The 112,664-nt window shown below is 72.5% G+C and carries 103 protein-coding genes (2 of these 103 running past the window's edge); 54 read left to right on the forward strand and 49 right to left on the reverse strand.

The window, feature by feature from the left end; translation table 11 throughout:
* Positions 1-375, forward strand: partial view of a hypothetical protein gene (locus tag ACFYUS_RS31810; protein WP_388859898.1) — the 3' portion only. Its footprint begins 114 nt before the window's first position; the window shows 375 of its 489 coding nt (coding positions 115-489); its start codon lies off the left edge, out of view; its stop codon occupies positions 373-375.
* Here the strand turns inward: ACFYUS_RS31810 and ACFYUS_RS31815 are convergent.
* Positions 305-862 (reverse strand): hypothetical protein, encoded by a 558-nt coding sequence (locus ACFYUS_RS31815; protein ID WP_388859901.1) that lies wholly within the window; start codon positions 860-862, stop codon positions 305-307. The genes ACFYUS_RS31810 and ACFYUS_RS31815 overlap by 71 nt on opposite strands.
* Before the next feature lie 205 nt (positions 863-1,067).
* Here ACFYUS_RS31815 and ACFYUS_RS31820 point away from each other — a divergent pair, with 205 nt between their 5' ends.
* From ACFYUS_RS31820 to ACFYUS_RS31830, 3 genes are read left to right on the forward strand one after another with little or no spacing between them, the layout of a single operon-like run.
* Positions 1,068-2,645 (forward strand): AMP-binding protein, encoded by a 1,578-nt coding sequence (locus ACFYUS_RS31820; RefSeq protein ID WP_388859904.1) that lies wholly within the window; start codon positions 1,068-1,070, stop codon positions 2,643-2,645.
* Positions 2,642-3,370 carry an enoyl-CoA hydratase family protein gene (locus tag ACFYUS_RS31825; protein WP_388859907.1) on the forward strand — a complete coding sequence of 243 codons (729 nt, stop codon included), beginning with the start codon at positions 2,642-2,644 and terminating at the stop codon, positions 3,368-3,370. Before ACFYUS_RS31820 ends, ACFYUS_RS31825 begins: the two co-directional genes overlap by 4 nt.
* A complete protein-coding gene (locus ACFYUS_RS31830) occupies positions 3,358-4,005 on the forward strand; it encodes a TetR/AcrR family transcriptional regulator (RefSeq protein WP_388859910.1) in 648 nt (215 codons plus the stop codon). The genes ACFYUS_RS31825 and ACFYUS_RS31830 overlap by 13 nt, the downstream gene beginning before the upstream one ends.
* Positions 4,006-4,013: 8 nt before the next feature.
* Here the strand turns inward: ACFYUS_RS31830 and ACFYUS_RS31835 are convergent, their stop codons facing one another.
* Together ACFYUS_RS31835 and ACFYUS_RS31840 are read right to left on the reverse strand one after the other, a co-directional pair.
* On the reverse strand, positions 4,014-4,973 hold the full coding sequence (locus ACFYUS_RS31835) for a threonine/serine dehydratase (RefSeq protein ID WP_388860264.1): 960 nt from the start codon (positions 4,971-4,973) through the stop codon (positions 4,014-4,016).
* A gap of 44 nt (positions 4,974-5,017) precedes the next feature.
* Complete coding sequence (locus ACFYUS_RS31840; RefSeq protein WP_388859913.1) at positions 5,018-6,058, reverse strand: M4 family metallopeptidase; 1,041 nt, start codon at positions 6,056-6,058, stop codon at positions 5,018-5,020.
* A 379-nt stretch (positions 6,059-6,437) separates the two neighbouring features.
* Between ACFYUS_RS31840 and ACFYUS_RS31845 the strand changes: the two genes are divergently transcribed.
* Positions 6,438-7,472 (forward strand): isopenicillin N synthase family dioxygenase, encoded by a 1,035-nt coding sequence (locus ACFYUS_RS31845; RefSeq protein WP_388859916.1) that lies wholly within the window; start codon positions 6,438-6,440, stop codon positions 7,470-7,472.
* A 55-nt stretch (positions 7,473-7,527) separates the two neighbouring features.
* Here the strand turns inward: ACFYUS_RS31845 and ACFYUS_RS31850 are convergent, their stop codons facing one another.
* Positions 7,528-8,631, reverse strand: coding sequence for a citrate synthase 2 (locus ACFYUS_RS31850; protein ID WP_388859919.1), 1,104 nt, complete (start codon positions 8,629-8,631; stop codon positions 7,528-7,530).
* Between the two features lie 221 nt (positions 8,632-8,852).
* On the opposite strand from ACFYUS_RS31850, the gene pdxH reads away from it, so the two are divergent.
* Both pdxH and ACFYUS_RS31860 read left to right on the forward strand, forming a co-directional pair.
* Positions 8,853-9,482 carry a pyridoxamine 5'-phosphate oxidase gene (gene pdxH, locus ACFYUS_RS31855; protein WP_388860267.1) on the forward strand — a complete coding sequence of 210 codons (630 nt, stop codon included), beginning with the start codon at positions 8,853-8,855 and terminating at the stop codon, positions 9,480-9,482.
* 339 nt (positions 9,483-9,821) lie between these two features.
* Entirely contained in the window at positions 9,822-11,150 is a 1,329-nt protein-coding gene (locus ACFYUS_RS31860; RefSeq protein WP_388859922.1) for a PAS domain-containing protein, read from the forward strand.
* Between the two features lie 97 nt (positions 11,151-11,247).
* On the opposite strand, the gene ACFYUS_RS31865 is transcribed toward ACFYUS_RS31860, so the two are convergent.
* Positions 11,248-11,598, reverse strand: a complete 351-nt coding sequence (locus ACFYUS_RS31865; protein ID WP_388859925.1) for a winged helix-turn-helix transcriptional regulator — start codon at positions 11,596-11,598, stop codon at positions 11,248-11,250.
* An 80-nt stretch (positions 11,599-11,678) separates the two neighbouring features.
* Here ACFYUS_RS31865 and ACFYUS_RS31870 point away from each other — a divergent pair, with 80 nt between their 5' ends.
* Both ACFYUS_RS31870 and ACFYUS_RS31875 read left to right on the forward strand, forming a co-directional pair.
* Positions 11,679-12,581 (forward strand): NAD(P)-dependent oxidoreductase, encoded by a 903-nt coding sequence (locus tag ACFYUS_RS31870; protein WP_388859928.1) that lies wholly within the window; start codon positions 11,679-11,681, stop codon positions 12,579-12,581.
* Positions 12,582-12,752: 171 nt separating this feature from the next.
* Entirely contained in the window at positions 12,753-13,061 is a 309-nt protein-coding gene (locus ACFYUS_RS31875) for a hypothetical protein (RefSeq protein ID WP_388859931.1), read from the forward strand.
* Positions 13,062-13,136: 75 nt separating this feature from the next.
* On the opposite strand, the gene ACFYUS_RS31880 is transcribed toward ACFYUS_RS31875, so the two are convergent.
* On the reverse strand, positions 13,137-13,892 hold the full coding sequence (locus ACFYUS_RS31880) for an SIS domain-containing protein (RefSeq protein ID WP_388859934.1): 756 nt from the start codon (positions 13,890-13,892) through the stop codon (positions 13,137-13,139).
* A gap of 152 nt (positions 13,893-14,044) precedes the next feature.
* Here ACFYUS_RS31880 and ACFYUS_RS31885 point away from each other — a divergent pair, with 152 nt between their 5' ends.
* The 6 genes from ACFYUS_RS31885 to ACFYUS_RS31910 all read left to right on the forward strand — a co-directional run bounded on the left by ACFYUS_RS31885 (position 14,045) and on the right by ACFYUS_RS31910 (position 21,029).
* A complete protein-coding gene (locus tag ACFYUS_RS31885; RefSeq protein WP_388859937.1) occupies positions 14,045-14,734 on the forward strand; it encodes a metal-dependent transcriptional regulator in 690 nt (229 codons plus the stop codon).
* A gap of 530 nt (positions 14,735-15,264) precedes the next feature.
* Positions 15,265-16,272, forward strand: a complete 1,008-nt coding sequence (locus tag ACFYUS_RS31890; protein WP_388859940.1) for an alpha/beta fold hydrolase — start codon at positions 15,265-15,267, stop codon at positions 16,270-16,272.
* Between the two features lie 176 nt (positions 16,273-16,448).
* The gene (locus ACFYUS_RS31895; RefSeq protein ID WP_388859944.1) at positions 16,449-17,378 is read left to right on the forward strand and encodes a hypothetical protein; all 930 of its coding nucleotides are present in this window, start codon (positions 16,449-16,451) and stop codon (positions 17,376-17,378) included.
* A gap of 83 nt (positions 17,379-17,461) precedes the next feature.
* Complete coding sequence (locus ACFYUS_RS31900; protein ID WP_388859947.1) at positions 17,462-18,820, forward strand: MFS transporter; 1,359 nt, start codon at positions 17,462-17,464, stop codon at positions 18,818-18,820.
* A gap of 117 nt (positions 18,821-18,937) precedes the next feature.
* Positions 18,938-20,170, forward strand: coding sequence for an FG-GAP-like repeat-containing protein (locus tag ACFYUS_RS31905; protein WP_388859950.1), 1,233 nt, complete (start codon positions 18,938-18,940; stop codon positions 20,168-20,170).
* Between the two features lie 160 nt (positions 20,171-20,330).
* A complete protein-coding gene (locus ACFYUS_RS31910) occupies positions 20,331-21,029 on the forward strand; it encodes a type 1 glutamine amidotransferase domain-containing protein (protein WP_388859953.1) in 699 nt (232 codons plus the stop codon).
* 11 nt (positions 21,030-21,040) lie between these two features.
* Here ACFYUS_RS31910 and ACFYUS_RS31915 read toward each other — a convergent pair whose 3' ends face one another.
* Complete coding sequence (locus tag ACFYUS_RS31915) at positions 21,041-21,580, reverse strand: hypothetical protein (RefSeq protein ID WP_388859956.1); 540 nt, start codon at positions 21,578-21,580, stop codon at positions 21,041-21,043.
* 57 nt (positions 21,581-21,637) lie between these two features.
* Positions 21,638-22,210, reverse strand: a complete 573-nt coding sequence (locus tag ACFYUS_RS31920; RefSeq protein ID WP_388859959.1) for a GNAT family N-acetyltransferase — start codon at positions 22,208-22,210, stop codon at positions 21,638-21,640.
* A 107-nt stretch (positions 22,211-22,317) separates the two neighbouring features.
* Here ACFYUS_RS31920 and ACFYUS_RS31925 point away from each other — a divergent pair, with 107 nt between their 5' ends.
* Complete coding sequence (locus ACFYUS_RS31925; RefSeq protein WP_388859962.1) at positions 22,318-23,208, forward strand: aminoglycoside phosphotransferase family protein; 891 nt, start codon at positions 22,318-22,320, stop codon at positions 23,206-23,208.
* On the opposite strand, the gene ACFYUS_RS31930 is transcribed toward ACFYUS_RS31925, so the two are convergent.
* From ACFYUS_RS31930 to ACFYUS_RS31940, 3 genes are all read right to left on the reverse strand, one after another.
* On the reverse strand, positions 23,195-24,814 hold the full coding sequence (locus tag ACFYUS_RS31930; RefSeq protein WP_388859965.1) for a transporter: 1,620 nt from the start codon (positions 24,812-24,814) through the stop codon (positions 23,195-23,197). The two genes, ACFYUS_RS31925 and ACFYUS_RS31930, sit on opposite strands and share 14 nt — an antisense overlap.
* Positions 24,811-25,680 (reverse strand): ABC transporter ATP-binding protein, encoded by an 870-nt coding sequence (locus tag ACFYUS_RS31935; RefSeq protein WP_388859968.1) that lies wholly within the window; start codon positions 25,678-25,680, stop codon positions 24,811-24,813. The genes ACFYUS_RS31930 and ACFYUS_RS31935 overlap by 4 nt, the downstream gene beginning before the upstream one ends.
* Positions 25,681-25,755: 75 nt before the next feature.
* Positions 25,756-26,421, reverse strand: a complete 666-nt coding sequence (locus ACFYUS_RS31940) for a bifunctional DNA primase/polymerase (RefSeq protein ID WP_388859971.1) — start codon at positions 26,419-26,421, stop codon at positions 25,756-25,758.
* A 289-nt stretch (positions 26,422-26,710) separates the two neighbouring features.
* Here ACFYUS_RS31940 and ACFYUS_RS31945 point away from each other — a divergent pair, with 289 nt between their 5' ends.
* Entirely contained in the window at positions 26,711-28,093 is a 1,383-nt protein-coding gene (locus ACFYUS_RS31945; protein WP_388859974.1) for a transcriptional regulator, read from the forward strand.
* A gap of 174 nt (positions 28,094-28,267) precedes the next feature.
* Positions 28,268-29,692: a hypothetical protein gene (locus tag ACFYUS_RS31950; protein WP_388859977.1), complete on the forward strand. Its 1,425-nt coding sequence runs from the start codon at positions 28,268-28,270 to the stop codon at positions 29,690-29,692.
* Between the two features lie 6 nt (positions 29,693-29,698).
* On the opposite strand, the gene ACFYUS_RS31955 is transcribed toward ACFYUS_RS31950, so the two are convergent.
* Complete coding sequence (locus ACFYUS_RS31955; protein ID WP_388859980.1) at positions 29,699-30,979, reverse strand: ABC transporter substrate-binding protein; 1,281 nt, start codon at positions 30,977-30,979, stop codon at positions 29,699-29,701.
* A 203-nt stretch (positions 30,980-31,182) separates the two neighbouring features.
* Between ACFYUS_RS31955 and ACFYUS_RS31960 the strand changes: the two genes are divergently transcribed.
* From ACFYUS_RS31960 to ACFYUS_RS31975, 4 genes are all read left to right on the forward strand, one after another.
* On the forward strand, positions 31,183-31,626 hold the full coding sequence (locus tag ACFYUS_RS31960; RefSeq protein ID WP_388860269.1) for a hypothetical protein: 444 nt from the start codon (positions 31,183-31,185) through the stop codon (positions 31,624-31,626).
* Between the two features lie 59 nt (positions 31,627-31,685).
* Positions 31,686-32,537 (forward strand): formyltetrahydrofolate deformylase, encoded by an 852-nt coding sequence (gene purU / locus ACFYUS_RS31965; RefSeq protein WP_388859983.1) that lies wholly within the window; start codon positions 31,686-31,688, stop codon positions 32,535-32,537.
* 76 nt (positions 32,538-32,613) lie between these two features.
* On the forward strand, positions 32,614-33,273 hold the full coding sequence (locus ACFYUS_RS31970; RefSeq protein ID WP_388859986.1) for an RNA polymerase sigma factor: 660 nt from the start codon (positions 32,614-32,616) through the stop codon (positions 33,271-33,273).
* On the forward strand, positions 33,270-34,340 hold the full coding sequence (locus tag ACFYUS_RS31975; RefSeq protein WP_388859989.1) for a CU044_5270 family protein: 1,071 nt from the start codon (positions 33,270-33,272) through the stop codon (positions 34,338-34,340). The genes ACFYUS_RS31970 and ACFYUS_RS31975 overlap by 4 nt, the downstream gene beginning before the upstream one ends.
* A gap of 61 nt (positions 34,341-34,401) precedes the next feature.
* Here ACFYUS_RS31975 and ACFYUS_RS31980 read toward each other — a convergent pair whose 3' ends face one another.
* A complete protein-coding gene (locus tag ACFYUS_RS31980) occupies positions 34,402-35,676 on the reverse strand; it encodes a maleylpyruvate isomerase N-terminal domain-containing protein (protein WP_388859992.1) in 1,275 nt (424 codons plus the stop codon).
* Positions 35,673-36,224 (reverse strand): sigma-70 family RNA polymerase sigma factor, encoded by a 552-nt coding sequence (locus ACFYUS_RS31985; protein WP_388859995.1) that lies wholly within the window; start codon positions 36,222-36,224, stop codon positions 35,673-35,675. The genes ACFYUS_RS31980 and ACFYUS_RS31985 overlap by 4 nt, the downstream gene beginning before the upstream one ends.
* Before the next feature lie 194 nt (positions 36,225-36,418).
* Here ACFYUS_RS31985 and ACFYUS_RS31990 point away from each other — a divergent pair, with 194 nt between their 5' ends.
* On the forward strand, positions 36,419-36,796 hold the full coding sequence (locus ACFYUS_RS31990) for an STAS domain-containing protein (RefSeq protein WP_388859998.1): 378 nt from the start codon (positions 36,419-36,421) through the stop codon (positions 36,794-36,796).
* On the opposite strand, the gene ACFYUS_RS31995 is transcribed toward ACFYUS_RS31990, so the two are convergent.
* Positions 36,765-38,297 carry a class I adenylate-forming enzyme family protein gene (locus tag ACFYUS_RS31995; RefSeq protein WP_388860001.1) on the reverse strand — a complete coding sequence of 511 codons (1,533 nt, stop codon included), beginning with the start codon at positions 38,295-38,297 and terminating at the stop codon, positions 36,765-36,767. The genes ACFYUS_RS31990 and ACFYUS_RS31995 overlap by 32 nt on opposite strands.
* Positions 38,298-38,428: 131 nt before the next feature.
* Here ACFYUS_RS31995 and ACFYUS_RS32000 point away from each other — a divergent pair, with 131 nt between their 5' ends.
* The 4 genes from ACFYUS_RS32000 (at position 38,429) to ACFYUS_RS32015 (ending at position 42,425) form a co-directional block, all read left to right on the forward strand.
* Entirely contained in the window at positions 38,429-39,628 is a 1,200-nt protein-coding gene (locus tag ACFYUS_RS32000) for an amidohydrolase family protein (RefSeq protein ID WP_388860004.1), read from the forward strand.
* Positions 39,628-40,764 (forward strand): acyl-CoA dehydrogenase family protein, encoded by a 1,137-nt coding sequence (locus ACFYUS_RS32005; protein ID WP_388860007.1) that lies wholly within the window; start codon positions 39,628-39,630, stop codon positions 40,762-40,764. The genes ACFYUS_RS32000 and ACFYUS_RS32005 overlap by 1 nt, the downstream gene beginning before the upstream one ends.
* A gap of 7 nt (positions 40,765-40,771) precedes the next feature.
* Positions 40,772-41,635: an acyl-CoA dehydrogenase family protein gene (locus ACFYUS_RS32010; RefSeq protein ID WP_388860010.1), complete on the forward strand. Its 864-nt coding sequence runs from the start codon at positions 40,772-40,774 to the stop codon at positions 41,633-41,635.
* Positions 41,636-41,987: 352 nt separating this feature from the next.
* Positions 41,988-42,425, forward strand: a complete 438-nt coding sequence (locus ACFYUS_RS32015; RefSeq protein ID WP_388860013.1) for an ATP-binding protein — start codon at positions 41,988-41,990, stop codon at positions 42,423-42,425.
* Between the two features lie 156 nt (positions 42,426-42,581).
* Here ACFYUS_RS32015 and ACFYUS_RS32020 read toward each other — a convergent pair whose 3' ends face one another.
* Positions 42,582-43,508 carry a cyclase family protein gene (locus tag ACFYUS_RS32020; RefSeq protein ID WP_388860016.1) on the reverse strand — a complete coding sequence of 309 codons (927 nt, stop codon included), beginning with the start codon at positions 43,506-43,508 and terminating at the stop codon, positions 42,582-42,584.
* 101 nt (positions 43,509-43,609) lie between these two features.
* On the opposite strand from ACFYUS_RS32020, the gene ACFYUS_RS32025 reads away from it, so the two are divergent.
* The 3 genes from ACFYUS_RS32025 to ACFYUS_RS32035 are packed head-to-tail and all read left to right on the forward strand — an operon-like array spanning position 43,610 to position 46,862.
* Entirely contained in the window at positions 43,610-44,542 is a 933-nt protein-coding gene (locus ACFYUS_RS32025) for an SDR family oxidoreductase (protein WP_388860019.1), read from the forward strand.
* Positions 44,539-45,588, forward strand: a complete 1,050-nt coding sequence (locus ACFYUS_RS32030; protein WP_388860022.1) for a Zn-dependent alcohol dehydrogenase — start codon at positions 44,539-44,541, stop codon at positions 45,586-45,588. Before ACFYUS_RS32025 ends, ACFYUS_RS32030 begins: the two co-directional genes overlap by 4 nt.
* Before the next feature lie 56 nt (positions 45,589-45,644).
* Positions 45,645-46,862 carry an MFS transporter gene (locus ACFYUS_RS32035; RefSeq protein WP_388860025.1) on the forward strand — a complete coding sequence of 406 codons (1,218 nt, stop codon included), beginning with the start codon at positions 45,645-45,647 and terminating at the stop codon, positions 46,860-46,862.
* Between the two features lie 23 nt (positions 46,863-46,885).
* Here ACFYUS_RS32035 and ACFYUS_RS32040 read toward each other — a convergent pair whose 3' ends face one another.
* The gene (locus ACFYUS_RS32040) at positions 46,886-47,875 is read right to left on the reverse strand and encodes a GlxA family transcriptional regulator (protein WP_388860028.1); all 990 of its coding nucleotides are present in this window, start codon (positions 47,873-47,875) and stop codon (positions 46,886-46,888) included.
* Positions 47,876-47,933: 58 nt separating this feature from the next.
* Here ACFYUS_RS32040 and ACFYUS_RS32045 point away from each other — a divergent pair, with 58 nt between their 5' ends.
* From ACFYUS_RS32045 to ACFYUS_RS32055, 3 genes are all read left to right on the forward strand, one after another.
* Positions 47,934-49,211, forward strand: a complete 1,278-nt coding sequence (locus ACFYUS_RS32045; protein ID WP_388860031.1) for an MFS transporter — start codon at positions 47,934-47,936, stop codon at positions 49,209-49,211.
* Positions 49,212-49,301: 90 nt separating this feature from the next.
* Complete coding sequence (locus ACFYUS_RS32050) at positions 49,302-50,603, forward strand: MFS transporter (protein ID WP_388860034.1); 1,302 nt, start codon at positions 49,302-49,304, stop codon at positions 50,601-50,603.
* A 22-nt stretch (positions 50,604-50,625) separates the two neighbouring features.
* Positions 50,626-51,477, forward strand: coding sequence for a hypothetical protein (locus ACFYUS_RS32055; protein ID WP_388860037.1), 852 nt, complete (start codon positions 50,626-50,628; stop codon positions 51,475-51,477).
* Here ACFYUS_RS32055 and ACFYUS_RS32060 read toward each other — a convergent pair.
* The 11 genes from ACFYUS_RS32060 to ACFYUS_RS32110 form a co-directional block, all read right to left on the reverse strand.
* Positions 51,467-52,066: a flavin reductase family protein gene (locus tag ACFYUS_RS32060; protein WP_388860272.1), complete on the reverse strand. Its 600-nt coding sequence runs from the start codon at positions 52,064-52,066 to the stop codon at positions 51,467-51,469. The genes ACFYUS_RS32055 and ACFYUS_RS32060 overlap by 11 nt on opposite strands.
* A 63-nt stretch (positions 52,067-52,129) precedes the next feature.
* Entirely contained in the window at positions 52,130-52,462 is a 333-nt protein-coding gene (locus ACFYUS_RS32065; protein ID WP_388860040.1) for a hypothetical protein, read from the reverse strand.
* A 108-nt stretch (positions 52,463-52,570) separates the two neighbouring features.
* Complete coding sequence (locus tag ACFYUS_RS32070; RefSeq protein WP_388860043.1) at positions 52,571-54,436, reverse strand: RICIN domain-containing protein; 1,866 nt, start codon at positions 54,434-54,436, stop codon at positions 52,571-52,573.
* 365 nt (positions 54,437-54,801) lie between these two features.
* On the reverse strand, positions 54,802-55,587 hold the full coding sequence (locus ACFYUS_RS32075; protein ID WP_388860046.1) for an enoyl-CoA hydratase/isomerase family protein: 786 nt from the start codon (positions 55,585-55,587) through the stop codon (positions 54,802-54,804).
* 11 nt (positions 55,588-55,598) lie between these two features.
* Positions 55,599-57,821 carry an acetate--CoA ligase family protein gene (locus ACFYUS_RS32080; protein ID WP_388860049.1) on the reverse strand — a complete coding sequence of 741 codons (2,223 nt, stop codon included), beginning with the start codon at positions 57,819-57,821 and terminating at the stop codon, positions 55,599-55,601.
* A gap of 108 nt (positions 57,822-57,929) precedes the next feature.
* Positions 57,930-58,544 (reverse strand): DUF4291 domain-containing protein, encoded by a 615-nt coding sequence (locus ACFYUS_RS32085; protein WP_388860052.1) that lies wholly within the window; start codon positions 58,542-58,544, stop codon positions 57,930-57,932.
* The gene (locus ACFYUS_RS32090) at positions 58,541-59,110 is read right to left on the reverse strand and encodes a hypothetical protein (protein WP_388860055.1); all 570 of its coding nucleotides are present in this window, start codon (positions 59,108-59,110) and stop codon (positions 58,541-58,543) included. Before ACFYUS_RS32090 ends, ACFYUS_RS32085 begins: the two co-directional genes overlap by 4 nt.
* A gap of 20 nt (positions 59,111-59,130) precedes the next feature.
* A complete protein-coding gene (locus tag ACFYUS_RS32095) occupies positions 59,131-63,759 on the reverse strand; it encodes a putative T7SS-secreted protein (protein WP_388860058.1) in 4,629 nt (1,542 codons plus the stop codon).
* Between the two features lie 6 nt (positions 63,760-63,765).
* The gene (locus tag ACFYUS_RS32100) at positions 63,766-64,326 is read right to left on the reverse strand and encodes a hypothetical protein (RefSeq protein WP_388860061.1); all 561 of its coding nucleotides are present in this window, start codon (positions 64,324-64,326) and stop codon (positions 63,766-63,768) included.
* Positions 64,316-64,717 carry a hypothetical protein gene (locus ACFYUS_RS32105; protein ID WP_388860064.1) on the reverse strand — a complete coding sequence of 134 codons (402 nt, stop codon included), beginning with the start codon at positions 64,715-64,717 and terminating at the stop codon, positions 64,316-64,318. The genes ACFYUS_RS32100 and ACFYUS_RS32105 overlap by 11 nt, the downstream gene beginning before the upstream one ends.
* Before the next feature lie 153 nt (positions 64,718-64,870).
* Entirely contained in the window at positions 64,871-66,046 is a 1,176-nt protein-coding gene (locus ACFYUS_RS32110) for a flavin-containing monooxygenase (protein WP_388860067.1), read from the reverse strand.
* 185 nt (positions 66,047-66,231) lie between these two features.
* Here ACFYUS_RS32110 and ACFYUS_RS32115 point away from each other — a divergent pair, with 185 nt between their 5' ends.
* Together ACFYUS_RS32115 and ACFYUS_RS32120 are read left to right on the forward strand one after the other, a co-directional pair.
* The gene (locus ACFYUS_RS32115) at positions 66,232-66,684 is read left to right on the forward strand and encodes a DoxX family protein (RefSeq protein WP_388860070.1); all 453 of its coding nucleotides are present in this window, start codon (positions 66,232-66,234) and stop codon (positions 66,682-66,684) included.
* Positions 66,681-67,112, forward strand: a complete 432-nt coding sequence (locus ACFYUS_RS32120; RefSeq protein ID WP_388860073.1) for a Zn-ribbon domain-containing OB-fold protein — start codon at positions 66,681-66,683, stop codon at positions 67,110-67,112. Before ACFYUS_RS32115 ends, ACFYUS_RS32120 begins: the two co-directional genes overlap by 4 nt.
* Here ACFYUS_RS32120 and ACFYUS_RS32125 read toward each other — a convergent pair.
* Positions 67,082-69,070 carry a protein kinase gene (locus ACFYUS_RS32125; protein WP_388860076.1) on the reverse strand — a complete coding sequence of 663 codons (1,989 nt, stop codon included), beginning with the start codon at positions 69,068-69,070 and terminating at the stop codon, positions 67,082-67,084. The genes ACFYUS_RS32120 and ACFYUS_RS32125 overlap by 31 nt on opposite strands.
* A gap of 180 nt (positions 69,071-69,250) precedes the next feature.
* Positions 69,251-69,832 (reverse strand): hypothetical protein, encoded by a 582-nt coding sequence (locus tag ACFYUS_RS32130; protein WP_388860079.1) that lies wholly within the window; start codon positions 69,830-69,832, stop codon positions 69,251-69,253.
* A gap of 188 nt (positions 69,833-70,020) precedes the next feature.
* Here ACFYUS_RS32130 and ACFYUS_RS32135 point away from each other — a divergent pair, with 188 nt between their 5' ends.
* Positions 70,021-70,764 carry an alpha/beta hydrolase gene (locus ACFYUS_RS32135; protein ID WP_388860083.1) on the forward strand — a complete coding sequence of 248 codons (744 nt, stop codon included), beginning with the start codon at positions 70,021-70,023 and terminating at the stop codon, positions 70,762-70,764.
* Positions 70,765-70,814: 50 nt separating this feature from the next.
* Here the strand turns inward: ACFYUS_RS32135 and ACFYUS_RS32140 are convergent, their stop codons facing one another.
* Complete coding sequence (locus ACFYUS_RS32140; protein ID WP_388860086.1) at positions 70,815-71,369, reverse strand: nitroreductase family protein; 555 nt, start codon at positions 71,367-71,369, stop codon at positions 70,815-70,817.
* Positions 71,370-71,452: 83 nt separating this feature from the next.
* The gene (locus ACFYUS_RS32145; RefSeq protein WP_388860089.1) at positions 71,453-72,514 is read right to left on the reverse strand and encodes an LUD domain-containing protein; all 1,062 of its coding nucleotides are present in this window, start codon (positions 72,512-72,514) and stop codon (positions 71,453-71,455) included.
* A 155-nt stretch (positions 72,515-72,669) separates the two neighbouring features.
* Here ACFYUS_RS32145 and sigJ point away from each other — a divergent pair, with 155 nt between their 5' ends.
* Positions 72,670-73,545: an RNA polymerase sigma factor SigJ gene (gene sigJ, locus ACFYUS_RS32150; protein ID WP_388860092.1), complete on the forward strand. Its 876-nt coding sequence runs from the start codon at positions 72,670-72,672 to the stop codon at positions 73,543-73,545.
* A 133-nt stretch (positions 73,546-73,678) separates the two neighbouring features.
* On the opposite strand, the gene ACFYUS_RS32155 is transcribed toward sigJ, so the two are convergent.
* The 4 genes from ACFYUS_RS32155 to ACFYUS_RS32170 form a co-directional block, all read right to left on the reverse strand.
* Positions 73,679-74,053, reverse strand: coding sequence for a hypothetical protein (locus ACFYUS_RS32155; RefSeq protein ID WP_388860095.1), 375 nt, complete (start codon positions 74,051-74,053; stop codon positions 73,679-73,681).
* Positions 74,054-74,206: 153 nt separating this feature from the next.
* Complete coding sequence (locus tag ACFYUS_RS32160) at positions 74,207-74,833, reverse strand: HAD family hydrolase (RefSeq protein ID WP_388860098.1); 627 nt, start codon at positions 74,831-74,833, stop codon at positions 74,207-74,209.
* On the reverse strand, positions 74,830-75,075 hold the full coding sequence (locus ACFYUS_RS32165) for a DUF397 domain-containing protein (protein ID WP_388860101.1): 246 nt from the start codon (positions 75,073-75,075) through the stop codon (positions 74,830-74,832). Before ACFYUS_RS32165 ends, ACFYUS_RS32160 begins: the two co-directional genes overlap by 4 nt.
* Positions 75,072-75,935, reverse strand: a complete 864-nt coding sequence (locus ACFYUS_RS32170) for a helix-turn-helix domain-containing protein (protein WP_388860104.1) — start codon at positions 75,933-75,935, stop codon at positions 75,072-75,074. Before ACFYUS_RS32170 ends, ACFYUS_RS32165 begins: the two co-directional genes overlap by 4 nt.
* Positions 75,936-76,026: 91 nt before the next feature.
* Between ACFYUS_RS32170 and ACFYUS_RS32175 the strand changes: the two genes are divergently transcribed.
* Positions 76,027-76,437 (forward strand): ATP-binding protein, encoded by a 411-nt coding sequence (locus ACFYUS_RS32175; protein WP_388860107.1) that lies wholly within the window; start codon positions 76,027-76,029, stop codon positions 76,435-76,437.
* Positions 76,438-76,444: 7 nt separating this feature from the next.
* On the opposite strand, the gene ACFYUS_RS32180 is transcribed toward ACFYUS_RS32175, so the two are convergent.
* The 8 genes from ACFYUS_RS32180 to ACFYUS_RS32215 form a co-directional block, all read right to left on the reverse strand.
* Positions 76,445-78,733, reverse strand: a complete 2,289-nt coding sequence (locus ACFYUS_RS32180; RefSeq protein WP_388860110.1) for an FG-GAP repeat domain-containing protein — start codon at positions 78,731-78,733, stop codon at positions 76,445-76,447.
* A 43-nt stretch (positions 78,734-78,776) separates the two neighbouring features.
* A complete protein-coding gene (locus ACFYUS_RS32185; RefSeq protein ID WP_388860113.1) occupies positions 78,777-80,969 on the reverse strand; it encodes an FG-GAP repeat domain-containing protein in 2,193 nt (730 codons plus the stop codon).
* Between the two features lie 131 nt (positions 80,970-81,100).
* Positions 81,101-83,269: a hypothetical protein gene (locus ACFYUS_RS32190; protein ID WP_388860116.1), complete on the reverse strand. Its 2,169-nt coding sequence runs from the start codon at positions 83,267-83,269 to the stop codon at positions 81,101-81,103.
* Positions 83,270-83,391: 122 nt separating this feature from the next.
* Positions 83,392-85,605 (reverse strand): FG-GAP repeat domain-containing protein, encoded by a 2,214-nt coding sequence (locus tag ACFYUS_RS32195; RefSeq protein WP_388860119.1) that lies wholly within the window; start codon positions 85,603-85,605, stop codon positions 83,392-83,394.
* A gap of 69 nt (positions 85,606-85,674) precedes the next feature.
* Positions 85,675-87,891 carry an FG-GAP repeat domain-containing protein gene (locus ACFYUS_RS32200; protein WP_388860122.1) on the reverse strand — a complete coding sequence of 739 codons (2,217 nt, stop codon included), beginning with the start codon at positions 87,889-87,891 and terminating at the stop codon, positions 85,675-85,677.
* Positions 87,892-87,991: 100 nt separating this feature from the next.
* Positions 87,992-90,295, reverse strand: coding sequence for an FG-GAP-like repeat-containing protein (locus ACFYUS_RS32205; protein WP_388860125.1), 2,304 nt, complete (start codon positions 90,293-90,295; stop codon positions 87,992-87,994).
* Between the two features lie 119 nt (positions 90,296-90,414).
* Entirely contained in the window at positions 90,415-90,930 is a 516-nt protein-coding gene (locus ACFYUS_RS32210) for a DUF664 domain-containing protein (RefSeq protein ID WP_388860128.1), read from the reverse strand.
* Positions 90,931-91,064: 134 nt separating this feature from the next.
* Positions 91,065-91,268 carry a cold-shock protein gene (locus ACFYUS_RS32215; protein ID WP_388688281.1) on the reverse strand — a complete coding sequence of 68 codons (204 nt, stop codon included), beginning with the start codon at positions 91,266-91,268 and terminating at the stop codon, positions 91,065-91,067.
* Between the two features lie 261 nt (positions 91,269-91,529).
* On the opposite strand from ACFYUS_RS32215, the gene ACFYUS_RS32220 reads away from it, so the two are divergent.
* The 3 genes from ACFYUS_RS32220 (at position 91,530) to ACFYUS_RS32230 (ending at position 94,451) form a co-directional block, all read left to right on the forward strand.
* Complete coding sequence (locus ACFYUS_RS32220) at positions 91,530-92,399, forward strand: menaquinone biosynthetic enzyme MqnA/MqnD family protein (protein ID WP_388860132.1); 870 nt, start codon at positions 91,530-91,532, stop codon at positions 92,397-92,399.
* A gap of 243 nt (positions 92,400-92,642) precedes the next feature.
* A complete protein-coding gene (mqnC, locus tag ACFYUS_RS32225) occupies positions 92,643-93,842 on the forward strand; it encodes a cyclic dehypoxanthinyl futalosine synthase (RefSeq protein WP_388860135.1) in 1,200 nt (399 codons plus the stop codon).
* 9 nt (positions 93,843-93,851) lie between these two features.
* Entirely contained in the window at positions 93,852-94,451 is a 600-nt protein-coding gene (locus ACFYUS_RS32230; RefSeq protein WP_388860138.1) for a hypothetical protein, read from the forward strand.
* A 12-nt stretch (positions 94,452-94,463) separates the two neighbouring features.
* Here the strand turns inward: ACFYUS_RS32230 and ACFYUS_RS32235 are convergent, their stop codons facing one another.
* Both ACFYUS_RS32235 and ACFYUS_RS32240 read right to left on the reverse strand, forming a co-directional pair.
* Complete coding sequence (locus ACFYUS_RS32235) at positions 94,464-95,258, reverse strand: hypothetical protein (RefSeq protein WP_388860141.1); 795 nt, start codon at positions 95,256-95,258, stop codon at positions 94,464-94,466.
* Between the two features lie 8 nt (positions 95,259-95,266).
* Complete coding sequence (locus tag ACFYUS_RS32240; protein WP_388860144.1) at positions 95,267-95,809, reverse strand: SigE family RNA polymerase sigma factor; 543 nt, start codon at positions 95,807-95,809, stop codon at positions 95,267-95,269.
* 136 nt (positions 95,810-95,945) lie between these two features.
* On the opposite strand from ACFYUS_RS32240, the gene ACFYUS_RS32245 reads away from it, so the two are divergent.
* Together ACFYUS_RS32245 and ACFYUS_RS32250 are read left to right on the forward strand one after the other, a co-directional pair.
* A complete protein-coding gene (locus tag ACFYUS_RS32245) occupies positions 95,946-96,638 on the forward strand; it encodes a demethylmenaquinone methyltransferase (protein WP_388860147.1) in 693 nt (230 codons plus the stop codon).
* Positions 96,639-96,720: 82 nt separating this feature from the next.
* Positions 96,721-98,007, forward strand: coding sequence for a geranylgeranyl reductase family protein (locus tag ACFYUS_RS32250; protein ID WP_388860149.1), 1,287 nt, complete (start codon positions 96,721-96,723; stop codon positions 98,005-98,007).
* 18 nt (positions 98,008-98,025) lie between these two features.
* Here ACFYUS_RS32250 and ACFYUS_RS32255 read toward each other — a convergent pair whose 3' ends face one another.
* Together ACFYUS_RS32255 and ACFYUS_RS32260 are read right to left on the reverse strand one after the other, a co-directional pair.
* Positions 98,026-98,427 (reverse strand): response regulator transcription factor, encoded by a 402-nt coding sequence (locus tag ACFYUS_RS32255; RefSeq protein ID WP_388860152.1) that lies wholly within the window; start codon positions 98,425-98,427, stop codon positions 98,026-98,028.
* A gap of 186 nt (positions 98,428-98,613) precedes the next feature.
* Positions 98,614-99,555: a hypothetical protein gene (locus ACFYUS_RS32260; protein WP_388860155.1), complete on the reverse strand. Its 942-nt coding sequence runs from the start codon at positions 99,553-99,555 to the stop codon at positions 98,614-98,616.
* A 491-nt stretch (positions 99,556-100,046) separates the two neighbouring features.
* Here ACFYUS_RS32260 and ACFYUS_RS32265 point away from each other — a divergent pair, with 491 nt between their 5' ends.
* Genes ACFYUS_RS32265 through ACFYUS_RS32280 form a run of 4 tightly spaced genes read left to right on the forward strand, consistent with a single transcriptional unit; the run spans position 100,047 to position 104,008 of the window.
* Positions 100,047-100,553, forward strand: coding sequence for a hypothetical protein (locus tag ACFYUS_RS32265; protein WP_388860158.1), 507 nt, complete (start codon positions 100,047-100,049; stop codon positions 100,551-100,553).
* Complete coding sequence (locus ACFYUS_RS32270) at positions 100,546-102,045, forward strand: peptidoglycan-binding protein (protein ID WP_388860161.1); 1,500 nt, start codon at positions 100,546-100,548, stop codon at positions 102,043-102,045. The genes ACFYUS_RS32265 and ACFYUS_RS32270 overlap by 8 nt, the downstream gene beginning before the upstream one ends.
* Complete coding sequence (locus ACFYUS_RS32275) at positions 102,042-102,758, forward strand: ABC transporter ATP-binding protein (protein WP_388860164.1); 717 nt, start codon at positions 102,042-102,044, stop codon at positions 102,756-102,758. Before ACFYUS_RS32270 ends, ACFYUS_RS32275 begins: the two co-directional genes overlap by 4 nt.
* Complete coding sequence (locus tag ACFYUS_RS32280) at positions 102,755-104,008, forward strand: ABC transporter permease (protein WP_388860167.1); 1,254 nt, start codon at positions 102,755-102,757, stop codon at positions 104,006-104,008. Before ACFYUS_RS32275 ends, ACFYUS_RS32280 begins: the two co-directional genes overlap by 4 nt.
* A 61-nt stretch (positions 104,009-104,069) precedes the next feature.
* Here the strand turns inward: ACFYUS_RS32280 and ACFYUS_RS32285 are convergent, their stop codons facing one another.
* A complete protein-coding gene (locus ACFYUS_RS32285) occupies positions 104,070-104,957 on the reverse strand; it encodes a C40 family peptidase (protein ID WP_388860170.1) in 888 nt (295 codons plus the stop codon).
* Between the two features lie 660 nt (positions 104,958-105,617).
* Here ACFYUS_RS32285 and ACFYUS_RS32290 point away from each other — a divergent pair.
* The 7 genes in view from ACFYUS_RS32290 to ACFYUS_RS32320 are tightly spaced (at most 17 nt apart) and all read left to right on the forward strand, a layout consistent with a single transcriptional unit that may run on beyond the window.
* On the forward strand, positions 105,618-105,977 hold the full coding sequence (locus tag ACFYUS_RS32290; RefSeq protein ID WP_019888619.1) for an NADH-quinone oxidoreductase subunit A: 360 nt from the start codon (positions 105,618-105,620) through the stop codon (positions 105,975-105,977).
* 17 nt (positions 105,978-105,994) lie between these two features.
* Entirely contained in the window at positions 105,995-106,549 is a 555-nt protein-coding gene (locus tag ACFYUS_RS32295; RefSeq protein ID WP_024756031.1) for an NADH-quinone oxidoreductase subunit B family protein, read from the forward strand.
* The gene (locus tag ACFYUS_RS32300) at positions 106,546-107,277 is read left to right on the forward strand and encodes an NADH-quinone oxidoreductase subunit C (protein WP_388860174.1); all 732 of its coding nucleotides are present in this window, start codon (positions 106,546-106,548) and stop codon (positions 107,275-107,277) included. Before ACFYUS_RS32295 ends, ACFYUS_RS32300 begins: the two co-directional genes overlap by 4 nt.
* Positions 107,277-108,599 carry an NADH-quinone oxidoreductase subunit D gene (locus ACFYUS_RS32305; RefSeq protein WP_388860177.1) on the forward strand — a complete coding sequence of 441 codons (1,323 nt, stop codon included), beginning with the start codon at positions 107,277-107,279 and terminating at the stop codon, positions 108,597-108,599. The genes ACFYUS_RS32300 and ACFYUS_RS32305 overlap by 1 nt, the downstream gene beginning before the upstream one ends.
* Positions 108,596-109,336 (forward strand): NADH-quinone oxidoreductase subunit NuoE, encoded by a 741-nt coding sequence (gene nuoE / locus ACFYUS_RS32310; protein ID WP_388860179.1) that lies wholly within the window; start codon positions 108,596-108,598, stop codon positions 109,334-109,336. The genes ACFYUS_RS32305 and nuoE overlap by 4 nt, the downstream gene beginning before the upstream one ends.
* Complete coding sequence (gene nuoF / locus ACFYUS_RS32315; RefSeq protein WP_388860182.1) at positions 109,333-110,685, forward strand: NADH-quinone oxidoreductase subunit NuoF; 1,353 nt, start codon at positions 109,333-109,335, stop codon at positions 110,683-110,685. Before nuoE ends, nuoF begins: the two co-directional genes overlap by 4 nt.
* A protein-coding gene (locus ACFYUS_RS32320) for an NADH-quinone oxidoreductase subunit G (protein WP_388860185.1) crosses the window boundary here: on the forward strand, positions 110,682-112,664 show its 5' portion. Its footprint extends 501 nt past the window's final position; the window shows 1,983 of its 2,484 coding nt (coding positions 1-1,983); it begins with the start codon at positions 110,682-110,684; its stop codon lies beyond the right edge, outside the window. Before nuoF ends, ACFYUS_RS32320 begins: the two co-directional genes overlap by 4 nt.

Raw genomic sequence — 112,664 nt, forward strand, 5'->3', positions numbered from 1 at the left:
CTCCAGGCCCGGTGCGCGGGCGGCCGGGGGTGGACGGGCGGCCGGGTGCTCGGCCGGGCCCTCCTCGGCCTGCCGCTGGACACGACGGCCTTCGTCCTGGTCGGCTACGCCCTCTTCAACTCGGTCCGCAACTTCGGCTACCCGCTCTGGTACCTGGACGCCGACTACCACCAGGCCTGGGGCGGCCCGACCATGGCCGGCGTCTGGACCGTCCACGCCACCGGCTGGCTCCTCTGCCTGGCGCTCCTCCTCCACTGGCCGGTCCGCTGGCTGTACCGGGGCCAACAGGCCCTGAACCGGCGCGTCACGGGCGCCCGACGGCCCCCGGCGCAGCCGGTGCGGCCCGCACCGGCACTCGCCGCAGCTCCCCGTTGACGAGGATCAGCGCCGTCAGGACGGCCAGCATGGCCCCGGGGACCGCCAACGACCCCCGCCGGCTGCTCTCCTCCAGCTCCTCGTACTCCTGCCGGCCGATCTCGACCGTGCCCCGGTTCCCCCGGGAGGTCTCGAAGGCGTAGTACCGGCCTTCCCGGACGCCGGAGCTCTGCCGGCTGCTGTCGGTGGCCACGTCGGCGAAGGCGGTCACGGCCGCCACGACGACCAGGGCGCCGACGGCCCACTGCACCCGGCCCGGCAGGCACCGGAAGGCCGGCCACTGCATGCTGCGTTCGTCACCGCTCAGGAAGCCCTCGGCCACGGTCCAGGCCCCGAGCGGGAACAGGACGGCGAAGGCGACGCCCATCAGAACCTCGTCCGAGGGCAGCGGAAGCCTCCCCGGCAGCAGCGTCAGCAGAGCCGCCAGCACCATCAGCGCGCTCATCCCGCCCGCGAGAGCGGCAAGAACCTTGAACCTCGTTCTCATCGCGGCATCCTCGCAGCCCGGTGGATCCGTGCACATGGCCCGTCCCCGGCAGCGTCGCCCCGCTCCTGCCTGCCGGAAACCCGAGAACCATGCAAGCATGCTTGATTGTTTTCCGGGGTACTGACAAGGTCTGGTCGGGGTCTCCCCAAGTCCCGCCCGCAGCAGCGATCCTGGCGATCACCTTCCACCTCTCCAGGGGGCCAGCATGGTGTTCCACAGCGCGTACGAGCCCGTCCCCACCGTCTCCCTCCCCATCCACGACGCCGTCCTCGGGCGGGCCGCCGAGTGGGCCGACACGCCCGCGCTGATCGACGGGGCCGGGGGGCTCAGCCTCACGTACGGGCAGGTGGACGCGTTCCACCGGCGCGTCGCCGCGGGGCTCGCGGGGGCAGGGGTGCGGAAGGGGGACGTGGTCGCCCTGCACAGCCCCAACACGGTGCTGTTCCCGATCGCTTTCTACGCCGCCACGCGCGCGGGTGCGGCGGTCACGACCGTGCACCCGCTCGCCACGCCCGAGGAGTTCGCCAAGCAGCTGCGGGACTCGTCCGCGCGGTGGATCGTGACCGTGTCCCCGCTGCTCGCCTCGGCCCGCGCGGCGGCCGAACTCGCGGGCGGGGTCGAGGAGATCTTCGTCTGCGACCGGGCGGAGGAGGCGGAGGGGGTGCGGTCGCTCCAGGACTTCCTCGGGGGCGACGGGCCCGTGCCCGAGGTCGACGTCGATCCCGTACGGGACGTGGCGGCCCTCCCGTACTCCTCCGGCACCACCGGCGTGCCCAAGGGCGTCATGCTCACGCACGCCTCCATCGCCACCAATCTGGCGCAGCTGGAGCCCGTCATACCCATGGGGCCCGGCGACCGGATCCTCGCCGTGCTCCCGTTCTTCCACATCTACGGGCTGACCGCCCTCATGAACGCGCCCCTCCGCTCCGGCGCCACCGTCGTCGTCCTGCCCCGCTTCGAGCTCGACACCTTCCTCGGGGCCATCCAGGAGCACCGGATCAACGGGCTGTACGTGGCGCCGCCGATCGTCCTCGCGCTCGCCAAGCATCCGGCCGTCGCCGCGTACGACCTGTCCTCGCTGGAGTACATCGTCAGCGCCGCCGCCCCGCTCGACGCGGCCCTCGCCGAGGCCTGTTCGGCGCGGCTCGGGCTGCCGCCGGTCAGCCAGGCGTACGGGATGACGGAGCTGTCCCCGGGCACCCACGTCGTCCCGCTCGACGTGCCGGCGCCGCCGCCCGGGACCGTCGGGAGGCTGCTGCCGTCCACCGAGATGCGGATCCTCTCCCTCGAAGACCCGGAGAAGGACGCGGGGCCGGGGGAGGAGGGGGAGATCGCCATCCGGGGGCCGCAGGTCATGAAGGGGTACCTGGGGCGGCCCGAGGCCACCGCCGGGATGATCGACGCCGACGGGTGGGTGCACACCGGGGACATCGGGCGGGTCGACGGGGACGGCTGGCTGTTCGTCGTCGACCGGGTGAAGGAGCTCATCAAGTACAAGGGGTTCCAGGTGGCGCCCGCCGAGCTCGAAGCGCTGCTCCTCACCCACGAGGGCGTCGCCGACGCCGCCGTCGTCGGCGTCACCGACGAGGACGGCACCGAGATCCCCAAGGCCTACGTCGTCCGCCAGCCCACCGCGCCCGGCCTCACCGCCGAGGAGGTCATCGCGCACGTCGCCGCGCGGGTCTCCCCGTACAAGAAGGTCCGGGCCGTGGAGTTCATCGACACCGTCCCCCGGGCAGCGTCCGGGAAGATCCTCCGCAGAGAGTTGAGGGACCGCACGTGACTCTGATCCGCATCTCCGAGGAGCGGGGCGTCACCACCCTCGCCCTGGACTCCCCGGCCACCCGCAACGCGCTCTCCGCCCCGCTCGTCACCGAGCTCGCCGACGCGCTCACCGCCTGCGGCAAGGACCCTTCCGTACGGGCGGTCGTCCTCACCCACACCGGCTCCACGTTCAGCGCGGGCGCCGACCTGAAGGCCCCGCCCAGCCCGTACGCCTTCGTCGACCTGCTCCGGCAGATCGTCGAGCTGCCGAAACCCGTCGTCGCCCACGTCACCCCCGGCAGCCGCACCCGCGCCGGCGGCCTCGGGCTGCTCGGCGCGGCCGACATCGTGCTCGCGGGGGAGGGGGCCGACTTCGCGCTCACGGAGGTGCGGATCGGGGTGGCGCCCGCCGTCATCTCCCTCACCCTGCTGCCGCGCCTCGAACCGCGCGCGGCCGCCCGGCACTACCTGACGGGCGAGCGGTTCGGGGTCCGGGAAGCCGTCGCGATGGGCCTCGTGACCGCTGGGGCGGAGGAGCTCGACACCGTCCTCGACTCCCTCCGCGCCGCCTCCCCGCAGGGCCTGCGGGAAGCGAAACGACTGGTCACCGCTAGAGTCCTGGAGACCTTCGAACGTGACGCGGAGGACCTCGTGCAGAGGTCGGCCACGCTCTTCGCCTCCGCCGAGGCGCGCGAGGGGATGACGGCCTTCCTCGAACGACGGGACCCCGCATGGCGGCTCTGACCACGCAGAATCAGCCGAAGCCGGACGGGACCTCCAAGCCCGACCGGACGGCCAAGCCGGAACGGAACCCCAAGCAGGACCGGAGCCGCGCCACCCGGCAGCGGCTCCTGGAGGCCGCCGTGTCCTGCCTCGCCGAGCACGGCTGGGCGGGCTCCACGGTCGCCGTCGTCGCCGAACGCGCCGGCGTCTCCCGGGGCGCCGCCCAGCACCACTTCCCGACCCGCGAGGACCTGTTCACGGCCGCCGTCGAGTACGTCGCGGAGGAACGCTCCCAGGCCCTGCGGGCGGTTCCCGCGGACGACCGCGAACAGGCCGTCGCCGCCCTCGTCGGCCTCTACACCGGGCCCCTCTTCCGGGCCGCGCTCCACCTGTGGGTCGCCGCCTCCGGCGAGGAGCAGCTCCGCGAGCGGGTCACCGAGCTGGAGGCCCGCGTCGGCCGCGAGTCCCACCGCGTCGCCGTCGAGGTCCTGGGCGCCGACGAGTCCCGTCCCGGCGTCCGCGAGACCGTCCAGGGCCTCCTGGACATGGCCCGCGGCCTGGGCCTCGCCACCCTCCTCACGGACGACCGCGCCCGCCGGGAACGCGTGGTGTCCCAGTGGGCGCGGCTGGTGAGCGAGGCGCTCTCGGAGCACTGACCGGCCGGTCAGCGCACCCCGAAGCGTTCCGCCCAAGCCGCCACGTCGGCCGTCGTGGCGTTGCCGCCGCAGACGACCAGGCCGAGACGGGCATCGGGACCGACCTGTTCCAGGACGCGACGGGCGGCGGGGAGGAGGCAGCCGGCGGCGGGTTCGGCCCAGACCTTGGCGTGCTCGGCCAGGTCGAGCGTGCCGCGCACGGCCTCCGCGTCGCTCACCGTGAGCACGTCCTCGACCAGGGCCTCGGCGTGCGCGTACGTGAGCGCCGAGACGCTGGGGGCGGCCAGCGTGGACACCACCGAGGAGAGCTCGACCGGCACCGGGCTGCCCGTGGCGAGGGCCGCCGTCATGGCCTGGGCGCCCTCGGTCTCGACGCCCCAGACCCGTATCCCCGGGCGGCGGGCGTGCAAGGCGGTGGCGACGCCGGCGATCAGACCTCCGCCGCCGATGCTGACGAGGACGTCGGTCAGTTCGCCCGCGTCCTCGGCGAACTCCAGGCCGACCGTGCCCTGCGCGGCGACGACCAGCGGATCGTCGAAGGGGTGGACGGGGGTGAGGCCCCCGGCGCGCAGCTCCTCCATGAGGGCGAACGCGCCGGCCGTGGTGTCGGTGAGGAGGACCTTCGCCCCGGCGGCCTCGGCCGTCTCCACGGCGCGGGCCGGGGCGGTCCGGGGCATGACGACGGTCGCCCGGACGCCGAGGACCCCGGCCATGACCGCGAGCGCGATGCCGTGGTTGCCGCCGCTGACCGCGACGACCCCGGCGTCCCGTTCGGCGGGGGAGAGCGAGAGCAGCTTGACGGTGGCGCCCCGCGCCTTGAACGAGCCGGTGCGCTGGAGGAGTTCCAGCTTCACCGTGACGTCCGCGCCGAGCAGCGCGGTCAGCCCGGGGCTGGGCAGGGTCGGGGTCCGTACGACGTGTCCGGAGAGGCGTTCGGCGGCGGCTTCGACGTCCGCGACGGTGATCAGCACGCCTCCCACTGTGCCCTACGGCCCCCGACCGGGGGCACCCGTCAGACGCCCGGGATCGCGCGCGCTCGGAAAGCGTCCCGTACCGCGGTCGCCGCCGCCGTCCCGTACATCTTCTGCGCCGTCGCGACCGTCGTCAGGGCCGCGTCCTTGAAGCTGGTGTCGGGGGCGAAGCCGAACTGGGCGTTCACGATGATCCGGTCGGCCGTGCGGGCGCCGAGCTTGTTGCGGATGTCGAAGAGCGCGCGGGACCAGATCTCGCCGTCCGCGTGGACCTCGCCGACCCGGTCCGCGTACGTCTTGGTGCCGTCGAGGCGGCGCAGGCAGTGCGGGGCGGTCACCGTGTAGCCGGTGGAGTCCCAGTCGCCGACGCAGGCGAGCTCGGTCTTCATCGGCCAGCCGTACTTGGCGTCCGCGGCGGCGCCGACCTCCATGCCCAGGTAGTCGCCGAAGGCCTCGCCGATCGCGCCGGCCTCCGGGGAGCTGCCGAAGCCGGGGACCTGGGCCTCGTGCACGGCGTGGCCGTACTCGTGGACGATCACCTCGGCGTCCTCGGCGTCGTCCACACCGCCCTTGCCGAAGCGGATCTCGTCCTTCTTGTCGGTGAAGAAGGAGTTGTCGGAGCCCCACTGGTTGAGGCGGACCGGCTGCACCCGGTCGTTCGCCCCGCGCAGCTCGGAGCCGAAGCCGAGGCCCTGGAGGTACTCCTGCGCCTCGTTGACCCAGAAGTACGCCATGACCTGCTCGAACTCGTCGTCGTGGCGGTCGTACGAGGCGGCGGCGGCGGCCTTCGCCGGGTTGCCGGTCTCCGAGCGGACCGCGGCCCACCTGCCGGACAGGCCGCCGCTCGCGTCGAGGTTGCGCAGCGCGACGGTGGCGTACGCGGAGGCGGGGATGTCGCTCGCCGCGTCCTTGTGGTCGGCGAGGGACTGGTCGCCCGAGGACTGGACCGGGTTCACCATGAAGACGCGGGCCTGCGGGGCCGTGGCGGCGGAGGCTCCCACGGACGGGAGCAGCGCCGCGGTGGCGGAGGCCACGGTGACGGCGGCCGCGGCGACCAGGCCACGAGAGGTGCGGCGGGTCATGGACATCCTCCTGCGATGGGATGCTGCGACGGAAGAAGACGGGAAGTATGGCGTGTACGCAACACGCGTGGCGGCGATCTTCGCTCACTCCCGGCCGCTTTGAACAGACTTTGCGCCATCGAGCCGCCCGACGTGACGCGGACCACAGTGACCCCGTCCCCGCCGCAGTACGCTGGCTCCATGCCTCTGCTCGTACGCCGTCGCCACGTGGACTACGTCCGCGTCACGAGCATGGGCTGTCGCCGCTCCGCCTGACCTCCTGGGGTACCACTCCACACCCCTGCGGTCCCTCGTTCCGAGCCCCAGCCGACCGGCACCCGTGGCCCCCGCCCCACCCTTGGCGGCCGCCCGGGCACCCGTATACCCCGCGGACGCACACATGACGCACAGCTCGTACCCCTCGCAGCTCCCCATCGTCGACCTCTCGGCAGCGGACCGGGACCACCAGGCCCGCAGGCTGCTCCACGCGCAGCTCCACTCGGCCGCCCACGACGTGGGCTTCTTCCAGCTCATCGGGCACGGCATCACCGAGGCCGAGACCCGGGCCCTGACCTCGGCCATGCACGCCTTCTTCGCCCTGCCCGAGGCCGACCGGCTCGCCCTCGACAACATCAACTCGCCGCACTTCCGCGGCTACACGCGCATCGGCGACGAGCGCACCGCCGGCGCCCGCGACTGGCGCGACCAGCTCGACATCGGCGCCGAGCGCCCCGCCCGCGACCCCGGCCCCTGGGAGGCCCCGTACTGGTGGCTCGAAGGCCCCAACCAGTGGCCCGCCGCCCTCCCCGAGCTCCGCACGGCCGCCCTGCACTGGATCGACCGCCTCAGCGGCGTCGCCGAGCGGCTCCTCCACGAGCTGCTCGCCTCCATCGGCGCGCCCGCGGACTTCTACGACGACATCTTCGGCCCGCGCGCCCACCCGCACCTCAAGCTGGTGCGCTACCCGGGCAGCAGCGGCGAGGGCGACGACCAGGGCGTCGGCGCGCACAAGGACTACGGCTTCCTCACCCTGCTGCTCCAGGACCAGGTCGGCGGGCTCCAGGTGCAGCGCGAGGACGGGAACTTCCACGACGTGCCGCCGCTGCCGGGCGCCTTCGTCGTCAACCTGGGCGAGCTCCTGGAGGTCGCCACCAACGGCTACCTGGTCGCGACGAACCACCGCGTGGTCTCGCCGCCCGGGGCGACGGAACGATTCTCCGTGCCGTTCTTCTACAACCCGCGCCTCGACGCCCGGATCTCCCCGCTGGAGTTCCCGTACGCGGACCGGGCCCCCGGCGTCACGACCGACCCGGCGAACCCGCTGTTCGCCGAGTACGGCCGCAACGAACTCAAGGGCAAGCTCCGGGCCCACCCCCTGACGACGGCCCGCCACCACGCGGACCTGCTGCTGCACCCGCAGGAGCAGCTGGTCTAGGAGACGGCGAGGCCCGGCGGGACTGTGCGGATCCGCCGGGCCTCAGGAGCGGGGATCACCGGCCGGCGATGTCCGCGTACCCCTCGATCTCGCGCGGGTCCCGCTGGCCGGGGCCCACGTACCGCGCGGACGGACGGACGAGGCGCCCGGTGCGCTTCTGCTCCAGGATGTGCGCGGACCAGCCGGCCGTACGCGCGCACGTGAACATCGACGTGAACATGTGCGCCGGGACCTCGGCGAAGTCCAGCACGATCGCCGCCCAGAACTCGACGTTCGTCGCGAGGACCCGGTCGGGGCGGCGGTTGTGCAGCTCCTCCAGGGCGGCCTTCTCCAGGGCCTCGGCGACCTCGAAGCGCGGGGCCGCGAGCTCCTTGGCCGTACGGCGCAGCACGCGCGCGCGGGGGTCCTCGGCGCGGTAGACGCGGTGGCCGAAGCCCATGAGGCGCTCGCCCTTGTCGAGGGCCTGCTTCACGTACGCGGTGGCGTCGCCGGTCCGCTCGATCTCCTCGATCATGCCGAGGACGCGGGAGGGCGCGCCGCCGTGCAGCGGCCCGGACATGGCGCCGACGGCCCCGGAGAGCGAAGCGGCGACGTCCGCGCCCGTCGACGCGATGACACGCGCGGTGAACGTGGACGCGTTCATGCCGTGCTCGGCGGCGGAGGTCCAGTAGGCGTCGACGGCCTTGACGTGCTTCGGGTCGGGCTCGCCGCGCCAGCGGACCATGAAGCGCTCGACGACCGACTCGGCCTTGTCGATCTCGCTCTGCGGGACCATCGGGAGGCCCTGGCCGCGCGCGGACTGCGCCACGTACGAGAGGGCCATGACGGCGGCGCGGGCGAGGTCGTCGCGGGCCTGCTCGGCGGAGATGTCGAGGAGCGGCTTGAGGCCCCACACGGGCGCGAGCATCGCGAGCGCGGACTGCACGTCGACGCGGATGTCGCCGGAGTGCACGGGGATGGGGAAGGGCTCGGCGGCCGGCAGACCGGGGTTGAAGGCACCGTCGACGAGCAGGCCCCAGACGTTCCCGAAGGAGACGTGGCCGACGAGGTCCTCGATGTCGACCCCGCGGTAGCGGAGGGCGCCGCCCTCCTTGTCGGGTTCGGCGATCTCCGTCTCGAACGCGACGACTCCCTCGAGCCCGGGTACGAAGTCGGACATCAGGCAGCTCCTCTATCGATGATCGATCAAACGTGTTGATCAGTGGTGGGAATCAACAGCCATCCAGGGGACGAGTCTGTACGGTTCCGATGATGCGGGGAAAGGTGACATCCGGCACACTGCGCCGATCCGGCGAGAGAGGATTACCGCCCCGCGGTGCCGGGCACACTGGGGCGCTGCGGCAGGATGGCCCTGTGACCGACGCCCTGGATCCCGCAGACATGCGCGAGCAGTACCGCACCCTGGAGCTGTCCGCGGCCGACCTCGCGCCCGAACCGATCGGCCAGTTCGCCCGCTGGTTCAAGGAGACCGCCGCGAACCCGGCGATCCACGAGCCGAACGCGATGATCGTCTCGACCGCGACCCCGGAAGGCCGCCCCTCCTCCCGCACGGTGCTCCTGAAGCACTACGACGAGGCCGGCTTCGTCTTCTTCACCAACTACGCCTCCCGCAAGGGCGAGGAACTCGCGGCCAACCCCCACGCCTCGCTCCTCTTCCCCTGGCACCCCCTGGCCCGCCAGGTCATCGTCACCGGCCGCGCCGTCCGCGTCGGCCGCGACGAGACGGTCGCCTACTTCCGCACCCGCCCCCACGGCTCCCAGCTCGGCGCCTGGGCCAGCCCCCAGTCCCAGGTCATCGACTCCCGAGCCGACCTCCTGGCCCGCTACGACGAACTGGCCGCCCGCTACCCGGACCACGAACAGGTCCCCGTCCCCCCGTCCTGGGGCGGCATCCGCGTCATCCCCGAAACGGTCGAATTCTGGCAAGGCCACGAAAACCGCCTCCACGACCGCCTCCGCTACGTCCACGAGCCCGACGGCACGTGGCGGGTGGAGCGGCTGGCGCCCTGACGGGAGCGGGAACGCAGGCGACCCGTGAGTCTTGGCGCCGTCCGCCTAGGTTCGGACGGATGCCTGCCGGCCGGACTGCCGGCGACTCACGGGTCGGGTGACTGCGTTGGTGTTCGGCAGAAGGCCTGCCGAGGTGCACAGAGTGCGACTGGCAGGCCTTAGCCCGCAGTCACCTCACGAGTCCGAAAAGAAACCATTTTTTCGGATCACCTCCTTTCGCGTGTACTCACACCCTAGGAAGACCTCGCGCGCGCCTCAACCCATTTATTCAAATCGCGGAACGGGGATGTGCTCCACGTCACGTTCCAGTTGAATGGGCGCAGTATGGGGGGTGCCTGGATGAGTGCATTCACGGGGGCCACGAGCGATGACGTGGCCGTCCCGGGAGCCGATCTGCTGGCCGCGTTGCTCGACGGCATGGACGCGGCGCTGTGCGCGTTCGACGCCGAGGGGACGGTCACGCACTGGAACCGGGAGGCCGAGCGGATTCTCGGCTGGTCCGCGGGTGAGGCCGTGGGGCGGCGGGGGTTCGAGGGGTGGGCGGCGCGGAGCGCGGACGCGGAGGAGACGCTCGGGCGGCTGATGGGGGCCATGAGGGGGCCCGGACGGCAGGTCCACGAGTTCGTGCTGCTGCGGAAGGACGGCGGGCGGGTTCTGGTGCGGAGCCAGGCCGCCGGGGTGAGGGGGGCGGACGGCGGTCCGGCCGGGGTGTACTGCGCGTTCAGCGAGGTGCACGTGCAGCTCGATCTGGAGCGGTCGGTCGCCCTGAGCGAGGCGCTGTTCGAGGACGCGTCATGGGGTGTCGTGCTCGTCGACGCGGATCTGCGCCCCGCCGTGATCAACGCCCACGCGGGCCGCGCCTTCGGGGCGGGACGTACGGCCCTGCTCGGGCGGCCCCTCGGCGATGTCGTCGTGCAGGGGGCGGAGGAGCTGGAGGCCGCCCTCCAGCACGTCCTCGCGGAGGGCACGCCGGCTTCGCCCGCCGAGGTGTGGGTGACGCTGCGGACGGCCTCGGGGGAGCGCCGCCGGTGCTGGAACAGCGGCTTCCTGCGGCTGTCGTCGCCGATGGCGGAGGAGCCGGTGCCGCTGGGCGTGGCCTGGCTGTTCCAGGACGTCACGGAGGAGCGGCTCGCGGCGCGCGAGGCGGACCGGATGCGGTTCCGGTGGAGCCAGCTGCACCGGGCGGGCGCGGCGGTCGCGGAGTGCGAGGACCCGACGGAGGCCGCGACGGTCCTGCTCGACTTCGCCCTGGCCGGGTTCGCCGACCACGCCCTGGTGGACCGCCCGGCGGGGGAGCGGCGCCTCACGCGGACCCTGGCCACCCCGGCGGGTGCCGTCCCCGGCCCGTCCTCGCCCGTCGTGGGCGGCGGCATCCCGCTGCGGTACGGGCCGCGCCACCCGGCCCTCCAGGCCTGGGACCGGATCGGCACGGTCCGGGCGAGCGCCGGCCGGACCGCCGAGGTGTGGGCGGAGGCCCATCAGTGGCCGGGGGACGCGGCCCACGCCCTGTGCGTGGTCCTGCGCTCCCGGGGCCGGACCCTCGGCGTCCTGACGTTCCTGCGCGCCGCCTGCCGCAAACCCTTCGAGCGCGAGGACGTCGTGTACGCGGAGGCCGTGGCGTCCCGGGTGGCCGCCGCCCTGGACCTCGCCGACGCCGGTACCCCCTAGTCCCTCCGTACACCCACTTTTTTGTGGGTGCTTGTCCGCCCTCCCGGCCCCGGGAGAACCTGGTCGCGGCCCGGACGGAGAGGGGAAGCCGAGGGTCTCAGGAGGCGGCCCGCGCCTCTTTCAGCCGGTCCAGACGGCGGTGGCCCCAGTCCGACAACGGGCCGAGGAGTTCGGAGAGTTCGCGCCCGAACTCCGTCAGGGAGTAGACGGTCTTCGGCGGCATCACGTCGTGCACCTCGCGGTGGACGAGGCCGTCCGTCTCCATCTCCCGCAGCGCCTGCGTCAGCACCTTCTCGCTGATCTCGGGGAGCCTGCGGCGCAGTTCACCGGGCCGGTACGGGCCGGATTCCAGCAGCCACAGCAGCGACGTCTTCCACTTGCCGTCGATGACGGCGATCGCGGCCGTCACGCCGCAGACGTTCGTGTCCTGGGCCCGGAGGCGTGTCATGCGCGTCCCTCTCCTTCTTCGGGCTTCATCCCGCCATCTCGCCATCTCGCCATCTCGTTCATGTGCAAGGGAGTTCAGGCATGTCTTCTTCCACGTCGTCTTCTTCCGACGACCAGATCGCCGTCACCGTTCTCGGGCTCGGCCCGATGGGGCGCGCCCTGGCCGGCGCCTTCCTGGACGCCGGGGTGCGGACCACCGTGTGGAACCGCACCCCGGGACGGGAGGGCGACCTCGCCGCGCGGGGCGCGGTCCTGGCCGCGCGTGCCGAGGAGGCGGTCGCGGCGAGCGCGCTCACGGTGATCTGCCTGGTCGACTACGACGCCACGGACTCCGTCCTGCGGCAGCCGGCCGTCACGGAGGCGCTCAAGGGCCGGACCGTGGTGAACCTGAGCGCCGACGTCCCGGAGCGGGCCCGGGACACCGGCCGCTGGGCGGCGGAGCACGGCGTCGGCTACCTGGACGGCGCGATCATGACGCCGACGCCGACGATCGGGACGCCCGCCGGGGTGTTCCTGCACAGCGGCCCGGAGGCGCTGTACGCCGGGCACCGGGCGGTGCTCGACGCCCTCGGCGGCTCCCACACGCACCTCGGCGAGGACATCGGCAGGGCCGCCGCGTACGACATCGCGCTGCTCGACCTCTTCTGGACGTCGATGACGGGGTACGTGCACGCCCTCGCGGTGGCCCGCGCGGAGGGGATCCCGGCGCGGGAGCTCGCGCCGTTCGCCCAGGGCATCGGGGCGATCCTGCCGCCGCTGTTCCGCGAGTGGGCCGAGGACGTGGACGGCGGCTCGTACTCGGGCGAGGGCAATCCGCTCACCTCGGCCGTGTCGACGATGACCCACGTCGTGCACGCCGCCGAGGCGCACGGCATCGACGCGAGCGTGATGCGCGCGGCGGAGGCGCTGGCGCGCCGGGCGGTGGACCGGGGGCACGGCGCGGACGGCTTCACGCGGGTGACGCAGGTCCTGGACCGCGCCTGACGGGCGGACCGTGCCTGACGGGCGGACCGCGCCTGACGGGCGGACCGCGCCTGACGGGCAACGAAGAGGGGGCCGAGACTGCCGGGTTCCGGCATGGCCGGAACCGGTGCGGCGGGACGACGATGAGCCCACGTTCAGGAGATGTGGGGGGCCGTCATGATGGCTTGGTTCATGGGAGCGACCGTGCCTTTCGGCATGGCGGCGATCGCGATGGGCGCGGTCGCGTTCCGTAGGGGATGGGTGATGGCTCCGGCGCGCCGGAGCGTCCGGCAGCCCCGGGTCTACGGCGCCGGCCTCGCGCTGCTGGGCCTGGGCCTTCTCACCTCGGTGGTCACCTACTTCACCCTCCCGGTCGACGTCGCCTCGCGTGACCCGTGGCTCCCCTTCGCCGGGTACTTCCTGGAGCTCATCGGCGCCGCCCTGATCGCGTCGAGCCGGCGGAGCCCGCGGCACGGACGGGCCCCGCACCCGGCGGCCTAGGGAGCCGGAGCACCGGGAGCGGTGTCCGCGCGCGAGCGGCGGGGGGCGCGCTCCCGCCGCGGTCGCCCCGGGGCCCTAGTGACGGAAGAAGATCCGGTCGCCGTACTCCGTCATCACGCGCCCGTTCCACTCGTGCCCGCCGTCGACGTTGCCGGAGCGCAGCAGCGGCGGCTCGATGCCGAGGCGTACGAGCTCCTCGGCGGCGGCGGCCATCGTGGCCTGCATGAGGGCGCTGGTGACGACGGTGGAGGCGGGGGCGAAGGGGGCCTCGATGCCCTCGTGGGTGAGCTCGGCGTCCCCGATGGCGATCTTCGAGTCGAGGACGATGTCGCAGTGGTCCTTGAGGTACGTGCCCGAGACGTGCCGTGACTTCGTCTCCGTGGCGTACGCCACCGAGGTGACGCCGATGACGGTGAGGCCGAGCGCGCGGGCGTTCATGGCCATCTCGACGGGCAGGGCGTTGCGCCCGGAGAGGGAGATGATGATCAGGACGTCGCCGGCCTTGGCGGGGGACGAGTCGAGGACCGCTCCGGCGAGGCCGTCGACGCGCTCCAGGGCGGAGCCGAGGGTGGCCGGCATGACGTCGACGCCGACGACGCCGGGGACGGCGAGCAGGTTCATCAGGGCGAAGCCGCCGGCCCGGTAGACGACGTCCTGCGCGGCGAGCGAGGAGTGTCCGGCGCCGAAGGCGAAGAGCCGGTTGCCGCTCGCGACGGCCTCGGCGATGGCCCTGCCCGCGGCGGCGATCTCGGTGGCGTCCCCGTCGCGGACCTGCTGGAGCAGGTCGATCGCGGCGTCGAAGAACTGTCCGGCCAGCTTGCTCTCGCCCATCGCGGCGGCTCCTTCTCGTCCTCGTGGTCGCCGATCACGGTGCGGTCTGGACCATTGCTCTGTCAATAGGGTCTCACCGGGCGCGGTCCGGTTGTCGGTCCGATGCGTCAGAATTGGGGCAGGGCCAGCGCACGACTCATCGAGGGGCACGTATGTCCGGACTGATCGACACAACGGAGATGTATCTCCGCACCATCCTCGAGCTTGAGGAGGAAGGTGTGGTCCCCATGCGTGCCCGGATCGCCGAGCGGCTCGACCAGAGCGGTCCGACGGTGAGCCAGACGGTCGCCCGGATGGAGCGCGACGGTCTGGTGGCCGTGGCGAGTGATCGCCACCTGGAGCTCACGGACGAGGGCCGTCGCCTCGCCACCCGGGTGATGCGCAAGCACCGCCTGGCCGAGTGCCTGCTCGTCGACGTGATCGGCCTGGAGTGGGAGCAGGTCCACGCCGAGGCCTGCCGCTGGGAGCACGTGATGAGCGAGGCCGTGGAGCGGCGGGTCCTGGAGCTGCTGCGCCACCCGACGGAGTCGCCGTACGGGAACCCGATCCCGGGCCTGGAGGAGCTGGGCGAGAAGGCGGAGACCGAGGCCTTCCTCGACGACTCGATGGTGTCCCTCGCCGACCTGGACGCGAACGGCGGCAAGACGGTGATCGTGCGCCGGATCGGCGAGCCGATCCAGACGGACGCCCAGCTGATGTACACGCTGCGGAGGGCGGGCGTGCAGCCCGGCTCGGTGGTGTCGGTGTCGGAGTCGCCGGGCGGTGTCCTGGTGGGCAGCGGCGGCGAGGCCGCGGAGCTGGACGCGGAGGTCGCGGCGCACGTGTTCGTCGCGAAGCGCTGAGCTCCGCTCGTACGTGACGGGGGCGCCCCGTCGGTCGTCTCGGCGACCGGCGGGGCGCCCCCGTCACGTGGCCGGCCGGCGTCGGTTGTGCCGTACGGGGTCACGAACCCGTATCGGCTCGGACTCGGCGGGCCAACGACCTGCCGTGCGCCCCGTTTTACGCCGGAATCGCCACGCCCGCGCCCGCGCCGTGCCACGCTGGTGGGAGCCGGGCGTGGAGGGGGTGGGGCCATGAGGGCTACGGACGGCAGAGGGTCGCGGGCCGCGGACGACAGAGGGCCCCGGCACCTTCCGGCGCCGGGGCCTGTCCTCCCCTGTGCTGACCTGGAGCCCCGAGCTCTCAAGGTCATTCCCCTCGGACCGTTTTTCCCCGAGCGGTCCGCCTCCCGCTCAAGATCTCCCCTCGGCGGCGTGCGTCAATCCTTGAGCCCTGTCACTCGAACGAGGGGTGTTGTGTGGCAGGAGCGCATTTTCGAATGCGAGTTCGATAGTCTGGCGAGGTTCGACGGAAAAGAGGGGGTGCCGGATCCATGGCGCGACGACTCGACGTCACCGGGGCCGACGGCGTCCGGCTGGCGGCCTGGGACCACACGGCTCCGGGTCACGCGGCTCCGGGTCACGAGACCCCTGGTCACACGGCCTCGGATCACGAGGCTCCTGGTCGTGCGGCCCCGGAGCGCGAGGCCTGGGGGCGCGCCGCCGGGCCCGGCGGGACCGGGTTGGTCCCCCGCCCCGTACGGGCCCGGCCCTCGTCGGCGCCGGCCGCTCCCGCCCCGGGGGTGTTACTCCTCCACGGGCTGATGGGGCACGCGGGCCACTGGGCCCCCGCCGTCCGCCGTCTCACCGGCGGGCACCGGATCGTCGCCCTCGACCAGCGCGGTCACGGCGCGAGCGAGAAGCCCGCCGCCGGACCCTTCACGCGCGAGGCGTACGTGGCGGACGCCGCCGCCGTCGTCGAGCAGCTCGGCCTCGGCCCGGTGACCCTCATCGGCCACTCCATGGGCGCCCTGACCGCCTGGCAGCTGGCCGCCGAGCGCCCGGACCTCGTCCGCGCCCTCGTCATCTGCGACATGCGGGCCTCGGCCCTGGGCGCGGCCTCGCAGCGCGCCTGGCAGGACTGGTTCCGCGGCTGGCCCGCGCCCTTCCCGTCCCTGGAGGCCGTCCACCGCTGGTTCGGCGACGAGGACCCCTGGGTGGAGACGCCGAACCCGGCGCGGGGCGCGTTCTTCGCCGAGGTGATGGCCGAGCGTCCCGACGGCTGGCGCCCGGTGTTCGACCCGGAGCAGATGCTGACCTCCCGCGAGACCTGGGTCCACGACGCCCACTGGGACTCCCTCGCCCAGGTCCGCTGCCCCACCCTCGTGATCCGCGGCCTCGACGGCGAGCTGGGCCGAGCGGAGGCCCAGGAGATGGTCCGGGTCCTGCCCCACGGGGCGTACGCGGAGATCCCCGACGCGGGCCACCTCCTCCACTACACCCACCCGGAGGCCTGGAGCGAGGCCGTGGAGCCCTTCCTGAACGGGGTGCTGACCCCCTGACGGCACGCCGAGGCGGCCGGGACGGACCGAGGAGACGGTCCGTCCCGGCCGCTTTCGTCCGGCGCGAAGTTCTGCGGAGATCCAGCAGCGTGGAATACCCCCAGGGGGTATGCTGTTGCCTGTTCTGAACGCGGAAACGAGCGCCGGAAGGCGTACTGCTCACGTGGAGGCACACCATGACGAACGACCTCGGCCACGACGCGACCAGCCACAGCGCACACGCCGGTCACGCCGGTCACGGTGACCACAGCGCCCACACCGGCCACGGAGCACACGGAGCACACGGCGGTCATGGCGGTCACGGCGGTGCCCGGCCCGGCGGGCTGTCGGTCTCCGAGGACGGCTACACCTTCGCGCTCGGGACGACGCTCTTCACGAGCGGGCCGCAGACGGTCACCTTCCAGGTGATAGGCCCCGACGGGCAGGCGGTCACCGAGTACGTGCCCGAGCACGAGAAGGAGCTGCACCTCATCGCCGTCCGGCGCGACACGGCCCGGTTCCAGCACGTCCACCCGGTGAGGGACGAGAAGGGCACCTGGAGCGTCGGGCTGGACCTGGAGCCCGGGGACTGGAGGTTCTTCGCGGACATCCACCCGGCCGGCCACGACGGGACCCTCACGCTGGGGGTCGACGCCTCGGTCGCCGGGCACTACGAGCCGCAGCCGCTGCCCGAGGCCGCCCGGACCGCGCACGTCGACGGATACACCGTGACCCTCGACGGGGAACTCCTGGTCGGCGAGGCGAGCGACCTGACGCTGACCGTCGGCCGGGACGGCCGGCCCGTCACCGACCTGCAGCCCTATCTGGCCGCGTACGGACACCTGGTCGCGCTCCGGGTCGGCGACCTGGGCTACCTCCACGTCCACCCGAACGGCGAGCCCGGCGACGGCGTCACCGAGCCGGGGCCCGGGATCACGTTCACGGCGGCCGCGCCCACGGCCGGCACCTACCGCCTGTACCTGGACTTCAAGCACGAGGACACCGTCCGGACGGCCGAGTTCACGGTGCACGCCGACGGGGCCGCGCCCCGGACCGCCCCCGAGGCCGGGCACCACCATGACGCCCACGCACACCACGGTGCCCACGCGCACCACGGCCACCACTGACCGGGAGCCGCAGCACGTGACACGGCCGAAGTGCGCTCGCCCCCTGGAGCGCCCCCCACCCCCGCACGCCTGAAGGACACGCCATGCGTCTGTTCGCCATCCGGGACTACCGCCGCCTGTTCAGCGCCCAGGTCATCGCCCTGTTCGGGACCGGGCTGACCACCGTCGCCCTGGGACTGCTCGCCTACGGCCTCGCCGGCGCCCGTGCCGGCGCGGTCCTCGGCACCGCGCTGACCATCAAGATGGTCCTGTACGTGGTCATGGCCCCGCTCGCCGCCGCGTACGTCGACCGCCTCCCCAGAAGGGCCTTCCTGGTCGCCCTCGACATGATCCGCGCGGTGGTGGTCCTGGCGCTGCCGTTCGTCACCGAGGTCTGGCACGTCTACGTACTGATCGGCCTGCTCCAGGCCTCGTCCGCGGCGTTCACGCCGACGTTCCAGGCCGTCGTCCCCGACATCGTCACCGACGAGTCCGACTACACGCGCGCCCTGTCGGCCTCCCAGGTCGCGTACACCATGGAGAGCCTGTTCAGCCCCGTGCTGGCAGCGGTCGCCCTGGCGTTCATGAGCTTCGACCGGCTGTTCCTGGGGACCGCCGCCGGATTCGTCCTCTCGGCCGTGCTCATCCTGTCGACGCGCATCCCCGACGCCCGGCCGAGCGCCCACACCAAGGCGTGGGACAAGGCGGCGGCAGGGATCAGGACGTTCGTCAGGACACCGCGGCTGCGCGGACTCGTGGCGCTCCACCTCGTGGTCGCGTCGGCGGGAGCGATCGTCGTCGTCAACACCGTCAACTACGTCCGTGACGAGCTCGGCGGTTCGCAGTCGGACGTCGCGTGGATGCTCGCCGCCTCCGGCGCCGGAACGCTCCTGACCGCCCTCGTACTTCCTCGCGTACTCGGCCGCCTCACCGCGCGCACCGTCATGGTGACCGGCGGCGGAGTCCTCGTCGGCGGCACGATCGCCGCGGTGACGCTCCTCGCGGCCGGCCTCACCACATGGACCGGCACGGCGATCGTCTGGAGCGCGATCGGCATCGGCATGGCGCTGATCGTCACCCCGACGGGCAAGGTCCTGCGCGAATCCGCCGAGCCGGACGCCCTCCCCGAGGTCTTCGCGGCCCAGTTCTCGCTGTCGCACCTCGCCTGGCTGATCACCTACCCCCTCGCGGGATGGCTCGGCACGAAGGCCGGCTTCACCCTCACCTGGTCCCTCCTCGCGGTCCTCGCCGGGGCCGGCGCCACGGGCGCCCTCCTCCTCTGGCCCCGCCGCGAAGGCCAGCGCGAAGGACGGCGCGAAGGCCAGCGCGAAGGACAGCGCGAAGGACAGCACGACGGACGGCACGACGCCACCGGACCTGCGACGCCCGGACCCACCCCGACCGTGTCCCAGCTGGACCTTTCCCCCGAGAAGGAGACCGTGGACAGCGCCCTGGCGGCCTGAGGCCGGGCAGCGGCGAGCGGAGCCGGGCCCCCGCGGTGACGCGGGGGACCCGGCAAGGTACGGTCCCTCTCACGGCGCGTCGAGCAGCACATCTCCGCGCCGGTGGGAGGGAACTCAATGCGCATTTCCATGCTGCGGCGTGTGGCCACGGTGGCCACGACGCTGGGGCTCACCTCGCTCGGCCTCCTCGGCGCGGGCGTGACGCCGGCGCAGGCCGCGATCAGCGACTGCCCGTCGGGCTACTTCTGCGCCTGGAAGTCCGACAACGGCACCGGCACCATGTACAAGACGAACGTGAACCGGGCGACGCTCGGGACCTGGGACAACGCGTTCCGCTCGGTCGTCAACCACACGAACAAGTACCTCTGCCTGTACGACGACCCGAACTACAGCGACCCCACGGGCGCGAGCATCCGGCCGCCCGACCCGGCGGGCACCGAGTGGGGCGGTCCGAGCAGCAACTCGGTCAGTTCGGTGAAGCTCGTCCCGACCCTGCGTGAGTGCGACGGGAAGGCGTACCCGCAGTGGAACGCGTCCACCGCGCCCGAGGCGGCGGGCTTCGGCGACCTGAACGCCGACAGGAAGTCGGACGTCCTCGTCCGGGACGAGGCGGGCCGCCTGTGGTTCCTGCCCGGTGACAACACCGGACGCCTCGTCGGCGCCGGCGGCTGGGGCGCCATGAACGCCCTCACGCGCCACGGCGACTTCACCGGCGACGGCCGCGAGGACGTCATCGCCCGCGAGGCGTCCACCGGCAAGCTGTGGCTGTACCCGGGCACCGGCACGGGAGCCCTCGGCACCCGCAAGCTCATCGGCTCCGGCGGCTGGAACGCCATGAACAAGCTCACCGCGTACGGCGACCTGACCGGCGACGGCCGCTCCGACCTGCTCGCCGTCGAGTCCTCCACCGGCAAGCTCTGGGCCTACCCCGGCACCTCCACCGGCACCCTGGGCGCGCGCAGGCTCATCGGCACGGGCGGCTGGAACGCGATGAACGCGCTGGTCGCCCCCGGCGACATGAACGGCAACGGCAAGGCCGATCTGATCGCCCGCGAGGCCTCCACCGGCAAGCTCTGGTTCTACCCGGGCACCGGCACCGGCGGCTTCGGCACGCGCGTCCTGATCGGCTCCGGCGGCTGGAACGTCATGGCCTCCTTCCTCGCGGTCGGCGACTTCGACGCCGACGGCAAGAACGACCTGGCCACGACCACCACCAGCTCCTACGTCGGCGAGGGCTGCCGCGGCGTGGGCTGCCTGGTCCTCTACGGCGGCAAGGGCACGGGCGCGCTCAACCCGGGCCTCCCGGAGAGCTGGGAGATCAACTGGGCCCATCTGCGAGGCGCGTTCTGACCCCGCGAGCACCCCGCGAGCACCCCATGAGCATCCGGTGAGCACCCGGTGAGCGAGGAGGGCCTCCACCCCGACGGGCGGAGGCCCTCCGGCCGTCGCCAGGACACCGGCGCCCGCCCGTGCGAGGCTTCGAAGGAGGGGCCGAGAGAAGGACGAGGACATGACCAGAGTCCTGTTCGTGGTGACGGGGGCCGACCACTGGACGCTGAAGGACGGCACGAAGCACCCCACCGGGTTCTGGGGCGAGGAGCTCGCGGTGCCGCACAGGACCTTCACCGCGGCCGGGTGGGAGACCACCCTCGCGACCCCGGGCGGAAGGCGTCCGACGCTGGACGCGATCAGCATGGGCCGTACGGCGGGCCTGCCGGGCACCCTCCGGGAGGTGGCCGACCACCTCGCCTCGATCCAGGACCGACTGGACAGCCCGGCCTCCCTGGACGAGGTCGACCCCGACGACTTCGACCTGGTGTTCTACCCCGGCGGGCACGGCCCGATGGAGGACCTGTCCCACGACGAGACCTCCGGCGCCCTCCTCACCCGGAGGCTCGCCTCCGGCAGACCACTGGCCCTGCTGTGCCACGGCCCGGCCGCGATGCTGGCGGCCCGGAACCCCGACGGCTCCTGGCCCTTCGCCGGGTACCAGGTCACCGCGCTGTCCAACACCGAGGAGAAACTCAACAGCTTCGGCCGCAAAGCCCCCTGGTTCCTGGAGGACCGACTGCGCGAGAACGGCGCGGACTACTCCAAGGGCCTGGTCCCCCTCCTGCCCCACATCGTCGTCGACCGCCACCTCTACACCGGCCAGAACCCCGGCTCGTCCAAACGCCTCGCCGAACGCCTGGTGACCGACCTGACCTGACAGCGGCCCCGTCAGAGCTTGCCCGCCAGCAGGCGGGTGCGATGGCCGCCGAGGACCTCGGTCAGCTCGGCGATGAACCCGGGGCGGAGGAACGGGCCGTTCCAGTGCTCGATGCCCAGGTAGGCGAAGGCGAAGAAGTCGTTCTCCCACTCCCAGGCGGCCAGCGGGACCGTACGGCGGCAGGCCGGGCAGGGGACGTCGGCGGCGCCCGTCCTCCACCAGGTGTCCATGGCCGTGGAGAAGACGGCTCGTTCGTCGGGGTCGACCGTCGCGCAGTGCGGGCAGATCGGTGAACCGCCCTTGCCCGGAGAGCCGAAGAACACCGTGCGCCCGGTGACGACGGCCAGGCCGTCCGTCCCCAGGTGGCGCCGCTCGTCCGTCACGTGCGTCCAGCGCGGCCCCGGCACGTACCACGCCTTGTCGTCCATGAGGTCGCCCGCCGGGACCGCGATCCCCTCCCCGACCAGCCAGGCCCCCACCCGCTCCCCGAGCGCCCCGGCCTCCTCGGCCGTCGCCTCCAGGTCGGCGATCGTCTGGAACGTGTCCCCCATGAAGGCCCCCTCTGTCGTCGCCGCGACGCGGCATCCGCGCATCCTAGGGGCCGGTGATCACCGGCTCAGGCGCCACACCTGGTCCTCGCCCGTCTCCGCCGGGGCGGTGGGTTCGTGGGGGCGGCGGAGGTGGTCGGTGAAGCCGAGGCGGGAGGGGACGGCGGCGCTGGAGCGGTTGGCGACGTCGTGGACGACTTCGACGGCCGTGACGCCGGGGAGGCGGAAGGCCTGATCGACGAGGGCGCGGGCGGCGCGGGTCGCGATGCCGCGGCCGGTGGCGGAGGGGTGGAGCCAGTAGCCGATCTCGAGCGTGCCGTCCGGGGTGTCGTCGTTCCGGTGCAGCCCGCAGGAGCCGACGAGGGACCCGTCGAGCACGATCGCGTAGCTGTACGAGTCGCCGTTCGCCCACAGCTCCGCCCGGCCGGCCAGGAAGCCGGCGGTGCTCTCCCGGCTGTGCTCGGCGATCCACGGCATCCACGGGCGCAGGTGCTCCACCGACTCGTCGGTGACGCGGAGGAGCTCCGGAAGGTCCGCCTCGCCCTCGAACGCGCGCAGCGTCAGCCCGCCGTCGAGCTCGATGCGGACCTCGGGGGCGGGCGCGGGCGGGGGCGGGGTCTGTGAAACGTCCATGCGGGGAGGATCGGCCGCGCCGGTCGCGGCGGGCAAGGGAATTCCGGGGCGGGTTCGCGGTGGTCGCGGCCTCCACGCGTACGCTGCAGGCGGGTGGGGAGGGCGGCATGGAGATCGACGAGAGCCTCGTACGGGCCCTGCTCCGGGACCAGCACCCGGATCTGGCGGAGCTGCCGATCCGGGAGGTGCCGGGCGGGTGGGACAACCAGATGTGGCGGCTCGGCGGCGAGTTGGCCGTACGGATGCCCCGTACGGAACGGGCCCCGGAGCTGCTCCGCAAGGAGTGCCGCTGGCTGCCCGCCCTGGCGCCGCTGCTGCCGCTGCCCGTGCCCGTTCCCGTACGCACCGGGGAGCCGTCCGCGCGGTTCCCCCGGACCTGGGTGGTCGCCCGCTGGGTGCGGGGCGAGCCGAGCGACGCCACGCCCGTCACGCGCGGCGAGCACGCGGCCGACGCCCTGGCGGGCTTCCTGCGGGCGCTCCACCGTGAGGCGCCCGCGGAGGCCCCCGCCAACCCGGACCGGGGCCTGCCCCTCGCGGAGTTCGCGCACTGGTTCGAGGAGGGGTTCCCGCTGCTCGCCGAGCACGCCGACCCGGTGGCCGTACGGCGGATGTGGGACGACGCCCTCGCGGCCCCCGTCCGGCAGGGCCCGCCGGTGTGGCTGCACGGGGACCTGCACCCGGCGAACGTCGTCGTCGCGGACGGCACCCTCGCCGGAGTGGTGGACTTCGGCGAGGTGTGCGCGGGCGACCCGGCGACGGACCTCTCGGCGGCGTGGCTGCTGCTGCCGGAGGGCGCGGCAGAACGGTTCTTCCGCACGTACGCGCGCGTGGACGGCCCCACCGTCCGCCGCGCCCGGGGCTGGGCCCTGATCCGGGCGGCCGGGCTCATCGGCATCGGCCGGGCCGGGGAGCGCGGGCTCCCGGGCGGGAAGCCGAGCTGGGGTCCGGCCGGCCGGGCCGCCCTCGCGCGCGTGCTGGGGGCGCCTACCCCTTGCTGACCGCCGCCAGGATCTCCGGGAGGCGCCTGGCCGCGCGCGGGGCCGCCAGCTTGAGGCCCGCGAGGGTCAGGAGCGCGCCGTAGAGGGCCCCGGCGGGGAGGAGGAGCCACAGCAGGGACCGCTGGTCCGCGACGTGGAGGTAGACCGTCGCGGCGATGAGCGGGGAGCAGAGGACGCCGGCCGTGAGCATGCCGCCCATGATCGACATCCAGGCCAGGCCGCCCTGTCCCGGCGCGACGTTCTTGTAGCCGCTGTCCTGGGGGATCGAGTACGGGAAGTTCGCCGAGGTCACCGCGCCCGTGCCGACCATCGCGCCGAGCAGGCCGAGCGCCAGGCCGAGGGCCTCGGGGAGCTGGGACCAGGCGTCGAGGACACCGGCGGTCACGGCCGTCACGAGCACCGTGAACGGCAGGGTGACCATGAGCAGGGCCAGGGTCCGCGAGCGGAGTTCGGCGTAGGCGTCGGCGGGCGTCGAGATCGTCTGGGCGACCATCCAGAACGCCGAGCCGTCCTGCCCGAACTGGTTGTACATCAGCATGCCGAGCATGCCGGAGGCGAAGACCGCGAAGTAGACCGAGCCCCCGCCCTGGACGGCGTTGAAGAGGGGGACGATCAGGCCGACGGCGAGCGAGGTCACCCACGACGCCTTCGTCTTCGGGTCGCGCCAGATGTACCGGAGGCCGCGCTCCATGACGGCACCGGTCCGTCCGCCCGGCAGGATCCGGGCGAGCAGCCCCGAGCCGGCCTTGTCGGAGGTGCCCGCGTCCGGGGCCGCGCCGACCGTGGAGCCGTCCGGCTCGACCATCAGCCGCACCAGGCTCCGCTGCCACCAGTAGAGGAGCGCCGCGAGGGCCGCCGCCGTGAGCAGCAGCCGGGCCGCCGCCACCGCGTAGTCGCCGCGGCTCGCGGAGTCGACCGCGCCGATCGCGGCGGCCGGCGGCAGCCAGCCGACGACGGCCGTGGCCGGTTCGAGGGAGGCGAGGCCGCCGGCCTGGCCGAGGCGCTGGGCGGCGAAGTTCACGAACTGCATGCCGATCGCGATGACCAGACCGCTCAGCAGGGCCAGGTCCCGGCCCTTGCGGGAGGTGAGGAGCCGGATGTTCGCGGCGGCCACGGCCCGGGACAGCGCCACGCACGTCACCACCGTGAGCGGGACGGCGAGGACGGCGAGGACGGTCCCGGCGGCGCCGTGCGCGACGGCCAGCGCGGCGCCCACGACGAGGGCGGAGGTGAGGACGGGGCCGACGCCCACGAGGGAGGCCACGAGCAGCGCCCGGACCAGCGGCCGGGGCCGGAGCGGCAGCATCACGAGCCGCGAGGGGTCGAGGGTCTCGTCGCCGCTCGGGATGAACAGCGGCATGACCGTCCAGGCCAGGGAGAGCGCCCCGGTGAGGAGGACCGCGACGGTGGCGGCGTCCGTGTGGCCCCGCAGGAGGACGAGGGCCAGCAGGAGGCCGGAGGCGAAGACCAGGCCGAAGGCGATCGACACGATGAACGCGACGGTCCGCCCGCCGGACTGCCGCAGCCCGTTCTTCAGCAGCGACAGCTTGAGCCGGACGAAGACGGACGTGAGGGACGGTACGGAGGAGGTGGTGGCGGCGCTCATCGCTGGGCCCCGCTCGCGCCCGTACCGCCCGCCCCGCCGCCCAGCCAGTCCAGCGAGTCCCCGGCCGCCGCGCGGCCGTTCGCGCCGACGAGCTCCAGGAACGCCTCCTGGAGCGAGGACGCCGAGCCGCGGACCTCGGCCAGCGGGCCCTGTGCGCGGATCCGGCCGGCCGCCATGACGGCGACCCAGTCGCAGAGCGACTCGACGAGCTCCATGACGTGGCTGGAGAAGACGACGGTCGCGCCGGAGGAGGTGTACCGCTCCAGGACGCCCCGGATGGTCTGCGCGGAGACCGGGTCGACGCCCTCGAAGGGCTCGTCGAGGAAGAGGACCTCGGGGTTGTGGAGGAGCGCGGCGGCGAGGCCGATCTTCTTCCGCATGCCGGTCGAGTAGTCGACGACCAGCTTGTTCTGCGAGCCGGTCAGGTCGAGCACGTCGAGGAGCTGCGCCGCCCGCTTGTCGACCTCGGCGCCGGGCAGACCGCGCAGCCGGCCGCTGTAGGCGAGGAGTTCACGGCCCGAGAGGCGCTCGAAGAGCCGCAGGCCCTCCGGCAGGATGCCGATGCGGGCCTTGACCTGGGCGACGGACTCCGGGTCGGCCCACACGTCGTGCCCGGCGACGAGGATCCGCCCCTGGTCGGGCCGGAGCAGGCCGGTGATCATGGAGAGCGTGGTGGTCTTGCCGGCGCCGTTGGGCCCGACGAGCCCGATGAACTTCCCCGCGGGCAGGACGAGATCGATCCCGTTCACCGCGATCTGCTGCCCGAAGCGCTTCCACAGCCCCTCGACGCGCACGGCGGGCACCGCACCGTCCCCCGGTGCGGCGCCCGTCTTGTCGAACGCTCCGTCAAATGCCTGGTCAGGCATGTTCCGTCAACCCTTCGATGGTCCCCGTCATACTTACGGGGCCACCCTACGGGCGGGGCCGACCGGGCCTTCCGGTCAGTTCGCTCGGTTCCGCGCCTCGGCCGCCTCCCGGCCGCACGCGTACGCGAGGGCGCTGATCAGCTCCTCCGCGTCCGGCAGCCAGCGGTTCGCCGGGGTGGGGCGCCGTGCCCACTGCACCGCGCCGAAGCCGCCGATCCGGGTGGGCGGGGCCGCCACGTAGTGGCCCTCGCCGCGCGTGACGAGGTCGATGGCGGCCGGGGCCCAGCCGAGCTTGCGGACGAGGTCCGGCACCTTGGTCGCGGCGCCGGGCAGCACGAAGAAGTACATGCGGCGGTCCGGGGTGCAGGTCACGGGGCCGAGCGTCAGCTCCATGCGCTCCATGCGGGCGAGCGCCAGGAAACCGGCGGTCTCCGGCACCTCGATCGCGTCGAAGGTGCGGCCGGTCGGCAGCAGGATCGAGGCCTTCGGGGTCTTGGACCACATCCGGCGCGCCCCGACGCCGCTGCCGGTCGCCTGGGTCGACCAGTCGGGCCTGACCGCGTGGGCGCCGGGCACGGCGCACGCGTCCGCGCCGCAGGAGCAGCGCTCCCTGCCCTCGACGACTTCCAGCCAGGTCCCGGGAAACACGTCCCAGTGCCGCTCTTCCGCGTACCGCACGGCGCTGTCCAGCAGCTGCTCGCCCCGCTGCTTGGGGATCTGTGCGGCTTCCGTGACTCCCATGGTCTCTTCCACGGAGAGCTCAACTCCCCCCGCCACCTGGGGTTACGGGCGCGGCGGTGGCCGTGTTGACGCATCGATCCTGCACGCGGGGCGCATGGATGCACTCGCGGGGGCGCGCGGCGGGCCGGGGAGCGGGGGTGGGTACGGAGAGGTGGGGGCGCCGGTGGCGGGGGGCTTCATCCGCGCGGCCGACGTGTCCGGTTTCGCGTGTTCACATCTGCATTGACCGGATATTTGCCGGGCATTGATCAGTTCTCTCGTGATCACCGCACGGCCTCAGGGGGTACTCATGGCAGCCAGGCCACTCGTTCCGCGTCAGCTCAACGAACGGCTCCAGGCGCTCATCCAGGAGGCCGGCTGCTCCAACGCCGGTCTCGCCCGCAGGGTCAACATGGTCGGCGCGGAGCGCGGCCTCGACCTGCGCTACGACAAGACGTCGGTGGCGCGCTGGCTGCGCGGGCAGCAGCCGCGCGGCCGGGCGCCCGGGATCATCGCGGAGGCCCTGGGCCGCAAGCTGGGCCGTACGGTCACGATCGACGAGGTCGGCATGGCCAACGGCCGGAACCTCGCCGCCGGGGTGGGCCTCCAGTTCGCGCCGACCGTGCCCGGGGCGATCGAGCAGGTCTGCGAGCTGTGGCGCAGCGACGTGGGGCGCCGGGACTTCCTGAACGGCTCGACGGTCGCGGCCTCGGCCCTCGTCGAGCCCAGCCGGGACTGGCTGATCACGGGGCCCGACCAGCACGTGGCGCGGATGGCGGGGGCCCGCGTCGGGGTCGCGGACGTGGCGGCCGTCCGGGAGATGACGGCCGCGCTCGTCGACCTCGACCGGCGCTTCGGCAGCGGCCACGTCCGGCCGGTGGTCGTGCACTACCTCAACAGCGTGGTGTCGGGGATGCTGTCCGGCTCGTACCGGGAGGCGATCGGCCGGCAGCTCTTCGCGGCGGTCGCCCGACTGACCGAGCTCGCCGGGTACATGGCGGTGGACACCGGCGAACCGGGGCTCGCGCAGCGGTACTACATCCAGGCGCTGCGGCTCGCGCAGGCGGCGGGGGACCGGGGGTACGGCGGCTATGTGCTGGCCGCGTCGATGAGCCACCTCGCCGCGCAGCTCGGCAACCCCCGGGAGATCGCCCAGTTGGCGCGGGCGGCGCAGGAGGGGGCGCGCGGGAAGGTGCCGCCGCGCGCGGAGGCGATGTTCCTGGCGGCGGAGGCGCGCGGGCACGCGCTGATGGGCGACGTGCCGGCCTTCGAGTCGGCGGCGGGCCGCGCCGTGCGGGCCCTCGACCGGGCCGATCCGGAGGCGGGCGACGACCCGGCGTGGATCGCCCACTTCGACGAGGCCTACCTCGCGGACGAACTGGCGCACTGCCACCGGGACCTGGGGCAGGCGGAGGCGGCGGCGCGGGCGGCCGAGGAGTCGATCGCCGGCCATCCGGAGTCGCGGGCGCGGCGGCGCGCGATCGGCCTCGCGCTGCTCGCCTCGGCGCAGGTCCAGCAGCGGGAGGTGGAGCAGGCCTGCCGCACGGGCACGCGGGCGCTCGAACTGCTCGGCACGCTGCGGTCGTCGCGGGGCGCGGAGTACCTGGACGATCTGCGGGAGCGCCTGGAGCCGTACGCGAGGGAGGCGGTGGTGCGGGAGTTCGGCGCGCGGATGGAGCTGTACGTGGCCTAGGGCCGAAGCCGTGCGTGGCCTGGAGCTGAAGCTGTGCGTGGCCCGGAGCCAGAGCCGTGCGTGGCCCGACCGTGTCAACCGTGTAATGGGTCTCACACGTGTGTGCGGAGGCCTGGGCGCACCCGGTAGCGTGAGCCGACGATTCCGTAGGTTGGTCCATCAGTGGGAGTCCCGGTGACGCAGAACGGACAGGGTCCGGAGCATGGCGGCGGTCAGCCGTGGGGCGGCGCCTGGGGCCCCGCAGGCGGTCAGCCGGGAGGGCAGCCGCTGCCGCCCGCGCAGCCGCTTCCCCCGGAGGCGCCGCAGGGCGCCGCCGACATGCAGTCCACCCAGTACCTGCCGCCGATACCGCCGCAGCAGGCCCCGCCGCAGCCCGGCTACGGCTACCCGGGCCCCGGAGCCGCCGACATGCAGGCGACCCAGCACATCCCGCCGGTCCCGGGCGGGATGCCGCCGGTGCAGGGGATGCCGCCGCAGCCCGGAATGCCGCCTCAGCAGGCCGCCCCGCAGCCGGGGTACGGCTACCCCGGTCCCGGCGCCCCGGCCGCCCCGCAGCCCGGCTACGGCTACCCGGGCCCCGACGCCGCCGACATGCAGGCCACGCAGCACATGGCCCCGGTGCCGCCGCAGCAGGGCGGGGGCTCCGACACCCAGTTCCTCGGCACGGGACCGCTCGCCCACCAGGGGCCCGCCGCCCCGGCCGGCGCCTCGGACGCGACCCAGTACATCGCCCCCGTACCGGCGCAGACGCCCGGTGAGCGGCAGCCGCCCGCCGAGTTCGACAGCCTCTTCCGCACGGAGGCCCCGCGGGCGCCCCAGCAGCCGCACGCGCCGCAGGGCTACCAGCAGCCGGCCCCGGCCCCGTACCAGCAGCAGCACCACCACCAGCCTCCGCAGCCCCCGCAGCAGCAGTACGGCGGCTTCCAGGACGCCTACTACGAGGACGAGCCCGAGCCGCGCCGCAAGTCGCCGGTCGCGCTGATCGCCGCCGTCGTCGTGGGCTGCGCGGTCGTCGGCCTCGGCGCCGGGGCGCTGCTCAGCGGCGGGGACGACGAGAAGGACCCCAAGGCCGGAGGCCAGAACGTCGCGGCGAGCTCCGCCGCGCCGTCCGCCTCGGCACAGCCCTCGGAGAAGCCCGCCGACCCGGCGGAGCCGCAGGCGCAGGAGCTCAGCAAGCTGCTCGCGACCAGCAGCGACAGCCGTCAGACGGTGATCGACTCCGTCGCGTCCATCGACCGCTGCAAGAACCTCGACCAGGCGGCGAACGATCTGCGGGGCGCCGCAGAGCAGCGCCGCGGGCTGATCGCCAAGCTCCAGGCGCTGTCGGTCGACAAGATCCCGGACAACGCGGCGCTGACGGCGGCCCTCACCAAGGCCTGGCAGGCCTCGGCCTCCGCCGACGACCACTACGCGGCCTGGGCCGACCAGATGAAGGGCAAGAAGGCCTGCAAGGGCGGCCACGCCCGGTCGACCGGCGAGAAGGCCGCGGCGAACCAGAAGAGCGGCGAGGCCACCGCCGCGAAGAAGACGGCGGCCGGGCTGTGGAACCCGACCGCCGCGAAGTACGGACTGGAGAAGCGGAGCTGGACGCAGCTCTGAGCGGGCCTACGGGGCGCCGAGGACGGTCTCGCCGACGTCGACGAAGCCGGGCTTCTGCGCCACGAGCCGTCCCTGGCGGACCACCTGGAACGTCACCTCGTGGTTGACGATCCGGGTGAAGCCGTGGGCGCCGAGCAGGTCGTCGTACTTCCAGCGCAGGGTGGGGGTGAGGCCGCCGGTGTCGATCCGCTCGCCCTGGTCGAGGGCGTGGCTGATCTGGTCGGCGGTGATGTCGTCCCGGTGGAGTCCCTCGACGACCTCCTTGAGGACCGTGTACGCGATCCAGGTGGTCTGGACGCCGGTGTCGGCCGGGTCGACCCGGTTGTCGGCGAACGCGTAATCCTGGATCACCTTGCGCATCGGCGCCCAGCTCTTGTCGGTCGCCTCCGGGTACCAGCCGGTGACGTACGCGCCCTCGAAGGGGCTGTGGGGGCCGCCGGTGCGGTCGATGACGGGCTGGTCGACGCTGCCGAGGACCGAGGAGATCCGGACGGCGTCCTTGTCGTGCTTCTGCTCCTGCTGCTCCGGGAGGCGGCGGAAGGAGTCGAAGAAGGTCTGGGTGCGCTCGCCGAGGACGGCGGCCACGCAGCCCTTTCCGCCGCCGGCCCGCTTGCGGGCCCGGCCGGCCTGCTGGGTGTACTCGGCGGCGTCCTCCAGGGCCGGGATGTCGATGGCGCTGCGGTGGCTGGCCCTGCGCAGGCCGGAGTTGAGGAGCTCGGGGAGCTTGTCCCCGGCGGTGGTGTCGGGGCGGACGAGGGAGACGCGCTCGCAGGAGTCGGCCAGCTGCATGCCGTGCCCGGCGACGAGCGAGGCCACCCCGCCGTTGACGGGGTAGGAGATCGGGCTGGTGAACTCGTCCTCCGCGATGCCGTAGCCGCCGATGTACGGGATGCCCGCGGCTTCCAGCGGGGCCATGAAGGCGCGGCCGTTCTGGCTGTACGAGCCGACGACGGCCACCGCGTTCTCGCGCACCGCCCGGCGGGCGCAGGCGGCGGCGCCGGCGCTGGTGTTCTGTTCGTTGCAGGTGAGGACGCGCAGCTCGTGCCCGTCGATGCCGCCCTGCGCGTTCACCCATCGGGCGTACGTCTGCGCCATGGCGGGCATTCCGGGCATGTTGGTCGCCCGGGTCTGGTCGGGAGCCCAGGTCATCACCGTGACGGGCTCCCTGGAGCCCCCCGTGGCCCCAGGGAGCACGCCACAGCCGGTGAGCAGCGACGCTCCGGCTGCCGCGGTGGTCATGTACGCGAGGAGTGGGGTCAGTCGCCTACCGGTCATGGGCATGTACATTTCCGGCCCCCGGGTAACGCGGGAGTGAGCGAGGTTCAACGAAGGGTGACGTGAAGGTGAATTACGGGGGCCGGTGACCGGATGGGGAGGGGGTGGGTCCGCTTACCGGACAAGGAACGTACGATCGAAACGTGTCCAGTCCAGCCCCCAGTCCCGCCCCCGGTTCGGTGAACTCTTCCCGTCGCGGCCGTCGCTCCTCCACCATGGGCGGCATGCCGCTCAACGACATGCCGTGGTGGCGCTGGCGCAGCAACGTGCGCTCGGCGCTGCACATGCTCTCCGACCCCGGATTCCACGAGACCACCTGGCTGACCGGCCAGGAGGGGTACGGCGACGTCACCGACGCCGTCTACCGCCTCGTCGAGGACACCTGGCTCGACAACTGGTCCGCCGAGAAGTACGTCGGCTCGATCTTCCGGGACACCGCCGAGGCCGCCCTCGTCGACGTCGCCGTCCTCCGTGTGCTGCGCATCATGCACCAGGTCGGCCCGGACGCCCCCGTCTCCGCCTACCTGGCCCACCCGGGCTGGCCCGAGGCCGTACGCGCCGCCCGCGAGGCGCACGTACGACTGTCCCAGGCCGACGGCGAGGACCCCGACACGCCCCCGCGCTCCCTCGACGTGCTCCGGATCATGACGCGGTCCTGAGCCGGTCCGCCTGACGGACGGCGGACCGCCCGGCGGGGCGTTTGTGGCAGGCTGACGGGATGACCGACCAGTACGTCCTCACCCTCTCGTGCCCGGACAAGCAGGGCATCGTGCACGCCGTGTCGAGCTATCTCTTCATCACCGGGTGCAACATCGAGGACAGTCAGCAGTTCGGGGACCGCGACACGGGTCTCTTCTTCATGCGGGTCCACTTCTCGGCCGAGGCCCCGGTGACGGTGGACAAGCTCCGGGCGAGCTTCGCCGCCGTGGGTGACTCCTTCGGCATGGACTGGCAGATCAACGGGGCCGACCAGTCGATGAGGGTCGTCCTCATGGTCTCCAGGTTCGGCCACTGCCTGAACGACCTGCTGTTCCGGTCGCGGATCGGGGCGCTGCCGGTGGAGATCGTCGCGGTGGTCTCCAATCACACGGACTTCCAGGAGCTCGTGGGCTCGTACGGGATTCCGTTCCGGCACATTCCGGTCACGAAGGACACGAAGGCCGCCGCCGAGGCGGAGCTCCTGGAGCTGGTCCGGGAACAGGACGTCGAGCTGGTCGTCCTCGCCCGCTACATGCAGGTCCTGTCGGACGACCTCTGCAAGCAGCTGTCGGGCCGGATCATCAACATCCACCACTCCTTCCTCCCGAGCTTCAAGGGCGCCAAGCCCTACCACCAGGCGCACGCGCGCGGTGTGAAGCTCATCGGCGCGACCGCGCACTACGTGACCGCGGACCTCGACGAGGGCCCGATCATCGAGCAGGAGGTCGAGCGGGTGGGGCACGAGGTGACGCCGGACCAGCTGGTGGCGATCGGCCGGGACGTCGAGTGCCAGGCGCTCGCCCGCGCCGTCAAGTGGCACGCGGAACGCCGCATCCTCCTGAACGGCCGCCGCACGGTCGTCTTCGCGTAGCCCTCCGCACCGCCGAACGCCCCGGCATGTGAGCCGGATCACCGGAACCCGGGGCGCCCGGCGGACAAGGCAGGTCGTGGACTCTTCATTGCACGCCCGGATACGCGCGGGGGACCCCGAGGCGTTCCGGGAACTCTTCCGCGACCATGCGCCCCTGGTCCATCGGCACGCCGTCCGCGTGAGCGGCGACCGGGGGCTCGCCGAGGACGTCGTCTCGCTCACCTTCCTGGAGGCGTGGCGGCTGCGCGACCGGCTCCTCGACCACGAGGCCGGCCCGCGCCCGTGGCTCATGGGCATCGCCGTCAACGTGCTGCGCAACACGCGCCGCGCCGCACGCCGCCACCAGGCGGCCCTCGCACGCCTCCCGGCCCGCGGCACCGTCCCCGACTTCGCCGACGAACTCGCCGGCCGCCTGGACGACGCCGAACAGCTCGCCGCCGTCCAGCGGGCGCTGAGGAGACTGCGCCGCGGCGAGCGCGAGGTGTTCACCCTGTGCGTCTGGTCCGGACTGGGGTACGCCGAGGCCGCCGCCGCGCTGGACGTCCCCGTCGGCACCGTGCGCTCGCGCCTCTCCCGCGCGCGTGCGCGACTGCGCGCACTCGCCGAGCACGAACTGCGGAAGAGACCTGATCCGGAGAAGAGCAGGGAACCGCTTCCGCGCCCCGGACAAGTACCGGGCGGCCGCACTCCCGCGGCCCGGTCGTACGAGCCGCACGAGGAGGAGACGTACAGATGATCCGCACGTTCTGGAAGCGGACCGAGCCCCTGGACCACGCGGAGCTCGCCCGGCTGCTGCCGGCCCCGTCGGCCCCTCCGCTGCCCGACGGCCGCCAGTCGCAGCTGGAGGAGCACCTGTTGAACGAGATCCGCACTCCCGCCCCCGCCCCCGCCGCCCCCGCGCGGCCGGTCCGGCGCGCCCTGCTGATCGGCGCCCCGGTCACCGCCGCCGCGCTCGCCGCCGTCCTCGCGGTCGGCACGCTGACCGGCGGCGGCACCGACGCACCGCCCGCGGCCGCCTCCCGGGTGGAGGCGCCGGTCGTCCCGATCGAGGAGGGCAGCACCGTCCAGCTCGCCTCGACCGTCCAGCGGATCGCCGCCGCCGCGAGCGCGCAGCGGATTCCGGAGCCGAAGCCCGGCCAGTACATCTACATCAAGAGCAAGGTCTCCTTCCTGACGTCCATGTTCAACGGCGACACCGACGAGTCCCGGACGTGGGTGCAGCCGCTGCACCAGCGCGAGGTCTGGAAGTCCCCCGACGGACGCAAGGGCTGGCTCGACGAGCCCGGCTACCAGCCCGACGGCGGGATCACCCTCGACCTGGGCGGCCAGGAAGGACTCCCGTACCTGAGCTACGACTGGGTCAAGGACCAGCCGGCCGACCCCGACCGGCTCCTCGCCGCCGTCCGCGCCACCGCCGGCGACGGCGGCTCGCGCGACCGCGACCAGCAGGCCTTCGAGGCCATCGAGGAGATCATCAACGAGCAGCTCGTCCCGGCCCCGACCGCCGCCGCGCTCTACCGCGCCGCGGCGAAGATCCCCGGCGTGTCCGTCGTCCCCCACTCCCAGGACGCCGCCGGCCGCACCGGTCTCGCCCTGGCCCGCCTGGACGAGCAGAGCGGCGAGCGCACCGAGCTGATCTTCGACCGCAAGACCTTCGTCTACCTCGGCAGCCGCGGCGTCCAGATCAAGCCGTCCGGCGAGGTCGCACCCGGCACGGTCGTCGAGCGCACCGCCGTCCTGGAGCGGGCCGTCGTCGACGCCCGGAAGGAGCGGCCCGGAAAGCGCGGGACCGGAACCGCCTGAGCGCAGACGGCGCAGGGGGCACGGGGTACGGCCGGGGCGACCGGTCGTACCCCGTACTCCGCTACAGGCGGCTCAAGGACGCCGCCGCCGACAGGACGTCCCTGATGGCCTCCCGGTCGCCGTCCTGGCCCGCCGCCGCTTCCTCCGGCGTGATGTGACCCGCCACCAGCTTGCAGAACTCCACCCCGTCCATCGCCACCTGGGCGACCGCCCGGTCCGGCGAGCCGACCGCCGCCGGGGAGTCCAGGGCGATGTACCAGTGGCCGCCGCCCGCGCCCTCCACCTCCAGGTGGAGCGAGCGGCCCGGCGCGCCCGCCGTGACGAGCTCCCTGGCGGGGCCGGCCAGGCCCGCGCGGCGGCGGTTGGCGAGGGCACCCGGCAGCAGCCGGGCCGCGAGGTCGATCATGTCGTGGAGGTGCGCGCCGCTGGGCGGTGCGTACGGATACGCCACCGCCGTCGCGATGTCGTCCGCGTGCAGCCAGCACTCGAAGGCCCGCTCCAGGAGCGAGTCCCGGAGCGGGAGGGCGAAGCACTTGTAGGTGACCGTCAGATCGGCCACGCCCCGGCCCGCGAACGCGACCGTCCGGATCAGCGTGTGCGACTGGTTCCGCCACGGCTCCCGGACGGAGCGGTTCGGCGGCCGGTCCAGGGCCGCCCAGAACGCCTCCGTCCGCTCCGTCGGGGACAGTTCCGGCACGCCCTTGCCCAGCGGGTCGTCCAGGCCGAGGGCCGCCGCCACCAGACCGTCCACCGCCAGGAGGTGGCCGATCACCGACGCGACGGTGGCCTTGCGGCGCACCAGGCCTTTCTCCTCGTACCACTTGAGCCGCACCGGCGCGTGCCACTCGGACTCGCCGATGTCCCGGAGCAGCGCGTCGAGCCGGGCGGTCTCCGCGTCGTAGGGCGTGACCCAGTCGGGGACGGGGATGCGGGCGGGGCGGCGGCCCAGGCAGGTCTCCAGGACCCGGGAGCGGAGCAGCGGGTCGAGGTCCAGGTCGCGGTCCTCGTGGAGGAGGGAGACGGCGTCGCGGAGCCGGAGGGCCTCGTCGGCGCAGGGTGCGCAGGTGGTGAGGTGGTTCTCGACGGCCGTGGTCTCGCCGGCGGAGCACGCCGAAAGCGCCCAGGCCCCGAGCAGGGACTTGAGCACGTTGTGGGTGAGGTCCGGTACCTCCGGCTCCTCCGCCTCCGCTTCCCTCTCCTCCTTCGCCGTCGGTGCCGCCGCCGGTGGTGGTGCCGGCGGTGCCGTCAGGTCCGCGTGGTCGTCGGCCGCCTTGCGCGGCCCCGGTATCCAGGGGGCGCGGGCGACGTCGTCCGGTTCGCCGGTCGCCTCGCTCACGGCGTCCGTCCGTAGCCGTTCGCGGAGGAGAGCAGCTGGAGCCCGAGCCGGAGGCGCCGGCGGGCCTCGTCCTCGGTGACGCCGAGGTCGGCGGCGGTCTGGCGGTAGTCGCGCCGCTGGAAGTACGCCAGTTCGAGCGCGGCCCGCAGGGATGCGGGCATGGACGTCACGATGTAGTCGGCGCGGGCGGCGACCCAGGCCCGGCGGACCTTCTGCTCCAGCTCCTCGGCGGAGCCGATCCCCGTCTCCGCGTACGCCGTGGCCTCGGCCTGCCGCAGCCGGTTCACGGCCTGCCGCTGGGTCAGCCGGGCGACCCAGGCGCGCATGCTGCCGTGCTTCGGGTCGTACGAGTCGGGGTTCTCCCAGACGTAGCCGAAGACCTCGCGGGTGACCTGGTCGGCCGCCGCGTCGTCGTCGAGGACCCGGTGGGCGAGGCTGTGCACGAGGGAGGCGAAACGGTCGTAGAACTCGCCGAGGGCAGCGGCCTCCCCGCGCGCCAGCCGCTGCTGCATCCTGCGGTCCCAGCGCCGTGGTGTCTCCATCGCCATGCGGCTCTCCGCCCCTTCCCGGGCACCGGATTCCCGGTCCCGGCACACCGGTTCTCCTCCAAAGTAATGCGCCGCCCCGACAACTCACGCCTGTTTGCCGCAAGTGCGCCCTTGACGTGGATCTGGATGGTAGGGAAAGCGTCACCCTCGGACCCGGGGGTTTCGGGCGGGCGTGGCGGGGCAGGCGCCCGTCCGTGACGACGATCGAGGTCGACGAGGACGAGCACGGCTCCTGGACGGTTTTCCGCGTCCGGGGGGAACTGGACCTGGTCACCTCCCCCCGGATACGCCGCCGCGTGCACGAGGCCGTGGCGGGCGGCCGCCACGACCTCGTGATCGACCTGTCCGCCGTGCGGTTCTGCGACTCCAGCGGCGTCGGCGTGCTGATCGCCTCCCGCCGGCTGCTCCGCTCCTGCGGCGGCCGGCTGCGCCTGATCCTCCCCGAGGACTCCGGCAGCCCGGACGGCCACGTCGGACGGGTCCTCTCCGCGCTCGGCGTCCGGCGCCTCTTCGACGTGTACGAGGACGTGCCGGGGGCCCTCACGGAGCCGTCGTACCGAAACGCTCCCTGAGCTTGTACTTGAGGACCTTCCGCAGGGTCTCGTTGCGGGGCAGCGCCTCCACCACCTCCAGCTGCTCCGGGAGCTTGTGGACGGAGAGCCCGGCCTCCCGCAGGAAGGCCGTGAGCTGCGGAAGGTCCAGCGGGGCGGCGCCCGGGGGCTGTTCGACGACGGCGCAGACGCGTTCGCCGCGCTCGGCGTCCGGGAGGCCTATGACGGCCGCGTCGCCCACGTCCGGGTGCGTGTGGAGGAGGTCCTCGATCTCCTTGGCCGAGATGTTCTCGCCCTTGCGGATGATGATGTCCTTGATGCGGCCGGTGAGGACGAGGTGGCCGCTCGGCGTGAGGTGCCCGACGTCGCCGGTGACGAGGAAGCCGTCCTCGTCGAAGGCGGCGGCCGTCTGCGCCGGGTCGAGGTAGCCCCGGCAGACGGCCTCGCCGCGGAGCCGGACCTCGCCGTCGCCGGTGATGCGGATCTCCATGCCGGCGGGCGGACGGCCCTCGGTCGTGGCGAGGTTCTCCTCGGTGTCGTCGGGGGCGCCCATCGTGATCATGGGGACCTCGGTCATGCCGTACCCGTGGGTGAGTTGGCAGCCCAGCTCCTTGCGCACGGCGTGGTAGACCTCGGGCGGCTTGGGCGCCCCTCCGCCCGCGAGCAGGCGGAGGGTGGGGATGACGGGCTGCCCGGGCCGCTTGCGCTGCTCGGCGAGGAACATCGAGTAGAAGGCGGTGGAGCCGCCGGCGACGGTCACGCCGTGCCGGTTGTACTCGTCGAGGGCCTCCGGCAGCGCGAACTGTTCGAACATCACGGCCGGGAACCCGTACAGCAGGAGCATCACCGTGTAGTCGGGCCCGGCGATGTGCGCGTACGGGAAGGCCATCGAGCCGACGTCCTCGGCCGTGAGGTGCAGGGCGTGGGCGAGGCAGGCGCCGCCGGCGAGGAGCGAGCGGTCGGTGTGCAGGACGCCCTTGGGGTCGGAGGTGGTCCCCGAGGTCCAGTAGATCCAGCGCACGTCGGTGCCGGACGAGGGCGGCGGGGGCAGCACGGCCGGGTCGCCGTCCGGGAGGTCCGCGTACGCCTCGAAGACCCCCCGTGCGCCGAGCCTCCTCGCCATCTCCGCATGGTCGAATCCACGCCAGATCCCGGGCACCGCGAAGAACTCCGCCCCCGACTCGCGCAGCGCGAAGCCGACCTCCTTGTCGCGGTAGAAGGGGATCACCGGGGACTGCACGGCCCCGATGCGGGCGAGCGCGAACGTGAGCACCGCGGTCTCGATGCGGGTGGGCAGCTGCCAGGCGACGACCGTGCCGGGACGCACCCCCCTCCCGTACAGCCCGGCGGCGCAGCGCTCGGCGCGCTCGCGGAGCCCGCCGAAGGTGAGGACGCGGTCGCCCTGGAGGAGGACGGGCCGGTCGGGGGTGAGGGCGGCGCGGCGCTCGACGAGCTCCCAGAGCGTGCGGGACCCGCCGAGCTGGTGTGCGGTCTCGCCGGGAGTGCGTGCGGTCTCATTCATCCCGTACTCCTCATGGCTGACGTTCCGTCAGATGGTGCGGTGAGCGTAGAGGTCCGGCGCTTGTCGGTCCAGGGGTGCGGGGCTAGCCTGATGCCGTCAGATCTGACGGGTCATCAGAAACGGGAGCCCTCATGAGCTCAGGGACGGAACTGCCCCGCATCATCAGCGTCGACGACCACGTGATCGAGCCCGCCCACCTCTTCGAGACCTGGCTCCCGAAGAAGTACCGGGACCGCGGGCCCCGGCCGCTCACGGCCGGCATCGGTGAGCTCGCCTATGTCGGCGGCAAGTACCAGATCACGATGGACCCCGAGGGGCCGCCCACCGACTGGTGGATCTACGAGGACCTCACGTTCCCGTACAAGCGCAACATCGCCGCCGTCGGCTTCGACCGCGACGACATGACCCTGGAGGGGATCACCAGGGAGGAGATGCGGCGCGGCTGCTGGGACCCGAAGGCCCGCCTCGCCGACATGGACCTCAACCACGTCGAGGCCTCCCTCTGCTTCCCGACCTTCCCCCGCTTCTGCGGGCAGACCTTCGCCGAGGCGCACGACAAGGAGGTCGCCCTCGCCTGTGTCCGCGCCTACAACGACTGGATGGTCGAGGAGTGGTGCGGGGACAGCGGCGGCCGGCTGATCCCGCTGTGCATCATCCCGCTGTGGGACATCGACCTCGCCGTCGCCGAGATCCGGCGCAACGCCGCGCGGGGGGTGAGGGCCGTGACCTTCTCCGAGATCCCCACCCACCTCGGGCTGCCGTCGATCCACTCGGGCTACTGGGACCCGTTCTTCGCCGTCTGCCAGGAGACCGGGACGGTGGTGAACATGCACATCGGCTCCAGCAGCCAGATGCCCGCCGCCTCGCCCGACGCCCCGCCCGCCGTCCAGGCCTCGCTGAGCTTCAACAACGCCATGGCCTCGATGATGGACTTCCTCTTCTCCGGGGTGCTCGTGAAGTTCCCCCGGCTGAAGCTGGCGTACAGCGAGGGGCAGATGGGCTGGATCCCGTACGCCCTCGAACGCGCCGACGACGTCTGGGAGGAGCACCGGGCGTGGGGCGGCGTGCGCGGCCTGATCCCCGAGCCCCCGTCCACGTACTACTACCGGCAGATCTACTGCTGCTTCTTCCGCGACAAGCACGGCATCGCCTCGCTCGACGTCGTCGGCCGCGACAACGCCACCTTCGAGACCGACTACCCGCACGTCGACTCGACCTTCCCGCACACCAAGGAGGTCGCCCTCGACCACGTCCAGGGCCTCGACGACGAGACGATCTACAAACTCATGCGCGGCAACGCCATCCGCATGCTCGGTCTGGACATCGTCTGATGGACCTCTCCTGCACCGACGAGGAGGAGGAGTACCGCGCCCGCCTGCGGGAATGGCTCGCCGCCACCCTGCCGGGCCTCCCCGAGCGGCCCGACCCGCTCGACTGGCCGGCCCGCCGCGCCTACGACTGCGGCTGGCAGCGCCGCCTGTACGACGCCGGGTACGCCGACACCCACTGGGACGCCTCCCCGACCCAGCGCCTCATCTTCCTGGAGGAGACCGAACTCGCCGGAGCCCCCTACGTCGGCGCCAACTTCGTCGGCCTCCTCCACGCCGGACCCACCGTCGCCGCCGAAGGCACGGAGGAACAGCGCGAACGGTGGCTGCCGCCGATCCTGCGCGGCGACGAGGTCTGGTGCCAGGGCTTCAGCGAACCGGACGCCGGGTCGGACCTCGCCTCCCTGCGGACGAAGGCCGTACGGGACGGGGACGCGTACGTCGTCACGGGCCAGAAGATCTGGACCTCGCACGCCGAGGTCGCCGACTGGTGCGAGCTGTTGGTGCGGACGGACCCGGACGCGCCGTCCAAGCACAAGGGCATCACCTGGCTCGCCATGCCCATGGACGCCCCCGGCATCACCGTACGGCCGCTGCGCACCCTCGCCGGGTCGACCGAGTTCGCCGAGGTCTTCCTCGACGAGGTGCGGGTGCCGGTCGCCAACCGGGTGGGGGAGGAGAACGACGGCTGGCGGGTCACCATGGTGACCCTGTCCTTCGAGCGCGGCACCGCCTTCGTCGGCGAGGTCGTCGCCTGCCGCCGCCTCCTCGGCGAACTCGCCCGCGCGGCCCGCAAGAACGGCACCTGGGACGACCCCGTCCTGCGCCGCCGGCTCGGCAGGCTCTCCGCCGGGTTCCAGGCGCTGTGGCGCCTCACGCAGGCCAACGTCAGCGAGGCCCAGGCCGTCGGCGGGGTCCCCGGGGCCGGCGGCTCCGTCTTCAAACTGCACTACTCGCACGCCCGCCAGGAGCTGTACGACGCGGCCGCCGCCGTCCTGGGCCCCGACGCGCTCGACCTCGGGCGCGACTGGACCCTCGACCGGCTGTCCTCGCTCTCGTACACGATCGCGGCCGGCACCTCCCAGATCCAGCGCAACATCGTCGCCGAGCGCATCCTCGGCCTGCCGAAAGGGCGGTGATCCTGTCATGGACTTCCGGCTCACGGAGGACCAGCGCGCGCTGCGGCGGGGGGTACGGGAGCTGCTCGCGCGGCTCTTCGACCGGGAGGCGCTGCGGGCGGCCGTCGACGCGCCGCCTTCCCTGGACAGGGGCCTGTGGCGGGAGCTGGGTGCCGCCGGGTTCTTCGCGCTGCGGCTCCCGGAGGAGGAGGGGGGCGTCGGGCTCGGGCTGCCCGAGGCGGTGCTCCTCTTCGAGGAGGCGGGAAGGGTGTTGCTGCCGGGGCCGCTGGTGGCGACGCATGTGGCTGCGGGAGTCGTGCCGGGTGCGGCGGACGGGTCTGTCGTGGTGACCTCTGCGGACGAGGGGCTGGTTCCCTGGCTGGACGGGGCCGATGTGGTGCTGGGCGATGTCACGGGCGCGGTGCCGGTGCGGTCGGTCGATCCGCTCACGCCGCTCCACCGGGTGCCCGGCACCGGGGGGACGGCAGAGGGGGTCTCCGTCCTCCTCACCGCCGCCGAACAGGTCGGCAGCGCTGCCGCCACCACCGGCACGGCGGTGGAGTACGCCCGTACGCGCGTGCAGTTCGGGCAGGTCATCGGGGGATTCCAGGCCGTCAAGCACCTGTGTGCCGGGATGTTGGTGCGGACCGAGCTCGCGCGGGCGGCCGTGTGGGCCGCCGCCGTCACCGGGGATCCCGTCGAGGTCGCCGGGGCCAAGCTGTTGGCCGACGAGGCGGCCGTCGGCAACGCGCGGGACTGTCTCCAGGTGCACGGGGGGATGGGGTTCACCTGGGAGGCGGAGGTGCATCTGCATCTGAAGCGGGCGTGGGTGCGGGCCGAGCTGGGGATGACGGCGGCGCGGGCCGAGGAGGTCGCGGCGGCCGCGCTGTAGCGCAGCGCGTGCGGCGGGTCACGGAACGTCGATATCGGGTTGTGTCCTTCGACGGGGCCGTCACGGCCCGGAGTCGGCCCCCGCCTCCGGTACGCTCCGTGGGATGCGAGTGCTGATTGGCCCGGATCGTCCCGGTGTCGCCCCAGGGGTGGCCCCGTGCCCGGGGATGCCCGCCGCTCGCGCCCGGCGTTCGACTACCCGCAGCGTGCGTCGCACAGTATGGACCATGCGTACTCCTTCGCGCTGGAATATGCCCGAAGCGCTTGTTGCGGTGACTGTACGTCAACCATGCTGTCCCGTAAGGGAATCACGTTCCGTAAAGGTGTGTCCGCCGGTTCGGATGGTGTGAGCGGTGCAGGTGCTTCAGGTTCAGTTGGAGGTCGGGCCGGACCCGGCAGAGGTGGGACGAGCCCGGAGGTGGGCCCGGTCGCGGCTCGCCGGTTCGGGCATAGGGGATGACGAGCCGCTCGCCGAGACGCTGGTGCTCCTCATCTCCGAGCTCGTGACCAACGCCGTGGTGCACACGGGCTGCCCGGCCGTCCTGCGGATGCTGTTCGCCGCGGGGGGCGGGGTGCGGGTCGAGGTGGCCGATGCGAGCGACCGCCCGCCGAAGCCCCGGCACGCGGAGGGCGACGACACCAACGGGCGCGGTCTGGAGCTGGTGGACGGACTCGCGGACCGGTGGGGCTGGCAGCCGGAGGCCGTCGGCAAGAGCATCTGGTGCGAGGTGGACCCGGTCGGGCCCGCGTCCACCGTGCGGTCCCTGTCGCCCGGCCGGGTGCACTGTTGACGATTCGTTCCGTTTTGCCCACCCTGGGGTGAGCGATTCGTGGCGAGCGAGGGGAGCCGAGGGCCGTGTGTCCTCGGCATGTGCGGGTCGCGGCCGGGTGGCGGCGGGCCGTGCCGTGCTCGGGGCGCGTGCGAGCGCGCCGCCGCCCGCGAAGTCCTACAGGACGGCCACCGGTGCCACCGGTGTGCCCGTGCCGCCGACGAAGGGCTCGGGCATCGCGGAGAGCAGGAAGGCGTAGCGTCCTTCCTGCGCACAGGCTGTGGACAGGCCCTCCAGATTCCAGTTCTGCCCCTGGAGCATGCCCATCTCGACCAGGTCGAGGGCGTGCACGGGCAGCCAGAGGTCCTCGATCTCGGGCGGGAAGATCTCGAAGGTGAGCGTGTCGTTGGCGACGGCCGCGACGTCGTGCGCGTGGAACCACTCCGGCGTGCGCACCGAGAGGCCCGGTGACGGGAACGCGTAGCCGTGCTTGTCCCCGGCCAGATACGCCTGGATCTGCCCGGTCCGCACGAGGACGATGTCCCCGGACCGTACGGTCACCCCGCCGAACTCCGCCGCCTCGTCGAGGTCCTCGGGGGTGACCGCGTGGTCGCCGGGCAGGCGGTCCACCCCCTTCGCCGCCGCCACGTCGAGCAGCACCCCGCGGCTGATGACGTGGCGGGCCGTGTGGATGCCGCTGAACTCGGAGCGGCCGTGCGGGGTGATGGTGGCGGCGGGGCGGCCGTTGTAGATGCGGCCCGAGTGGGAGACGTGCGTCAGGGCGTCCCAGTGGGTGCCGGCCTGGAGGCCGAGGGTCACGGCGTCGTCGCTGGTGGCGACCGTGCCGGGGCCGAAGAGCTCCTGGTTGACCTGGACCATGACGTGGAGCGGGTTGACCCGGCCCGGGATCATGCCGGTCTGCACGCCGTCCTGCCGGAGGTCCAGGGCGAGGGGGACGCGGTGGCCGGTGCGGACGGTGGCGACGGCCTCCCGTACGACCTCGTCGGTGATGAGGTTGAGCGTGCCGATCTCGTCGTCCTGGCCCCAACGGCCCCAGTTGTTGACGCGCTTGGCGATCTCGTGAAAGGCGGCGGGGAGAGACATCGGGGCCTCCGGGGTCTTGTTTTCCGGTATCTGACGGACCGTAGAATCCTGACGACGAACGAATCTAACGGACCGTCAGAAAGTGCGGGAAGGGGCCGGGCGTGGGGAACTTCTTGGCTGGCAAGGTCGTCGCCGTGACGGGAGCGGGGCGCGGCATCGGCCGCGCCGTCGCCCTCGCCTGCGCGGCGGAGGGCGCGAAGGTCGTCGTCAACGACTACGGGGTGTCGATCGAGGGCGGTGAGCCCACCTCGGAGGTCGCGGCCTCGGTCGTGAAGGAGATCGAGGCCGCGGGCGGGACGGCCGTCGCCGTCGCGGACGACATCTCCACCATGGCGGGCGGGGCGAGGGTCGTCGAGACCGCCCTCAGCTCGTACGGACGGATCGACGGGGTCGTCTGCGTCGCCGGCATCCTGCGCGAGCGGATGCTCTTCAACATGTCCGAGGAGGAGTGGGACCCGGTCGTCGCCACCCACCTGAAGGGCACCTTCACCGTCTTCCGGGCGGCCTCGGCCGTCATGCGGAGACAGGGCACCGGCACGCTCATCGGCTTCACCAGCGGCAACCACCAGGGGTCCGTCGCCCAGGCCAACTACTCGGCGGCGAAGGGCGGGATCATCTCGCTCGTGCGGTCGGCGGCCCTCGGCCTCCACAAGTACGGCGTCACCGCCAACGCGGTCGCGCCCGTGGCCCGTACCCGCATGTCCGCGAACGTCCCCATGGAGCTCAAGGAGATCGGCGAACCGGAGGACGTGGCGGCGCTCGTCGTCTACCTGCTGAGCGACCGGGCCCGGGCCGAGAAGATCACCGGCCAGGTGTACACGATCGCCGGGCCCAAGATCGCCGTCTGGGCGCAGCCCCGGGAGCTGCGGGCCGGATACGCGGAGGGCGGCGCCTGGACCCCCGAGCGCATCGCGGACTTCCTGCCCGGGACGGTGGGGACGGACCCGATGCCGATGCTGGCGATGCTGGAGGAGATGGCGAGGGCGGCCGCCGCCGGCGACCGCCCCAACACCGGCCGGGGGAGCGGATCATGAGGGGCGTCGTCTTCGACGGGAAGCAGGCCCGGGTCGTCGACGACCTGGAGGTGAGGGACCCGGGGCCGGGGGAGGTGCTCGTCGCGATCGCCGCCGCCGGGCTCTGCCACAGCGACCTGTCCGTCATCGACGGGACCATCCCCTTCCCCCCGCCCGTCGTCCTCGGCCACGAGGGCGCCGGAGTCGTCGAGGCCGTCGGCCCCGGGGTCGTCCACGTCGCCCCCGGCGACCACGTCGCCCTGTCCACCCTCGCGAACTGCGGCGCCTGCGCCGACTGCGACCGGGGCCGGCCCACCATGTGCCGGAAGGCCATCGGGATGCCGGGGCAGCCGTTCTCCCGAGGGGGGCAGCCACTCTTCCAGTTCGCGTCGAACTCGTCCTTCGCCGAGCGGACCGTCGTCAAGGCCGTCCAGGCCGTGAAGATCCCGGAGGACATCCCGCTGACCTCCGCCGCCCTCATGGGCTGCGGCGTCCTCACCGGCGTCGGAGCCGTACTGAACCGCGCGAAGGTCGGCCGCGGCGAGACCGTCGTCGTCATCGGCACCGGCGGCATCGGCCTCAACGTCCTCCAGGGCGCCCGGATCGCCGGCGCCCCGACGATCGTCGCCGTGGACACCAACCCGGAGAAGGAGGCGGTGGCCCGGCAGTTCGGGGCGACGCACTTCCTCGCCTCCACCGACGGCGTGCGGGAGATCCTGCCCACCGGCGCCGACCACGTCTTCGAATGCGTCGGCCACACCGGACTCGTCCGCACCGCGATCGACCTCCTCGACCGGCACGGCCAGGCGATCCTGCTCGGCATGACCGCGCCGAAGGCCGAGGCGAGCTTCCTGCCGGCCGCGATGTTCCTGGACAAGTCGATCCTGGGCTGCCGGTACGGCTCCTCCCGCCCCCAGAAGGACATCGCCCTCTACGCGGAGCTCTACCGCTCGGGGACCCTGCTCCTCGACGAGCTGGTGACCGCGACGTACCCCGTGGAGGAGTTCGCGCGGGCGGCGGAGGACGCGGAGCGGGGGAAGGTGGCGCGAGGAGTGCTCACGTTCTGAGCGGTGCGGGGTAATCCGCTGGGAGTCGGTACGACCAGCGGGTTACCGTCCCGGGCATGTCCTACCGCGAGCTCGCCACCCGCCCCGTCCTCGCCTGGTGCGCCGTCACCGTCACCAGCCGGCTGCCCGTCGCCATGGCGCCGCTCGCACTCGTCTTCCTCGTGCGCGAGCGGCCCGGCGGCTACACGCTCGGGGCGGTCCTCGCCGCCGCGTACGTCCTCGGGGAGATCGTCGCCGCGCCCGTCCTCGGCATGCGGCTGAACGCCGAACGGGCCCGGCCGCAGCTCGCCGCCGGACTCGCCGTCGGCACCGCCGGGTTCGCCGGGCTCGGGCTCGCGCCCGGCGCCCACCCCGTCGTCCTCGCCTCCCTCGCGTTCCTCGCGGGCGCGGGCCCGGCCGCCGTCCCCGGCGGGCAGCGGGCCCTGCTCACCAGCCTCGTCCCCGAGCGGGCCGTCACCCAGGCCATGAGCATGGAGTCGATGCTGACCTTCGGGATCTGGGCGGCCGCGCCCGCGCTCACCACGGGCCTGGCGCTCGCCGCCGCCCCCGCCGCCCCACTGCTGCTCCAGGGCGCCCTCATGGGGATCGCGGTCGCCGGACTGTGGACGCTGCCCGCCGGCTGGCGGAAGGCGGCCGAGGAGGACGGGGCCTCCGTACGGCGGGCGCTGCTGCGCGCCTGGCCGGTGTACGTCCTCGGGGCCGCCGGCCTCACCCTGCTCGCCCTCGCCGAACTGATCCTGCCCGCCCTCCTGGAGCAGCGCGGGATCGACCTCGGCTGGGCCGGGCCGCTGCTCGCCGGCTTCTCCATCGGCTCGGCGGTCGGCGCGTTCCTCTACGGCCTCCGGGGCCGCTGGCCCGGCCCGCTGGCCGTGCAGTCCCTCGTCCTCGTCCTCGCGGTGGCCGCCGGGGTCGCCCTCGTCGCCGTCCTGCCCTGGACGGCGGCGATCGCCGCCGCCCTGGTCGCCGCCGGCCTCGTCCAGGCCCCGGCCAGCCTCACCCGGAACCTCGCCCTGCGCGAACTCCTGCCCCCGGGCGCGCTCGCCGCCGGCTACTCGGTCATGTACGCGGCCGTGGGCGCCGGTTACGCGGCCAGCGGCACCCTCGCCGGCGGTCTGCTCGAGGTCGTCGCCCCGTCGACGGCGATCCTCTGCGGGGTGGGCCTGACGGTGCTGCTCACGGTGGTGGGGGCGGTGGGGGAGCGGCGGCTGACCCGGCGTACGCCTGCTCCCCGGGCGGAGGCCGCGGAGGCGGAGACGGCCGCAGAGGTCGCTTAGGGCGTGCGGGGCGCCCGGGCTCCTCAGCCGGAGGCCGTCCCCGTCGACGCGCGGAAGGTCCGGCGGTAGGACGTCGGGGTCACCCCGATCGCGGCCATCAGGTGCACCCGCAGCGACTGGGCCGTGCCGAAGCCCGCGTCCTGGGCGACCCGGTCGACGGGGAGGCCGGTGGACTCCAGGAGGTGGCGGGCGCGTTCGACGCGCTGCTGGGTGAGCCACTGGCCGGGGCTGATGCCGACCTCGTCGCGGAAGCGGCGGGTGAAGGTCCGTACGCTCATCGCCTCCTGCTCCGCGAGGTCCCGCAGCTGGATCGGCTCGTGGAGGTGGGCGAGCGCCCAGGCCCGCGCGGCGGTCGTGGTGTGGGTGCCGGTCTCCGGCAGGGGCCGATCGATGTACTGGGCCTGGCCGCCGTCCCGGTGCGGGGGCACGACCGTGCTCCGGGCCACCGCGTTGGCGACGGCCGTGCCGTGGTCGCGGCGCACGATGTGCAGGCACAGGTCGATCCCGGCGGCGACGCCCGCGGAGGTGAGGACGTCGCCGTCGTCCACGTACAGCACGTCGGCGTCGACCCGGATCTTCGGGAAGAGGCGCTGGAAGTGCTCGGCGTGCGCCCAGTGGGTGGTGGCCGGGCGTCCGTCGAGGAAGCCGGCGGCGGCGAGGACGTACCCGCCGGTGCAGATGGAGACGAGGCGCGTGCCGGGCCGGATGTGCGCGAGCGCGGCGGCCAGCTCCCCGGGGAGCCTGCCCTCCTCGTGGATCGGCCCGAGCTCGTACGAGGCGGGCACGACGACCGTGTCGGCGCCGGCGAGCGCCTCCGGGCCGTGCTCGACGTGGATCGCGAAGTCGGCGTCCGTCCGCGCCGGCCCGGCGGCCGGGGCGCAGGTCACGATCTCGTACAGCGGCCGGCCCGCCGGGTCCTTCGCGCGGCCGAAGATGCGGTGCGGGATGCCCAGCTCGAAGGGGAGGAGGCCGGGCAGGGCGAGAACGGCGACGCGGTGCGGCGACGACGGCACGGGCGGTGCTCCCTCCGTAATTGAGTGGTGGTCCAGACCATAGGGCTGGTACGAGTACGTGTCCGTGACGGACAACACGTACAAGTCTGAGGCCGCCGGGCGGATTCCCGCCCCGGTCGCGCCGCCCGTACAGCAGCCGCCCGCGCCGCCCGCGCTGTGGAACCGTAACTTCCGGCTCTTCTTCGTCGCCCGGGGCGTCGCCGTCTTCGGCGAGGGCATGGTCCCGGTCGCCTTCGCCGCCGGACTCCTCGGAGCCGGCCACCCCGGCTCCACCGTCGGCTACGCGCTCGGCGGCTGGACCGCCGCCTTCGCGGTCTTCGTGCTCTTCGGCGGCGTCCTCGCCGACCGCTTCACCGCCCGCCGCATGATGATCCTCGCCGACCTCCTGCGGCTCCCCGGCGCCGCCGTCCTCGCCGTCTCCTTCACCCTCGGCAGCCCGCCGCTCTGGGCCGTCTACGCCCTCTCCGTGCTCAGCGGGATCGGCGCCGCCCTCTTCCAGCCGGGCGTCGCCTCCACCATCCCCCGCATCGCCCCCGACGTGCAGCGCGCCAACGCCGTCCTGCGGGTCGTCGAGGCCCTCATGACCATGGCGGGACCGGCCGCCGCCGGCCTGCTCGTCGCGGTGTGGAGCGCGGGGGCGGCCTTCGCGGTCAACGGCACCACGTTCGCGGTCAGCGCCGTCTGCTTCCTCCTGATACGCCTCACCCCGATCCCCTCCGACACCGCGCGGCGCGACTCTCTCGGCGCCGAACTCGTCGGCGGCTGGCGGGAGTTCCGCTCCCGCAGCTGGCTCTGGGGTGTCATCTCCATCTGGACCGTGTACGGACTGACCGTCGCCGGACCCATGGTCCCGCTCACCGCGAGCCTGGTCACCGAGGACCACGGCTCGGCCGCGTACGGCGTGCTCATGGCCGTCAACGGCGCCGGCAGCGCCGTCGGCGGCCTCCTCGCGATCCGGCTGCGCCCGCGCCGCCCCCTCGCGGCGGGCGCGGTGGCGCTCACGGGCCTCCCCGTGAACCTGTTCCTGCTCGGCACGGGCGCCCCGGTGGCGCTCCTCGGCGCGGGCCAGTTCATCGGCGGGGCGGCCTTCGCCTTCTGGCTGGTGATGTGGTCCACCTCGGTCCAGACGCACGTGCCGCAGGAGGCCCTGAACCGGATGCACGCGTACGACGTGGCCGGCTCGCTCCTGATGATGGGCGTCGGCCGCACCCTGTCGGGCCCGGTGGCGGCGGCGGTCGGCACGGAGACGGTGCTGCTCACGGGGGCGGGGATCGCGGTGCTCGTGGTGGCGGCGCTGCTGACCGTACGCCCGATCAGGACGCTGCCGCGCGTGTAGAGGGCACGGAGAGGGTGTGTCCCGATCCGTTGGAACTTTGTCATTCGGGCCAATGGTGGGGGGTGGGGGCGGGCCGGGATGCTCGGTGGCATGGCCCAGACAACCGAGACCCGCCCCCGTACGCCCGAGAAGCCGCCCCGCCCCCGCATCCACCGCGCCTGGTTCGTCGCGGCGGTCACCTTCGTCACGATCATCGGTGCCGCGGCCTTCGCCTCCCTGCCGGGACTCCTCATCGACCCCCTGCACGAGGAGTTCCACTGGTCGCGGGGGACGATCGGCTTCGCCGTCTCGGTGAACCTCGCCCTCTACGGCCTGACGGCGCCGTTCGCCGCGGCGCTGATGGACCGCTTCGGCATCCGCAAGGTGGTGGCGGTGGCCCTGACGATCATCTCGGCGGGCTCGCTCCTCACCGTCTGGATGACCGCCGCCTGGCAGCTCGTCCTCTACTGGGGCATCCTCGTCGGCCTCGGCAGCGGCTCCATGGCCCTCGCCTTCGCCGCGACGGTCACGAACCGCTGGTTCGTCGCGAGGCGCGGCCTGGTCACCGGCATCCTCACCGCCGCCGGCGCCTCCGGCCAGCTGATCTTCCTGCCCCTGCTGAGCCGGCTGGTCGAACACCACGGCTGGCGCCCCGCCGCCGTGACGGTCTCCCTGGCCGCCCTCGCCGTCGTCCCCTTCGTCTGGCTCCTCCTCCGCGACCACCCGGCGGACGTCCGCCTCGCCCCGTACGGCGGGGAGTACGCCGACAAGCCCGCCCCGGTCACCGGCGCGGCGCGGCGCGCGACCACCGTCCTCCTCCGCGCGGCCCGCACGGGCCCGTTCTGGCTCCTGGCCGGCTCCTTCGCGATCTGCGGCGCCTCCACGAACGGCCTGGTCAAGACCCACTTCGTCCCGGCGGCCCACGACCACGGCATGCCGGTGACGGCCGCGGCGGGCCTCCTCGCGGTCGTCGGTGTCTTCGACGTCGTCGGCACGATCGCCTCGGGCTGGTTCACCGACCGCTTCTCCCCGCGCCGCCTGCTCGCCGTCTACTACGCGCTGAGGGGAGTCTCGTTGCTGTTCCTCCCCATGCTCCTGGCGCCCTCCGTCCACCCCCCGATGCTCTTCTTCATCGTCTTCTACGGCCTCGACTGGGTCGCCACGGTCCCCCCGACGATCGCCCTCTGCCGCGAGCACTACGGCGACGACTCCGCCATCGTCTTCGGCTGGGTCCTCGCCTCCCACCAGATCGGCGCGGCCGCCGTCGCCTTCGCCGGCGGCGTCGCCCGCGACGTCTTCGGCACGTACGACGTCGTCTGGTACGCCTCGGGCGCCCTGTGCGCGGCGGCGGCCCTGATGGCGCTGGTCATCAGCCGACCCCGGACGGAGATGCCGTCCCTGGCGGGAGCATGATGACCGTCGGGGGGTGATCGCGATGAGCGGTCCTGACGTGGGGCGTACGTATGCCCGGATGCTGAGGGTGTCGGCACTGGCGCTGCTGCTGGAGGCGGCGCTCGCCCTGGTGGTGGTCCTGGTGGCCGACTCGACCGAGGCGCCGGACCCGGCCGAGGACACCGTGAGCCCGTTCGCGGTGGTGCTGGTGCCGATCCTCGGGGTGTTCGGCGTGGTCGTCGCGCTCGCGGTGTCCGCGATGGTCGTCCTTCCCGCGATCGGCGCCGGCGAGAGCCTGGCGCGCCGCTCCGGGGGCCGGCCCGCGTGGTGGCAACTGGGCCTCGCGGCCGCCGTGGGGCTCCTCGCCGCCCCCTTGGGGGGCTGGCGGGGCTGGGCCGTGACAGCAGCGGCGGCGGCCGGGGCGATCCTCCTCGCCCGCCACGCGCGGAGGGGCTTCTTCGTCTCCCTGCTCCTGTGGGGCACGCTCGCCGTGCTGAGCGTCGGCACCCTCGGCGGCATCGCCCTGTACACGGGCGTCATCGAGCCGTACGAGCGGCCACGTCCGACCGCCCAGGCCCTCGTCGGCACCTGGACCGACGGCCGGGACGCGCGGCTGACCCTCGCCGCGGACGGCAGGGCCACGGCCGCCGGGATCACGTACGGCGAGTGGGACGGTTCCCGCGAGGCGTCGAAGGACTGCGGCGGCCAGGGCACATGGCGGCTCAAGAGCCACCCGGACGGCTGGGCCGACGAGGTCGAGGTCACCCTGCCGGACTGCCCGTGGTCGACCTGGGCGGTCGGCGGTACGGACGCCGCGCTCGCGCTCGGTCAGAACCTCGGCGACGAGGGCGACGACCCCTACGTCCTGCGCAGACTCCCCGCCCCTACCCGCTGAACCGCCCGAACCGCCCCCGGTGGAACAGCAGCGGCTCCCCTTCACCGTCCTCCGCGCCCAGGGACTCCACCCGCCCCACCACGATCAGATGGTCGCCGCCCGTGTGGACCGCGGTGATCGTGCAGTCGACCCAGGCGGGCGCGCCGGCCAGACGCGGGGAGCCCGTGACCGGGGCCGGGACCCACTCCACGCCCGCGAACTTGTCGGCGCCGCTCACGGCGAACGACCGGCACAGGCCGCCCTGGTCGGCGCCGAGGATGTTGACGCAGAAGGTCCCGGCCGCCGCGATCCGGGGCCAGGTCGTCGACGTCCGGGCGACCATGAAGACGACCAGGGGCGGGTCGAGGGAGAGGGAGGCGAAGGACTGGCAGGCGAAGCCCGTCGGTCCGTCCGCGTCGAGGGCCGTCATGACCGTGACCCCGCTGGCGAAGTGCCCGAGGACACGGCGGAACTCGCCGGGGTCGACGGGGGCCCGCTCGTCGTCCCCGACCGCGCGCAGCGCCGGCCGGGGCAGTGGTTCGACGGCCGTCGGTGAACCGGCCGCTCTCAGGTGTCGGACGGCGGTGGCCGCCATCCCCGCGTGTCCCATCACACCGCCATTGAACCTGACGGTGCGTCAGATAGGAACCCTTCGGGGGAGACGGCCGGCGACCTACCGCGGCCGGTCGGGAGGGATGTGGCCGGGGGCGTCCCAGGGGAGGTGGTCGCCGGGGCGCTGTTTCGGGGTGCGGCGGGCCCTCCAGGCGTTGACGAACAGCTGCTCCTGATCGGAGAGGCGGTCGTACGTCCCGGGCGGCACGTCGTCGTCGTGCCACGCGGTGCCGGGCAGCTCGGGAGCCGCCGCGCGGGAGTCCGCGGGCAGGGCGACCAGGGCCAGTCTCGGCGGCAGCAGCTGGGTGACCGGACCGAGCGCGCGCAGCGCGACGATCACGGTCTCCCAGTCGCCTTCCTCGACCACCACGAGTACTTCGCGCTTCTCGTCCATACCGTCCTGCTTCCTTCGGGTCGGGTGGTTGCGGTGGGGCCGTCCGCGGGGCTGGACGCGGGGCCCGGCCCCGCGGACGGTCGTCACGTGCGGCGGGACCGGACGTGGTCAGAGACGCCAGCGTTGGTTGTCGCCGCCCCACCAGTCCCACTGGATGAGCTGCGCGCCGTTGTCCAGGGAGATGCCCGAGACGTCGACCACCTTGCCGCTGTGCTTCGCCGTCAGCTTGAAGAAGCCGTCTTCGACGGGTTCCACCCGGAACCGCTGGTTGTCGCCGCCCCACCAGTCCCACTGGATGAGCCGGGCACCGTTGTCCATCGACGCGCCCTCGACGTCGAGCACCTTGCCGCTGTGCTTCGCGATGATGCGCACATAGCCGTCACCGACCGGTTCCAGCCGCCAGTTCTGGTTGTCGCCGCCCCAGTAGTCCCACTGGATGACGGCCGCGCCGCTTGCCGTGTCGATGCCCGTCACGTCCATCGCCCTGCCGCTGTGCTTGGCGAGAAGCGGCTGGTACTGGAACTGCCAGCGCTGGTTGTCGCCGCCCCAGTAGTCCCACTGGATGAGCCGGGCACCGTTGTCCTTGGAGATGCCCTCGACGTCGAGCGCCTTGCCGCTGTGCTTCGCGATCAGCACGTGGACTCCGTCGGCGATCGTGTCGAAGCGCCAGCGCTGGTTGTCGCCGCCCCACCAGTCCCACTGGATCACGGGGGCGCCGTTGTCGGGAGAGATGCCTGAGACGTCCAGTACCTTCCCGCTGTGCTGGGCGACCGCCCGGACGTATCCGTCGCCGACCGCCTCCAGCCGCCAGCGCTGGTTGTTGCCGCCCCAGTAGTCCCACTGGATGACCTGCGCGCCGTTGTCCGGCGAGATGCCCGAGACGTCGAGCGCCTTGCCGCTGTGGCGGGCGAAGAGCGGTGTCACCACCGACCAGCCGAGGTGGCTCGCCGTGTAGTCGCAGAAGCTGAAGTCGTTCTGCTTCATCAGGCAGGCCGACCCGCCTGACGGGGCACAACTGGCGCAGTTGCCGTTGTTGACGCCGAAGCGGCCCCACCGTCCGCCGCAGTCGCACCCGCTGCTGGCGTACTCGTCGGGGCAGCCGAAGATGTGCCCGGACTCGTGCGCGAAGACCCGGTCGATGTTGTCGGGGCCCCATCCGTCGTTGTTGTAGTCCATCACCACGCGCGGCCCACCGATGCTGGCGTACGCGAAGTGGCCGATGGGGTACTTGGTGAAGAAGCCGCAGTACGTCCACCGGGTGCCCAGCCTGCTCCGGATGGCCTCGACGTAGGACAGGACGCCGTTCCAGTCGGCGCTGTAACCGAGCGCGCCCATGGCGGGGTCCCGCCAGAGGGCCTCCAGGTCGGTCGCCGAGGGGTCGGGCTGGGTCGACAGGCTGACGGTCTGGATGTCGTAGCTGAAGCTGATTCCGGCGAGCGGGTTGGCGCTCGCCAGCCACCCGAGCCCGTTCTGGACCTCCGCGACGACCTTCGTCCGCTCGTCGTCGGTGAACTGCAGTGCGGCGGTGGGGCCCTGGACGATGATGATCCCGACCGCGACACTGCCTTCGAGGTAGGCGCTCGTCGGCGGGGCGAACGCCGCCGCCCCGGCACGCGTGTCCGAGGTGGGGGTGGGGACCACGGTGGTGCAGCCGGGCATGTCCCAGCGCTCGCCGGCCCTCGGCCGGTCGGCCTTGGCGGCGATGAAGCCCTCCGACTGCCGCAGGCGGAGTGCCGCCAGCCCGAGACGCTCGATGTCCTTCAGGCCGTTCCTGGCGTCCTCGAAATCCGACGCCTTCGGTACGGTCGTGGGCGATTCGTGGTCGACGTCGGAGAGGATGTTGAGCCGTCCGTACCGGTGGACCGTCCGTCCGGGCGGGTTCTCCCCGTTCGGCGGTCGCGTGGCCGACTGCTGCCCGGGCGGCCGTGGTTCGGCCGTCGTCTCCATCACATAGAGGTCGTCATATCGCGCCATGGGAACTCCAGTTGTCGCGCGGGCGCTTCCCGCCGCGAGGCCTGGAGCATGCTCGTCACGCCGAACCACGCTCACCGGATGCCACGTTCAGGAAGCGACCGATACATGTCTCGGCTGATCGCCGAATGCGAGACAGGTCCCTGCGCGTCTCGATGAGCGCGCACTGTGAGGGGGGACCGTCGTGACATGTCCGCTGTCGCTCTTCGAGTGATCCCGGCCGGGCGCGGCCGCGGACCGGCGAAGAGGTTTCACTTCCAGGGTGGCACCTGTCGGCGGGAGTCGCGACTCGGTACGCACAGTGACGTATGCATGATGCACACAGCACGCGCGGTACGCACAGCACGCACAGAGGGAGACAGCCTCCGCTACCGCCCCTCGTACCGCGCCTCCCGCCGCTCCACGAAGCTCGCCACCCCCTCCTGCGCGTCCCGTGTCGTCATGTTGATCTCCTGGGCCGTCGCCTCCGCCGCGAAGGCGACGGAACGGTCCACGTCCAGGGACGCGTTGACCAGCTGTTTCGTGAGGGTCAGGGCGCGGGTCGGGCCCTGGGCCAGGCGTTCGGCCCACTCTCGGGCCGTCTTCGCCAGCTCGTCCGCCGGGACGACACGGTTCACCAGGCCCATGCCGAGCGCCTCCGCCGCCGGAAGCGCGTCGCCGAAGAACATCAGCTCCTTGGCGCGCTGGGGGCCGATCAGCCGGGGGAGGAGGTACGCGCCGCCGCCGTCGGGCACGAGGCCCCGCCGTACGAACACCTCGATGAAGCGGGCCGAGTCCGCCGCGAGGACCAGGTCGCAGGCGAGGGCGAGGTGGGCGCCGATGCCGGCCGCCGTGCCGTTCACGGCGGCGATGACCGGTTTCTCGCAGTCGAGTACGGCGGAGACGAAGCGCTGTGCGCCGAGGCGGATCATGCGGGCGACGTCTCCCGCGACCCGGTCGCCGGAGGACGGGGCGCCGCGCAGGTCCGCGCCCGCGCAGAAGCCGCGGCCGGTGGCCGTCACCACGACGCAGCGGACGGTGGGGTCGGCGGAGGCTTCCTCCAGGAGGCGGATGATCTGCTCGCGCTGGTCCCAGGTGACGGCGTTCATGGCCTCGGGGCGGTTGAGGGTGATCCACGAGACGCCGTTCTCGACGGAGTGGAGGACGTCGGCCATCGGGGGGACTCCTATCGGCAGACCGCGAGGGCGTCCAGGGCCACCGCGCCCTGTCCGCGCGGCAGCACCATCAGCGGGTTGATGTCGAGTTCGGCGAGGTCGCCGTCGAGTTCGAGGGCCATGCGCTGGACGCGGAGGACGACTTCGACGAGGGCGTCGATGTCGGCGGGCGGGGCGCCGCGCACGCCGTCGAGGAGGGCGCGGCCGCGGAGTTCGTCGAGCATGGAGCGGGCCTCGCGTTCGCCGAAGGGCGGGACGCGGACGGCGGTGTCGTCGAGGACCTCCACCAGGACGCCGCCCAGGCCGACCGTCACGGTCGGGCCGAAGAGTTCGTCGTGGGTGACGCCGACGACCATCTCGACGCCGCGCCCGACCATCTGGCAGACGAGGATGCCGTCGAGGTCGATCTCCTCGAAGCGGGCGATGTCGGTGAGTTCGCGGTAGGCGTCCCGGACCTGACTGGCCGAGGTCAGGCCGACCTTGACCAGGCCCAGTTCCGTCTTGTGGGCGAGCTGGGCGCCGGAGGCCTTCATCACGACGGGGTAGCCGACGAGGCCGGCGGCGCGGACGGCGGCCGCCGCGCTGGTGACGAGCTGTTCGCGCGGCACCCGTATCCCGTACGCCCGCAGCAGCTGCTTCGCGGCGTGCTCGCTGAGCCGCCGGCCGGGCCGCATGAGGGCCTGGGCCTTGCGGAGGGAGGGGGAGGGGGTGCGGGGGGCCTCGTCGAAGGGGGAGCGGTAGGAGGCGGTGAAGCGGTGGTGGTCGAGGTAGGCCTTCACGGCGCCGATGCAGTTGGAGAAGGTGCGGAAGGTGGCGACGCGGGAGGAGCCGAGGAGGGTCGTGCGGTAGGCGTCCTCGGTGCCGACGGGGGAGCCCCAGACGACGCACACCAGCTTGTCCGTGGCCTCGGCGGCGTCGACGAGGTCCTGGGCCAGCTTGTCGCTCATGGGCGGGAAGGGGCCGGTGATGGGGCAGATGAGGACGCCGACGGAGGGGTCGGCGAGGATCGCGTCGATGATCTTCCGGCCGCGCCAGTCGCCCACCGGGTGCCCGCCGTTGTCGACGGGGTTGGCGACGTTCAGGTACTCCGGGATCCACTGGTGGAGTTCGTCCTGCTTGGCCTGCGGGAGCGTCGGCAGGGAGAGGCCCGCCGCCGTGGCCAGGTCGGCGAAGTGGGCGCCCGTGCCGCCGGAGATGGAGTAGACGACGACGCCGTCGGCGAGGGGCTTGCGCGCGCGGGCGAGGAGGGCGGAGGTGTCCTGGAGCTGGTCGAGTCCGTCGACACGGATCACCCCGTACTGCCGCATGGCGGCGTCGACGACCCGGTCGGCGCCGGTGAGCTTGCCGGTGTGGGAGGCGGCGGTGCGGGCGCCGGTCTCGGTGCGGCCGACCTTGACGGCGACCACGGGGACGCCCTGGCGGGCGGCCCGGTCGGCGGCGAGGAGGAAGGAGCGGCCGTCCTTGAGGCCCTCGACGTAGCAGGCGATGGCCCCGACCTCGGGCCGCCCGGCGAAGTACGAGAGGAAGTCGGCGGTCTCCAGGTCGGCCTCGTTGCCGGTGGGCGCCCAGTGGGAGAGGCGGACGCCGAGCTCCTGGAGGGTGAAGACGGGCCGCCCCTGGTGGCCGGACTGGGTGATGAGGGCGATGGCGGGGCCTTCGAGGTCGTCGCGGAAGCGCTCGAAGGCGTTGAGGTTGGTGTTGGGGCCGAGGAGGCGGAGCCCGGAGCGGCGCACGGCGGCGGCGAGCCGTTCCTGCGCGGCGGCGCCGCTCTCCCCGGTCTCGGCGAAGCCGGAGGCGAAGGCGACGGCGAACCTCACCTTGGTCTCGGCGAGCTCCTCGATCACCGGCAGCGGGTCGGCGACGAGGAGGACGGCGAGGTCGACGGGTTCGGCGAGCGCCCGGACGGACGGCACGCAGTCGATCCCGAAGACGCTCGTACGGGTCGGATGCACGGGCACGAGCCGGGCGCCGACCCGCTCCGCCCAGGCGATCAGCTGCCGCGTGATGCCGGTGTTGGGCCGGCCCTCGGCGTCCGAGGCCCCGATGACCGCGACGGACCCGGGCCGGAAGAACCGGTCCAGGTCGGGCACGGGCAGGTGCAGCGGCCTCCCGCTGACGTCCAGGTCCCCGGCGACGGCGGTGACGCCGTGCACGGCGTCCCTGGGCGCCTCTCCGCAGGCGACCACGCGGGCGCGGAGATCGGTGGTGAAGGTGCCGTGAGTCGATCCAAGCATGTGTGTCGCCCGCCCTTCACCCATCCGTATACACCTGACGCTCAGTCAGATTACAGAACTGACGCTCAGTCAGGAATGGGTGTGCGCGGACGGACTCGGGCGGCCCCCTCAGCCGATGCGGGCGGCGAGGTCGGCGGGGAGGGGGTACGGACGCTCGGGCGGGAGCAGTTCGTGAGCGGTGGCGGGGTCGCCGGTGAGGGTGGCCTCGCGCACCTTTCCGGCCAGCGGTGTCACATCCCGGATGCCGGTGATCCAGTCGTCCACGTACCGGTCCACGGCCTCGCCCGACAGTCCGATCTGGAGGGCGCGGCGGGGCAGGGGCTGGAGGTCGAGGTCACGGTCCGGGTCCCACTGGACTCGGACCGGGGAGGAGCGGAGGGTGTCGCGCCACTCGGTCTCGGTGGTGAACCGGTCGCGGTCGAAGTGGCTGAGGCAGGCGTGGCCGAGGGCCCACTCGAAGCCCTCGCGGGTGATGTCGATGGCGAGGACCCGTTCCTGGTCGGTCTTGGTGGCCCACCCGCAGCGGTACATCATCCACAGGAAGGAGGGCTTGATCCAGGTCATGCGGGTGCGCTTGAACGGGGCGACGAACCGGCCGGCGGCGAGGGCGGGCTCGGCGATCCCGGCCCCGTACGCCTGGTAGACCGTGATGGTCTCGTCGGTGAAGACGGCACGGACTTCGTGCGTGCGGGCCTCGCGCCCGCCGGCCCCGTCCTCGCTCATGCGGAGGGTTCCTCCGCCCATGCCTGGGGCTTCAGTGTGATCGGGTCCGAGACGGTGCGCGCGCCGCAGACGTAGGCGAGCCAGCGCAGTTCCTCCCAGGAGAAGAACGGCTCGCCCCAGGTGTCGAGCCAGAGCCGCAGCCTGCCCTGATCCCCCGGGGCGCGGGTGAGGTCCCAGAACGCCCAGCCCCGCGCCTCGAGTTCGGGGTCGAAGCGGGACAGCCAGTCCTGGATCTCCCAGGGGGCGCCGCCGGTGCGTTCGGTGTACCGCTCCCGGCCCTCGGCGGCGAAGGGTTCGGTGGGGCCGCCGCCCCGGCAGACGCCGATGAACCATGCGGGGATGCCGTCGAGGGGGAGCTGTTCCTCGTCGAAGTCCTCCTCGGCCGCAAGGCCGTAGACGGCGGCGAGTACCTCGCGGAGCCTGCTCGCGTATGCGCCGGGGCCGTCGGCTTCGCCCGTCTCGGGCTCCAGCTCGACACAGGCGAGCAGGGGGACGGCGGGGTCGATTTCGGGGCGCCCGGAAACGCGGGACCTCTCCTGTTCGACACCTTCGATTTCGTGCAGCATATCCGTGTTTCCCGTTACTCTCAATCGAAATCCTGGACGATCTTACCAGAGCCCGGAATGATGACCTTCCGCATTTTGTCGATGACCTCTCCGGGGAGTCCGTAGAGGTCAGTGCCCCTGGTCGGGTCGGAAATCTCCGGATAGAACTTCTTTACTTGTTTCCATTCCTGCTTGGTGAATCCGAGGCCGTCCGGTTGATCCTGAGGCACCGCGTTCCGGCGGATATCGTCGACGAAACTCTTCGGGACCTCGAAGGAGACGATCTGTCCGTTGTCGCCGCGGAATTCGATCGTGTGGCGGATGTCGCCGCTCATGTTCACGTAGAGCTGGTTGTTTCCGCTGATGGTCACGTTGCCGTTCTCGTCGACGTGAACGCGCTGGCTGAGCGGGTGTTCCGTCTGTTTGCGGTAGACCGTGACCGTGCATTCGTCGGGTGCGAGGCCGAGATGGTCGGACCAGGTGAGCGGGTTGTGGACGTACGTGGCGGGATTGGGGGCAGGCGCGAGTCCCAGCGGGTCGGGGGAGAGGTAGCGCGCCGTCTCCGGGTCGTACGTACGGAAGACGTTGTGGTGGAGCCCGGTCTCGGGGTCGAAGTACTGGCCCGGGAAGCGGAGCGGGGTGTAGGTGCTCGCGTCGCGGTTCCAGAAGGTCGTGCCCCAGACGGTCGAGCGGGCCCGCCAGGCGATCTCGCCCTGTTCGGTGACGAGTTCCGTGGGGGCGCCCACGAGGTCCGTCACGATCGAGAAGAACCGGTCGGCGATCTCCTCGTGGGAGGCGGTGAGGATGCGCTCGGTCTGGGCCAGGGGATGCAGGCCCTGGTGGTCCCAGGTGAGGGTGACGAGGCGGTCGGCCGTCTCGGCGGACGTCGTGGTCTGCTCGCAGAGGGTGGCGCCCTCCCAGGTGAAGGTGGTCTCCTCCAGGACCTCGCCGTCCGGCGCGTGCCGGCGCTTGGCGATGCGACGGCCCAGCGGGTCGTACAGATAGCTCCAGCGCGTGCCGTCGGGGGTCACCACGCCGACCAGGCGGTCCTCGGCGTCCCAGGTGTAGCGCCAGGTGTCGGGCTTGCGGGAGAGACGGGTCTTCTGCCGCAGCACGACGCGTCCCTGCGCGTCGTGCTCGTAGCGCAGTCCGCCGGCGTCCGTGAGGTGGTTGCCGTCGTACGTGCGAGGGCCGGCGGCCGTCTTCTGGTCGGGCCGGCCGGCGGTCCAGGACGCGTCGGTCTGGTTGCCGGCGGCGTCGTAGGCGTACCGCTCCGCCCAGTCGCGGGCGTCGACGGCGGTGACGCGGGCGGCGGCGTCGAGGGTGTAGGCGCGTGGGCCGTTCAGCGCGTCGTCGACAGCGGTCAGGTGGCTGTCCGCGCGATAGGCGTACGAGCGGCGCTGCAGGGTACGGCCGTCGTGGCCGATGAGGTGCTGGTCGGCGAGGCGTCCCTGGGCGTCGAAGCGGTGCGACAGGGTGACGGACGTGCCGACCGTGCGGGTCAGCTCGCGGCCCGTGGCATCGTGCTCGAAGGTGAGGGTGCGGCCCGAAGTGGTGAGCCGTGTGCGGTTGCCCGCGGCATCGTGGCTCCATTCGCTGACGGCCCCGGTCGGCGTCGTCCGCCGTGCCGGGCGGCCGAGTTCGTCATACGCGAAGCCGAGCGTGCCGCCGTTGACGGTCTCGGACCGGAGAAGTCCCGCCCGGTCCCTGACCCGGCTCAGGGTCGCATCGGGTCCCGTCGCCCGCGCCAGTTCGTCGAAGAAGTCGTATTCGTAGCGTGTGACGGCTCCGGCGGCGTCCTTGAGGACGATCTGACCGAGGTCGTTGTACGCGTACCGGACGACCTCTCCGAGGGCGTTGGTGCGGGCCGTGAGCTGTCCGGCCTCGTCGTAGGCGTACCGGAGGGTGCGACCGTCGAAGTCCGTCTCGGAGGTCAGCCGGCCGGCCGGGTCGTAGGCGTAGGACCAGGTCAGGCCCCTCGGGTCGGTGACGCCGGTGAGGCGGAGCTCCGTGTCGTGGGTGAACTCGTAGCGGGCGCCGTCCGGGCCCGTGCGGGCGGCGAGCCGGTCGAAGTCGCCGTACTCGTAGGCGGACCGGCCTCCGGCGGGGTCGGTGTGGGTGAGGAGGTTGCCCTCGCCGTCGTAGGTCCAGGACTGCTCGCTGCCGTCGGGCTCCACCCGGTGGAGCAGCCGGCCCTCCACGCTCCAGGTGAGGCGGGTGACCCGGTCGAGGGGGTCGGTGACCGTGACGGGGCGGCCGAAGGCGTCGTGGGTGTACCGGGTGACGCCGCCGTGGGCGTCGGTGGACTCGACGACGCGTCCGGCGGCGTCGCAGCGGACGCGGGTCGTGGTGCCGTCGTGACCGGTCGTCGAGGCCAGGTGGCCGCGGTCGTCGTACGTGTAGCGGGTGGTCGTGCCCGAGGGCCCCGTCACCGAGGTGCGGTTGCCGCGCTCGTCGTACCGCTGGCGGACGGTGGTGCCGTCCGGCCGGGTCACCCGGACGGGGAGGCCGAGCTCGTTGTAGTCGATGGTGGTGGCGCGGCCGTCGGGCCTGGTCACCGAGGTGACCCAGCCGTGCTCCTCGTACGTGACGCGGGTCGTCCGACCGAGTGGGTCGGTGCGGCTGAGCAGGTGGTTGTAGCGGTCACGCTCGTAGCGGGTCGTCGCCCCGCCGGCGTCGGTCTCGGCGACGACCCGGGCCTGGTCGTCGATGTGGTAGACGCGCTGGTGGCCGAGGGCGCCCGTCACGGTGGTGGTGCCGGGCTCGTAGCGGAAGCGGGAGTTGACGTGTCCGTGGGTGCCGGACTGGGCGACGCACCGGTCCCTGTCGTCGTAGGCGTAGTCGAAGTGGCGGCCGTTCGTATCGGTCCACGAGACGATGCGAGACCGGTCGTCGTAGCCGAACCGCAGGGGCCGGCCGGAGGAGTTGACGACCTCGGTGAGCTGTCCCTCGGCGTAGGCGTAGTCGAGGACCCGGGTGCCGTCGGCGAGGGAGAGCGCGGTGACGCGGCCTTCGCCGGTGGTGATCCGGACCTCGTATCCGCCGCTGTGGCGAACGGCGGTCGGCGTGCCGTCGGGGTCGTGGTCGTACGCGATCCAGGCGCCGTTGCGGTCTTCCAGCTGGACGAGCAGGCCCTCGGGCGTGAAGTGCCAGACGCGCCCGGACTCGGGGTCGGTGACGGTGTAGTCGTCCTCGGGCGTACGGGCCAGCGGCCAGCGGCGGCCGTGCGTGGGGAGGACCGGGAGCCCGGGGGCCGGGTGGGGGTAGGCGAGGAGGCTGCCGTCCTCGCCGACGAGGACGACGCCCTCGGTGTCGATCTCCAGACGCTGGTCGAGGGTGCTCGACCAGGAGGGGCCGAACCAGCGTCCGGCGCGGAAGGAGGATTCGAAGGTGCGGGCGAGGACGAGCGGCAGGGCGCCCGGCAGGACGAGGTCCGTCTGCGGGAGGACCATCCGCCCGGTGGCGACGTCGACCGGGTCGTCCACGCACACCTTGTCCTTGGGGGTGCGCGAAGTGGCGCCGGGACCGTCCTTGTCGAGGTGCGTGCGGCCCGGCAGCTTGAAGTCGTCGGCGTGCTTGGCGACGGTCGCGGCCTTCTTGAGGGCTCCCAGCCCCTTGGAGCCGACGAGTTCGGGGATGAGCTTGCCCACGCCCTCCGCCGGGTCCTTCATGAAGGCGTCGACCATGTTCTTGGCGGTGCCCACGGGGTCGTTGACCGCGGTGACCAGGCCCGCCGCCGTCGAGTTGAGACTCATGACGTACTCGGCGGGGTGCGTCAGGTTGTAGGGGTCCGTGGGGTTGACCGACCGCACGAAGTTGACCAGGCCGGCGGTTCCCTTGATCACGCCGCCCGTCAGATGGGCGGCGTCGATCTGGAGTCCCTGGATGCCGTCGCCGACCTGCTCCGCGTACGAGGGTTTGGGCGGGGCGGCGTCCCGTGCCGCGGTGATCGCCGCGTGGGCCCGCTCGGCCGCCTCGTTGCGCTGCTGACGGGCCTCGACGACCTTGTCGTAGGCCGCCTTGACGCCCGCCTCGCCCGGGTCGGTGAAGCCGGAGGGGCGGGGCGGCAGTTCGTCCTTCTCGGCCTTGACGGCGGCGTTGTACTCGTCGACCTTCGCGTTGTAGGCGGTACGGGCGTCCTCGGACGCCTTCTTCGCCGCCTTGTAGTCGGCGATGGCCTCCTCGGCGCGCCCCTGGGCCCACTCCACCGTCTCGGCGAAGCGCGTCAGGGCGTTCTGCGCCTTCTCGAAGGCGTCCGCGGCCTTGAACCACTTGGGCGGCTCCTGTGCGACGGACTCGCCGAAGGCCTCGGCGGCCTGGCCCTTGATGGCGCTGGAGTCCAGGCCTTTGATGCCCTTGCCGACCTTGTCGAAGTTGGTGCGGAGGTCGCCGAGGTGCTGGGCGTTCGCCCGCAGCTTCGAGACGCTGCCGTAGATGATCTTCTTGGGGTCCTCGGTCTCGTCGAGCTCCATCTCGGCGACGTCGGCGCCCATGACGTTGGCCAGCGAGCGGCTCTTGTCGCGGATCCAGTCGGCGCCGCTGTCCCAGCCCGCCTTGTCGGCGAGGTCGGCCGTCTTGTCCCCGGCCCATTCGACGAGGTCGCCCGCGCCCTCGACCAGATCCTCGCCCGCGTCCTCGATGAAGTCCGGGGTGAAATCCCGCCAGCCCATGTGTGGTTACTCCCCGTTGCCGTCGGCCTGCTCCACCAGGTCGTTCAGCGATCCGATCGCGCCGTTGTCCTTGAGGTTGTCGCCGGTGGCCTGCCAGGTCTCGCTGATGTTCTGGTTCGCCTGCAGAAACGAATCGACGCTGTAGTCGGGTTTGTAGACGTCAGCGCTGAAGATGTCGTTCCAGTCCTTCTGCTCGATGGAGTCCTCATCGGCGTGCGGATTTCCGTAGAGCGAGTTGACTCCCACTTTGAAGGCGCCCTGGAGGTACTGGTCCTCCTCCCACAGGGTGCCCGCCGCGATTCCGAGGCCGGCCGCCAGGGTGCTGGCGTCCTGCACCAGGGCGCGCACTCCCCACTCCCAGCGCTCGCAGAAGTCCTCGAAGACGCCGGCCACGTCGGGATGTCCGGCCTCCATGCCCGTCATGGAGAGCGACTCGAAGCCGGCCCCCATGGAGGCTCCGCCGGCGCTGCCGACCTCGCGCAGCTCGGCCACGGCGCCCCGCAGGCCCTCGGTGATGTTCCGTACGGCGCCCGCGTCCATCGCGAGGTCCTTGTTCTCACCGCCCATGGCCCACCTCCGGCCGCACGTCGACGGCGACCGCGTCGGGAACGATTCCGCTCACCGGCGGGAAGAGCATGGAGCGCTCCTCGTCGGCGACGTCGACCGCGACCCCGGTGGGCCCGTCCAACGACGGGACGACCTCGTCGAGGAGCCGCGCGCCGAGGATCGCCACGTACTCCAGTTCGGCGGCCGGGTCCGCGCCCCGCGCGACGACGAACCGGGCCAGGGCGTCCTCGCCGGTGAACGCGTACACCCAGCGAACGCCGCCCCACTTCCCGGACATGATCCCGCCGTCCTCGACGGGAGCGAGGAGCACGGTCCTCCGGAACTCCCCCACCATCCGCTCGGGTCGCCCGCCCCCGGCGCGCACGGTGTCGATCTCTTCCTGCAAGCTCATTCCGCGGGCCCCTCTCCCCGTATCCGCGCGTTCCACCGTACCCAGGCATCCGCGGGCCCGGCTACGGGGTACCAGCCGGCCTGTGGACAACAGGGGCCCCGGCGGCGGCGCGAGGCGCCGAGGACTGTCCGGCGGATCAGGGACGGACAGGCCCTAGGCGGCTCCTCGCGCGACCGGCCGCCTGTCCGCCCGCGCGATCCGGCGCGCGATCTTCTCCGCGTCGATCGCCAGCTCGCGGAACATGCCGCTGATCGGGTTCGTGAACCCCGTGAAGTACAGCCCGGGGGTCGCGCGCGGGCTGCGGGCCCCGTGCGTCACCGGCAGGCCGCGCGCGTCGAGGACGTCGAGGTGGCCGAGGAGCGGTTCGAGGGCGCGGCGGTAGCCGGTGGCGGCGATCACGGCGTCCGGGGTGATGCGGGTGCCGTCGGCGAGGAGGACCTCGCCGTCCTCGAAGGACTCCACGGCGGCGACGATCTCGACCTTCCCGGCCCGGACGGCGTCGATCAGGCCGACGTCCTGCACCGGGACCGCGCCTTCCCGCTGCCGGGTGGCGAGGCCCTTGTCGGGGCGGGGCAGTCCGTACGCCGTGAGGTCCGGCGAGGCGAACCGGGCGGACAGCGCGCCCAGCAGGTCGACCAGCGCCACCGGCAGTCGCCGGACCAGGATGCCGGAGCGCTGGGCGGGCCAGCCGAGGGTCGTGCGGCGGACGACGTGCGGGACGGTGCGGACCGCGAGCCGCACGCGGGCCGCCCCGCCGCCGGCGAGGTCGGCGGCTATCTCGGCGCCGGTGTTGCCGATGCCGACGACGAGGACGTCCTTCCCCTCGTACGGCCCGGGGGAGCGGTACGCGCGCGCGTGGACGAGCCGTTCGCCGTACGCGTCGAGGCCGGGCCACTCGGGCAGGCGCGGGGTGTGGTTGTAGCCGGTGGCCACGACCACCGCGCGGCCGGTGAGCCGGCGCCCGCCGGTGGCGTGCAGGACCCAGTCCGCGCCGGACCGCTCGATCCGGTGGACCTCGACCCCGGTCACGATCTCCAGCTCGTGCTTCTCCGCGTACGTCTCCAGGTAGCGGACGACGTCGGCGCGGGCGACCCAGCGGCCGAAGGAGCGGGGCATCTTCAGCCCGGGGAGGGCGGAGAGCCGCCGGGTGGTGTGCAGCCGCAGCCGGTCGTAGTGCGCGCGCCAGGAGGCGCCGACGGCCTCGGACTTCTCCAGGACGACGGCCCGGACGCCCCGTGCGCGCAGGGCGGCGGCGACGGCGAGTCCGCCGGGTCCGCCGCCGATGACGTACACGGGGTGGACGGGAGGTGCAGGGGGGGTGGTGGCCATGAATGCTGAGCGTAATGACGTGTACACGCAGTGGGTCTCGGTCGAGAGGGGATTTCGGTTGCGAATCGGTCACGCGGGCGGCGGCGGCGCGCGGCGGCGGATGCGCCGCGTCCACCCCTTGCGGCCGGGCGCGGGTCTGCGCTGAACTGACGTACCGTCAGATCCGTTTCACCGGGAGGGTCCGCATGCAGACCGTCTGGCTCACCGGCGCCGAATGGCTCGCCGTCCTCCGCATCGGCCTCGGCCTGTGGTGGCTGGAGAGCTGGCGCCACAAGGACAAGAAGGGCTGGTTCGAACGTGGCACCGGCATCGCCTGGGCCGCGGACGTCGCCGGCAAGCACAGATGGGCGGCCGTGAAGAGCGGCTTCGACACCGTCGTCGCCCCCCGCCCCAAGCTCATGGCGTACGTCGTCGTCTACGCCGAACTCGCCCTCGGCCTCGGCCTGGTCACCGGCCTCCTCACCCCCGTCGCCCTCGTCGGCGGCCTCCTCCTCAACCTCCTCTACCTCGTCCTGATGATCCACGACTGGGCCGAGCAGGGGCAGAACGCGATGATGGCGCTCATCTCCCTCGTCGCCCTCCTCGCCATGTCCTGGCAGACCTGGTCCCTCGACTCCGCGATCGGACTCTTCTCATGACGGCCACCCCGGCGAACCTCCCCGACATCGACGCCTTCACCCGCCCCTACTGGGACGCCGCCGCCGACGGACGGCTGCTCCTCCGCCACTGCGCCGCCTGTGACCGCGCCCACCACTACCCGCGCGAGTTCTGCCCGTACTGCTGGAGCGAGGACGTCCGCTGGGAGCCGGCGAGCGGCCGAGCGACCCTCTACACCTGGTCGGTCGTCCACCGGAACGACCTCCCGCCCTTCGGCGAGCGCGTCCCGTACGTCGCGGCCGTCGTCGACCTCGCCGAGGGGCCGCGCATGATGACGGAGGTCGTGGGGGTGGCGGAGGGCGAGCTCAGGATCGGGATGGAGCTGCACGTCACCTTCCGTGCGGAAGGTGACGTGACCGTCCCCGTCTTCGGCGCCGCTCAGATGGCCGAGACGTTCCGCCAGAGCTGACGCAGGTCGCCCGCGTCGCAGGCGGCCATCATCATGAACGGGGGCCCGGCCATGAGGCACTGGCCGGTGCCCACGTTCATGAGCGTCCGCCCGTTGGAGGTCGTGGCCTGGACGCGCCACGACTGATCGCTGGAGCCGTCGCAGGCGACCGCGGTGCCGCCGACCGTCCCGTTCGGGTCGAGGCAGTGGCCGCTCTGCCGGTTGACCAGCCGGAAGGTGCCGTTCGCGCCGGCCTTGTACGTCCAGGCGTACCAGACGGGCCTGCCGCCCTGCGCCGAACCGCAGTCGTAGGTGTTGACGAAGACGCCGTAACCCGCGTTGTACTCGCCCATGCACGTGCCGTCGGACGCGTTCTTCAGGGAGTACGTCCCCGAGGGCGTCGAGCCGCTGGTGGGCGGCGGGGGCGCGGGCGCGTTCGTCGTCGGCTTCGGGGCCGGACGGGTCGTGGCACCGCCGGAGGAGCCGGAGCCGGAGCCGGAGCCGGAGCCGGAACCGGAGCCCGAGCCGCCGCCGGAGGAGCTCGAACCCCCGGACGTCGTGGCCCCGCCGCCGGATGTCGTGCTCGAACCGCCACCCGTCACGGACCCGCCCCCGCCGCCGGCGTCGCCGGACCCGCCGGACAAGGTGCCGGTGCCGCCCGCGCCGCCGCCACCGGAGGCGGCCGGGGGCGGGGTCGTCGACCCGGCCGGCGGCTTCGCCGAGGGCTTCGCGGACGGCTTGGCCGAGGGCTTGGCCGACGGCGTCCCCGTCCCCGTCCCCGTCGACGGCGGTACGGAGGCGGGCTGCGAGGCCACCGCCGACGGCGAGGCCTCCCCGCCCGCGTGCAGACGGCCGATCTCGTACGGGCCGAGGGCGACGGTCAGGGTGGTGCCGGTCGCGACGACGACGGGCACGGCGAACATGACCAGCTTGTTCCGCCGCCACCGGGGCGTGCCCTGGGCGGCCTGACCGGTGACGGCCAAGGGGTCGGGCGAGGCGGTCGCGGGCTGCTCCACCCGGGGCTGCGGGGTCAGCGAGGCCGTCGCCACGTCCCGCGCCGGGTCCGTCCGCTCCAGCTCCGCGAGCTGCTCGGCGGTGGGCGCCCCGGCCGCGAAGGCGGCCCGCTCGGCGATCCGCTCGGCCACGGCGTCGGGCCAGACGGCGCCCGCCGCCCGCTCCTCGGTGAGCGCGACGAGTTCCTCGGCCGTCGGCCGGTCCGCCGGATCCTTGGCGAGACACTTCTGTACGAGCTCCGCCAGTGCGGGGTCGCCGTCGGTGAGCCGCCCGAAGTCGGGCTCGCCGTGGACGACCCGGTAGAGCAGGTCGGGCCCGGAGCCGTCCCCGAACGGAGGCCGCCCGTTCGCCGCGTACAGCAGCAGACTGCCCAGGGCGAACACATCGGCGGCGCCGGTCAGCTGCCGGTCGGCGACGGCCTGCTCGGGCGCCATGTAGGCGGGGGTGCCGATGACCATGCCGGTCTTGGTCAGCCGGCTCTGGTCGGCGGCGCGGGCCACGCCGAAGTCGATGAGGGAGAGGCCGTCGCCGGTCAGCATCACGTTGGACGGCTTGAGGTCGCGGTGCACCATGTCGGCGCCGTGCACCACCCGCAGCCCGGCCGCCGCCTCCCGGAGCAGCCGCCACAGGGCGCCGCCGGCCAGCGGGCCGCCGTTGAGCCGGATGGCCTCGTTGAGGGTGATCCCGGGGATGAACTCGGTCGCGAACCACGGCGGCTTCGCCGTGCGGTCGCTCGCGAGCAGCTTGGTGTTGGCCCCGGCGGGCAGCCGGGCCAGGTTGTCGAGCTCGTGCCCGAAGTGGTTCAGGAAGTCGGCGTCCTCGGCGAGCACCGGAAGCACCCGCTTCACCGCCGCGAACGTCCCCGGCACGGCGCCGAGGTAGACCCGGCCCATCCCGCCGGACCCGAGCACCCCCAGGAGCCTGAACGCCCCGATCTGCCGGGGGTCGCCCGGCTCAAGGGGCATTGCCCCACTGCCGCTCAAACTGTCCGAAGCGGATTGGTCTTCCGGTTCCCCCTGCATGGGCCACACAGTAGCCGAGCGGGTTTGCAACCTGAATGGAGCTCAAGTTCTTGTTGTGTAACGGTGGTTGATGGCATCGGCCGGCCCTGCTGACCCGACTCCGTCGGGAGCGTGGCCGCCGGGTCAGCTCGCCGGGCTGGTCAGGACGCAGTTCGGGCAGTCGTTGTCCGGATCGCCGACGGCGGTCCAGAGCTTCAGGACCTTGCCGTTCTTCAAGGCTAGATAGCCGTCGGTCTCCTGCGCGAACTCATAGGGGTCGGCGGGGTCGATACCCACGGGTTGAGGTTCGTCGAAGGTCACATCGAGGAAGCTCTGCCGCTTGTTGGAGCCTTGTTCCCAGGTTCCCGTCCCGGACCAGGCCAAGCCCTGGTCCCAGCGGTGGCCGACACAGATCTTGTCGGCGACGAACGTCCCGTCCTTCTTCAACGTGAGGGTGCCACCGTCGGCATCGGTCCACGTGGTCAGGAATTCGGCGGGCTTCAGAAGGACCGGTTCGCCCTCGGGCGGCGGCATGACGGTGAGCCTGCCGCAGGCCGTCAGGGCGAGGGCTGCGGCGAGCAGGATCAGCGCAGTGTGACGGGAACGCGGCACGATCCACCCCCAGCGGGTCCCGCAGGCCGCGTGCGCGACCGATGGGCTCGGGAACCCACGCCGTACCCTGGCACGGAGTTTGAACATGTTCAAGTCTTGCTGGTCGGCGGCCACGGAGCCCGCGCGAAAACCCGTGGCGGACCGCGATGCGCACTGCTACGTTTTCGGTGGCCGTGCAAGAGAACCAGGAGGTGGTACCCGTGAACACATCAACGACAAGGGTGCTCCTCTCTGAGGTCATGGTCGGGCGATAGGTCGTCGTCCGGGAGCGCCGTCTCTGAGCACTCCCGAAAGGCACGACCATGCATTTCATCTCTGAGCAGCGTCTCGACGACAACGTGCTTGAGCGCGAATTCACCCTCGGCGACATCCCCGGCATCCTGTGGACCCCCGGGTCCGCCTCCGCATCCGCCCCGGTGCCGCTGATCCTGATCTGCCCCCCTCCGCTCGGACTGGGCAGGATGTACCCCCGGCTGGCGGGCCGGGCCCGCTACTACGCGGCGGAGTACGGCTTCGCCTCGGCCACCATCGAGCTCCCCGGGAGCGGCGAGCGCCCCCGCTGGGAGGCCGCCGAGCAGGCCCGCGCGGAGCTGCGCCGGGTGGTGGAGGCCGGGGAGCCGGTCACCGACGAGATCATCGACGCCCTCGTCCTCCCGCTGGTGGAGAGGACGGTGCCGGAATGGCAGGCCGTCATGGACGACCTCCTCGCACGGCCCGAGATCGACGGCCCGGTCGGGTACGAGGGAGGGATCATCTCCATCGGCGTCCGCCTCGCGCGGATCGACCCGCGCATCAAGGCCGCCGGCCTGTTCGCCGGGAGCTTCGTGCCGCGCGTCATGTTCGAGGAGGCCCGCCAGGTCACCGTTCCGCTGCACGTCCTGCTGCAGTGGGACGACGAGGGGAACGACCGGCAGGCGTCCCTGGACCTGTTCGACGCCTTCGGCTCCGAGGAGAAGACGCTGCACGCCAACATGGGCGGGCACACCGGCGTCCCGCAGTTCGAGCTCGACCCCGGGGCCCGGTTCTTCGCCCGGCACCTGAAGTAAGGCCGCCGGCAGACACCGCCCCGGCCGGCATCACCGCCGGCCGGGGCGGGTCACGGCGCCCAGGGCGCCGACAGCAGATCGGCGGCACTGCGCCGCCCCCGGCCCTCCGGTGGCTCCTCGGCCGCCCTCCCCAGCGCGGCCATGGAGACGATCGCCCACCCCGGGTTCGGGTCCAGCTCCTTCGTCAGGGCTTCCAGGTCGAAGGCCCGGAACTGGTGCACGGACAGTCCCATCGCCTGCGCCTGCACGGTCATGTGGGCGATGGCCTGGCCGAGGTCGTAGTCGGAGAACTCCGAGTAGAGCAGCTCCGTGTCGTCCACGTGGCGGCGCGTCAACGTGACGATCAGCAGTCCCGCGTCCGTCGCCCACCGGGCCGCGCTGGGCGCGAGGTGCCGCACCACCCGCTCGTGGTCCGCCTCGCCCGGCCGGCTCACGAAGAAGCCCCACGGCTGGGAGTTCCCGGCGGACGGCGCCCACCGGGCGGCATCGAGCAGCAGGCCCAGCGTGTGGTCGTCGACGGCCGCCGACGGATCGAACCGGTAGGGGCTGAACCGTCCGGCCAGCAGGGGGTGTATGCCGCCGGACGGCTCCAGATCACGTCGCATGTCCCGGTCCAACCGGCCCCCGGACAGGCGTATTCCGGCCAGGACGGCCAGGACGGCCAGGACGGCCAGGACGGCCAGGTCGGTCAGTAGCCGATGGCCTCGCGGAGGAGCAGGACGGTGCCACGCCCCGGGTACGGCTCCGCGTTGAGAACGAGCAGGCGGTTGACGGCGCTGTCCGTCCCGTACACCGCCTGGCAGCGGGCGTTCTCCAGCGCGAGGACGTGCTCCTCGACGCGCCGCAGGGCCGTGCCCAGGTCCGGCACCACCTTCTGCGCGCCGACGACCCAGACCGCGTGCGCGGCGCCGCCCGCGTTGGCGGGAAGCTGACTGCCGCTGCCCGAGGCGAGGACGAGCGAGCCCGTCTCGGTCACCGCCGCGACACTGTTCACGACGAAGTCCGGGCAGGCGGCGAGCCGCCGGATCTCGTCGGCCTCGGTGGCCCGGTCCATCGCCAGGACGCGCGGCCTGACCGCGTCGTACCGGCCGGAGGCGTTGAGGTCCTCTTCGATGCCGGACAGCCGGAGGGTCTCGCTGACCCCGGTGAACACGGCGGCCCCCTCGGGAACCAGCTCCTTCACGCGCGCGCGTGCCCCGGCCGCGTCGTCGACGACCTCGACGGCGAAACCGTTCGCCCGCAGCGCGGCGGCCACCCGCTCCAGCCGCTCGCCCGTCGCCGGGTCGGCGAAGGAGGCGGCCGGAGCGTGCGTTGCGCCGGGCGCCGAACCCGCCAGCGGGGAGGTGTCGAGATACCTGACCTCGTACTCCCGCTCGGCGAACCGCCAGCCTTCCTCGGTCCGCTCGTAACGGTCGTGGTAGACCGCGAAGTTCAGCCCCTGCCGCCCGTCGAGCGCCCGCGCGAGCTCCTGGATGTACGCACGGCCGGTCGCCGTGTCGCCGTCCACCTGGATCGTGCCGGGGTGCGTGGTCTGCACGAAGAAGTCCCACTGGCTCTGCAGCCGCTCGCCCCCGGCGAGGATCTCCTCCTGGCCGACCTGCTCCACCGGGATGTTCGGCATGCGCAGCACACCGTCCGGTGTGAAGAGCGCCGCCAGGCGCGGCCGGTCGCGCATCATCGCCGCGTCGGTGAACTCGCCGCGCAGCGCCTCGATCTCGACGCGGTCCGCGATGGCCTGGAAGTCGTTCATCGGATTCCCCTCTCGGGCTGGTCGTCGTCTCGTCCTCACCCGTACGACAACGCAGCCCCGTGGAGTGTGAGGCGACGCCCCGACCTCACATTCCGCAGGGCTGTCCGGTCGTACACGGTGGAGCCACGAACGCGAGCGAGGGAGACGGCCGGACCATGACTACAGGAGCCGAGATCATGAGCGAACGCCGCCGGCTGATCAACCTCGGCTACCGGCTCCTCGGCTCCCTCGCCGACGCCGAGGACGTCGTCCAGGAGACGTACGCCCGCTGGTACGCCCTCTCCGCCCGCGAACAGCAGGCCATCGAGTCCCCCGGCGCCTGGCTGACCACCGTCGCCGGCCGCATCTGCCTGAACCTCCTCGGCTCGGCGCGCGCCCGGCGCGAGACCTACGTCGGCGACTGGATCCCGGAGCCCTTGCCCGAACCCACGGAGAGCGCCGACCCCGCCGACCGGATCACCCTCGACGAGTCCGTCACCATGGCCTTCCTCGTCGTCCTCGACGCCATGACCCCCGCCGAACGCGTCGCGTTCGTCCTCCACGACGTCTTCCGTTACCCCTTCGGCGAAGTCGCCGAGATCGTCGGCCGCACCCCCGCGGCCTGCCGCCAACTGGCCTCCTCCGCCCGCCGCCGCATCCGTACGGCGCAGAGCCCCGCGGCCCCGAGCGCCGGGCAGGCGGGCGTCGTGAGGCGGTTCAGGACGGCCTGGGAGACCCAGGACATCGAGGCCCTCATCGGCCTCCTCGACCCCGCCGCCGTCGCCACCGCCGACGGCGGAGGCCTCGCCGTCACCCATCTCCGCCCGCTCGTGGGCGCCGAACGCATCGCACGGGGCTACGCCGAGATCGCCCGCCTGTGGGACGGCCGCACGACCTTCCAGGAGCGGACGGTCAACGGCGTGCCCGGCCTGGTGGCCTGGCAGGACGGCGCCCTCGCGACCGTCTTCGCCTTCGAGATCGCGGGCGACCGCATCCGCCGCATCTGGGCCGTGAGGAACCCGGAGAAGCTCCGCCCCTGGCAGATCGCCTGAGGGCGCCCGAACGACGGCCCGGCCCGGCGGCACGACGCGACAAACTCGCGATCGCCCACCGGGCCGGGCCGCACTCCACCTCACCGCGCTCCCCGGCCGGACCAGAGGGCCCGGCCGAGGACCACGGCATTGATCACGGGGTGGTCAGCGTCGGGTTCTTGACGACCTTCGCGCAGATCGCGTACGCCTTCAGCTTCCCCGGGTTGTTGGGGTCGGTGTTCGTGGCGAACGCCCACCAGCCCTCGCCGGCGATGGGGATGCTCGCGCCGACGGCGTAGCGGTCGGCGTACGAGTTTCCGGCGACCACCATGGCGCCGCCACCGGTCCGCGTCTCTCCGGCCGGGCACTGCGCCTGCGCCACCGCACGGCCCGGGTACCCGTTGGCGGCGACCGGGATCGTCACCTCCGAGCTCTCCACCACACGCACCACGTCGTCGGCGACCGCGAGGCCGGCCGTCCCGAACGTCATCGCCACGGCCGCCGCGGCGACCAGAGACTTCTTCAGCACAGAGATCTGCTTCCACTCGATGGGGGAAAGGAGTGCCCGCAGTTCGCTGCGGACACCTCAGATCTACCGGCGTTCGAACACCCAGCCCGTCCCCCACGCCCTCCTGACCTGCGCCTTCACCACAGAAACGATTTTTCTTAGCGCAAACAGCCCTTACGCGGTGAGCGCGCCCAGGACGTACGGCGCCGCCTCCGCGAGGGTGGGGAAGTGGCGGTGGGCCTCCGGGTGCGGGGCGGGCGTGTTGACGGTCCAGACCGTCATTCCGGCGTCCAGCCCGGAGCGCACCCCGGACGGCGCGTCCTCGATCACGAGGCACTCGGCCGGGTCCGCGCCCAGCTTCTCTGCGGCGGTCAGGTACGGGACGGGGGACGGCTTCCCCTCGGCGACCGAGCCCGCGTCGACGATCAGCCCCGGGAACGGCAGCCCGGTCCGCTCGAACCGCCCCCGCACCCGGTGCTCGTAGTTCGACGTGACCAGCGCCCACCGGTCCCCCGGGAGGCCGGCGAGCAACTCCGCCGCCCCCTCGAAGGCCGCGTACGACCCCGTCCGGACGTCCTCGTCCTCCAGCGCGTGCAGGAGGGCGAGGCACTCGTCCGGATCCTCGGCCGGTACGACCTCCCCGAAGGTCTCCACCGGGCGAGTCCGCAACGCCGTGGCGTACACCTCGGCGCCGTCGAGCCCGTACCGCGCGGCCCACTCGTGCCAGACGCGGCGCTGGTTCTCGACGGCGTCCATGAGGGTGCCGTCGACGTCGAAGAGAACGAACTTGAGGGAGGTCACGCCCGGGATGCTACGTCCAGGAACGTGGTCCAGGAGGTGGGGGAGACGGCGAGCTGGGGGCCGTGGGGGTTCTTGGAGTCGCGGATGTGGATGAGGGTGGGGTGGGCGGCGACTTCGACGCACTCGCCGCCCTCGGAGCTGCTGTAGCTGGACTTGCGCCAGTCGTAGGCGACTTCGATGCACTCGCCGCCTTCGGAGTCGCTGTAGCTGCTCTTGAACCAGGACAGATCCGCGGTGTTCATCGTTCTCCCAGCAGTTTTTCGATCCACGTCAGGGACTCGCGTCTCGTGAGTGCCTGCGACCGCAGGATCCCATAGCGCTCGGTGTACAGACGCACCTCCTCCGGGTCGGTGATCAGTCGGGCGTGTCCGTAGATCTCGGTGTACGCCGCCTCCCGTCGCCCCTTGGGGGTGAGCAGGGTGAAAGCACCGCCCAAGTAGGGGTGTTCGTACCGGTCCTGAGGCATGATCTGGAGGTCGACCGTCCGCCTCCGGGCCACGTCGAGGATGCGCAGCAACTGCTCACGGTGGACTTCCGGTCCGCCGAACGGGCGGAGCAGGACGGCCGCTTCCAGGACGAAGCTGATCGTCGGGACGGGCCACCTGTCGAACAGCGCCTGCCGGGAGATCCGGTCGGCCACCCGCTTCTCGATGGTCGCCTCGTCCAGCATGGGGCGGCGGTGTTCGAAGAGCGAGCGCGAGTAGGCGGGAGTCTGCAGAATGCCCGGTACCGCCTGCACCGCGTAGTAGTGCAGCGCGACCGCCTCCGCTTCCTCCTTCGCATAGCTCCGGAACCAGTCCGGATGCCGTACCCGAACCTTCGCCAAGGCCTCCCGTACGTCCTCCACGGCTACCGCGAGCACTCCACCGGCGTTCAAGGCGGGGTCCACCCGCAACAGGAAGTCCGGCTGAGGGGTCCGTACCCCCCGCTCGATCGCCGAGATCAGGTCCTCGCTGACGTGCGTGATCTCCGCCAGCTCCGCCTGACTCAGGCCCGCGTTCCTCCGCAGCACCTTGATGATCTTCCCGAGCGCACGGAACAGGTGCGCCGTGCCGTCCACCTCGGAGGGCCGTTCCGGCCGCTCCTCCTCGTTCCCCGACATCCGTACCGCCCTCTTGGCGTACCCGTACAGTTACCCAGCGTCGTCGCGTCGCTGCTGGTCAGCGTACGGCCGGGGGCCCAGGCTCAGGGGCATGAAATCTGAAACCGCCACTCCAACCGGTGAGTTCACGCTCCGGCTCTCGGCAACGCGCCGGGGCGCACGCCTGGCGCGGTTACTCGCCGTGCAGCAGCTCCGCGACTGGGGGCTGACCGGCCCGGCGGCCGACGCGGCCGAACTGGTCGTCGCCGAGCTCGCCAACAACGCCGCGCTCCACGGGCGCGTGGCCGGGCGGGACTTCGAGGTGCGGATGGAGCTGGACGACGACCACGTGCGGGTCGAACTGTCCGACGCGCGGGGCGAGCGGCGGCCCGTACCGGCGCGGGAGCCGGACGAGGGCGGGTACGGGCTGCTGCTCGTCGCCGCCCTCGCCACGGCGTGGGGCGTGAAGGACCGGTCGGTCGGCAAGACGGTCTGGGCGACCGTGCCGCTGACCTCTCGGTGAGCGGCCGTCAGGAGAGGAGGTTGTACGTGGTGTCGAAGGACGAGCTGATCCAGCCGATCTGGCTGCGGGTGCGGAACGGGTGCCCCCAGGAGCCCGTGCCCTGGTAGAGGTAGGCCTGATGGGCGGCGTTCCGTACCGAGGCGTACAGGTCGGGGCGTCCGTCGCGGTTCGCGTCGCCGATGCCGAGCAGGTGGTCGTAGGCCCCCCAGCCGGCGCCGATCCTGGTACGCGGGGCGAAGGTGCCGTCGCCCCTGCCGAGGTACAGCCAGAGGACGCCGTCCTTGTCGCGGGCGACGAGGTCCCCGGCGGCCGCTCCGGCGAGGTTGCCGGTGGCGGTGAGCCGGTTGTAGACGCCCCAGCCGCCGCCGATCTTCTTCCGGCCGGCGTACGGGGCGGTCGCGGAGCCCGTGCCCTTGTAGAGCCACAGGACGCCGGCCTTGTCGGTGGCGACCAGGTCCGCCCGTCCGTCCCCGGTCAGGTCGCTGCCGCCGGTGAGCTGGTTGTACGTGTTCCAGCCGGAGCCGATCCGGACGCGGGTGGCCAGCGGGGCCTTGGAGTTCCCGGTGCCCTGGTAGAGCCAGAGCACGCCGGACCTGTCCCGGGCCACCACGTCGCTCACGGCCGAGCCGGCGACGTTCCCGGCCGCCTCGATCCGGTCGTAGATCTGCCAGCCCGAGCCGACGAGCAGCCGCGGGTTCTGGTTGAGGAGGTCGAAGTAGGGCTTCTGCCTCAGCTGGTCGAAGTTGGGGTCGGGGAACGTGTCGTCGATCCACAGCCGGCCCGAGGAGTCCCGCTCCAGGATGTCCGGCGAGCCGTCGGCGTCGTAGTCGTGCGCACCGGGCTTCCGGGTCACCGTGAACGAGCCGGAGGCCTTCAGCTCCGGTCCGATGCCGTTCATCGGCTTGGCCGCGATCTCCCAGGTGTACGGCCCGCTCTGCGCCCCGGTCCACAGGTCGGCGGTGCCGTTCCAGGCGAGCTGGCCGTTCCAGGTGTACGGCGCCCTGTGGGGATCGGGCTCGTAGACGTTGAGGGGGTAGACACCGTCCGAGAAGGTCTCGCCCGTACGGGTGTTGCGGATCCGGAAGGTCATCTCCACCTCGTTCCGGCTGAGTTGCCAGACCATGGTGAAGCGGCCGCCGGTCTTGTCCAGGTCGAGGACCGGCGGGATGTTGTGCCCGAGCAGCGTCACCTTGGTGGAGAGGCCGGAGGAGGCGACCTGCGCGGCGACCGGGACGCCGTCCGCGCCCGGGGCGATCCGGTACAGGCCCTCGCCCTTCGCGGCGGTGCCGCCCTGGACGAGCAGCGCCCCGTCCGGAGCCACGGCGGAGGAGACCATGTCGTCCATGAGCTTCCGGGTCGTGGTGCTCGTGAGGGAGCGCGCGGTCACGGCGTACGTCGGGGACGGGTTGCGCTCGTCGTACCCGCCGGACTGCGCGTACGTCAGCCAGTCGCCGACCAGGCCGAGGGAGTCGATCGCGCCCGGCAGGGCGATCCGCTGGGTGGTGGTGGAGGGGCCCCGCTGGGTGACGACCGCGGTCCGGGTGCCGCCCGCGGCGGGCTCCAGCCAGGCGACGTGCGTGCCCGAGAGCGCGATGGGGGCCTGCTGGTCGTTGCCCGCGAGGGCACCGGTCTCCGTGACCTCGGCGGTGGCGGTGTCCACGGTGGCCCAGCGCCGGCCCGCGGCGGTGGCGTACGTGAGGAGGGCGGTGTCGGGCGTGCCGGCCCTGACGACCGGGTCCTTGGCGTCGGCCGGCAGCCCGGTCACGAGCACGTCGGCGGTCCCGCCGTCGTCGCGCCGGGAGAGCAGGTGCACGGCGTGTCCGCCCTGGCCGTTGGGCGCCTTGACGAAGGCGGTCCGGCCGACGGCCCCGATGTACGTCGCGTCGGAACCCGTGATCTTGGCCGACACGGACAGGACGTCCTGGTTCGTGGCCATGTCCCGCAGCGTGAGGTAGCCGTCGGACCCGACCCGTACGAGCACGTCGGAGGCGCGCGAGGCGTGGACCGTGTGCGTGCCGGGCGGCCACGGCTCCGTCGTCGTGCCGTCGGCGTAGCGCGTCCAGGTGAAGCGGAGGCTTCCGCCGGACCGGATCCAGGTCAGGAACCCGGTCGTGCCGGCGCCGCCGAGGTCCGCCTCCTCCTTCGGGAAGGGCACGACCGTCGCGGTGGTGGCCGTGGCGGAGGCGGTGGCGGCCGAGGCGGGGACGGCGGCCGTCAGACCGCCCACGGTGACGGCGAGGGCGACGGCCACGGCGGTGGTGAGCCGGAGTCCGGTGTTTCGAGGGGGGAGGTTCAAGGCTCTGCTTTCTTCGTTCGGTCCGGGTTCGCCGAACGGGTTGTCAGAAGACGAGGGAGTTGGCTTCGTTGAAGGTGTTCGGGGTCCAGATCTTCTTGCGGGGGGCGAATGGGGCGCGCGCGTCGCCGGTTCCCCGGTAGAAGGAGAGGGACTGGCCCCGGTACAGCGCGAGGCCGTCGACGAGCAGGTCGGGGTGGCCGTCCCGGTCGGCGTCGCCGATGCCGATGATCTCCTTGTACGCCTGCCAGCCGCCGCCGACCTTCACGCGGGTGGTGAAGCCGCCGTTGCCGTTGCCCTGGTAGAGCCAGAGGACGCCGTCCTCGTCGCGGGCGACGAGGTCGCCGGCGCGGCCACCGGCGATGTTCCCGGCGGCGGTGATCTTGTTGTAGATCCCCCAGCCGCCGCCGATCCGCCGGCGGGTCTCGAAGGGCTTGGCGGCGTTGCCGGTGGAGGCGTACAGCCACAGGACGCCGGACCTGTCGGCGGCGACCAGGTCGGCGCGGCCGTCGCCGGTCAGGTCGCTGCCGCCCGCGAGCTTGTCGTACGCCTGCCAGCCGCCGCCGACCCAGGTCCGGCGGGCGAGGGAGGTCCCGGTCCCCTGGTAGAACCAGAGGGCACCGGTGCGGTCGCGGCCGAGCACGTCGGCGTAGGGCGAGCCGGCGACGTCCCCGGTGGCGACGACGCGGTCGTAGGTGTTCCAGCCGGCGCCGTGGTCCGTCCGCTCCGAGCGGCTGGTGAGCTGGCTGAGGATCTGCCGGAAGTCGAAGGAGTACAGCCGGCCCGCATCGTTGCGGACCAGCAGGTCGGGGGAGCCGCTGTCCGAGTAGTCGTGCGGGGCGGTCCCGCTCGCGACGGTGAAGGTGCCGGTCCGCACCAGGACCGGTCCGATGCCGTTCCGGGGCTCGGCGATCAGCTTCCAGGTGTAGGCGCCGTTGCGGGCGGCCGTGTAGTCGTCGAACGCCCCGTCCCAGGAGGTGACATAGCGCTGGCCCCCGTCCGGGTAGGTCCGGGGGCTCGTCCACCGCTTGCCGGTCGCCTTGTGGGTGATCTCGGCGTGCACCCACGCGTTGCCCCGGTCGAGGTACCAGATCATGGACGGCTGGGGGGCGTTCGTACGGAAGCCGAGGGTGGCGGGGACCTCCTGGCCGGTCAGGCCCAGAGCGGTGGCCTCGCCGCTGCTCGCCCGGAGCGTGGCGACCGGCCGGCCGTCCGCGCCGGGGGCGATCCGGTAGACGCCCTCGCCGTGGGCGACGGTCCCGCCCTGCACCTGCTCGGAGCCGTAGGCGACCTTCGTGCTGTCCATGACCTTGACGGGGGCCGTCCCGCCCGTGAGCGGGCGGGCCATGAGCGCGTAGAGGGGGTTCGGCTCGGTCGCGTCCGCCCCGCCGGGCATGCTGTACGTGACCCAGTCGCCCATCAGGTCGACCCGGAGCCGGCCGCCCGTGCCGGCGGGGGTCCGGACCGTGGCGGTCTCGCCCTGGCGGGCCGTCACCACGGTCAGCCGCCCCTCGGCGTCCGTCTCCGACCAGGCCACGTGCGTGGCGGAGGCGCTGAACTCGTCGGAGGCGCGGGGCACGGCACGGTCGTCCGTGATCGTGCCGGTGGCCAGGTCGACGACGGCGAGGCGCTTCCCGGTCACCCCGCCCACCGTGCCGGTGTAGACGAGGGCGAAGACGTCGGGCTCGGACAGGTCGTAGGCGGGGAAGTCGGCATCCGCGGGCAGGCCGGCGACCTCGCGGTCGACGACCTCGTCGCCTTCCTTGGAGACCAGGTGCAGGGCGGCGTTGCCGGAGCCGTCCAGGACCTGCATGACGAGGGTCTTCCCGGCCGTCCTGAGGAGCTTCGTGAAGGTGTCGGGGAACGCGGTGTCGATGGTGACGGGGTCGGCGCCCGTGGCCATGTCGTACAGCTCGTAGGAGGTGGAGCTGTTCTCCTTCACGACGATGTCGCTGCCGACGGAGCCCCGGTACTTGCCGGCGGGCAGGTCGACGGTGGTGCCGTCCGCGTACCGGGTCCAGGAGAAGCGGCCCGACACCCTGCCCATCGTCAGGAAACCGGACGGTCCCCCGCCACGCAGCTCGCTGTTGGCAGGCATGCCGATGGAGGTCTCCTGCGGCAGGCCGGCGGTCACTCCCGTACCGGTCGCGGCGGGGGCCGCCATGGCGGGGGTGAGGGCGCCGGCGCCGGCGGTCACGGCGAGGGCGACGGCGACGGCGGTGGCGAGTCGGCGGGTCAAAGGAGGTTTCCTCCCCAGAAGTGTGGGCGTGGCGGCACCCGCCACGCCCACATGACCCATGAGGGACCCGGACGGTTGTACGCCTCCTTCGAGGAGGCCGGAATAGTCCGTCAGGTCTGCCGGGGTACGGCTCAGAAGAAGGTCTTGAACCGGGTGGAGTCGCTGCGCAGCGGCAGCGTGAGGGCCGTTCCGAAGGGCTTGGTCGCGCTGTTGGTGCCGTAGTAGAGCGCGGATCCGGAGGGGCCGATGGCGTAGATGCTGGCCACGCCCCTCCAGCTGCCCCCGGGGATGATGTGGGTGTACTTCTGCCAGCCGCCGCCGACCCTGCGGCGGGCGGTGAAGGTGCCGTCGCCCCGGCCGAGGTAGAGCCAGAGGACGCCGTCCCTGTCGCGGGCGAGGAGGTCGCCGCCGGAGGCGCCGGCGACGTTCCCGGGGGCGACGAGGAGGTTGTAGACGCCCCAGCCGCTGCCGATCCTCTTGCGGGTGTGGAAGGGCCGGGCGGCGTTGCCGGTGGAGGTGTAGAGCCACAGGACGCCGGAGGTGTCGGTGGCGAGGAGGTCGCCGCGTCCGTCGCCGTTGAGGTCGGAGCCGCCGACGAGCTTGTTGTAGACGCCCCAGCCGCCGCCGACCTTCGTGCGGGGCAGCACCTTCTGCTTGTCGCTCTGGTGCAGCCACAGCACGCCGTCGCGGTCCCGCCCGACGATGTCGTCGGAAGGCGAGCCGGCCAGGTTTCCGGGGGAGGCCATGAGCGTGTACGTGTTCCAGCCGGTGCCCAGCAGGTCCGGGGTCGGGGTGTACACGCGGGGCGGGCAGCCCTCCTCGTAGCACTCGTCGTCCCGCATGCCGCGCAGCTGGCTGATCTCGTACGCCGAGAGGTTGCCCGAGCTGTCGCGGACGAGCGCGTCGGAGTTGGCGTTGTCGTTGAAGTCGCGCGACGCGGTGCCGCGTTCCACGGTGGTGGTGCCGGTCCGTACGACGACGGGCCCGACGCCGGTCTCCGGGCGGGCCGTCAGCTTCCAGGTGTACGCGCCGTTGTAGGCGCCGAACCGGTTGTCGAGGGACCCGTTCCACCGGATGTAGTCGTTGTAGTAGTCGGCGAGCGACGCCCTGCGGCCCGTGGCCACGTGGGTCAGCTCCAGCGTGATGTTCGGGTACCTCTGGTTGAACTCCCAGGTGACGTCCGGGTCGGTGCCGTCGAAGCGGTACACGCTCGGCACGGTCAGCTGCTTCAGGGCGAGCTCCAGCGACTCGTGGCTGTCCCCGATCATCGTGGCCGTCGGAGTGCCGCCGTCCAGCGAGACGCGGAAGAGGCCCCGGCCCTGCGCGAGCGTGCCGCCGCGCACGAGGAGCGTGCCGTCGCCGACCGGGGTCACCTCTTCCGCGAGGTCCAGGAGCGGGACCTTCCGGCCGTCCGCCGGCGACCGGAGGACGATCGGCCGGTTCGGGTAGGCGACGCCGTCGATCACGTCGGCGCCCGTGATCGCCAGCCAGTCGCCGCCCAGGGCGAGCTGCGCGTAGTAGGGGAGGGTCTCGCCCGCCTTGGTCTTCCGGTCCACGATCCGGGTCTTGCCGTACGTGGGCCGCCAGAGCACGCGATCGGGGGTGACCTGCGCGAAGTCCGTGTGGCCGGTGAGGTCGTACGTCTCGACGGCGGCGGCCGTGGCGACGTCGACCACGGCGAGGCGGAAGGTGCTGTTCTGCGACGCGACCTCTACGGCGATCGTGCCGGGCGCGTCGGCGAAGAAGGTCCAGGGGGTCCCGGCCGGCATCCCGGTCACCTCGCGGTCGACGACCTCGCCACCGGGCTCCCGGCTGACGAGGTGGACCTTGCCGGCGGCCTTGTCGACCATCACGAGCGTGGTGCCGTTGACCTCGCGCAGCTCGTAGCCGGTCTCGATGACGACCGGATCGCCGCCCTTGGCCATGTCGTAGAGGGAGTGGCGGGTGCCCTCGCTCCGTACGACGATGTCGGTCCCCTCGGCGCCGCGGTACTTGACCGACGCGCTCATCGGGAACTTGGTGGTGACGCCGTCGGCGTACCGCGTCCAGACGTAGAAGTCCGGCGTCATGGGATCGCCGTCGATCTGGTCCGCGAGGAAGCCGGTGGGTCCGGCGCTCGTGACGGACGAGAGCGCGGGGAACGGGAAGACCGCGCCCCCGGCGGCCTGCTGCGCGGTCATGGCGGCAGAGCCCGCCGTCGCGGCGGCGGCGGGGCCGGCGAGCACGCCTGCTGCGGTGACGGCCAGGGTGACGGCTACGGCGGCGGTCAGCCGGAGCCGGGGGATGCGGACGTGGGACACGACGCGGGCCTCCTCGGGACATGGACGAGAGGGTGTGGCGAAGAACGCCACACCCTCAGGACTTGTGGGAAGAACGGATGGTTGTACCCCGATGGGACAGGGGTTCTGAAACGCGGCCCGCGTCAGGCGACGCTGTTGAACTTGGTGCCCTCGCCCGCGTACAGGTTCGTCCCCATCCGTGCGAACGGCGCCGTGGCCGAGCCGGTGGACTTGTAGACGTACGTGCCGCCCGCCCCGTACCCGATCAGGTCCGGGCGGCCGTCGGCGTTGACGTCGCCGGCGCCGACGAGCTGGGAGAAGGCGCCCCAGCCGGAGCCGACCTTGACGCGGGTGGAGAAGCCGCCTGCGCCGTTGCCCTGGTAGAGCCACAGGACACCGGAGGCGTCACGGGCGACCAGGTCGCCGGCGGACGAGCTCGCGATGTTGCCGACGGCCGTCAGCTGGTTGTAGATCCCCCAGCCGCCGCCGACCCTCACCCGCGTGGCGAAGGGGGTCGTGGAACTGCCCGTGCCCTTGTAGAGCCACAGCGTGCCGGAGGCGTCCGCGGCGAGGAGGTCGGGGCGGCGGTCGCCGTTGAGGTCGGAGCCGCCGGTGAGCTTGGTGTAGCCGCCCCAGCCGCCGCCGACCTTCACGCGGCCGGCGAAGCTGCCGTCGCCCCTGCCCTGGTACTGCCAGAGGTAGCCGGAGCCGTCCAGGGCGACCAGGTCGCCGGCGGACGAGCCCGCGATGTTGCCGACGGCCTCGATCTGCTTGTACGTGTTCCAGCCCGTGCCGACCTTCGTGCGCTTCGCCGTGACGGCCTGGCCGGCCGACGGCCGGTCGAAGAGGTCGTCGCGCCACAGCACACCGGCGGAGTCCCGGGCGAGGACGTCGGTGGAGCCGTTGTCGTTGAAGTCGTGCGGGTTGGCGGTGCGGGTGACCCGGAAGTACGCGCCGGTGGAGGTCGTGCCGCCGATGCCGCTGAGCGTCGACGCGGTCGCCTCCCAGGCGTAGGAGCCGTTGGGGGCGCTGATCCCGTCGGCGGTGCCGTTCCAGGTGAGGGCGAAGCGGCCGTCGGAGTCGGGCTTCTGGAGGTGCTGGGTGAACTTCTTGCCGGTGTGGACGTGGGTGAACGTGACGTCCAGGGAGGAGTTGGGGTGGCTCACGGTCCACTCCATCGTCGCGGTGCCGCCGTTCTTCTCGAGGTCCACCACCTCGGGGACCTTCGAGCCGACGAACTGCACGGTGGCCGGTCGGTCGGAGCCCGCCAGCCTGGTGACGGTCGGGTAGCCGCCTCCGTCGGAGACGCGGAAGAGGCCGTCGCCCTCCTGGGCGGAGCCGCCGCGCACGAGCAGGCTGCCGTCCGGGGCGACGGCCGTGGTGCTGAAGTAGTCGAGGAGGCGGGTCTGCGTGCCGTCCGTGAGGGACCGGGCGGTCAGGGCGTACCGGCCGTCCGGGGCGGTCGCGGCGTAGCCGCCGGGCTTCCCGGACACCACCGAGTCGCCGACGAGTCCGGCGATCACGGAGGACTGGCCCGCGCCGAGGTCGAAGCGCTTGATGTGGGAGCTGTCGGCGCGCTCGACCACCACGGCCTGCGTCGAGTCGTTCGCGTACTCGGTCCACGCGGAGTACTTCGGGCTGAGGGCGCCGGTCACGTTCGGGCCGAAGGCCCCCGTGAGGACGTACCCGGTGTCGTACTCGTCGCCCTGCATGTCGGTCATGAAGCGGTGGTACGTGGTGCTGCCGTCGTACGACAGCCGGGTGGAGACGCCGAGCACGTCCCAGCCGGTGTGCCCGAGGACCTTGAAGCTCTTGTCCCTCTGGTAGTGCGACATCTGCCGGTTGACCAGCATGCCGTTCTGCCAGACCAGCCGGTGGAGCTCCGGGTCGCCGTAGCCGTCGGGCTTGGTCACCCAGAGGACGTTGCCGGTGACGCCGACGAGCCGGGCGTCGGTGGTGCCGAGGGCCTGGACGATGTCGATCGTGTGCCCGTAGTTCAGGGATTCCTTCGCGTCGTAGACGGTGTAGCGGCTGCCCTGCACCGTGATGACGTGGTCGGAGCCGGTGTCGAGCGCCTGGGCGCCCGCGACCGTCTGCGTGCTGCTGCCGTCGTACGTGGTCCAGGTCAGGACCGAGCCGCCCGCGCCGTCCGGGCGGGCGGTGAGGAAGCCGGTGGTGCCGGCGCTGACGACCTCGGCGTCCGCCGCGATCTTGATCGGCGTCTCGGCCGCCGCCCGGACGGCGGCGGGCGCCGCGAAGGCCGGGGCGGTGACGAGGGTTCCGGCGACCGCCGTGACGGTGGAGACGGTGAGGATCGCGGCGGCCAGACGGCGCCCGGTGGTGCGTACGTGCGTCACAGAGTGTTCCTCCCAGGAGGTGCGGGGGTGTGACGGTCGAACCGCCACACCCCCGCACGGAAGTCGTCGTCAGGAGACCGAGTTGAACTTGGTGCCCTCGCCCGCGTACAGGTTCGTCGTCAGGCGCGTGAACGGCGCCGTGGCCGAGCCGGTGGACTTGTAGACGTACGTGCCGCCCGCCCCGTACCCGATCAGGTCCGGGCGGCCGTCGGCGTTGACGTCGCCGGCGCCGACGAGCTGGGAGAAGGCGCCCCAGCCGGAGCCGACCTTGACGCGGGTGGAGAAGCCGCCTGCGCCGTTGCCCTGGTAGAGCCACAGCACCCCGGAGGCGTCACGGGCGACCAGGTCGCCGGCGGACGAGCCCGCGATGTTGCCGACGGCCGTCAGCTGGTTGTAGATCCCCCAGCCGCCGCCGACCCTCACCCGCGTGGCGAAGGGGGTCGTGGAACTGCCCGTGCCCTTGTAGAGCCACAGCGTGCCGGAGGCGTCCGCGGCGAGGAGGTCGGGGCGGCCGTCGCCGTTGAGGTCGGAGCCGCCGGTGAGCTTGGTGTAGCCGCCCCAGCCGCCGCCGACCTTCACGCGGCCGGCGAAGCTGCCGTCGCCCCTGCCCTGGTACTGCCAGAGGTAGCCGGAGCCGTCCAGGGCGACCAGGTCACCGGCGGACGAGCCCGCGATGTTGCCGACGGCCTCGATCTGCTTGTACGTGTTCCAGCCCGCGCCGATCTTCGTACGGCGGGCGGTCTTGACCTGGCCGCCGACCGGCCAGTCGAAGAGGTCGTCGCGCCACAGCGTGCCCGACGCGTCCCGGGCGAGGACGTCGGTGGAGCCGTTGTCGGTGAAGTCGTGCGGGTTGGCCGTCCGCGTGACCGTGAAGCCGCCGGAGACGGACGCCGAGGCGGTGCCGTCGCTCGGGGTCGCCTTCATGGACCAGGCGTAGGCGCCGTTCGGGGCGCTGACGCCGTCGAGGACGCCGTCCCAGGGGAGACGGAAGGTGTTCCCGCTGACCGGGTTCACCAGGTGCGTGACGAGCTTCTTGCCGGTGGCGGCATGCGTGAGCGTGACCTCCACGTCGACGTCGCCGCGCGACAGCGTCCACTCCATCGGGACCGTGGTGCCCGGCTTCTCCAGGCTCACCGTCGCCGGGACCTTCGAGCCGGTCACCTGGACGCCCAGGACCCGGCCCGTGGAGGTCTCCAGGGCGACCGTCGGGCGCGCGCCGCCCGAGCCGGAGATCCGGAAGACGCCGTCGCCGTCCTGGCCGAAGCCGCGCACGAGCACGGAGCCGTCCGGGGCGTGGGCCACGGTGGAGAAGTTGTCCAGGACCTTGTACGGCTGGGCGCCCGCGTCGGTGAGGCTCCGCGCGTACAGCGGGCTGGGGTTCTCGGCGGTGGCGGTGCCCGGGACGCCGTACAGGATCGTGTCGCCGGCGATGCCCGCGACGACGGCACCGGCCATGGCGCCGGTCAGCGGGATGCGCGTGACCATGGTGGTGCCGAGCTTGTTCGCGCTGATCTCCAGGCCGCCCTCGGGGGCCGCGTGGACCCACGCCTGCCAGTCGGCGGTGAGGGCGCCGGTCGAGGACGGGGACCACTGGGCGGTGCCGGTGCTGCCGCCCCAGTCGATGGCGGAGCCCCCGAAGGCGCTCGTGGTCGCGCTCCACCACTTGGGTTCGAGGCCCGACCCGCCCTGCACCATCTCGGTGCCCAGGACGACCATGCTCGTTCCGTCGGTGGCGACGACCTTGTAGTCCACGTTGCGGGTGCGGGACGACAGCTTCGTCTTCTGGACGACGCCGTTGACCTGGGTCAGCCTCCACAGCTCGCGGTAGTTCGCGGTGCCGCTCGGGACGCTCACGAAGAGGCTGTCGCGGACGATGCCGACCAGCTGGGCGCCGGAACCGAGCACGCCGATGTTGAGGTTGGAGTACGTCGTGGTCGCCGGGTTGTACGCGGTGAACATGCTGCCGTCGCCCGTCAGCATGTAGTCGGAGGTGGAGTCGTAGGCGTTCGGCCCCGACAGCGTCGACACGGTGCCGTCGGTGTGGTGCCACTCCAGCGTGGCGGTGCCGTTCTCGTCCGTGCAGGTCGTGATGGAGCCGTAGGCGCCGGTGGAGACGACCTCGGCGCCGACGGGCAGCAGGCCGGCGGCGGTCGGCGCGCACCGGCCCTCGGCGGCGGTCGCCGCGAAGGCCGGGGCGGAGACGAGGGTTCCGGTGACCGCCGTGACGGTGGAGAGGGTGAGGAGCGCGGCGGCCAGACGGCGCCGGGGAACGCGGGTGAAAGACACGCTCGGATTCCTTCGTGAGGAAGAGGGTCGGGAAAGGGGGGGCGCGTCCGCGCGGGCGCGCCCCGGTCGTGCCGTGGGGGGTGGTGGTCTCTGCGGCGCGTCAGAAGACGCGCGTGTAGCTCGAACCGCCGTACACCAGCGCGTCGGTGGCGGTGCGGGCCGCGAAGGGCGCGGTCGCGTTGCCGGTGCCGGCGTAGAAGTACGAGGTCTTGCCGGGGCCGCCGTACGCGAAGAGGTCGGGGCGGCCGTCCTTGTTGCCGTCGCCGATGCCGACGAGCTCGGTGTAGCCGCTCCAGCCGGAGCCGATCTTGACGCGGCTCGTGAACGTCCCGTCGCCCTTGCCGAGGTACAGCCAGAGCACGCCGCTCGTGTCGCGGGCGAGGAGGTCGCCGGCCGGGCCGCCGGCCAGGTTCCCGACGGCCGTCAGCTGGTTGTAGACGCCCCAGCCGCCGCCGACCCTCACCCGCGTGGCGAAGGGCGCGGTGGCGGAGCCGGTGCCCTTGTAGAACCACAGGACCCCGGAGGCGTCCGTGGCGAGGAGGTCGGGGCGGCCGTCGCCGTTGAGGTCGGAGCCGCCCGCGAGCTCCTTGTAGCCGCCCCAGCCGGAACCGACCTTCGTCCGGGTCGCCAGCGGCTTCTTCTCGTCGCCGGTGCCCTGGTACAGCCACAGGACGCCGGAGGCGTCGCGGGCGATCGTGTCGGCGACGCTCGTCCCCGCGACGTTCCCGACGGACTCGATCCGGTCGTACGCGTTCCAGCCGGAGCCGACGGCGGCCCGCTGGTACGTCGGCATGAGCCGCTTGGTGGAGGTGTTGTACGTGGTGTCGGCGCGCCACAGCGAGCCCCCGGCGTCCCGCGCGAAGAGGTCGGGCGAGCCGTTGTCGCCGTAGTCGTGCGGCTTGACCGAGCGGACCACCTTGAAGGTGCCGGACTGCTCCACGGCGGGCCCGATGCCGTTCGTCGGGACGGCGCGGAAGGACCAGGCGTAGTCGCCGTTGAAGGCGGACTTGCCGTCCTTCGACAGGTCGTCGAGGACGCCCTGCCAGGTCAGGCCGAAGGTGGTGTCGTCGTACGTGTACTGCGAGGGGAACTCGCGGCGCAGCTTCAGCTCGCGGATGAAGGTCTGCCCGGTCCTGACGTGCGTGAGCTTGAGGGAGACGTTCGCGTTGAGCCGGGACATCCGCCACTTCAGCTCGACCTCGCGGTCCCGGTCGAGGTCGAGGACGGCCGGCACCTGGGAGCCGAGGTAGGTCAGCGCGGTGGGCTGGTTCGTCGTCGCGACCTTCTCGACGGAGGGCTTCGCGCCCGCGACGGGGGAGACCTCGTAGAGGCCCTCGCCCCCGGCGACCGTGCCGCCGCGTATGAGCAGGGTGCCGTCCGAGGCGGCCTGCGCCGAGGTGGCGTAGTCGGTGATGTCGGTGGTGTCGCCGCTGGTCAGGTCGAGGGCCCGCACCCGGGTCTCGGGGAAGGTGCCGTTCTCGGTGAGCCTGCTCGGGATGGCGTACACCAGCCAGTTGCCGACCAGGCCGAGGACGTACCCGTCGGCGATGTGGAGGGGGACCCACCGCCGGGCGCCGGTCTTCCGGTCGACGGTGGCGATGCCGGTGCCCTCCGCGCGGGCCTCCGCCCAGGCGACGTGCGTGGCCGACAGGGCGAGACCGCTGTAGAGGTACTCGGACCCGTCGGCCGCGTAGGTCTCGACGGCCGCGCCGGTGGCCAGGTCGATGACGGCCCGGCCGTTCTCGCGGGCGCCCTCCGGGCCGGTGACGTAGGCGACGACCGCCTGGCCGCCGACGGCCGGCGCGTTCGTGAAGAAGTGGAGCGCGTCGACGGGGAGGCCGGTGACCTCGCGGGAGCCGGTGGTGCCGTTCTCGTCGGTGACGAGGAGCAGCTTCTGCGTGTTGTTCGGCCCGGGCGCCGCGGCGAGGACCGCGTTCGGGCCGACGGCCTTGACGTAGGTGGCCGACAGCGCGCCGAGGTCGATGTGGACGGGAGCGGCGGCCGGGGCGCCCATGTCCGTGAGCGTGACGGAGCGCATCTGCCGCGGGTCGGTCGAGTCGCCGGTGACCACGACGTCGGTGCCGGTGGAGTCGAGGCCGCCGCCCTCGGGGACGGTGAGGACGGTCGAGGTGCCGTCCGCGTACCGGGTCCAGCGGCGTTCCCGGTCCGTCGCGCCCGTGGTGAAGGTGAGGAAGCCGGTGGTCCCGGCGCCCGCGACGATCGCGTCGCCCGCCGCCGGGTAGGGCACGGGCGCGGCCGTGGTGCCGGAGGCGGCGGAGAGGGTGGTGAGGGAGCCCGTCGGGGCGGCGAGGGCGGCCGGACCGGCCGCGAGGGTGCCTGCGGTGACCGCGAGGACGGCGGTCACGGCGGCGGCTATGCGACGGGCGGACGAACGTTGCTGCACGATGGAATTCCCCCCAGGACAACCAGGCGTGGCGATCGCCACGCCCGCTAGGACTCATGATCGTCCTCAGGGGTTGTACGTGTGCGTCGAACAGGTGATCCCGTCATTCGATCGCTCGTTCAGCGGCTTTTCCGTCGCTCGATCACGCCCCGTGCGTACGCCGCCTGCCCCGCGTGCTGGAGGTCGTCCGCGATCACCGACACCAGCCGGACGCCGAGGGTGACCGGGGGATCCCAGCGGGTGTCGACGATCCGGTCCAGGTCCGCGTTCGTGACCGAGCGGACCAGCTCCTCCGTACGGGCGTGCACGGCGTCGTGGTAGCCGAGCAGCAGCTCCGCCGGGGCGCGGACCTCGCCGACCTGCGCGGTCGTCATCCCGTAGCCGGTGGCGCGCTTCGGGAAGGGCAGTCCGAAACGGTCGGCCCAGCCGTCCGAGGCCCACAGCTGCTCCGTGCCGAAGGCGTCCGCGAGGTGGTCGTCCTGGACACGGGTGAGGTGCCAGGCGAGCCAGGCGACGGTGTTGGCGTCGGGGTCGACGCGGGCGGTGAGCTCTTCGTCGGTGAGGCCCTCCACGGCTTCGTGGACGACCTCACGGATCCGGCCGAACGCGTCGACCAGCAGTCCGGCACTGTTCACCCCTCCACGGTCGCCTCCCGCCGGGACCCGCGCAAACGCACGGAAAAGGGCAGGAGCCCCGCTCGTGCCGCGAGGCACGGAGCGGGGCTCCTTGGGTACTGCTCTAGTCGTGCGTGATCGCCGACCCGGGCAACTTAGGCCGGGGTGACGTTCTCCGCCTGCGGGCCCTTCGGGCCCTGCGTGACGTCGAACGTCACGGTCTGGTTCTCCTCGAGCGAGCGGAAGCCGTTCGCGTTGATCGCGGAGTAGTGGACGAAGACATCCGGGCCGCCGCCGTCCTGGGCGATGAAGCCGAAGCCCTTTTCAGCGTTGAACCACTTCACGGTTCCGGTAGCCATGAGCCCTCCTATGGGCCAAAGGGTCGCCCTGCTCCAGAACCTGCAAACAAGTCTGAAAACTACAAAAGCCTGCGGGTCACATGCTCCGCAGGCTCTGTACTGCAAGGGAAACCAAACTGCAACTTGCGTCGAGCGTAGCATGCAGGACGCTCGGGGCGGTAGAGGGAAAGATCACGTCACTCACATGTTTGACTCCGTTCCGTGTGCTGACGCGCGTGCCCCGCCGATGCCCACACTGCGAGACGGGTCTAGCCTCGCGATGTGGACAAAGCAACCGACGACCAGCGCAGCCGGCCCCGCGTCGGGCACATCCAGTTCCTGAACTGCCTCCCCCTCTACTGGGGACTCGCCAGGACCGGGACGCTCCTCGATCTCGAGCTCACCAAGGACACCCCGGAGAAGCTCAGCGAGCGGCTCGTCCGGGGCGATCTCGACATCGGCCCCATCACCCTCGTCGAATACCTCCGCAACGCGGACGACCTGGTCGCGCTCCCGGACATCGCCGTCGGCTGCGACGGCCCCGTCATGTCCTGCGTGATCGTCTCCCAGCGGCCCCTGGCGGAGCTCCACCACGCGCGCGTGGCCCTCGGCTCCACCTCCCGCACGTCCGTGCGCCTCGCCCAGCTGCTGCTTTCCGAGCAGTACGGGGTCGAGCCCGACTACTACACCTGCCCGCCCGACCTCGGCCTGATGATGCAGGAGGCGGACGCCGCCGTCCTCATCGGCGACGCCGCGCTGAGGGCCTCCCTGCACGACGCGCCCCGGCTCGGCCTCCAGGTCCACGACCTGGGGCTCATGTGGAAGGAGTGGACGGGCCTGCCGTTCGTCTTCGCCATCTGGGCGGCGCGCAAGGACTACCTGGCGCGCGAGCCGGAGACCGTCCGCGAGGTGCACCAGGCCTTCCTGGCCTCGCGCGACCTCTCCCTCGAAGAGGTCGCCAAGGTCGCCGAACAGGCCGCCCGCTGGGAGACCTTCGACGCCGAACTCCTGGAGCGGTACTTCCGCACGCTCGACTTCCGATTCGGCCCGGAGCAGCTCGCCGGCGTACGGGAGTTCGCCCGCCGCACCGGCCCCACGACCGGTTTCCCGGCGGATGTCGCGGTGGAACTCCTGCCTCCTCCGGCGCGATAAGCGGCGGAGCGGCGGAGGCGGCGGAGGAAAGGTGCGGGAAAGAAATACCGGTGCGCCCGCCCGGCGCTCCGGACGCGCCTTTCCCGACGGCCCCGGTAATGCCGGGGCCCGCCCCCGGCGACCGCACCCGTGAATTCACCGGATATTCACCGTCCGCTCGTACCGGCACCCTGCGGAAGCGGCCGGGAGCCCTGGCGTAGGCTGGTTCGGTCGATCAGAACCCCTCCGAAAGGGACGCACCCGGTGACCGAGAAGGCCGAACTCCAGTCTGTTCTCGACCGCGCCGCCGCGGGTGGCCGGATCACCCCCGAGGAGGCGCTCGACCTCTACCGCTCGGCGCCCCTGCACGCGCTGGGCGCCGCCGCCGACGCGGTGCGCCGCCGCCGGTACGCGGGGACCGAGCACATCGCGACGTACATCATCGAGCGGAACATCAACTACACGAACGTCTGCGTGACGGCGTGCAAGTTCTGCGCGTTCTACGCCGCCCCGAAGGACACCAAGAAGGGCTGGACCCGCGACCTCGACGACATCCTGCGCCGCTGCGCGGAGACCGTGGAGCTCGGCGGCACCCAGATCATGTTCCAGGGCGGCCACCACCCGGACTACGGCGTCGAGTACTACGAGAAGCACTTCGCCGCCATCAAGAAGGACTTCCCGCAGCTGGTCATCCACTCCCTCGGCGCCTCCGAGGTCGAGCACATGGCCCGCATCTCCGGCGTCTCCGTCGAGGAGGCGATCACCCGCATCCACGCCGCCGGTCTCGACTCCTTCGCGGGCGCCGGCGCCGAGCTGCTCCCCGAGCGGCCCCGCAAGGCCATCGCCCCGCTCAAGGAGAGCGGCGAGCGCTGGCTGGAGATCATGGAGATCGCCCACAAGCTGGGCGTCGAGTCCACCTCCACCATGCTCATGGGCACCGGCGAGACCAACGCCGAGCGGATCGAGCACCTGCGCATGATCCGCGACGTGCAGGACCGGACGGGCGGCTTCCGGGCCTTCATCCCGTACACGTACCAGCCCGAGAACAACCACCTCAAGGGCCGCACGCAGGCCACGCTCTTCGAGTACCTGCGCATGATCGCGATCGCCCGGCTCTTCCTCGACAACGTCGCCCACATCCAGGGCTCGTGGCTGACCACCGGCAAGGAGGTCGGCCAGCTCTCCCTGCACTACGGCGCCGACGACCTCGGCTCGATCATGCTGGAGGAGAACGTCGTCTCCTCCGCCGGTGCCAAGCACCGCTCCAACCGCCTGGAGATCATCGACCTCATCCGCAAGGCGGGCCGCGTCCCCGCGCAGCGCGCCACCACGTACGAGCACCTCGTCGTCCACGACGACCCGGCGAACGACCCGGTCGACGAGCGCGTCGCCTCGCACATCTCGTCCGTGGCCATCGAGGGCGGCACGGCCCACCCCGAGCTGAAGCTCCTCGACGCGAACTGACGCCCACCGATGCTCACGCTGCACGTCGCCGAGGCGACGCCCGAGGGCGCCGTCCTGGTGGACGGCGCCCTCGTCGCGGCCGTCGGCCCGTACGAGGAACTGGCCGAGGCGCACCAGGACGCCCGGCTGCGCCGCTGGCCGGGCATCCTCACCCCCGGACTCCTCAACCCGTACGGGCCGGAGCTCCTGGAGGACACGTACCACCCGGACCCCCGGGAGGCGGCGGAGTTCGGCACCGAGCCGATCACGGGGGAGCGGGCGCGGGAGATCTTCCGCGCCGACCCCGCCCGGCGCGGCGCCTCGGCGCGCCGCGGGGTGCAGCGGCTCCTCGCGCACGGGACGGTCGCCATCGCCGGCGAGCTGCGCGGCCGACCGGCCGTGGACGCCGTGCGCCGGGCGGGTCTCGCCGTCGGCCGCCGCCCGGAGCGGCTCCCCGGACCCCCGTCCCTCTCCCCGGTGCCGCTGGTGCTGCTGCCCGCCCTCGTGCCGGGCGGCCCCGCCCGCTTCGCCGTCTTCGACGTCCCCGACCGGGCGGCCCTCGTCCGCCTCGGCGCGTCGACCTGCGTCGCCACCGTCGTCGACGGCCGCATGGTCTTCCGGCGCCGCTAGGGCCGGTCCGGCTCAGCCGCCCCGGACCGGGGCGTCCTTCTCCTGCACCGGGTACGCGTCCGCGTACTTCAGCAGGTCGGTGAAGCGCGCGTCGCGCACGACGGTCAGCAGCTGGTCCGGGGTCACGGGCGCCGAGGCGGTGTCCGAGGGGCTGACGGAGAGCAGCACGCTGCTCCTGCCGTACCGGGTGACGACCATGGAGCCCAGGGTCTCCGGCTTGTTCACGGCCGTCGCGTACACCTGCGCGGTCCGGCCCCCGCCCAGATCGGCCTTCTCGCAGGTCGTCCCCTTCGACGGGACGTTCCGGCAGTCCTGGAGGCGCTCGCCCTCCGCGGGCCGGACGGACAGCTTCACGTGGAAGTCCTGCCCGCCGGCGGTGATCCGGTAGTCGGAGACCTGGTCCGCGACCGGCCGGATGTCCTGGACGGACGGCGGAAGCAGTTCGTCGAGGAGTGCCGACACCTGCTGCTGGAACTGGGCGCGGCGGGCGCTCTCGGCGTCGGAGAGCTTCTCCGGCGGCTCCTGGCCCGGGGTCGGCCGGGCCGCGACCGGCGTGTGGTACGCCGAGGGGAAGGCGGCCGGAGGCGCGGCGGGCAGGCCGGCGCCGGAGCCGTCCGCCCCGGACAGCAGGGAGAGTCCGAGCACGGCCGCGGTCGCCGTGCCGAAGACCCCGCCGGCGACGGCGAGCCGGGCCCGTGCGCGGCGCCTGCGGCCCAGGCGTACGGCGACGGGCACGAGGTCGGGAAGGGGGGGCAGCTCCAGCGCCGTGCGGTCCAGGGCACGGCGGAGCATCGTTTCGTCGTCCACTCGGGGCCTCAGCTTCCGATGGCGTGGTGGTGGAGGTGGGGATCGGCGGCGTAGAGGTGCGCCTCGCCGAGGTGCTTCCGGAGCCGGGCCAGGGAGCGTGAGCACTGGCTTTTGACCGTCGCCTCGCTACAGCGCAGGAGCGAGGCGACGGTCTCCACGCTCAGGTCCTCCCAGTACCGCAGGACGACCATGGCGCGGGCTCTGGGCGGGAGCTCGGCCAGCGCGGCGAGCAGCGTGACCCGGAGGTCCGGCTGCTCCGCGGTCCGCGCCGGGCCGAGCCCGCCGGTCCGGGTGAAGGCGAGCAGATCGCGCAGCCCGCGTCGCCGTTCGGCGAGGAACGTGCGGGTGAGCACGGTCTTGGCGTAGGCGTGCGGATGCTCCGCCGCCCCGGCCCGCCGCCAGTGCTGGAAGAGTTTCGCGAGCGTGGTCTGCGTGAGGTCGAGGGCGGTCTCCGCGTCCCCGCACAGCAGATACGCGGTGCGGTACAGCCGCGTCTGCGCGGAACGGGCGAAGTCCTCGAACCCGATGTCCGAGCCAAGCGGTGACGGCATCTCGCTCCCTTCGTCTGCACTGTCACCCTTCCTTGAGCGCGCTCGCCGGGAAAAGGTTGAAGGGAGATTCCGGGGAATCCTCCGGGGGCCGGGGCCGGTCCCCGCCCGGCAGGGGGGTGGCTGCCACAATGGCCGGGTGAGCCGAGCATCCCTGGACAAGCAGCCGCACGAAGTCGCCTCGATGTTCGACGACGTGGCGGCGAACTACGACCTGACCAATGACGTGCTCTCCCTCGGGCAGGACAGGCGCTGGCGCAAGGAGGTCGCGAAGGCGGTCGACGCGCGGCCCGCGCAGAAGGTCCTCGACCTGGCCGCCGGGACCGCGACCTCCTCGCAGCCCTTCGTGAAGGCGGGGGCGTACGTCGTCCCGTGCGACTTCTCGCTCGGCATGCTGCGGGTCGGCAAGAAGAACCACCCGTGGATGCCGTTCACGGCGGGCGACGGCACGAAGCTGCCGTTCCGCGACGACGTCTTCGACGCGGTCACGATCTCCTTCGGGCTGCGGAACATCCAGGACACCGAGCAGGCGCTCCGCGAGCTGTACCGGGTGACGAAGCCCGGCGGCCGCGTCGTGATCTGCGAGTTCTCGCACCCCACCTGGGCGCCGTTCCGGACGGTGTACGAGGAGTACCTGATGCGCGCGCTGCCGCCGGTGGCCCGTGCCGTCTCCTCCAACCCCGACGCGTACGTGTACCTCGCCGAGTCCATCCAGTCCTGGCCGGACCAGCGGGCCCTGGCGGGCCTGCTCCAGAAGGCCGGCTGGTCGCGGGTGGCCCACCGGAACCTGACGGGCGGCATCGTCGCCCTGCACCGCGGGTTCAAGGCGTAAGCCCGCCGCTCATAGACTTTCCCCGCCTCTTTCTCCACCCCTTTCCTCACCCTTTTTCCTCGACCCCTTCGGGAGATCCGCCGTGACCGAGCAGCCCCTCTCCGAGCACAGCGCCGATGTGATCGTCGTCGGGGCGGGCCCGGCCGGCTCCACCACCGCCTACTACCTGGCGAAGGCCGGACTCGACGTCCTGCTCCTGGAGAAGACCGCGTTCCCGCGCGAGAAGGTCTGCGGCGACGGCCTCACCCCCCGCGCCACCAAGCAGCTCGTCGCCATGGGCATCGACATCTCCGAAGAGGCCGGCTGGCTGCGGAACAAGGGCCTGCGGATCATCGGCGGCGGCGTCCGGCTGGAGCTCGACTGGCCGGAGCTCGCCTCGTACCCGGACTACGGACTCGTCCGCAAGCGCGACGACTTCGACGAGCAGCTCGCCCGGCAGGCGCAGAAGGCCGGCGCCCGGCTGTACGAACGCTGCAACGTCGGCGCCCCGATCATCGACGACCGTACGGGCCGGATCACCGGCGTGCACGCCAAGCTCGGCGAGGAGAAGCGCGAGGTCACCTTCCACGCGCCGCTCGTCGTCGCCGCCGACGGCAACTCCACCCGGCTCTCCCTCGCCATGGGCCTGCACCGGCGCGAGGACCGGCCGATGGGCGTCGCCGTCCGCACGTACTTCACCTCGCCCCGCCACGACGACGAGTACCTGGAGTCCTGGCTGGAGCTGTGGGACCGGCGCGGGCCGCAGGACCGGCTGCTCCCCGGCTACGGCTGGATCTTCCCCATGGGCGACGGCACCTCCAACGTCGGCCTCGGCATCCTCAACTCCTCGAAGGCCTTCCGCGAACTGGACTGGCGCGAGGTCCTCAAGGCCTGGTGCGCCTCCATGCCGGAGGACTGGGGCTACACGCCGGAGAACATGACGCAGCCGATCCGCGGCGCCGCCCTCCCGATGGCCTTCAACCGCCAGCCGCACTACACCAAGGGCCTGCTGCTCGTCGGTGACGCGGGCGGCCTCGTCAACCCGTTCAACGGCGAGGGCATCGCGTACGCCATGGAGTCCGGCCAGATCGCGGCCGACGTCATCGTCCAGGCGCACGCCCGTGCCACCCCGGCCCAGCGCGAGCTGGCCCTGCGGAACTACCCGCAGATCCTCAAGGACACCTACGGCGGCTACTACACGCTGGGCCGCGCCTTCGTGAAGCTCATCGGCAACCCGAAGGTCATGAAGATCGCGACCCAGCGCGGTCTGACCCACCCCCTGCTGATGAAGTTCACGCTGAAGATGCTGGCGAACCTCACGGACCCGACGGGCGGCGACGCGATGGACCGCATCATCAACGGCCTGTCGAAGGTGGCCCCGAAGGCCTGAGGCCTGTGCCCGACGCCGTCAGGCGCAGCGCTTGTAGACGGCGAATCCCCGGGTCACCGGGCCCCGGGGCGCGAGGGCGCGCAGCTCCGTGCTCCGGTCGGGTCCGTCATGGCGGCAGAGGCGGCACGGCCAGACCGCCTCGGTGAGCAGGGCGAGCAGATGGAGCTGGGCGCGCGACAGGCCGCCCAGCTTCTCCCGCATGTTGGTGACGTGGAACTTGACGGTGCGTTCGGTGATGCCGAGGCGTTCGGCGAGATCCGTGTTCGACTCGCCGCCGGGCATCGCCGACAGGACCTCGATCTCGCGGTCCGTCAGGGTGTCCAGATGGCGTAAGGCGGTGGTGACCGGGTTGATCCGGGCCGCGCGGGTCCGGTGGACCTCGGCTGGTTCGGGGCTGCAGCAGGGGCACTGACGAAGCATGAGTCTCCCCCCAGAGAATGCGTTCGGTGGGCGCTGTGCGACGGAATCGCAGCACCTGGTTTCCGGCGGGAACGGCGACCGGACGCATCACGAAACCATGCCCACGGCCGGATCGGAACGCATCACGGACGTTCCGGCGGCCGGAAAACGCCGGAACCACCGACCCGCGGCCCCGGCCCCGACGGCTCAGCCGGCGAGCGTGGCGGCCAGCTTCAACCGCTCGTCGAGCTCGGTCTTCGCCTGGTTCAGGGCCTCCGCGTTCTGCTCGATGCTGCGCTTCTGGTAGGCGGTCTCGACGGTGTACCAGATGCCGACGAGGTTGGCCTTTTCCTTACAGGCGACGTCCTGCCGGGCGGCGGCGATCGCCTGGGGGCCGCCGAACGTGTTCGGGTCGAGCCCCAGGTCGCTCTGCGGGCTGACCGGCTCGTCGACCTCGTAGCCCTTCTCCGCCATGCAGGCGGACCAGGCCTTCACGGCGGCGACGACGCGGGAGTCCTCGCGGGACCGGGAGAACGCGTCCATCCGCACGTTGGTGACGAACATGGCGTCCACCGCGCCCTTCTTCGGCGCGTAGATCGTGAGGAAGCCCTCGCGGAGGCAGCCGCCGATGGGGACCTTCTGCCCGTTGAGGGTCTTGCCGCTGTCCTTGGCCCTGGCCTCCTCCAGGCTCATCGGCCGGGGGCCCTCGTACCCGTCGGGGCCGTTGAGCGCGAGCTTGCCGCTCGGGCCGAGGTTCTGGGCGGCGGGCTTCGCCGGCGGCTGGGCGCCCCGGTGGGGGACGTAGCCGTAGCGGGCCGCGATCGCGGGGTCGGTGAGGCCGTAGCGGCGGGAGTCCCCGGACCGGCCGATCGGGGCGGGCGACAGGGGCAGCTCGTAGTCGAAGCCGAAGCGCCTCATGCAGTCGCCGGTCGCCCGGGACTGTGCCTTCTCCAGCCTGCGCCGCTGGTCCTCGGTGGTCGCGTAGCCGTCCAGGGGGAAGGAGAGTCCGGTCGTCGACAGCATCCGGGGAACCGTGCCGATCTCCGGTTCCTTCGCGGGATCGTCGCCGCTGCCGGACGCGGAGGAACAGGCGGTGAGGAGCGCGGCGCTCAGCAGGAGAACGGTCGCGCGGGCGGCGAGTGGGCGCATGGGGCTGCTCCAGGGGCGGGTGTGTGTCTGCCATGGGGGCAGCCGTTGCTCCATCCGCCTCGTTCGGGCGGGGCAACGGCTGCCGTGTTTCCGTGTGTGTGCCGGGGGCCGGGCCGGCCGTGGTGAGCGCGCCGGCGCCGAGGGCGGCGAGCGCGACGGCCGTGGCGGCGAGGCGACGGAGCGCGATGCGCTGCGCGCCGTCGCCTTTCGCGTGGCCGTCGCCGCTGTGGCCGCCGTGGCCCGGACTGGACCGGCGTCCATACGAGCACCGCCAACTGGTCTGCGTCCACTGTCCGTTGAGACAGTTACCGACCGGGAGGGCCCCGGCTATGCTCGCCGTGTCGAGGTGCCCTCCGGGCGCCGGCGACCTACCGCGCAGGGGCCTTGTACGTGGCGTAGCGCAGCGCCGCGTCGGCCCCCTCCTGCGCGTTCCCTGACGCCCCGTGGACGGGGACTCCCCGTCGGAAGGACCGTTTCTGATGAGACGCCTCATGGCTGCTCCCGTACTGATCATCGCCCTCGGCCTCGGGGGGTGCTCGAACGGCGGGGACGGCGCGACCCGGTCGGAACCGAGCACCGCGAACCCCTCCGCCACCCCCTCGGCCGGAGCCTCGTCGGCCGCCGCCGGCTGGTCCGCGTACTACGACTGCCTGGGCGCTCAGGGGATCGAGCTCCAGGACGGCGGCGGCGAGAAGCGCGTCGACAAGGACGCCAACACGAGCGAGGCGATCGGCGCGGCGGAGAAGGCGTGCAAGGCGCTCCTCCCCGGGAAGGAGCCGGTCGACCCGGCACGCCTCGCGGAGGCCGGGAAGTTCGCCGCCTGCATGCGCGAGAAGGGCGTCGCCGACTATCCGGACCCCGACCCGGCGACCGGCGAGACGCCGATGAAGGGCGACCTCGGCGCCCGGTTGAAGGGCGACCCCGAGGCGATCGAGGCACTGAAGGCCTGCGGCCCGAAGGCCGGGGGCGCCGACGGCGGGACGGTCGTCGGTGGCTGACGGCACCCCGGCCGGCACCGCACCGCCGGACGGCTCCCGGACCCCCGGCGGCGACGCCGGGGGCGCCCGGATGAACCGGCGCCGCTTCTGGGGCGCCGCCCTCGTGGCGGGGGCGGTCGCCCTGACCGGCGCCGGTGTCGCGGCCACCTCGCTGATCCGGTCGCCCGCGCAGGTCGCGGCCGACGCGAAGCCGCCGCCGCAGGACGTGCTGGTCGCCCGGGTCGAGAACCGGGTCCTCGCGGAGACCGTCGTCCTGCGCGGCACCGTCGTGGCGGGCCAGACCGTCCAGGTCGCGCCCGTCTCCGCGGGCGGGGAGGGCGGCACCGCCCCCGTGGTCACCAAGGTGTCCGTCAAGAACGGGGACGCGGTGCGCCCCGGGAAGGTGCTCCTGGAGATATCCGGCCGACCCGTCTTCGTCCTGCGCGGCGGCCTGCCCGTCTACCGGGACCTCAAGCCCGGCGCCACCGGCGACGACGTGAAGCAGCTCCAGAGCGCGCTCGCCGCGCTCGGCCACGGCCGCGGCGACGACGCCAGGGGCACCTTCGGGCCCGGCACGAAGAGCGCCGTCGAGGAGTTCTACTCCTCCATCGGCTACGACCCCAGGCCCGCCGTCGACGACGACGGCGCCGCCGTGGACGGCGCGAAGGCCTCCGTCACCGGTGCCGAACGGGCCCTCGTGGACGCCCGCGACGCGCTCGCGGCCAACAAGGACGACGCGCAGAGGAAGACGCTCAGGAAGACGCGCGACCGGGCCGCCGAGGACCTGGACACCGCCCGCGAGGCGCTCGCGAAGGCGGAGGCGGCCGCCGGGCCGATGGTCCCGGCGGCCGAGGCCGTCTTCGTACGGGCCTTCCCCGCGCGCGTCGCCACCGTGACGGCCAGACCGGGAGCACGGGTCTCCGGCACCGCGATGACCCTCTCCTCCGGCAGGCTCATGGCCCAGGGCCATCTCCAGGACCACCAGAAGGGGATGGTCCGCGCCGGACAGAAGGTGCGGATCCTCGCCGAGACGACCGGGCAGGAGGCCACGGGCCGCGTGGTCTCGGTGGCGGACACCCCCTCCCGGCAGCAGGACCAGCAGTCCGCCCCGCAGGGCACCGGACCCGACGGGAACGGAGGCACCGGCGGGGGAGGGGACGGCGCGCAGGACGACGGCGCCACCGGCTACCTCTTCACCGTCGACCCCTCCCGCGAACTGCCGTCCGGCCTCGCGGGCCAGGAGGTGCGCCTCACCATCGAGGCCGCCTCCACCGACGGCAAGGCCCTGGTCGTCCCGATCACCGCCGTCTCCGCGGGCGTCGACGGCAGGACGGTCGTCACGACCGTCGACGGCACCGGCCGGCAGCAGCGGATCGAGGTGCGGACCGGCACGACCGGCGACGGCTTCGTCGAGGTCGTACCGGCCGTCCCCGGCGCGCTCAAGGAGGGCGACGAGGTCGTCACCGGAGTGAACCCGGGCGCGGCCACCGGCGGTTCCGAGGGGGCGCCGTGAGCGAGGCGGACGTGAGCGACGTCGACGCGAGCGAGCGGGACGTCCCCGTCATCGAGTTCCGCGCGGTGGCCCTGACCTACCCCGGCCCGCCCCCCGTCACCGCCCTGAAACCCTGCGAACTCACCGTCGGGAAAGGCGAGTTCATCACCGTCGTCGGCCCCTCCGGATCGGGCAAGTCGACCTTCCTGAACGTCGCGGGACTGCTCGACGCGCCCACCGGCGGCACGTACCTCCTGGACGGCATCGACACGGCGGCGCTGCGCGACGCGGAGCGCACCGCCCTGCGCGGGCGGCGGATCGGCTTCGTCTTCCAGGCCTTCCACCTCCTGCCGCACCGCAGCGCCACCGAGAACGTCATGCTCTCGATGGTGTACTCGGCGGTGCCCCGCGCCGAGCGCCGCGCCCGCGCCCGTACCGCCCTCGAACGGGTGGGACTCGGCCACCGGGCCGAGGCGCTGCCCGGCCGGCTCTCCGGCGGCGAACGCCAGCGGGTGGCCATCGCCCGCGCCCTGGCCGGCCGCCCCTCGCTGCTCCTGTGCGACGAACCGACCGGCAACCTCGACTCGGACAACGCCGGATCCGTCCTCGACCTCCTCGGCGAACTGCACGCCTCCGGGATGACGATCCTCGTGATCACCCATGACGCGGAGGTGGCGCGGCGCGGCGGGCGCACGGTGACGATCCGCGACGGCGTGCTGAGCGAGCCGGCATGAGGGGCTCCCCGAAGGGCGAAGGATTCGGGAGGCGGCTGGTCGAACCCTCCCGCCTCGCGGCCCGTGACGTCCTCGCCGAGGCCGTCGCCGGAATGCTCCAGCGCCCCGGGCGCTCGGTCCTCACCGCGCTCGGCACCGTCCTCGGCGTCGGCACGTTCGTGGCGATCCTCGGGCTGACCGCGACGACGTCCTCGCAGATCGACGCGCGGTTCAACCTGCTCACGGCCACCGAGGTGACCGTCGAGGACATCGCCCGCGACCAGGACGAGTTCGCCGGCCCCGCCTTCCCCGCCGACGCGGACGCCCGCGTGGAACGGCTCGGCGGAGTCGAGGACGCCGGCGTCTACTGGACCGTCCGCCTCCCACCCGACACGGCCGTCCGCTCCGCGCCCGTCGGCGACGGCGCGGACGGCGAGCGGATCGAGGTCGTCGCCGCGTCCCCCGGCGCGCTGCGGGCGGCGGCGCCGACCCTCGCCCAGGGCCGCCTGTACGACGAGTTCGCGTCCCGGTCCGGGCAGCCGGTCGCGGTGCTCGGCACGTCCGTGGCGGCCCGGCTCGGCATCACCACCCTGGAGACCCGGCCTGCGGTGTTCATCGGCGACGAGCCCTTCACCGTCGCCGGGATCATCGACGACGTGAAGCGCAGGCCCGACGTCCTGATGTCGGTCACCGTGCCCCGCACGACCGCCGAGAAGCTCTGGGGGCCGCCCCAGCAGGGCGACGCGAAGATGCTGGTCACGACCGCGACGGGCGCGGCCCGCCAGATCGCCCGGGAGGCGCCGGTCGCGCTGCGCCCGGACCACCCGGAGTACCTGAAGGCGATACCGCCGCCGGACCCCAGGACCCTGCGCGCGGGCGTGACCGGCGACCTCGACCAGCTGTTCCTGCTCCTCGCGGCGATCTGCCTGGTGATCGGCGCGGTCGGCATCGCCAACACGACCCTGGTCGCCGTCCTGGAGCGGACCGGCGAGATCGGCCTGAGACGGGCCCTCGGCGCCCGGGGACGGCACATCACCGTCCAGTTCCTCACGGAATCGGGCGCTCTGGGCGCGATGGGCGGGCTCGTCGGCACGGCGCTCGGGGTGTCGACGGTGATCGTGGTGGCGCTGGTGCGGGACTGGACTCCGGTGATGCACACGGGGACGGTCGTCGCGGCCCCGGCCGTCGGCCTGGTCACGGGCGTCGTCGCCGGGCTGTACCCGGCCTGGCGCGCCTCCCGGATCGAGCCGGCCGAGGCACTCCGCCGCTGAGACGGCGAAGGGCCGTCGCTCCCCCGAGGAGTGACGGCCCTTCGCCGTGAAGCCGGACGGCTCAGAGGATGCGGACCGCGCCCGAGGGGGTGTCCCAGTCGAGGCTGTGCTCGACCACGCCGCTGGACGGGTTCTGCGCGCCGACGTACTTGCCGCCGCCCACGTAGATGGCCACGTGGTACGAGCCGCTGCGGCTGCCCCAGTACAGGATGTCGCCCGGCTGGAGGTTGCTCAGGGAGACGGAGGTGCCCATGCTCGACTGCTGGTACGAGATGCGGGGCAGGTCGATGCCGGCCGCGCGGTAGGCGGCCTGGACGAGGCCGGAGCAGTCCCAGGAGTTGGGGCCGGTGCCGCCGGAGACGTAGGCGTCGCCGATCTGGGCCTTGGCGAAGGCCACGATCGCGGCGGCGGAGCCGGAGGGGGCCTGCGTCTGGCTGTCGTTCTGCGAGGCGGTGGAGCCGCTGTCGGAGGACGAGGAGGACGAGCCGCTGTCGCTGGACGAGCTCGTGGTGGAGAGCTGGGTGCGCGCGGCGTCGCGCGAGGCGCGCTCCGCGGCTTCCTTGCGCTCCTGCTCGGCCTTGAGGCGGGCCTTCTCGGCGCGCTCGGCGGCGGCCTTGCGCTCGGCCTCGGCCTTCGCCTTCTTGGCCTCCTTGGCGGCCTTGTGCAGCGCCGCGTCCTCCTGCGTCTGGAGGCTCTGGTCGAGGGCCTCCTGCTGGGAGGCCTCGGCGGAGGCGGCGACGGCGCTGGCGAGGCCGGCGCTGTCACCGTCGAGCGAGCCCAGGGTGGGCATCTCGATGGTCTCGGTCACCGGCTCGGCGTTCGCCGGGCCGGCAGCAGCGGCCACCGCGATGGTGCCGAGGACGCCACCGGCAACTCCGGCCCGGAGCGCGAGCTTCGAGGCGCTGCGGCGGGGCTTCCGGTGGCTGGGTATGTGAGCGGTGTGGGACATGGGAACAACCGCTATCAGGGCTTCACGGTTCCCTTCAAGAAACGTGGGGTGCGCCACAGTTGCCACCGGAACCCTTGAATCCGCCACCGTGGCGCCCTTATTGACGCCGTAACGGGCATATCGGGCACGGCTCATCCGGCCCTTGATCACGGCTTTTCATTGAAACGTCCGAATTGCCCGACGCTTACCACCTCTTGACGCCCTTGGCCAAGCCCTCTTCTTTCGGCCTTCTCGCGAAGTGACGCAGGTCACACATCGGCTCGTGAATGCGCGCACGCGTCCACCTCTGTACGTCCGACCCCCCTACCGGGCGACGGGCGGTTCCTTTATCACCCGTACGCATCCATCGCCAATTTGCCTGTACGGGCCAACACTTGATAGTGCGACACCCCCTCCGAGCAGCGATTTCCGGTCCGGATGTCACATCTGGTGATCACCTGGGTGCTTCGCGCAACAAGATCACCGCTCATCCGACTTGATGATCCTTCGTCAGGTGGTGGAGATCACAAAGTCCTTGCTGTACCCCGTGTCGCAGATCACAGAGGGGCGGGCATAAGATGCGGGGCAGCCGGGCTTGTGAACTGCCTCACATGGGGGCGATCTTTCACGGTCCGAGCGGTGCGGTCCAACGGTCAAGGACGACTGGAAGGAGCGAGGAGCGTGAATGCGTACGCGCCCGTCCTCGTGCTCGGTGCCCTGGGTGCGGGGTTTGCGATCTTCTCCGTGGTCATGGCCACGCTTATCGGGCCAAAGCGGTACAACAGGGCAAAACTTGAGGCGTACGAGTGCGGCATCGAACCGACGCCCACTCCCGCCGGAGGCGGTCGCTTCCCGATCAAGTACTACCTGACGGCGATGCTCTTCATCGTCTTCGACATCGAGATCGTCTTCCTCTACCCCTGGGCCGTCACCTTCGACGCCCTGGGGCTTTTCGGGCTCGTGGAGATGCTGCTCTTCGTGCTCACCGTCTTCGTCGCCTACGCGTACGTGTGGCGGCGCGGCGGCCTGGAATGGGACTGAGGGGCTGAGGGGCACCTATGGGACTCGAAGAGAAACTCCCGAGCGGCTTTCTGCTGACGACCGTCGAACAGGCCGCGGGCTGGGTGCGCAAGGCGTCCGTGTTCCCCGCGACCTTCGGCCTCGCCTGCTGCGCCATCGAGATGATGACCACCGGAGCCGGCCGGTACGACCTGGCCCGCTTCGGCATGGAGGTCTTCCGCGGCTCGCCGCGCCAGGCCGACCTGATGATCGTGGCCGGCCGGGTCAGCCAGAAGATGGCGCCCGTCCTGCGGCAGGTCTACGACCAGATGCCCAACCCCAAGTGGGTCATCTCCATGGGCGTCTGCGCCTCCTCGGGCGGCATGTTCAACAACTACGCGATCGTGCAGGGCGTCGACCACATCGTGCCGGTCGACATCTACCTGCCCGGCTGCCCGCCGCGTCCGGAGATGCTCCTGGACGCGATCCTCAAGCTCCACCAGAAGATCCAGACCTCCAAGCTCGGCGTGAACGCCGAGGAGGCGGCCCGCGAGGCGGAGGAGGCGGCGCTCAAGGCGCTGCCGACCATCGAGTTGAAGGGTCTGCTCCGTTGAGTGACGAAACCCCGAACCCCGAGAAGGAGCTCAGCGGGCAGAACCTGCCGGGCCAGCGCGGGGACCACGGCGAGGAGGTCCGCGTCCAGCGCGGCATGTTCGGCGCCAACAACGGCGGCGACACCTCCGGCTACGGCGGCCTCGTCCGCTCCGTCCGGCTCCCCGGCCCGGCCGCCCGCCCCTACGGCGGCTGGTTCGACGAGGTCGCCGACGAACTCGAAGGCGCCCTCGACGAGCAGGGCCTCCTCCCGGAGAACGCCATCGAGAAGACGGTCGTCGACCGCGGCGAGCTCACCTTCCACATCGAGCGCGAGCACCTCGTCCGCGTGGCCCGCACCCTGCGCGACGACCCGGCGCTCCGCTTCGAGCTCTGCACCGGCGTCTCCGGCGTCCACTACCCGGGGGACAAGGGCCGCGAGCTGCACGCCGTCTACCACCTGCGCTCGCTGACCCACGGCCGGCTGATCCGCCTGGAGGTCTCGGCCCCGGACGCCGACCCGCGCATCCCGTCCCTCGTCGCCGTCTACCCGACGAACGACTGGCACGAGCGCGAGACGTACGACTTCTTCGGCATCGTCTTCGACGGCCACCCCGCCCTCACCCGGATCATGATGCCGGACGACTGGCAGGGCCACCCGCAGCGCAAGGACTACCCCCTCGGCGGCATCGCCGTCGAGTACAAGGGCGCCCAGATCCCGGCTCCGGACCAGCGGAGGTCGTACAGCTGATGTCCACCGAACACGCGTCTCCGCGAGAGACCACAGAGGGCGCCGTCTACACGGTGACCGGCGGCGACTGGGAAGAGGTCGTCCAGTCCGCCGCGAAGGCCGACGACGAGCGCATCATCGTCAACATGGGCCCCCAGCACCCGTCCACCCACGGCGTGCTCCGCCTGATCCTGGAGATCGACGGCGAGACCGTCACCGAGGCCCGCTGCGGCATCGGCTACCTCCACACCGGCATCGAGAAGAACCTCGAATACCGGACCTGGACGCAGGGCACCACCTTCGTCACGCGCATGGACTACCTCACCTCGTTCTACAACGAGACGGCGTACTGCCTCGGCGTGGAGAAGCTCCTCGGCATCACCGAGCAGATCCCGGACCGCGCCAGCGTCATCCGCGTCCTGCTCATGGAGCTCAACCGGCTCTCCTCGCACCTGGTGTGCATCGCCACCGGCGGCATGGAGCTCGGCGCCACCACGATCATGATCTACGGCTTCCGGGACCGCGAGATGATCCTGGACCTGTACGAGCTGATCACCGGCCTGCGCATGAACCACGCGTTCATCCGCCCCGGAGGCCTCGCCCAGGACCTCCCGCCCGGCGCCGTCGACGCCGTGCGCGAGTTCGTGAAGACCATGAAGAAGAACCTGCCGGAGTACGACAAGCTCGCCACCGGCAACCCCATCTTCAAGGCCCGCATGCAGGACGTCGGCTACCTCGACCTCACCGGCTGCATGGCCCTCGGCGCCACCGGACCGATCCTCCGGTCGGCGGGCCTCCCGCACGACCTGCGGAAGACCGACCCGTACTGCGGCTACGAGAACTACGAGTTCGACATCCCGACCGCCGACACCTGCGACGCCTACGGACGCTTCCTCGTCCGCCTGGAGGAGATGCGCCAGTCCCTCCGGATCGTCGAGCAGTGCCTCGACCGCCTGGAGCCCGGCCCCGTCATGGTCGGCGACAAGAAGATCGCCTGGCCGGCGCAGCTCGCCCTCGGCGCCGACGGACTCGGCAACTCCACCGACCACATCGCGAAGATCATGGGCACCTCCATGGAGGCCCTGATCCACCACTTCAAGCTGGTCACCGAGGGCTTCCGGGTCCCCGCCGGGCAGGCCTACGCGGCCGTGGAATCGCCCAAGGGCGAGCTCGGCGTGCACGTCGTCTCCGACGGCGGCACCCGCCCCTACCGGGTCCACTTCCGCGACCCGTCCTTCACCAACCTCCAGGCCATGGCCGCGATGTGCGAGGGCGGCCAGGTCGCCGACGTCATCGTCGCCGTCGCCTCCATCGACCCCGTGATGGGAGGCGTCGACCGATGACCGAGAACGTCAGCCTGGGGATGCCCCAGCTTCCGGCGCCCGCTTACCCGGCGGACGTCCACGCCCGCCTGGAGGCGGACGCGCGGGCGATCATCGACCGCTACCCGGACTCCCGCTCCGCGCTCCTCCCCATGCTGCACCTCGTGCAGTCGGAGGAGGGCCACGTGACCCGCACCGGCATGCGGTTCTGCGCCGAACTCCTCGGCCTGACCACCGCCGAGGTCACCGCCGTCGCCACCTTCTACACGATGTACCGGCGCAAGCCCTCCGGCGACTACCAGGTCGGCGTCTGCACGAACACGCTCTGCGCCGTCATGGGCGGCGACGCCATCTTCGAGGAGCTCAAGCAGCACCTCGGCGTCGGGAACGACGAGACCACCGAGGACGGCAGGATCACGCTCGAGCACATCGAGTGCAACGCGGCCTGCGACTTCGCGCCCGTCGTGATGGTCAACTGGGAGTTCTTCGACAACCAGACGCCCGAGTCCGCCAAGAAGATGGTCGACGACCTCCGGGCCGGACGCACCGTCGAGCCCACCCGCGGCGCCCCGCTCTGCACCTTCAAGGAGACCGCCCGCATCCTCGCCGGCTTCCCCGACGAGCGCCCCGGCGCCGTCGAGGCCACCGGCGGAGCCGGCCCCGCCTCCCTCGTCGGCCTGCGCCTGGCCAAGGGAGAGACCCCGCACCACCGAATCGTCCACCCGCGCGGTGAGGCAGCCAGTCAGGAGGGGGAGTGATGACCTTGGCCGCCGAGATCAACAACAGCAGCCCCGAGAAGTTGCTCTCGCCCGTCCTCTCGGCCTTCTGGGACCAGCCCGACTCCTGGACCCTGGAGACCTACGAACGCCACGAGGGCTACCGGGGCCTCAAGAAGGCCCTCGCGATGAGCCCCGACGACCTCATCGCCTACGTCAAGGAATCCGGCCTCCGCGGACGCGGCGGCGCCGGCTTCCCCACCGGCATGAAGTGGCAGTTCATCCCGCAGGGCGACGGCAAGCCCCACTACCTCGTCGTCAACGCCGACGAGTCCGAACCCGGCACCTGCAAGGACATCCCCCTCCTCTTCGCCAACCCGCACTCCCTCATCGAAGGCATCGTGATCGCCTGCTACGCGATCCGCTCCAGCCACGCCTTCATCTATCTGCGCGGCGAGGTCGTCCCCGTCCTGCGCCGCCTCCACGAGGCCGTCCGCGAGGCCTACGCCGCCGGCTACCTCGGCACGAACATCCTCGGCAGCGGACTCGACCTCGAACTCACCGTGCACGCCGGCGCCGGCGCGTACATCTGCGGTGAGGAGACCGCACTGCTCGACTCGCTCGAAGGGCGCCGCGGCCAGCCCCGGCTGCGTCCCCCCTTCCCCGCGGTCGCCGGTCTGTACGCCTGCCCCACTGTGGTGAACAACGTCGAATCCATCGCCTCGGTTCCCGCGATCCTCAACAAGGGCAAGGACTGGTTCACGTCGATGGGCAGCGAGAAGTCCCCGGGCTTCACGCTGTACTCGCTCAGCGGGCACGTCGCCTCGCCCGGCCAGTACGAGGCGCCCCTCGGCATCACCCTGCGCCAGCTCCTCGACATGAGCGGCGGCATGCGCCCCGGCCACCGGCTCAAGTTCTGGACGCCCGGCGGCTCCTCCACCCCCATGTTCACCGAGGAGCACCTCGACGTGCCCCTCGACTACGAGGGCGTCGGCGCCGCCGGATCGATGCTCGGCACCAAGGCCCTCCAGTGCTTCGACGAGACCACCTGCGTCGTCCGGGCCGTCACCCGCTGGACCGAGTTCTACGCCCACGAGTCCTGCGGCAAGTGCACGCCCTGCCGCGAGGGCACGTACTGGCTCGTCCAGTTGCTCCGCGACATCGAGGCCGGCAAGGGCCAGATGTCCGACCTCGACAAGCTGGGCGACATCGCCGACAACATCAACGGCAAGTCGTTCTGCGCCCTCGGCGACGGCGCCGCCTCGCCGATCTTCTCCTCGCTGAAGTACTTCCGCGAGGAGTACGAGCAGCACATCACGGGCAAGGGCTGCCCCTTCGACCCGGCCAAGTCGACCGCCTGGGCGGACAACCACAAGGAGGTGACCGCATGACCGTCACCACGTCCGGCTCGGCGGGCGGCGGCAGCCCGGCCGTACCCCCCGAGGATCTGGTCACGCTGACCATCGACGGCGCAGAGATCTCCGTCCCCAAGGGGACGCTGGTCATCCGCGCCGCCGAACAGCTCGGCATCGAGATCCCGCGCTTCTGCGACCACCCGCTCCTCGACCCCGCCGGCGCCTGCCGCCAGTGCATCGTCGAGGTCGAGGGCCAGCGCAAGCCCATGGCCTCCTGCACCATCACCTGCACCGACGGCATGGTGGTCAGGTCGCAGCTCACCTCGCCCGTCGCCGAGAAGGCCCAGCACGGGGTGATGGAGCTGCTGCTCATCAACCACCCCCTCGACTGCCCCGTCTGCGACAAGGGCGGCGAGTGCCCCCTGCAGAACCAGGCCATGTCCCACGGACAGGCCGAGTCCCGCTTCGAGGGCGTCAAGCGGACCTACGAGAAGCCGATCCCGCTCTCCACGCAGGTGCTGCTCGACCGCGAGCGCTGCGTGCTCTGCGCCCGCTGCACCCGCTTCTCCCACCAGGTCGCCGGCGACCCGATGATCGAACTGATCGAGCGCGGCGCGCTCCAGCAGGTCGGCCTCGGCAACAGCGACCCCTTCGAGTCGTACTTCTCCGGCAACACCATCCAGATCTGCCCGGTCGGCGCCCTCACCTCGGCCGCCTACCGCTTCCGCTCCCGCCCCTTCGACCTGGTCTCCTCGCCGTCCGTCTGCGAGCACTGCGCCGGCGGCTGCGCCACCCGCACCGACCACCGGCGCGGCAAGGTCATGCGGCGGCTCGCCGCCGAGGACCCCGAGGTCAACGAGGAGTGGATCTGCGACAAGGGCCGCTTCGGCTTCCGGTACGCCCAGCAGCGCGACCGGCTCACCACGCCGCTCGTCCGGAACCCCGACACCGGTGAGCTGGAGACCGCGTCCTGGCCCGAGGCCCTGGAGGCCGCCGCCCGCGGGCTCGTCCGCGGCCGGACCGGCGTCCTGACCGGCGGCCGCCTGACCGTCGAGGACTCCTACGCGTACGCCAAGTTCGCCCGGGTCGCCCTCGACACCAACGACATCGACTTCCGGGCCCGGATCCACTCCGGCGAGGAGGCCGACTTCCTGGCCTCCGCCGTCGCCGGACGCGGCCGCGACCTGGACGGGTCGGGCGTCACGTACACCTCGCTCGAAGCCGCCCCGGCCGTGCTCCTCGTCGGCCTGGAGTCCGAGGAGGAGGCCCCCGGCGTCTTCCTGCGGCTCCGCAAGGCCTGGCGCAAGCGCGGCCAGAAGACGTACGCCATCGCCCCGTTCGCGACCCGCGGCCTGGAGAAGGCGGGCGGCACCCTGCTGCCCGCCGCCCCCGGCACCGAGACCGAGTGGCTCGACGCCCTCACCTCCCGGGTCGGCCTCTCCGAGGACGGCGCCGCCGCGGCCGAGGCCCTCCGCCAGGAGGGCGCCGTCCTCGCCGTCGGCGAGCGGCTCGCGGGCGTGCCCGGCGCGTTCACCGCCGCCCTCCGCGCCTCCGTCGCCACCGGCGCCCGCCTCGTGTGGATCCCGCGCCGCTCCGGCGAGCGCGGCGCCGTCGAGGCCGGGGCGCTCCCCGCGCTGCTGCCCGGCGGCCGGCCCGCGACCGATCCCCGCGCGCGTGAGGAGGTCGCCGCCGCCTGGGGCGTCCGCGAACTCCCGCACCGCTACGGCCGCGACACCGGCCAGATCGTGGAGGCCGCCGCGGGCGGCGAACTCGTGGCGCTGCTCGTCGCCGGCGTCGAGGTCGCCGACCTGCCGGACCCGGCACGCGCGCGCGAGGCCCTCGACGCGGCCTTCGTGGTCTCCCTGGAGCTGCGGCCCGGCGAGGTCACCGAGCGCGCCGACGTGGTCCTGCCGGTCGCGGCCGTCGCCGAGAAGCCCGGCACCTTCCTCAACTGGGAGGGCAGGGCCCGGCTCTTCGAGGCCGCGCTCAAGCCCGAGCAGATGACGAGGCCGCTC

It is taken from the genome of Streptomyces sp. NPDC004284, from assembly GCF_042874035.1.
Classification (GTDB): domain Bacteria; phylum Actinomycetota; class Actinomycetes; order Streptomycetales; family Streptomycetaceae; genus Streptomyces.

Coding starts and splice junctions, on each gene's coding strand:
- ACFYUS_RS31815 (WP_388859901.1), bottom strand. CDS start 862: ATGAGAACGAGGTTCAAGGTTCTTGCCGCTCTCGCGGGCGGGATGAGC.
- ACFYUS_RS31820 (WP_388859904.1), top strand. CDS start 1,068: ATGGTGTTCCACAGCGCGTACGAGCCCGTCCCCACCGTCTCCCTCCCC.
- ACFYUS_RS31830 (WP_388859910.1), top strand. CDS start 3,358: ATGGCGGCTCTGACCACGCAGAATCAGCCGAAGCCGGACGGGACCTCC.
- ACFYUS_RS31840 (WP_388859913.1), bottom strand. CDS start 6,058: ATGACCCGCCGCACCTCTCGTGGCCTGGTCGCCGCGGCCGCCGTCACC.
- ACFYUS_RS31845 (WP_388859916.1), top strand. CDS start 6,438: ATGACGCACAGCTCGTACCCCTCGCAGCTCCCCATCGTCGACCTCTCG.
- ACFYUS_RS31850 (WP_388859919.1), bottom strand. CDS start 8,631: ATGTCCGACTTCGTACCCGGGCTCGAGGGAGTCGTCGCGTTCGAGACG.
- pdxH (WP_388860267.1), top strand. CDS start 8,853: ATGCGCGAGCAGTACCGCACCCTGGAGCTGTCCGCGGCCGACCTCGCG.
- ACFYUS_RS31860 (WP_388859922.1), top strand. CDS start 9,822: ATGAGTGCATTCACGGGGGCCACGAGCGATGACGTGGCCGTCCCGGGA.
- ACFYUS_RS31865 (WP_388859925.1), bottom strand. CDS start 11,598: ATGACACGCCTCCGGGCCCAGGACACGAACGTCTGCGGCGTGACGGCC.
- ACFYUS_RS31870 (WP_388859928.1), top strand. CDS start 11,679: ATGTCTTCTTCCACGTCGTCTTCTTCCGACGACCAGATCGCCGTCACC.
- ACFYUS_RS31875 (WP_388859931.1), top strand. CDS start 12,753: ATGGGAGCGACCGTGCCTTTCGGCATGGCGGCGATCGCGATGGGCGCG.
- ACFYUS_RS31880 (WP_388859934.1), bottom strand. CDS start 13,892: ATGGGCGAGAGCAAGCTGGCCGGACAGTTCTTCGACGCCGCGATCGAC.
- ACFYUS_RS31885 (WP_388859937.1), top strand. CDS start 14,045: ATGTCCGGACTGATCGACACAACGGAGATGTATCTCCGCACCATCCTC.
- ACFYUS_RS31890 (WP_388859940.1), top strand. CDS start 15,265: ATGGCGCGACGACTCGACGTCACCGGGGCCGACGGCGTCCGGCTGGCG.
- ACFYUS_RS31895 (WP_388859944.1), top strand. CDS start 16,449: ATGACGAACGACCTCGGCCACGACGCGACCAGCCACAGCGCACACGCC.
- ACFYUS_RS31900 (WP_388859947.1), top strand. CDS start 17,462: ATGCGTCTGTTCGCCATCCGGGACTACCGCCGCCTGTTCAGCGCCCAG.
- ACFYUS_RS31905 (WP_388859950.1), top strand. CDS start 18,938: ATGCGCATTTCCATGCTGCGGCGTGTGGCCACGGTGGCCACGACGCTG.
- ACFYUS_RS31910 (WP_388859953.1), top strand. CDS start 20,331: ATGACCAGAGTCCTGTTCGTGGTGACGGGGGCCGACCACTGGACGCTG.
- ACFYUS_RS31915 (WP_388859956.1), bottom strand. CDS start 21,580: ATGGGGGACACGTTCCAGACGATCGCCGACCTGGAGGCGACGGCCGAG.
- ACFYUS_RS31920 (WP_388859959.1), bottom strand. CDS start 22,210: ATGGACGTTTCACAGACCCCGCCCCCGCCCGCGCCCGCCCCCGAGGTC.
- ACFYUS_RS31925 (WP_388859962.1), top strand. CDS start 22,318: ATGGAGATCGACGAGAGCCTCGTACGGGCCCTGCTCCGGGACCAGCAC.
- ACFYUS_RS31930 (WP_388859965.1), bottom strand. CDS start 24,814: ATGAGCGCCGCCACCACCTCCTCCGTACCGTCCCTCACGTCCGTCTTC.
- ACFYUS_RS31935 (WP_388859968.1), bottom strand. CDS start 25,680: ATGCCTGACCAGGCATTTGACGGAGCGTTCGACAAGACGGGCGCCGCA.
- ACFYUS_RS31940 (WP_388859971.1), bottom strand. CDS start 26,421: ATGGGAGTCACGGAAGCCGCACAGATCCCCAAGCAGCGGGGCGAGCAG.
- ACFYUS_RS31945 (WP_388859974.1), top strand. CDS start 26,711: ATGGCAGCCAGGCCACTCGTTCCGCGTCAGCTCAACGAACGGCTCCAG.
- ACFYUS_RS31955 (WP_388859980.1), bottom strand. CDS start 30,979: ATGTACATGCCCATGACCGGTAGGCGACTGACCCCACTCCTCGCGTAC.
- ACFYUS_RS31960 (WP_388860269.1), top strand. CDS start 31,183: ATGGGCGGCATGCCGCTCAACGACATGCCGTGGTGGCGCTGGCGCAGC.
- purU (WP_388859983.1), top strand. CDS start 31,686: ATGACCGACCAGTACGTCCTCACCCTCTCGTGCCCGGACAAGCAGGGC.
- ACFYUS_RS31975 (WP_388859989.1), top strand. CDS start 33,270: ATGATCCGCACGTTCTGGAAGCGGACCGAGCCCCTGGACCACGCGGAG.
- ACFYUS_RS31985 (WP_388859995.1), bottom strand. CDS start 36,224: ATGGCGATGGAGACACCACGGCGCTGGGACCGCAGGATGCAGCAGCGG.
- ACFYUS_RS31995 (WP_388860001.1), bottom strand. CDS start 38,297: ATGAATGAGACCGCACGCACTCCCGGCGAGACCGCACACCAGCTCGGC.
- ACFYUS_RS32000 (WP_388860004.1), top strand. CDS start 38,429: ATGAGCTCAGGGACGGAACTGCCCCGCATCATCAGCGTCGACGACCAC.
- ACFYUS_RS32005 (WP_388860007.1), top strand. CDS start 39,628: ATGGACCTCTCCTGCACCGACGAGGAGGAGGAGTACCGCGCCCGCCTG.
- ACFYUS_RS32010 (WP_388860010.1), top strand. CDS start 40,772: ATGGACTTCCGGCTCACGGAGGACCAGCGCGCGCTGCGGCGGGGGGTA.
- ACFYUS_RS32020 (WP_388860016.1), bottom strand. CDS start 43,508: ATGTCTCTCCCCGCCGCCTTTCACGAGATCGCCAAGCGCGTCAACAAC.
- ACFYUS_RS32030 (WP_388860022.1), top strand. CDS start 44,539: ATGAGGGGCGTCGTCTTCGACGGGAAGCAGGCCCGGGTCGTCGACGAC.
- ACFYUS_RS32035 (WP_388860025.1), top strand. CDS start 45,645: ATGTCCTACCGCGAGCTCGCCACCCGCCCCGTCCTCGCCTGGTGCGCC.
- ACFYUS_RS32050 (WP_388860034.1), top strand. CDS start 49,302: ATGGCCCAGACAACCGAGACCCGCCCCCGTACGCCCGAGAAGCCGCCC.
- ACFYUS_RS32055 (WP_388860037.1), top strand. CDS start 50,626: ATGAGCGGTCCTGACGTGGGGCGTACGTATGCCCGGATGCTGAGGGTG.
- ACFYUS_RS32060 (WP_388860272.1), bottom strand. CDS start 52,066: ATGGGACACGCGGGGATGGCGGCCACCGCCGTCCGACACCTGAGAGCG.
- ACFYUS_RS32065 (WP_388860040.1), bottom strand. CDS start 52,462: ATGGACGAGAAGCGCGAAGTACTCGTGGTGGTCGAGGAAGGCGACTGG.
- ACFYUS_RS32070 (WP_388860043.1), bottom strand. CDS start 54,436: ATGGCGCGATATGACGACCTCTATGTGATGGAGACGACGGCCGAACCA.
- ACFYUS_RS32075 (WP_388860046.1), bottom strand. CDS start 55,587: ATGGCCGACGTCCTCCACTCCGTCGAGAACGGCGTCTCGTGGATCACC.
- ACFYUS_RS32080 (WP_388860049.1), bottom strand. CDS start 57,821: ATGCTTGGATCGACTCACGGCACCTTCACCACCGATCTCCGCGCCCGC.
- ACFYUS_RS32085 (WP_388860052.1), bottom strand. CDS start 58,544: ATGAGCGAGGACGGGGCCGGCGGGCGCGAGGCCCGCACGCACGAAGTC.
- ACFYUS_RS32090 (WP_388860055.1), bottom strand. CDS start 59,110: ATGCTGCACGAAATCGAAGGTGTCGAACAGGAGAGGTCCCGCGTTTCC.
- ACFYUS_RS32095 (WP_388860058.1), bottom strand. CDS start 63,759: ATGGGCTGGCGGGATTTCACCCCGGACTTCATCGAGGACGCGGGCGAG.
- ACFYUS_RS32100 (WP_388860061.1), bottom strand. CDS start 64,326: ATGGGCGGTGAGAACAAGGACCTCGCGATGGACGCGGGCGCCGTACGG.
- ACFYUS_RS32105 (WP_388860064.1), bottom strand. CDS start 64,717: ATGAGCTTGCAGGAAGAGATCGACACCGTGCGCGCCGGGGGCGGGCGA.
- ACFYUS_RS32110 (WP_388860067.1), bottom strand. CDS start 66,046: ATGGCCACCACCCCCCCTGCACCTCCCGTCCACCCCGTGTACGTCATC.
- ACFYUS_RS32115 (WP_388860070.1), top strand. CDS start 66,232: ATGCAGACCGTCTGGCTCACCGGCGCCGAATGGCTCGCCGTCCTCCGC.
- ACFYUS_RS32120 (WP_388860073.1), top strand. CDS start 66,681: ATGACGGCCACCCCGGCGAACCTCCCCGACATCGACGCCTTCACCCGC.
- ACFYUS_RS32125 (WP_388860076.1), bottom strand. CDS start 69,070: ATGCCCCTTGAGCCGGGCGACCCCCGGCAGATCGGGGCGTTCAGGCTC.
- ACFYUS_RS32135 (WP_388860083.1), top strand. CDS start 70,021: ATGCATTTCATCTCTGAGCAGCGTCTCGACGACAACGTGCTTGAGCGC.
- ACFYUS_RS32140 (WP_388860086.1), bottom strand. CDS start 71,369: ATGCGACGTGATCTGGAGCCGTCCGGCGGCATACACCCCCTGCTGGCC.
- ACFYUS_RS32145 (WP_388860089.1), bottom strand. CDS start 72,514: ATGAACGACTTCCAGGCCATCGCGGACCGCGTCGAGATCGAGGCGCTG.
- sigJ (WP_388860092.1), top strand. CDS start 72,670: ATGACTACAGGAGCCGAGATCATGAGCGAACGCCGCCGGCTGATCAAC.
- ACFYUS_RS32165 (WP_388860101.1), bottom strand. CDS start 75,075: ATGAACACCGCGGATCTGTCCTGGTTCAAGAGCAGCTACAGCGACTCC.
- ACFYUS_RS32170 (WP_388860104.1), bottom strand. CDS start 75,935: ATGTCGGGGAACGAGGAGGAGCGGCCGGAACGGCCCTCCGAGGTGGAC.
- ACFYUS_RS32175 (WP_388860107.1), top strand. CDS start 76,027: ATGAAATCTGAAACCGCCACTCCAACCGGTGAGTTCACGCTCCGGCTC.
- ACFYUS_RS32215 (WP_388688281.1), bottom strand. CDS start 91,268: ATGGCTACCGGAACCGTGAAGTGGTTCAACGCTGAAAAGGGCTTCGGC.
- ACFYUS_RS32230 (WP_388860138.1), top strand. CDS start 93,852: ATGCTCACGCTGCACGTCGCCGAGGCGACGCCCGAGGGCGCCGTCCTG.
- ACFYUS_RS32240 (WP_388860144.1), bottom strand. CDS start 95,809: ATGCCGTCACCGCTTGGCTCGGACATCGGGTTCGAGGACTTCGCCCGT.
- ACFYUS_RS32255 (WP_388860152.1), bottom strand. CDS start 98,427: ATGCTTCGTCAGTGCCCCTGCTGCAGCCCCGAACCAGCCGAGGTCCAC.
- ACFYUS_RS32260 (WP_388860155.1), bottom strand. CDS start 99,555: ATGCGCCCACTCGCCGCCCGCGCGACCGTTCTCCTGCTGAGCGCCGCG.
- ACFYUS_RS32265 (WP_388860158.1), top strand. CDS start 100,047: ATGGCTGCTCCCGTACTGATCATCGCCCTCGGCCTCGGGGGGTGCTCG.
- ACFYUS_RS32280 (WP_388860167.1), top strand. CDS start 102,755: ATGAGGGGCTCCCCGAAGGGCGAAGGATTCGGGAGGCGGCTGGTCGAA.
- ACFYUS_RS32285 (WP_388860170.1), bottom strand. CDS start 104,957: ATGTCCCACACCGCTCACATACCCAGCCACCGGAAGCCCCGCCGCAGC.
- ACFYUS_RS32295 (WP_024756031.1), top strand. CDS start 105,995: ATGGGACTCGAAGAGAAACTCCCGAGCGGCTTTCTGCTGACGACCGTC.
- ACFYUS_RS32305 (WP_388860177.1), top strand. CDS start 107,277: ATGTCCACCGAACACGCGTCTCCGCGAGAGACCACAGAGGGCGCCGTC.
- nuoE (WP_388860179.1), top strand. CDS start 108,596: ATGACCGAGAACGTCAGCCTGGGGATGCCCCAGCTTCCGGCGCCCGCT.